Annotated in this window: 99 protein-coding genes and 4 pseudogenes (1 of these 103 only partly in view); 29 read left to right on the forward strand and 74 right to left on the reverse strand. The window is 33.3% G+C overall.

Translation table 11 applies throughout. The annotated features are described in order from the left end of the window. Positions 1 to 164: 164 nt before the first annotated feature. The 7 genes from NST64_RS09990 to NST64_RS10020 all read right to left on the reverse strand — a co-directional run bounded on the left by NST64_RS09990 (position 165) and on the right by NST64_RS10020 (position 9,721). Positions 165 to 1,397: a NupC/NupG family nucleoside CNT transporter gene (locus NST64_RS09990; RefSeq protein WP_049418576.1), complete on the reverse strand. Its 1,233-nt coding sequence runs from the start codon at positions 1,395 to 1,397 to the stop codon at positions 165 to 167. Positions 1,398 to 1,679: 282 nt separating this feature from the next. Continuing rightward, positions 1,680 to 3,851, reverse strand: a complete 2,172-nt coding sequence (locus NST64_RS09995; protein ID WP_145441835.1) for a bifunctional glycosyltransferase/CDP-glycerol:glycerophosphate glycerophosphotransferase — start codon at positions 3,849 to 3,851, stop codon at positions 1,680 to 1,682. A gap of 154 nt (positions 3,852 to 4,005) precedes the next feature. Next, entirely contained in the window at positions 4,006 to 5,733 is a 1,728-nt protein-coding gene (locus NST64_RS10000) for an ABC transporter ATP-binding protein (protein WP_002449126.1), read from the reverse strand. A 293-nt stretch (positions 5,734 to 6,026) separates the two neighbouring features. After that, positions 6,027 to 6,425, reverse strand: coding sequence for a glycerol-3-phosphate cytidylyltransferase (gene tagD / locus NST64_RS10005; protein ID WP_002449131.1), 399 nt, complete (start codon positions 6,423 to 6,425; stop codon positions 6,027 to 6,029). A gap of 105 nt (positions 6,426 to 6,530) precedes the next feature. After that, positions 6,531 to 7,595: a glycosyltransferase family 2 protein gene (locus NST64_RS10010; RefSeq protein ID WP_002449133.1), complete on the reverse strand. Its 1,065-nt coding sequence runs from the start codon at positions 7,593 to 7,595 to the stop codon at positions 6,531 to 6,533. Continuing rightward, positions 7,592 to 8,686, reverse strand: a complete 1,095-nt coding sequence (gene tarB, locus NST64_RS10015; protein WP_049418574.1) for a teichoic acid glycerol-phosphate primase TarB — start codon at positions 8,684 to 8,686, stop codon at positions 7,592 to 7,594. Before tarB ends, NST64_RS10010 begins: the two co-directional genes overlap by 4 nt. Positions 8,687 to 8,908: 222 nt before the next feature. Then, positions 8,909 to 9,721, reverse strand: coding sequence for an ABC transporter permease (locus NST64_RS10020; RefSeq protein WP_002449143.1), 813 nt, complete (start codon positions 9,719 to 9,721; stop codon positions 8,909 to 8,911). Between the two features lie 314 nt (positions 9,722 to 10,035). Here NST64_RS10020 and tagH point away from each other — a divergent pair, with 314 nt between their 5' ends. Continuing rightward, positions 10,036 to 10,830, forward strand: a complete 795-nt coding sequence (gene tagH, locus NST64_RS10025; protein ID WP_002449138.1) for a teichoic acids export ABC transporter ATP-binding subunit TagH — start codon at positions 10,036 to 10,038, stop codon at positions 10,828 to 10,830. A 47-nt stretch (positions 10,831 to 10,877) separates the two neighbouring features. On the opposite strand, the gene tarA is transcribed toward tagH, so the two are convergent. Further along, positions 10,878 to 11,636 carry an N-acetylglucosaminyldiphosphoundecaprenol N-acetyl-beta-D-mannosaminyltransferase TarA gene (gene tarA / locus NST64_RS10030; RefSeq protein WP_002455672.1) on the reverse strand — a complete coding sequence of 253 codons (759 nt, stop codon included), beginning with the start codon at positions 11,634 to 11,636 and terminating at the stop codon, positions 10,878 to 10,880. A 178-nt stretch (positions 11,637 to 11,814) separates the two neighbouring features. On the opposite strand from tarA, the gene NST64_RS10035 reads away from it, so the two are divergent. Beyond that, on the forward strand, positions 11,815 to 12,558 hold the full coding sequence (locus NST64_RS10035) for a M50 family metallopeptidase (RefSeq protein ID WP_002449144.1): 744 nt from the start codon (positions 11,815 to 11,817) through the stop codon (positions 12,556 to 12,558). A 41-nt stretch (positions 12,559 to 12,599) separates the two neighbouring features. Here the strand turns inward: NST64_RS10035 and NST64_RS10040 are convergent, their stop codons facing one another. The 10 genes from NST64_RS10040 to NST64_RS10085 all read right to left on the reverse strand — a co-directional run bounded on the left by NST64_RS10040 (position 12,600) and on the right by NST64_RS10085 (position 22,143). Then, positions 12,600 to 13,247 (reverse strand): metal-dependent transcriptional regulator, encoded by a 648-nt coding sequence (locus tag NST64_RS10040; protein ID WP_002449140.1) that lies wholly within the window; start codon positions 13,245 to 13,247, stop codon positions 12,600 to 12,602. A 190-nt stretch (positions 13,248 to 13,437) separates the two neighbouring features. Beyond that, complete coding sequence (locus NST64_RS10045) at positions 13,438 to 15,477, reverse strand: cation:proton antiporter (protein ID WP_002449154.1); 2,040 nt, start codon at positions 15,475 to 15,477, stop codon at positions 13,438 to 13,440. 193 nt (positions 15,478 to 15,670) lie between these two features. Beyond that, on the reverse strand, positions 15,671 to 16,171 hold the full coding sequence (locus tag NST64_RS10050) for a Na+/H+ antiporter subunit G (protein ID WP_002449128.1): 501 nt from the start codon (positions 16,169 to 16,171) through the stop codon (positions 15,671 to 15,673). Further along, the gene (gene mnhF2, locus NST64_RS10055; RefSeq protein WP_002449139.1) at positions 16,146 to 16,448 is read right to left on the reverse strand and encodes a Na+/H+ antiporter Mnh2 subunit F; all 303 of its coding nucleotides are present in this window, start codon (positions 16,446 to 16,448) and stop codon (positions 16,146 to 16,148) included. Before mnhF2 ends, NST64_RS10050 begins: the two co-directional genes overlap by 26 nt. Beyond that, positions 16,445 to 16,927: a Na+/H+ antiporter Mnh2 subunit E gene (gene mnhE2 / locus NST64_RS10060; protein WP_002449146.1), complete on the reverse strand. Its 483-nt coding sequence runs from the start codon at positions 16,925 to 16,927 to the stop codon at positions 16,445 to 16,447. Before mnhE2 ends, mnhF2 begins: the two co-directional genes overlap by 4 nt. Next, the gene (mnhD2, locus tag NST64_RS10065) at positions 16,924 to 18,423 is read right to left on the reverse strand and encodes a Na+/H+ antiporter Mnh2 subunit D (protein ID WP_061544202.1); all 1,500 of its coding nucleotides are present in this window, start codon (positions 18,421 to 18,423) and stop codon (positions 16,924 to 16,926) included. The genes mnhE2 and mnhD2 overlap by 4 nt, the downstream gene beginning before the upstream one ends. Beyond that, complete coding sequence (gene mnhC2, locus NST64_RS10070; RefSeq protein ID WP_002448875.1) at positions 18,413 to 18,760, reverse strand: Na+/H+ antiporter Mnh2 subunit C; 348 nt, start codon at positions 18,758 to 18,760, stop codon at positions 18,413 to 18,415. The genes mnhD2 and mnhC2 overlap by 11 nt, the downstream gene beginning before the upstream one ends. Further along, positions 18,757 to 19,182, reverse strand: coding sequence for a Na+/H+ antiporter Mnh2 subunit B (gene mnhB2, locus NST64_RS10075; RefSeq protein WP_107632466.1), 426 nt, complete (start codon positions 19,180 to 19,182; stop codon positions 18,757 to 18,759). Before mnhB2 ends, mnhC2 begins: the two co-directional genes overlap by 4 nt. Then, entirely contained in the window at positions 19,169 to 21,571 is a 2,403-nt protein-coding gene (locus NST64_RS10080; protein ID WP_107632467.1) for a DUF4040 family protein, read from the reverse strand. Before NST64_RS10080 ends, mnhB2 begins: the two co-directional genes overlap by 14 nt. Positions 21,572 to 21,585: 14 nt before the next feature. Then, entirely contained in the window at positions 21,586 to 22,143 is a 558-nt protein-coding gene (locus NST64_RS10085; RefSeq protein WP_049334992.1) for a tyrosine-type recombinase/integrase, read from the reverse strand. Between the two features lie 142 nt (positions 22,144 to 22,285). Here NST64_RS10085 and sroA point away from each other — a divergent pair, with 142 nt between their 5' ends. From sroA to sarA, 5 genes are all read left to right on the forward strand, one after another. Next, positions 22,286 to 22,492, forward strand: a complete 207-nt coding sequence (gene sroA / locus NST64_RS10090; protein ID WP_002448893.1) for a sigS mRNA-stabilizing protein SroA — start codon at positions 22,286 to 22,288, stop codon at positions 22,490 to 22,492. A gap of 32 nt (positions 22,493 to 22,524) precedes the next feature. Then, complete coding sequence (locus tag NST64_RS10095) at positions 22,525 to 22,746, forward strand: DUF2922 domain-containing protein (RefSeq protein ID WP_002448911.1); 222 nt, start codon at positions 22,525 to 22,527, stop codon at positions 22,744 to 22,746. Positions 22,747 to 22,880: 134 nt separating this feature from the next. After that, positions 22,881 to 23,807 (forward strand): DMT family transporter, encoded by a 927-nt coding sequence (locus tag NST64_RS10100; protein WP_077700204.1) that lies wholly within the window; start codon positions 22,881 to 22,883, stop codon positions 23,805 to 23,807. Positions 23,808 to 23,954: 147 nt separating this feature from the next. Next, complete coding sequence (locus NST64_RS10105; RefSeq protein WP_002455679.1) at positions 23,955 to 24,893, forward strand: HlyD family efflux transporter periplasmic adaptor subunit; 939 nt, start codon at positions 23,955 to 23,957, stop codon at positions 24,891 to 24,893. Positions 24,894 to 25,208: 315 nt separating this feature from the next. After that, a complete protein-coding gene (gene sarA, locus NST64_RS10110; protein WP_002448898.1) occupies positions 25,209 to 25,583 on the forward strand; it encodes a global transcriptional regulator SarA in 375 nt (124 codons plus the stop codon). A gap of 244 nt (positions 25,584 to 25,827) precedes the next feature. On the opposite strand, the gene NST64_RS10115 is transcribed toward sarA, so the two are convergent. From NST64_RS10115 to adhP, 14 genes are all read right to left on the reverse strand, one after another. Further along, positions 25,828 to 26,643 carry an alpha/beta fold hydrolase gene (locus NST64_RS10115; RefSeq protein WP_002448923.1) on the reverse strand — a complete coding sequence of 272 codons (816 nt, stop codon included), beginning with the start codon at positions 26,641 to 26,643 and terminating at the stop codon, positions 25,828 to 25,830. A gap of 157 nt (positions 26,644 to 26,800) precedes the next feature. Continuing rightward, complete coding sequence (locus NST64_RS10120) at positions 26,801 to 27,517, reverse strand: hypothetical protein (RefSeq protein WP_002448876.1); 717 nt, start codon at positions 27,515 to 27,517, stop codon at positions 26,801 to 26,803. 206 nt (positions 27,518 to 27,723) lie between these two features. Then, positions 27,724 to 28,230, reverse strand: a complete 507-nt coding sequence (locus NST64_RS10125) for an SA0570 family protein (RefSeq protein WP_002448912.1) — start codon at positions 28,228 to 28,230, stop codon at positions 27,724 to 27,726. Between the two features lie 132 nt (positions 28,231 to 28,362). Continuing rightward, a complete protein-coding gene (locus NST64_RS10130) occupies positions 28,363 to 29,157 on the reverse strand; it encodes an alpha/beta fold hydrolase (RefSeq protein ID WP_002488592.1) in 795 nt (264 codons plus the stop codon). Beyond that, a complete protein-coding gene (locus tag NST64_RS10135; protein ID WP_049334986.1) occupies positions 29,158 to 29,862 on the reverse strand; it encodes an HAD family hydrolase in 705 nt (234 codons plus the stop codon). A 58-nt stretch (positions 29,863 to 29,920) separates the two neighbouring features. Continuing rightward, a complete protein-coding gene (locus tag NST64_RS10140; protein ID WP_002488559.1) occupies positions 29,921 to 30,877 on the reverse strand; it encodes a FecCD family ABC transporter permease in 957 nt (318 codons plus the stop codon). 190 nt (positions 30,878 to 31,067) lie between these two features. Beyond that, positions 31,068 to 31,988, reverse strand: a complete 921-nt coding sequence (locus NST64_RS10145) for an ABC transporter substrate-binding protein (protein ID WP_002455682.1) — start codon at positions 31,986 to 31,988, stop codon at positions 31,068 to 31,070. A 203-nt stretch (positions 31,989 to 32,191) separates the two neighbouring features. Further along, positions 32,192 to 32,695 (reverse strand): DUF805 domain-containing protein, encoded by a 504-nt coding sequence (locus NST64_RS10150; RefSeq protein WP_049418567.1) that lies wholly within the window; start codon positions 32,693 to 32,695, stop codon positions 32,192 to 32,194. Positions 32,696 to 32,770: 75 nt separating this feature from the next. Further along, entirely contained in the window at positions 32,771 to 33,532 is a 762-nt protein-coding gene (locus tag NST64_RS10155) for a MerR family transcriptional regulator (RefSeq protein WP_107632337.1), read from the reverse strand. Between the two features lie 90 nt (positions 33,533 to 33,622). After that, positions 33,623 to 34,270: an endonuclease III domain-containing protein gene (locus NST64_RS10160; protein WP_002448894.1), complete on the reverse strand. Its 648-nt coding sequence runs from the start codon at positions 34,268 to 34,270 to the stop codon at positions 33,623 to 33,625. A gap of 79 nt (positions 34,271 to 34,349) precedes the next feature. Beyond that, on the reverse strand, positions 34,350 to 36,011 hold the full coding sequence (argS, locus tag NST64_RS10165) for an arginine--tRNA ligase (protein ID WP_070671541.1): 1,662 nt from the start codon (positions 36,009 to 36,011) through the stop codon (positions 34,350 to 34,352). Continuing rightward, positions 36,008 to 36,424 (reverse strand): DUF1934 domain-containing protein, encoded by a 417-nt coding sequence (locus NST64_RS10170; RefSeq protein WP_049418562.1) that lies wholly within the window; start codon positions 36,422 to 36,424, stop codon positions 36,008 to 36,010. The genes argS and NST64_RS10170 overlap by 4 nt, the downstream gene beginning before the upstream one ends. Positions 36,425 to 36,793: 369 nt before the next feature. Beyond that, positions 36,794 to 36,934 carry a hypothetical protein gene (locus NST64_RS10175; RefSeq protein ID WP_002448878.1) on the reverse strand — a complete coding sequence of 47 codons (141 nt, stop codon included), beginning with the start codon at positions 36,932 to 36,934 and terminating at the stop codon, positions 36,794 to 36,796. Positions 36,935 to 37,114: 180 nt separating this feature from the next. Further along, positions 37,115 to 38,125 carry an alcohol dehydrogenase AdhP gene (adhP, locus tag NST64_RS10180; protein ID WP_107632339.1) on the reverse strand — a complete coding sequence of 337 codons (1,011 nt, stop codon included), beginning with the start codon at positions 38,123 to 38,125 and terminating at the stop codon, positions 37,115 to 37,117. 221 nt (positions 38,126 to 38,346) lie between these two features. On the opposite strand from adhP, the gene larA reads away from it, so the two are divergent. The 4 genes from larA to larC are packed head-to-tail and all read left to right on the forward strand — an operon-like array spanning position 38,347 to position 42,437. Further along, on the forward strand, positions 38,347 to 39,615 hold the full coding sequence (gene larA, locus NST64_RS10185; RefSeq protein ID WP_340731171.1) for a nickel-dependent lactate racemase: 1,269 nt from the start codon (positions 38,347 to 38,349) through the stop codon (positions 39,613 to 39,615). An 18-nt stretch (positions 39,616 to 39,633) separates the two neighbouring features. After that, the gene (gene larE / locus NST64_RS10190; protein WP_002488593.1) at positions 39,634 to 40,461 is read left to right on the forward strand and encodes an ATP-dependent sacrificial sulfur transferase LarE; all 828 of its coding nucleotides are present in this window, start codon (positions 39,634 to 39,636) and stop codon (positions 40,459 to 40,461) included. A 12-nt stretch (positions 40,462 to 40,473) separates the two neighbouring features. After that, positions 40,474 to 41,250, forward strand: a complete 777-nt coding sequence (gene larB, locus NST64_RS10195) for a nickel pincer cofactor biosynthesis protein LarB (RefSeq protein WP_002488579.1) — start codon at positions 40,474 to 40,476, stop codon at positions 41,248 to 41,250. After that, positions 41,247 to 42,437, forward strand: coding sequence for a nickel pincer cofactor biosynthesis protein LarC (larC, locus tag NST64_RS10200; protein ID WP_048682979.1), 1,191 nt, complete (start codon positions 41,247 to 41,249; stop codon positions 42,435 to 42,437). The genes larB and larC overlap by 4 nt, the downstream gene beginning before the upstream one ends. 54 nt (positions 42,438 to 42,491) lie before the next feature. On the opposite strand, the gene NST64_RS10205 is transcribed toward larC, so the two are convergent. From NST64_RS10205 to NST64_RS10225, 5 genes are all read right to left on the reverse strand, one after another. Continuing rightward, on the reverse strand, positions 42,492 to 42,998 hold the full coding sequence (locus tag NST64_RS10205) for a YwhD family protein (RefSeq protein WP_107632340.1): 507 nt from the start codon (positions 42,996 to 42,998) through the stop codon (positions 42,492 to 42,494). Between the two features lie 72 nt (positions 42,999 to 43,070). Further along, entirely contained in the window at positions 43,071 to 44,369 is a 1,299-nt protein-coding gene (locus NST64_RS10210) for an HD domain-containing protein (protein ID WP_048682985.1), read from the reverse strand. Positions 44,370 to 44,432: 63 nt separating this feature from the next. Further along, the gene (locus tag NST64_RS10215) at positions 44,433 to 44,909 is read right to left on the reverse strand and encodes a GNAT family N-acetyltransferase (RefSeq protein WP_107632341.1); all 477 of its coding nucleotides are present in this window, start codon (positions 44,907 to 44,909) and stop codon (positions 44,433 to 44,435) included. Between the two features lie 94 nt (positions 44,910 to 45,003). Beyond that, a complete protein-coding gene (locus NST64_RS10220) occupies positions 45,004 to 45,540 on the reverse strand; it encodes a flavodoxin family protein (protein ID WP_002448926.1) in 537 nt (178 codons plus the stop codon). A gap of 148 nt (positions 45,541 to 45,688) precedes the next feature. Beyond that, complete coding sequence (locus NST64_RS10225; protein ID WP_107632342.1) at positions 45,689 to 46,624, reverse strand: aldo/keto reductase; 936 nt, start codon at positions 46,622 to 46,624, stop codon at positions 45,689 to 45,691. A gap of 155 nt (positions 46,625 to 46,779) precedes the next feature. Between NST64_RS10225 and hypR the strand changes: the two genes are divergently transcribed. After that, entirely contained in the window at positions 46,780 to 47,220 is a 441-nt protein-coding gene (gene hypR / locus NST64_RS10230) for a redox-sensitive transcriptional regulator HypR (RefSeq protein WP_107632343.1), read from the forward strand. Then, a complete protein-coding gene (gene merA, locus NST64_RS10235; protein WP_077700201.1) occupies positions 47,207 to 48,529 on the forward strand; it encodes a hypothiocyanous acid reductase MerA in 1,323 nt (440 codons plus the stop codon). Before hypR ends, merA begins: the two co-directional genes overlap by 14 nt. A gap of 61 nt (positions 48,530 to 48,590) precedes the next feature. Here merA and NST64_RS10240 read toward each other — a convergent pair whose 3' ends face one another. The 6 genes from NST64_RS10240 to pta form a co-directional block, all read right to left on the reverse strand. Next, positions 48,591 to 48,932, reverse strand: a complete 342-nt coding sequence (locus tag NST64_RS10240; RefSeq protein ID WP_002455691.1) for a DUF1450 domain-containing protein — start codon at positions 48,930 to 48,932, stop codon at positions 48,591 to 48,593. A gap of 175 nt (positions 48,933 to 49,107) precedes the next feature. Continuing rightward, positions 49,108 to 50,184, reverse strand: coding sequence for a phosphomevalonate kinase (locus tag NST64_RS10245; protein ID WP_077700200.1), 1,077 nt, complete (start codon positions 50,182 to 50,184; stop codon positions 49,108 to 49,110). Positions 50,185 to 50,196: 12 nt separating this feature from the next. Further along, complete coding sequence (mvaD, locus tag NST64_RS10250) at positions 50,197 to 51,180, reverse strand: diphosphomevalonate decarboxylase (protein WP_049418548.1); 984 nt, start codon at positions 51,178 to 51,180, stop codon at positions 50,197 to 50,199. Positions 51,181 to 51,184: 4 nt separating this feature from the next. Then, positions 51,185 to 52,108: a mevalonate kinase gene (gene mvk, locus NST64_RS10255; RefSeq protein ID WP_107632345.1), complete on the reverse strand. Its 924-nt coding sequence runs from the start codon at positions 52,106 to 52,108 to the stop codon at positions 51,185 to 51,187. A gap of 412 nt (positions 52,109 to 52,520) precedes the next feature. Continuing rightward, entirely contained in the window at positions 52,521 to 53,357 is an 837-nt protein-coding gene (locus tag NST64_RS10260) for a lipoate--protein ligase family protein (RefSeq protein WP_107632346.1), read from the reverse strand. Continuing rightward, positions 53,357 to 54,346 carry a phosphate acetyltransferase gene (gene pta, locus NST64_RS10265; RefSeq protein ID WP_002455696.1) on the reverse strand — a complete coding sequence of 330 codons (990 nt, stop codon included), beginning with the start codon at positions 54,344 to 54,346 and terminating at the stop codon, positions 53,357 to 53,359. Before pta ends, NST64_RS10260 begins: the two co-directional genes overlap by 1 nt. Positions 54,347 to 54,516: 170 nt before the next feature. Between pta and hemQ the strand changes: the two genes are divergently transcribed. The 3 genes from hemQ (at position 54,517) to NST64_RS10280 (ending at position 56,936) form a co-directional block, all read left to right on the forward strand. Continuing rightward, positions 54,517 to 55,266 carry a hydrogen peroxide-dependent heme synthase gene (hemQ, locus tag NST64_RS10270; protein WP_002455697.1) on the forward strand — a complete coding sequence of 250 codons (750 nt, stop codon included), beginning with the start codon at positions 54,517 to 54,519 and terminating at the stop codon, positions 55,264 to 55,266. 437 nt (positions 55,267 to 55,703) lie between these two features. Continuing rightward, positions 55,704 to 56,471: a threonine/serine exporter family protein gene (locus tag NST64_RS10275; RefSeq protein WP_029376813.1), complete on the forward strand. Its 768-nt coding sequence runs from the start codon at positions 55,704 to 55,706 to the stop codon at positions 56,469 to 56,471. 12 nt (positions 56,472 to 56,483) lie between these two features. Further along, positions 56,484 to 56,936: a threonine/serine exporter family protein gene (locus NST64_RS10280; protein ID WP_002448879.1), complete on the forward strand. Its 453-nt coding sequence runs from the start codon at positions 56,484 to 56,486 to the stop codon at positions 56,934 to 56,936. Between the two features lie 56 nt (positions 56,937 to 56,992). On the opposite strand, the gene NST64_RS10285 is transcribed toward NST64_RS10280, so the two are convergent. The 4 genes from NST64_RS10285 to NST64_RS10300 form a co-directional block, all read right to left on the reverse strand. Beyond that, a complete protein-coding gene (locus tag NST64_RS10285; RefSeq protein WP_107632347.1) occupies positions 56,993 to 58,462 on the reverse strand; it encodes an APC family permease in 1,470 nt (489 codons plus the stop codon). A gap of 70 nt (positions 58,463 to 58,532) precedes the next feature. Next, positions 58,533 to 58,901, reverse strand: coding sequence for a DUF423 domain-containing protein (locus NST64_RS10290; RefSeq protein WP_107632348.1), 369 nt, complete (start codon positions 58,899 to 58,901; stop codon positions 58,533 to 58,535). A 33-nt stretch (positions 58,902 to 58,934) separates the two neighbouring features. Beyond that, a complete protein-coding gene (locus NST64_RS10295; protein ID WP_002455701.1) occupies positions 58,935 to 59,285 on the reverse strand; it encodes a DUF5327 family protein in 351 nt (116 codons plus the stop codon). Further along, positions 59,286 to 59,945 carry a uracil-DNA glycosylase gene (locus NST64_RS10300; RefSeq protein ID WP_065581182.1) on the reverse strand — a complete coding sequence of 220 codons (660 nt, stop codon included), beginning with the start codon at positions 59,943 to 59,945 and terminating at the stop codon, positions 59,286 to 59,288. 141 nt (positions 59,946 to 60,086) lie between these two features. On the opposite strand from NST64_RS10300, the gene thiD reads away from it, so the two are divergent. Further along, positions 60,087 to 60,917, forward strand: a complete 831-nt coding sequence (thiD, locus tag NST64_RS10305; protein WP_002455702.1) for a bifunctional hydroxymethylpyrimidine kinase/phosphomethylpyrimidine kinase — start codon at positions 60,087 to 60,089, stop codon at positions 60,915 to 60,917. 445 nt (positions 60,918 to 61,362) lie between these two features. Next, positions 61,363 to 61,551, forward strand: coding sequence for a C1q-binding complement inhibitor VraX (gene vraX, locus NST64_RS10310; RefSeq protein WP_065581181.1), 189 nt, complete (start codon positions 61,363 to 61,365; stop codon positions 61,549 to 61,551). A gap of 438 nt (positions 61,552 to 61,989) precedes the next feature. Here the strand turns inward: vraX and NST64_RS10320 are convergent, their stop codons facing one another. From NST64_RS10320 to hxlA, 6 genes are all read right to left on the reverse strand, one after another. Then, on the reverse strand, positions 61,990 to 62,253 hold the full coding sequence (locus NST64_RS10320; RefSeq protein WP_049334963.1) for a hypothetical protein: 264 nt from the start codon (positions 62,251 to 62,253) through the stop codon (positions 61,990 to 61,992). Then, positions 62,243 to 62,623 (reverse strand): hypothetical protein, encoded by a 381-nt coding sequence (locus tag NST64_RS10325; protein ID WP_002455705.1) that lies wholly within the window; start codon positions 62,621 to 62,623, stop codon positions 62,243 to 62,245. The genes NST64_RS10320 and NST64_RS10325 overlap by 11 nt, the downstream gene beginning before the upstream one ends. After that, a complete protein-coding gene (locus NST64_RS10330; RefSeq protein ID WP_107632472.1) occupies positions 62,592 to 63,737 on the reverse strand; it encodes a thiolase family protein in 1,146 nt (381 codons plus the stop codon). Before NST64_RS10330 ends, NST64_RS10325 begins: the two co-directional genes overlap by 32 nt. Further along, a complete protein-coding gene (locus tag NST64_RS10335; protein WP_107632471.1) occupies positions 63,737 to 65,119 on the reverse strand; it encodes an AMP-binding protein in 1,383 nt (460 codons plus the stop codon). Before NST64_RS10335 ends, NST64_RS10330 begins: the two co-directional genes overlap by 1 nt. Positions 65,120 to 65,238: 119 nt before the next feature. Beyond that, the gene (gene hxlB / locus NST64_RS10340; protein WP_049418534.1) at positions 65,239 to 65,787 is read right to left on the reverse strand and encodes a 6-phospho-3-hexuloisomerase; all 549 of its coding nucleotides are present in this window, start codon (positions 65,785 to 65,787) and stop codon (positions 65,239 to 65,241) included. Between the two features lies 1 nt (position 65,788). Beyond that, entirely contained in the window at positions 65,789 to 66,421 is a 633-nt protein-coding gene (gene hxlA, locus NST64_RS10345) for a 3-hexulose-6-phosphate synthase (protein ID WP_002455709.1), read from the reverse strand. A 185-nt stretch (positions 66,422 to 66,606) separates the two neighbouring features. Between hxlA and NST64_RS10350 the strand changes: the two genes are divergently transcribed. The 6 genes and pseudogenes from NST64_RS10350 (at position 66,607) to NST64_RS10375 (ending at position 74,303) form a co-directional block, all read left to right on the forward strand. Next, positions 66,607 to 66,969, forward strand: coding sequence for a YojF family protein (locus NST64_RS10350; protein WP_193391462.1), 363 nt, complete (start codon positions 66,607 to 66,609; stop codon positions 66,967 to 66,969). Between the two features lie 13 nt (positions 66,970 to 66,982). Further along, entirely contained in the window at positions 66,983 to 67,648 is a 666-nt protein-coding gene (gene bshB2, locus NST64_RS10355) for a bacillithiol biosynthesis deacetylase BshB2 (protein ID WP_107632469.1), read from the forward strand. A gap of 27 nt (positions 67,649 to 67,675) precedes the next feature. Continuing rightward, a complete protein-coding gene (gene folE2 / locus NST64_RS10360; protein ID WP_049418529.1) occupies positions 67,676 to 68,554 on the forward strand; it encodes a GTP cyclohydrolase FolE2 in 879 nt (292 codons plus the stop codon). A 164-nt stretch (positions 68,555 to 68,718) separates the two neighbouring features. Further along, positions 68,719 to 70,776 (forward strand): Mur ligase family protein, encoded by a 2,058-nt coding sequence (locus NST64_RS10365; RefSeq protein WP_002488047.1) that lies wholly within the window; start codon positions 68,719 to 68,721, stop codon positions 70,774 to 70,776. An 18-nt stretch (positions 70,777 to 70,794) separates the two neighbouring features. Continuing rightward, positions 70,795 to 72,294 carry a glycosyltransferase family 4 protein gene (locus NST64_RS10370; protein ID WP_002488034.1) on the forward strand — a complete coding sequence of 500 codons (1,500 nt, stop codon included), beginning with the start codon at positions 70,795 to 70,797 and terminating at the stop codon, positions 72,292 to 72,294. A 365-nt stretch (positions 72,295 to 72,659) separates the two neighbouring features. Then, positions 72,660 to 74,303, forward strand: a pseudogene (locus NST64_RS10375) (IS1182 family transposase). A 501-nt stretch (positions 74,304 to 74,804) separates the two neighbouring features. On the opposite strand, the gene NST64_RS10380 reads toward NST64_RS10375, so the two are convergent. The 7 genes and pseudogenes from NST64_RS10380 to tadA all read right to left on the reverse strand — a co-directional run bounded on the left by NST64_RS10380 (position 74,805) and on the right by tadA (position 95,651). Further along, positions 74,805 to 76,427, reverse strand: a complete 1,623-nt coding sequence (locus NST64_RS10380; protein WP_002488036.1) for a hypothetical protein — start codon at positions 76,425 to 76,427, stop codon at positions 74,805 to 74,807. A 104-nt stretch (positions 76,428 to 76,531) separates the two neighbouring features. After that, positions 76,532 to 76,606: pseudogene (locus NST64_RS11615) on the reverse strand (hypothetical protein); the annotation flags it as partial. 3,742 nt (positions 76,607 to 80,348) lie between these two features. Next, positions 80,349 to 81,039: pseudogene (locus NST64_RS11620) on the reverse strand (hypothetical protein); the annotation flags it as partial. Between the two features lie 8,802 nt (positions 81,040 to 89,841). Further along, positions 89,842 to 93,270, reverse strand: coding sequence for an E domain-containing protein (locus NST64_RS11625; protein ID WP_445785730.1), 3,429 nt, complete (start codon positions 93,268 to 93,270; stop codon positions 89,842 to 89,844). A 314-nt stretch (positions 93,271 to 93,584) separates the two neighbouring features. Beyond that, a complete protein-coding gene (locus NST64_RS10450; RefSeq protein ID WP_340731172.1) occupies positions 93,585 to 94,151 on the reverse strand; it encodes an NADPH-dependent FMN reductase in 567 nt (188 codons plus the stop codon). A gap of 27 nt (positions 94,152 to 94,178) precedes the next feature. Beyond that, positions 94,179 to 95,045 carry an HAD family hydrolase gene (locus NST64_RS10455; protein ID WP_107632483.1) on the reverse strand — a complete coding sequence of 289 codons (867 nt, stop codon included), beginning with the start codon at positions 95,043 to 95,045 and terminating at the stop codon, positions 94,179 to 94,181. Between the two features lie 114 nt (positions 95,046 to 95,159). Beyond that, positions 95,160 to 95,651, reverse strand: a complete 492-nt coding sequence (gene tadA / locus NST64_RS10460) for a tRNA adenosine(34) deaminase TadA (RefSeq protein WP_049418267.1) — start codon at positions 95,649 to 95,651, stop codon at positions 95,160 to 95,162. 63 nt (positions 95,652 to 95,714) lie between these two features. On the opposite strand from tadA, the gene NST64_RS10465 reads away from it, so the two are divergent. Together NST64_RS10465 and NST64_RS10470 are read left to right on the forward strand one after the other, a co-directional pair. Then, the gene (locus tag NST64_RS10465; protein WP_049431567.1) at positions 95,715 to 96,332 is read left to right on the forward strand and encodes a deoxynucleoside kinase; all 618 of its coding nucleotides are present in this window, start codon (positions 95,715 to 95,717) and stop codon (positions 96,330 to 96,332) included. Then, the gene (locus NST64_RS10470) at positions 96,325 to 96,987 is read left to right on the forward strand and encodes a deoxynucleoside kinase (protein ID WP_002449060.1); all 663 of its coding nucleotides are present in this window, start codon (positions 96,325 to 96,327) and stop codon (positions 96,985 to 96,987) included. Before NST64_RS10465 ends, NST64_RS10470 begins: the two co-directional genes overlap by 8 nt. Positions 96,988 to 97,128: 141 nt before the next feature. Here the strand turns inward: NST64_RS10470 and NST64_RS10475 are convergent, their stop codons facing one another. Then, positions 97,129 to 97,830, reverse strand: a complete 702-nt coding sequence (locus tag NST64_RS10475) for an HAD family hydrolase (RefSeq protein ID WP_049431564.1) — start codon at positions 97,828 to 97,830, stop codon at positions 97,129 to 97,131. 280 nt (positions 97,831 to 98,110) lie between these two features. Further along, on the reverse strand, positions 98,111 to 98,341 hold the full coding sequence (locus tag NST64_RS10480) for a hypothetical protein (RefSeq protein WP_107632482.1): 231 nt from the start codon (positions 98,339 to 98,341) through the stop codon (positions 98,111 to 98,113). Positions 98,342 to 99,033: 692 nt separating this feature from the next. Here NST64_RS10480 and NST64_RS10485 point away from each other — a divergent pair. Beyond that, positions 99,034 to 99,228 carry a hypothetical protein gene (locus NST64_RS10485; RefSeq protein ID WP_049431560.1) on the forward strand — a complete coding sequence of 65 codons (195 nt, stop codon included), beginning with the start codon at positions 99,034 to 99,036 and terminating at the stop codon, positions 99,226 to 99,228. A gap of 753 nt (positions 99,229 to 99,981) precedes the next feature. Here NST64_RS10485 and NST64_RS10490 read toward each other — a convergent pair. Together NST64_RS10490 and NST64_RS10495 are read right to left on the reverse strand one after the other, a co-directional pair. Next, complete coding sequence (locus NST64_RS10490) at positions 99,982 to 101,061, reverse strand: branched-chain amino acid aminotransferase (RefSeq protein WP_002488398.1); 1,080 nt, start codon at positions 101,059 to 101,061, stop codon at positions 99,982 to 99,984. A 174-nt stretch (positions 101,062 to 101,235) separates the two neighbouring features. Beyond that, positions 101,236 to 102,192, reverse strand: coding sequence for an NAD-dependent epimerase/dehydratase family protein (locus NST64_RS10495; RefSeq protein ID WP_107632304.1), 957 nt, complete (start codon positions 102,190 to 102,192; stop codon positions 101,236 to 101,238). Positions 102,193 to 102,466: 274 nt separating this feature from the next. Between NST64_RS10495 and NST64_RS10500 the strand changes: the two genes are divergently transcribed. Beyond that, positions 102,467 to 105,352 carry a 5'-nucleotidase C-terminal domain-containing protein gene (locus NST64_RS10500; protein ID WP_107632303.1) on the forward strand — a complete coding sequence of 962 codons (2,886 nt, stop codon included), beginning with the start codon at positions 102,467 to 102,469 and terminating at the stop codon, positions 105,350 to 105,352. 76 nt (positions 105,353 to 105,428) lie between these two features. On the opposite strand, the gene NST64_RS10505 is transcribed toward NST64_RS10500, so the two are convergent. From NST64_RS10505 to NST64_RS10520, 4 genes and pseudogenes are all read right to left on the reverse strand, one after another. Further along, positions 105,429 to 106,382 (reverse strand): ornithine cyclodeaminase family protein, encoded by a 954-nt coding sequence (locus tag NST64_RS10505; RefSeq protein ID WP_107632302.1) that lies wholly within the window; start codon positions 106,380 to 106,382, stop codon positions 105,429 to 105,431. 312 nt (positions 106,383 to 106,694) lie between these two features. Beyond that, positions 106,695 to 107,114, reverse strand: a complete 420-nt coding sequence (locus NST64_RS10510) for an NUDIX hydrolase (RefSeq protein ID WP_107632301.1) — start codon at positions 107,112 to 107,114, stop codon at positions 106,695 to 106,697. A gap of 4 nt (positions 107,115 to 107,118) precedes the next feature. Next, a complete protein-coding gene (locus NST64_RS10515; protein ID WP_107632300.1) occupies positions 107,119 to 107,631 on the reverse strand; it encodes a GNAT family N-acetyltransferase in 513 nt (170 codons plus the stop codon). Between the two features lie 156 nt (positions 107,632 to 107,787). Continuing rightward, positions 107,788 to 107,928: pseudogene (locus NST64_RS10520) on the reverse strand (8-amino-7-oxononanoate synthase); the annotation flags it as partial. Between the two features lie 181 nt (positions 107,929 to 108,109). Here NST64_RS10520 and NST64_RS10525 point away from each other — a divergent pair. Then, the gene (locus NST64_RS10525; protein ID WP_340731173.1) at positions 108,110 to 109,276 is read left to right on the forward strand and encodes a M20 family metallopeptidase; all 1,167 of its coding nucleotides are present in this window, start codon (positions 108,110 to 108,112) and stop codon (positions 109,274 to 109,276) included. A 182-nt stretch (positions 109,277 to 109,458) separates the two neighbouring features. Here the strand turns inward: NST64_RS10525 and tuf are convergent, their stop codons facing one another. From tuf to rpoC, 6 genes are all read right to left on the reverse strand, one after another. After that, entirely contained in the window at positions 109,459 to 110,643 is a 1,185-nt protein-coding gene (gene tuf, locus NST64_RS10530) for an elongation factor Tu (RefSeq protein ID WP_002449023.1), read from the reverse strand. 209 nt (positions 110,644 to 110,852) lie between these two features. Then, positions 110,853 to 112,934, reverse strand: a complete 2,082-nt coding sequence (gene fusA, locus NST64_RS10535) for an elongation factor G (RefSeq protein WP_049336725.1) — start codon at positions 112,932 to 112,934, stop codon at positions 110,853 to 110,855. A 121-nt stretch (positions 112,935 to 113,055) separates the two neighbouring features. Then, positions 113,056 to 113,526, reverse strand: a complete 471-nt coding sequence (gene rpsG / locus NST64_RS10540; protein ID WP_001137495.1) for a 30S ribosomal protein S7 — start codon at positions 113,524 to 113,526, stop codon at positions 113,056 to 113,058. Positions 113,527 to 113,595: 69 nt separating this feature from the next. Further along, entirely contained in the window at positions 113,596 to 114,009 is a 414-nt protein-coding gene (gene rpsL / locus NST64_RS10545) for a 30S ribosomal protein S12 (protein ID WP_002449050.1), read from the reverse strand. Between the two features lie 89 nt (positions 114,010 to 114,098). Next, positions 114,099 to 114,359 (reverse strand): ribosomal L7Ae/L30e/S12e/Gadd45 family protein, encoded by a 261-nt coding sequence (locus NST64_RS10550; RefSeq protein WP_002449063.1) that lies wholly within the window; start codon positions 114,357 to 114,359, stop codon positions 114,099 to 114,101. 147 nt (positions 114,360 to 114,506) lie between these two features. Further along, a protein-coding gene (gene rpoC / locus NST64_RS10555; protein ID WP_161800511.1) for a DNA-directed RNA polymerase subunit beta' crosses the window boundary here: on the reverse strand, positions 114,507 to 115,343 show its end. Its footprint extends 2,757 nt past the window's final position; 837 of the gene's 3,594 nt are visible here — the last part of the coding sequence; its start codon lies beyond the right edge, outside the window; it ends in the stop codon at positions 114,507 to 114,509.

The raw sequence follows: 115,343 nt of genomic DNA on the forward strand, positions 1-115,343 counted from the left end.
CATTTCCCATAAAAACCAAGTATATAAAGTGTCTCCTCACTTTGCATGCTTGGTTTTTATCATGCAATAAAATGAATAATAAAAATAGGAGTGACATAGAATTCTTTTCGAATTCAATGTTCACTCCTAATGGTTGACTATAAAATGATTTAATTTTTAATACCTTACCATGCAAATAAACCAACAAATGCTGCAGTAAGTAGTGAAACTAAAATACCTGATAATAACATCATCGGTACATATTTTGAAACAAAATCTGATGTTTTCTTATCAACTATACCCTTTAATGTACCAACAATCATCCCAATTGTAGAGAAGTTTGCAAATGAAACTAAGAATGTTGATATCACTGCACGACGATGTGCGCTATATGTATCAATTACTTTTGTAATTTCACCCATAACTACAAATTCGTTTGTGACGATTTTTTTGGACATCTGTTGTGCCACTATCCATGCCTCGCCCCATGGTAAGCCAAGCAATAAAGCAAATGGATACATAAAGACACCTAAGATTTGGTTTAAACCAAAACTACCTTTCAGACCCATCCAACTGCCTACTAATCCAGTAATCAAATTAATAAAACGATCTAAAAAATCAGCCAACGCTACAAAACTAATAACAAAAGCGATAATAATTAGTACTAATTTACCCGCATTTAATACTGAATCTCCTAAAAATGAGAAGAAAGGTTGACGTTCAACTTTTTCATCATTATTAATGCTATAGATAATATCTTCTTTTTCTTCAACAGTGACAGGATTTAAAATAGAAGCCACAATAATTGCATTAATAATATTTAAAGGAATTGCCGTTAACACTAATTCACCAGGAATCATTTGAACATAGGCACCTACAATAGCTCCAGAAATAGAACTCATTGACATCATTGCAACTGTTAATACACGCATTTCATTCATACGCTTAAGTTGTTCGTTAGAGACTGCAAGCGCCTCTGTATTTCCTAAAAACATCATTTCGATACCAAAGAATGATTCGAATTTAGGTTGACGTGTAATTTTCGCAAGTACAAAACCAATTCCTCCAATAATTTTAGGAAGAATATTAAAATACATAAGAATATCAAATAGTGGAACAACTAATAAAATTGGAAATAATGCACTCACTGCCATATCCATTTGTTTACCACTTGTAAAACTACTGAATGCAAAACCTGTTCCAGTATGAGCTGATTGAATAATCCAAGCAATGGCAGCTGCTAAACCTTCAACAATCGATCTTCCAATTTGGAAATATACAAAGAACCATGCTAAGAATACATTTAAAAGAGCTAAGATTAATATAGATTTCCATTGAATATGTTTGCGATCCCTAGAAAATAAAACTGCTATTCCTAAAAATACAAGTAATCCAATGATATTTATTAGTAAAAACATAAGACACCTACCCACATTTTAAAATTAATATGTATCACATTACCCTTAAATAGAACCGTACTATTTTCATAAAATGACAACTAACGTTCTGTAAAAAGTACATTTAACATTATACCATGAGAAAATGTTCGTTAAAATAACATATTTAATAAAATAGTTGTCTATTTCTCTTTTTTGTTGTTATTTATCATAAACACCATTTAAACTTAATCCGGTTATATAGAAAAAGAATGGGAAAACGAATTTAAAGTAACTATTTCCCATTCTTTATATTATTTGATTTTATGATTCATTTTCATGAATATCATTATTAATATAGTCTGCTATAAATTGAGAAGATTGACCTTTTTCAATTGAACAAAAATCATTATAGAACGCTTCAATTTTATCTTTATATTTTTCTTTATGTGTATCTAAATATTTTAATTCTTCAGCAAGTTTAAATTCATCTGTAATAATTTCTCCTGGTAAATCTTCCATATAATTCATATAGAAGCCACGAAGACCTTTATCGTATTTTTCAATATCATAAGCAAAGAAAAATTGAGGACGTTTCAAAATACCATAATCAAACATCACTGACGAATAGTCAGTAATAAGCGCATCAGATATTAAATATAATTCTGAAATATCATTATAATTTGAAACATCAATAGCAAAATCATCGTATCCAGTTAGATCTAATGCATTTGCAATAAGATAATGCATTCTTAGTAAAATGACATAGTCATCTCCAATTTGCTCTTTTAAATTAGCTAAATTTATTTTCAAATCAAATAAATATTGACCTTTTTTAACGAATTCATCATCTCTCCAAGTTGGCGCATACATAATAACTTTTTTATCTTTCGGTAAATTTAAATCTTTTTTAATTTGTTCTATATACTCAGTATCATTTTGTCTTGTAATTAATACATCATTTCTTGGATAGCCAATTTCCCAAATTCTTTCTTCATCCATCCAAAAAGCAGATTTAAAGATATCCGTAGAATAACGGTTTGGAGATACTAAATAATTCCAACGAGATGCTTCTGTATAAAAATTCTTTTTATAATTTGCTGTTGTTGTTCCTGGCATTCTTACCACTTTCATATCATTTGCTAAACGTTTTAACGGTGTACCATGCCAAGTTTGAATATACACTTGATTCTCTTTTTTATTTAAATACAATGGTAATCGAGCATTTGAAATCCAGTATTTCGCTTTAGCATAGGCTTCATAATATTCTTTGGATCCTTTTTTCACCTTAGTTGCATTTCCAGGAATAATATTGTTATTAGGCTTAGAAAAGACCCAAATATAATTATATTGTGGATAGTGTTGTTGCATATATTCATATATGTACTTTGGACTATCACTGTAATTTTTGCCACCAAATGACTCAAATACAATCGTATGTGGATCTACTATATTTTCATTATCTGTAAGTTGATATTTAGCACGTTCTTTCATCTTACTGTTTGTAAGAATACTTTTAAATAAACGTGTTTTTTTACGTAATTCATTCACATATCTTGCATTCTCAATGTCATTCATAGATAAAAACATGATTTCAAGATTATATAACAATTTACCATCTTTAATGATATTCCATTTTAGTGCTTTTACGACTTTAACTAGAGTGTCCTCTAAAGCAATATATCTTGCTTTAATATCTCTAAGCGAAGGATCAAACCCTTTTTTAATTTCATTTTTCATTCTTTGGACTAAAAATTTCTTAACTTCTTTATTTGTAGTTCTTTGCATAGCATCAAAGAAACTATTTGTATAGTCTTCAAATTTATCAATAAAATCTTGATCACTTAGTGTATTACCATTAAATGGGTCATATACTTCACCACGATAATAAAACGGAAAATTAACAATTCTAACAAAGTGTTCAGCATATTTCAGATACTCTAATACAAATGAATTATCAGTAAAAATGCTTAAATCTTCATTAAATTTAATGTCATGTGCTTTAATAATTGCATTTCTAAATAAAATATTACATACAGTTTCTTTTCTTAAAATTGAATTAGGATATGAATGGTGTGATCGATACTGCAAACGTATCTTATCCTTGTCTACATATTGAGGACGTTGCATTGTAAATTTGTGTATCGGCGCAATTAATGTATCTAAACCATTGATATGATTTAAATAATATTCAATAGCATATGAGGCTAATTGATCATCCGCATCTAAAAACATCACGTATTGACCTTCTGCTGAGTCCAAAGCAATATTTCTAGCATGTGCATGACCAGTATTTGTTTCAAGTTGAATAAACGTCACATCTTTATCATAAGATGCTAACGTTTTATTTAAGATTTGTGTTGAATGATCCGTAGAACCATCATCTACAATAATAATCTCAAAATCTTGATTCCTTTGATTTTTTAAGCTATTAATACAATCTTCAATATATTCTTCACTATTAAAATATGTAATAATTATTGATAGTTTATTCAATATCATTCTCTCCAATTTTATTTATGTTTATTCAATTAATTTTTAAGCAATGGGTTTGTGTACTAACTATATCTTATCAGCCTAAGATTTTTTCATCTACACTGTAAAATTATATATTACTTTATCATCGTGATATTTAGATGTTCAATATCCATTATTTATTTAAATTTTGTGTAGTCACAAATTGATGATATTTCTCATGATATTTCATTAATTCGTCATGTGTACCTTCTCCCGTCACACGTCCTTGATCAATAAAAATAATTTGACCTGCTTTTTTAATCGTAGAGAGACGGTGTGCAATCACTATCGTTGTTCTACCTTTCATCAATACTTCTAAAGCTTCTTGAATTTTTTGTTCACTTTCACTATCAAGATTTGCAGTAGCTTCATCAAGTAACAGTATATCTGGATTTTTCACAAAACTTCTAGCGATATCAATACGTTGTCGTTGACCCCCAGACAGTTTTAATCCACGTTCGCCCACTAATGTATCGTATCCTTCATCAAATTGCATAATAAAGTCATGACAATTCGCTAATTTTGCATATTTAATTAGTTCTTCATCAGAGACAGTACGGTTAATACCATATAAGATATTATCTCGAATTGTTCCTGTCATCATAGAGTTTGACTGCATGACATATCCAATTTTGCTACGCCAATTCGTAATTGGAATATCGTAAATACTTTTATTACCATATGTAATATCACCATTATCGATATCATACATACGTTCAATTAAATTAAAAATAGTGCTTTTCCCAGAACCTGAAGGACCAACAAACGCACTAATATCGCCCTGAGGTATACGAAATGATATATGATCAAGAATCGTTTTTACATCATATTTAAATTCTACGTTATTAAATTCAAGTGCTCCATTCTCAATGTTGATATTAGCAATGGGGTTTAACTGTTCCATCGGTTCCACGGGTTCTTGCATAATTTCATAAATACGTTGACTTGCGCCTACAGCTTTTTTGTAATCAGTAACTAGTGTAGATAAGTTCATAAGCGGCATAGATAACTGCATCACATAAAAAATCATAGCTATTAAAGCACCTGCTGTAATAGCACCAGTAGCAATTCTAATTGCACCAAATCCTAAAATAATGGCTATCATTAATAACATAATCACACTTGAAATAGGTTGAATAATCGCTACTATTTTTGCCTGTCTTAAACCTAATTTATATATTTCATTTAAGTTATAATGTGCATTATTTAATTCTTTTTGTTCAGTATTAGAAATTTTTACTAAACGCATTTCTGTCAATACACGACCTAATAATCCACTAAAATTGGCAATTTCTGCTTGGGTATGTTTTGAAATTTTTTGCATACGTCTTCCAAGTGGAATCATAATACCCATAAATATTGGAATAGCTATGAAAGTCAGTAAAGTCATTTGCCAGTCCATAATAAACAGCATAATAATGGAACCAATCAATGTGATAATAGCTGGTAGTAATTGTGGTAATTTTTGAGAGATAAAATCGTTAATGACCTTAGTATCATCAGTTAAACGACTCATCAACTGACCACTTTCATTTTTGTCAAAAAATGGCATTTTCAGTTTAATCATATGCTCCCACAGTAATGAACGAATGCCATAAATCATTTTTTCTCCAATTTTACTTAAGAGATAAATACCTAAACCGCTAAGTAATGCATTAATGATAAAGATACTTGCAAATAGAACGACAATATTCCAATTAATATTATTAGTAGAAAATTTATCTACTAAGCGACCTGTAAACAGTGGAATCAATAATCCGCTAAGACTTCCTAACGAAGAAATGATAACAGCAGTTATTATTAAAGCATAGGGCCAAGACAATCGTTTAAATAGAAAAAATAATGGATTGTGTTGTTTCATAAATAAACCTCTTTAGTCATCAATTTGTATTTGTATTTTTGATATTATATTTAGTATTTATCCTAATTTAAATGTATTTTAACTGGTAATTCGGTTGTTCTTAGTATAGCATTTTATTTAAAATGTTTTATCACATAAAAATAGGAGTGCCCTAGAATTCGTTTTGAATTCACTGTTCACTCCCAAAAGGATGGGTCAAATCAAAAAATTATTGTTATCTACTTGATTTAACCAATGATTGAGACATAGCTAAACTTCTAAGGTGTCTATATGTGTCTTTAATAAATTATTATTTATTTTGCATCTTTTCCGTATAGCTCTTGTTTAATTTTAGTTGTTGAAATACCCTCAGTGCGTTTTAGATATACAACTTCACATTTGTCTTTTAGGAAGTCAAATTTACCTTCCCAGTCATGGCCCATAACAAAAACATCAACATCATAACGATCAACGTCTGTTTCTTTTTGACCCCATCCATCTTCTGGAATCACTAAATCAACGTAACGAATAGATTCTAACATCATTTTACGTTGTTCAAAATCATAATAAGATTTTTTATTTTTAATTTGGTTAAATTCATCTGTTGATAAAGCTACAATTAAATAATCGCCCATTTCACGAGCTCTTCTTAGTAATTCTATATGACCATAATGTAATAAATCATATGTACCATATGTAATGACTCTTCTCATATTTCCTTTCTCCTTTACAAATTTTTAACATTAATTAATAATCTTAATTTAGCATAAATATATTTAACATACCATTAATTTTATATTGACATGACTTTTCATCATTTACTTATTCATCATACGTTTCAATGATTGCTTTCCACTAAATACTAATTTTTTAGGCATTATTTGGGCTTGAAAACGTAAAAAACCAGGTCGCCCAATTCCTACCTCAATAAGTGTATGTCTCCATAACTCATAGGTCTCACGTGTCCAATGAGTCGCACTTTGCTCTACGGCTTGTACTATTCTAAACAATGCTTCTCCAGAATAATTTGTATGTTGCATATCTCTGATATATTGAGTGATTTTGTCTATAATTTGAAGTGTCACTTTACTGTATTTTATTAAATAAGCTTGAATGAGATAGCTGACAATTAAGTCATCCATTCGATAACTATAATATGCTTTTTCTTTGACAAGTAATAACATATCCATGACTTCACGTCGAACTTTTCTAGCATCTTCTAAGTAAGATATAAATGTATCTGCACGTTGATCTGTAATAGAACCTTCTCGCTCATTGTATCCATATACGATAAAAGGAACTAGCTGGATATCCCTTGACATTAAATAGGCACGAGTGACAAATGTATGTTCTTCACAAAATACTACATCTTCATCAAATCTTAGTGTATTAAATTTAGCTTTGAATAACTTGCCACCTGGTCCAATAGATTGAAGTATTTCTGGCGCTTCTGCTAAAGAAACCATTGCTTCACGATGAATGTCTTCGTGTGTTGGAATGACTTTCCAGTCACCATGCATCCCTCTACCGATTTGCCCAATCACAATATCTAGATGATCATTTTTCTCATAATATTGAATCATTTGATCCATTTTTCCAGGTAAAAATTGATCATCTGCATCTAAGAACATAAAAGCATCGATATCATCTGACATTGCAGAAAGACCCATATTTCTACTTTTTGCCGCTCCTTGATTGTCTTGATGATAAACAATGAGATGTTTAACTTCTTTTTGCAATTCAGTTAACACTTGTTTTGTACGATCTGTTGATCCATCGTTAATACAAATAATTTCTACATCATGTGTTGTATCAATCGATTTAACTGCTTTTCGAATTGTATTTTCAGCATTATATACTGGAATAATAACCGCTAATTTCATTCTTTCACCAACTTTTCAATAAATTTTAATACGTTTTCTAAGCTTTTTTCACTATTATATTTATGCCAATGTTTAAATAATGGTTTTATTTCTTTTTCATTATATTTAATCTTAGTTACTAATTCATCTATATGTTTCACTTTATAAAATGTTGGAATATCGCGATAAAATTGATTCAATCCACGCACCTCTTCATACTCTTTTTCGTCAAACACATAAAATAATGTAGGTTTATTGAGTAAGCTAGCTTCTATTGGTAGGGAGCTATAATCACTAATAATAATATCAGCCATCATCATTAGTTCTGACGTTGTCGCAATATGCTCACTATTAGGAATTGATGGATGAAGTTGATTAATGAGAGTATAATTGGGTAATTGCTTTTCAAAATATATTTTATCTATTTGACGATTATCCATTTGATTTTCACGATAAGTAGGCACATATAATGCTAATTTATTGGGAACATTATAATATTTTTTTAAATTTTTTTGCTCCGTCTTAAGGTCTAATTTAAAATATTTGGTTAATCGAGGTAGACCCAATTTAAGCATTTGAGTGCTCTTAGCATCAAATGCACTTTCAAAACATCTACTCATCTCTTCTCCACCGACTAAATAATAATCAGTAGCATTATAAACGCTTTTATATTGTTGAATCATTTTTTTATTATTTAAATCTACTTGATGATCCGTTAAACCAAAATTTTTTAAAGCACCTGAGGCATGCCATGTTTGGATGATGGTCTGTCCTTTTTTCTTATGATACCCTCCGAGCATAAGATAATATGTATCAATCACAATCACTTTTGCTGTACTTATCGTCTTGATATGTCTCACTATATGACTATTTCCGGCAGGAACAAAAGATACATTTTTAAATTGCTTTAGCTTAGCCCATTCTTTTTCTTTAGCAATGACGGTTAGTTCATACCCTTTCTGATTTAATTGCTCAATTATTGGCATAACGTCTTCGGGAAATGTCATTAAAATCGCAATATGATTCGATTTTAGTCGTTTAAATCTAAAAATTTGGTTTACGATAGTAATAAGTGTCATATAAATATTTTTTATCACTACTCTTGTCATCATTTAATCCCCTTACTCGTTAATAAAATAATTTATAAAGAAAGAGTAGGACAGAAATACATTGATTTTGTCTCTACTCCTTATCATTTTCACATACATCTCTATCGACATCGTCTATATTTTATATTTATTTATGATATATATGCTAAAGAGCTTGAAATGCAATCTAATACATTTCAGGCTCTCTACTAATAAATGTAAGTATTGATTTATCTAGCACACGTTTTATAAAAAATCTGCAAAATGATCTCGATATCTACGATGTAATATAGACCCTAATACAAAGAATACTATAATAATCACAATATTATAAAGAAGTAATCTCCAATGTTCAATAAAGTACCATTGATGGAATAAAATTGCTGCGCGATAAGACTCAGCTAAAAAGTATACAGGGTTAAATTTCATAATGTCATTAATTACGCTACTAATTCCAGTATCTTTTGGTATCCATAAAATAGGAGACATATAGAATAAAATTCTTAGTAATGCTTGCATAATCATCTGTGTATCACGAACAATGATTCCAAGTGTTGATGTAAAAAGTGCTACAGAAGCCACAAAGAAAAATGTTAGTGGTACGTAAATTAACAATTGTACAATATGGATAGACGGCATAATGCCATTTCCCATACAAATTGCAATAATAAGTGCTAATAAGCCAATATGGCCATAAAATTTACTTGTTACGATATAAGTTGGAATAATTGATAAAGGGAAATTCATTTTCGCTACTTGGTTAAATTTCATAGATACTGATTTCGTACCTTCAAGAATACCTTGGTTAACAAAGAACCACATGCTAATTCCTACTAGTAACCATAAAATAAATGGAATGCCATGTATCGGTTGATTACTACGAATTCCCATACCAAAGACAAACCAATACACCATAATTTGAAGTGCTGGGTTAAGTAATTCCCAAGCCATACCTAAGTAATTATTTGTATTTGTTATTTTAATTTGAAATTGTGCAAGTCGTTGCACTAAATAAAAGTTTTTTATATGTTCTTTAAAAACAGTTCCTACTGCCGACATTGAATTAAACCACACTTTCAATTGTAAATTCATAATGGCTTTTAATTTCTTTAACTACTGATTAAAATCGTTTTATTATAAAATTTCTAAATCAACGTTTAAAATGATTCATATAAATCCATTATATATTTACGCAACACATTAGTCGAAAATTTTATTAGGATAGACTTAACTCAGAAAAGAAAGTAAAATTAATATATTGTTTACAAAAAAGATACAAAATCTCATATACACTTTACACTAGGTTAATAAATTTAACAACTATTGAGTGATGTATTATAATCTATATAATAAATCATAAGAAAGGAAAAATCATGAGCGTATCTGTTAACATAAATCATGTGACAAAAGAATATCGAATATATCGCAATAATAAAGAACGTATCAAAGATGCGTTAATTCCTAAAAATAAAAACAAAACCTTCTTTGCTTTAAATGATGTGTCTATTACTGCTTATGAAGGTGATGTGATTGGTTTAGTAGGTATAAATGGTTCAGGAAAATCCACGTTAAGCAATATGATTGGTGGTTCATTATCTCCAAGTTCTGGAAATATAGATCGTCATGGTGAAGTAAGTGTCATCGCCATTAATGCCGGTTTAAATGGGAAACTGACGGGCATTGAAAATATTGAATTTAAAATGCTTTGTATGGGGTTTAAAAAGAAAGAAATTAAAAGACTTATGCCTCAAGTTATTGAATTTAGTGAGCTTGGCGAATTCATTTATCAACCTGTTAAAAACTATTCAAGCGGTATGCGTGCGAAACTCGGTTTCTCTATCAATGTAACTATTAATCCTGACATTTTAGTTATCGATGAAGCACTATCTGTTGGCGATCAAACATTTACTCAAAAATGTTTAGATAAAATATATGAGTTTAAAGAAGCAAATAAAACGATTTTCTTTGTAAGTCATAATATCAGACAAGTGCGTGAATTCTGTACTAAAATCGCTTGGATTGAAGGTGGAAAGCTAAAAGAATTTGGTGAATTAGATACAGTGTTACCTAAATATGAGCAATTTTTAAAAGATTTTAAGAAAAAATCTAAAAAAGATCAAAAAGCATTTAGACAACAACTTGATGAAAAACGTTTTGTTGTAAAGTAAAAGAGGTAGAGACCTAAGTGATTCATAGGCTTAAGTCTCATCCTCTTTTATTTTTTCTTCTTATTCTGCAATTTCCAAACTTTAAACATAAATTTAGGAATACTTTTTATACGACCTATTCGCTTCCAATCAATAAGTAATCGGTAGACCCATTCCATATTTAAATTTCTAAAAAGACGAGGCGCTCTTTTTTTAGTACCACTAAACACTTCTAATGAGCCACCTACGCCCATCATTACTGTATGCTTAAAATTACTTTCATTTTTTTGAATCCATTCTTCTTGTTTTGGAACACCCATTCCAACAAACAAATAGTCAGGATTGAAACGTTGAATTCTTTTCACTACAGTTTCATCTGATAGGTCAATATACCCATGATGATACTCAAAAGTAACATTAGGATATTTCTGTTGTAATTTGTGTTGTGCTTGCGCAACAATTTCATTTTTTGATCCTAACAAATATACCTTTTGACTTTGCTCGTGTGCAACTTTAATACATTCTTCCATAAGTTCAATACCTGGTACACGTCGCTTTAATGGTTGTTTTAATCTATTAGAAGCTTTAACTACACCTGTACCATCCGCAATGATATAACTTGCACTATTTATAAGCTTTCGATAGGTTACATGTTCAGAAGCATACACTACGATTTCAGGATTAGCAGTTACAATAAACAAGTTATCATTTGTATTATTTTCAAAAAAATGTTTAATATTTTCAACCATATCCAACATTGTCACATTATCGAATTGTACGCCTAATATATCTACTTTATCGTTTTTTTTCTTTTTTGAACTATACATTTACGTTAACTCCCTGCTTTCTTACTCTCTTTATATGTTGTAATGAATTTATAATAACCTCAACTTATTCATCATATATTATTTTTGCCATTGTATTCAAAAATACGTCTAAAGTCTAAAGGACCAGTTTATCTTAATGATTTATAATAGAAGTCACACTATTAACGTGAGGTTGATTATGGATTATTTGCAACAATTTTTAACTACGACTGTTATCTTAAATATTTATTTAGTCATTATTATAGCAATATCTTATATCATTATTCATCAAAATCGACATTGTTCTTTTAATCAATATTTAGATATTTATTTAAATTATATTCCAGTACTGACTCATGAAATGGGTCATATTCTATTTAATAAGTTAAGTGGGGGGCATGCTAAAGATCTTGTCATTGTTGTACACCCTAGTGAACGTAAAGAAACGTTACAACAAGGCTATGCAATAACACAATCTAAATCAGTTACTGGACAATGTATTACGACATTAGGTGGATATGTCATGCCACCAATCATGTTAATGATAGGTTTTTGGACCATTCATTTTAACTATCCAAGCTTATTTTTAATCTTATATAGTTTGATATTTATGTATTACCTTATTTTAACATCTCGAAAATTGTCTCCCATTATCGTTTTAATCATTTTAATTTCATTATTGTATTTTTTATTGCAAGGCAATAATCAATTTATGATTTTTTATATCGTAGTCCTCCTATGCCATCTTATCTTAGGTGTCCTATTAGGAGAAGTTTTGCAATCTAGTTGGACAATTATATTATTGACTTTCCAAAGAGTAAAAACACATTGGGATGGTAATACTTTAGCTGAATTGACACATTTACCAACATTATTTTATAGTCTATTTTGGATTATGATTAACGGTTTCTCTTTATATTTAATATACAAATTTATGATTTAAAAACGGCTCATCATATTCAAATTGAATAGACGACCGTTTGTTTAATTTTTCTCTACAAATATATTCATTGCATTATCATAACTTAGAATCGTCATAGTTGTATCATTATTTATAATCATGACTTTGTTGGTTTTATCTTTGGATACTATTTCAATGTTATCTCCAATTGAAATGTGCTTACTGGATAGATAAACAAGTAAATCCGTTCTATCGCGAACACGTTTAATGTTTACTATGTCTCCTTCATCATATTCAAGTAATGAGTCATTATACTTTTCTTTATAAATATAATTTCTTGGAATAACTCCTCCATGCGGACAAGTTTCAGGATAATTTAACAGTTTATCTATCCTTTCTAAAAATAAGTCAGAAATTTTATGCTCTAAAATTTCCGCTTCTTGATGTACTTCTTCCCAATTATAATTTAATACTTCAATTAAAAATTGTTCTAATAAACGATGTCTTTTTATAATATCGAGTGTATGAGAGAGACCTTCTTTAGAGAGTTTTACCCCTTTATAATGTTTAGTTTCAACAAATCCAGCTTTTTCTAAACGACTTACCATTTCACTTACAGAAGGTGGTTTTATATCTAAATATTGAGATAGTATTTTATTTGAAACGAAAGCGCTATCACCACCATTAGTTAGAATTGCTTTGAGATAATCCTCTTTTTCTTCAGTTAACATGATTTCACCTCATAAACAGTTTCATCTTATTGTATCACGAATGGTTGCGTAATGTGATTGTCTTATATTATCTTACAATAAGAGGAATATATCTTAAATTTCAATGTTAAACCTTCCATTTATACTTAAAAAAACCTAAGACATAGCGAGTTGTCTTAGGTTTAGTATTAATCATTATTGAATTATTAAATTAGTCAGTTAAACTGTCTACAATAACCATTTCATCATAGTTAATTGCCTCACGTAATTTTAAAGCTGTCGCTTCTGTAATCTCTTCATCACTAATAAGTTCAGTTAAAATACGACGTTGCTCTCTTAAAGCATTCAACTTAATTTTAGTAATTGAATCTTCAGAACGTGTGTTAAAGAAGTTAGATGGTGATAAGTTGTCTATTCTCATTAAATATCCATCACATATCATACCCACTTCTAATTTATTGTCTTCATTTGCCTCCTCCACAAGTCGGCTTACAACATTATAATGGACTCTTTTATTGATTTTAGAAAGTTCCATTAAGTTTTCAGTAACACTTAATGATGAAGCTGCATTTGTACGTGTACGAATATGACGTTTCAAAAGTAATCCTCTAATTCCAACAATAATACGACGAATGAGTGAAGCTTGTCTATAAACTTGTGTACGTTCAGCAAAACGCATATAGTTTTCTAGCATGCTTTCCGTAATTTCGCCTTCATCTGCTAATTTTTCAAGTGTTTTTGTTTCTACGTTAAAAGCAATGCGTTGTAAACGTTCAAGCTCTTTTGAATTCTCGTCATCTTTTTCTACTGATTTTAGGAAAGTTAATTTATCATGATATTCTTTAATAACATTTCCATATCGATAGCTTGTTTCAAAGGAGGAATGTTTGTTTAAATAATCAATCACGTGTTCTAAAATATAAATTCTTGCTTCTTTAAAATTCATACTTCCTATTTTAGGTTGAGGTGCATTTTTCGTAACAAAAGGTAAAATGATTTGTGCAATGACCAAGCTTAAGATAACCATTCCTGAAGAAATAAAAAGTAAATCATTACGATACTTAAAGGCTTCATGATTTTGTAAATAGTAAGGTAACGTTAATGCGATGGCAAGTGAAATTGTTCCATGAACACCACAAAATGTCATAATTAACGCATACATACTTCGTTTAGGTGGTTTCTCTTTCGTATTTGTCCCCTCATCATTCATTAATTTTTGGAATGGACTGACTGATAGATAAAATAAAGGATATAGTACATAAACCCAAATAAATCTAAATACATATACAGCCAATGCTACTAATAAAGTAATTCCTATTAAGAAAAGTAAGTTATGTGGTTCACTTTTAATAATTTTTACAATGACTTCCGGCACTAAGAAACCAAGTATCGAGAATACAAAACCATTTAGTGCATAGCCTAAAATATTCCACGTATGGTTATAACTTAGTTGAAGGCGTGTACGTGTTTGAGCAATACGGTCACGTTCAAAACCATGAACAAGTCCGGCTACTACAGCAGCAATAATACCTGAAGCATGGAATAATTCTGCCACAAGATAGGTTACAAATGGTGTTAACAATTGAAGAAATACAAACATATTAATATTTTCAATACCACGTCGTGTTAACGTTAGACGGAATCGAACAAGTAATATACCGATGAACAATCCTACAATGGCCCCTCCTATTGAAGCAATTAAGAATTGTTGAATCGCTTCAAATAATGAGAAAGCGCCAGTAACAAGTATCCCTACTGCTATTTTAAATGAAATGATACCTGCAGCATCATTTAATAAAGACTCACCTTCTAAAATCGTCATTGCACCTTTTGGTAATACTTTACCTTGAGTAATAGCTTGCACTGCCGGAGCATCGGTAGGACAGAGAATTGCGGCAATCGCAAACGCTGCACCAATTGGTAAATCTGGCCATACTAAGTGAATAAATAACCCTACACCTATGACGGTAGTAATTACTAAACCTAATGCCATTAACATGACAGGTTTAATATATCTTCGTAAATGTACCCTAGATACATTAACACCTTCAACAAATAATAAAGGTGCAATGGTCGCTAGCATAAAGAGTTCAGAATCAAAATTGAATTCAACTGGTACAGGCAATATAAAGAGGATCATTCCTAATATGATTTGAATAAATGCAAGAGGTACTTTAGGAATAAAAGTATGAACAAAGGAGCTTACAATAACAACAGCTAGAAATATGAGAATCGTTTCAAATATTTCCAAACTTTCACCCCATTATTTCATATTTAATTTGAGATATAAGATACATTATCATCTTATTTATTTTAAACGTATATAGTTATTATCTACCGTTTTTATGCTCTCAATTCAATATCAATTTTATCATTAAACTATATTCAGATTAACTAACTTGCACTTTCAAAATAATTCATTTAAAAATTATTAAGATATACAATTATTCTTCTAAATCTTCAATATTTTTATCACCTTGTTGTTTTCTTTCTTCAGCTCTATGGTTTTTAATATCATAATACAGTTTTTCTCGTTGTTCTTCTCTTTTTTTAGCACGACTTTTTAACTCCTCTCTTGTATTAAATTCTTTTGAACTTAATAAAATGGAAGATTGTCTTGGTGCATCATCTTTTCTATACATGTATGCTCCAGTTCGATAAGCTGCTCTAGCAACAAGGTGCATACCAACAGCAGACGTTAAATTAATAAAGACAATGGATAATAATAAACGAACACTAAAGAAACCTTGCACCGTTGTAAAGTATATTAATACCCCGATTAAAGTAAGTAATACAGAAAGCGTTGAACTTTTCGTGGAAGCATGACTACGTAAAAAAACATCTTGAAATTTTACAATGCCTATTGCACTAATCACTGCAATAATACTTCCTAGAAAAATAAGGATAGACGCAATCAACTCAGTGACGCTTTTTATGAGTTCCATTGAATACCCGACCTCCTCCAATAAATCTAGAAATAGATACAGAGCTTACAAATGAAATAATCGCAATTAACATAATTGAATCTAAATACGCATCAGTACCATAAATCACGCTAACCACCCCAACAATGCACATAATTACAGCACTGGCTGCATCAAATGCTACGACTCTGTCTGCTGTTGTAGGACCTTTAATCAAACGAAACAATCCAATAATAAATGCAATACCAAATAATATTAAAGCTCCTGTACTAAAAAAGTTAGTCATCGCTTGGATCATCGTGACACCTCCATAATTAAACGTTCATATTGTTTAATACTTTTTAACAAATTAGCTTTTTCATTTTCAGAAATGTCTATACTATGAATAAAAAATTTATTGGTTAATTTTGAAATTCTAATCACTGTCGATCCAGGCGTAATAATAATTAAAATGGTTAAAAATGTAATGGCCCAATCACTTTTTAACTCTGTTTCATATGTGAGAAGACCAGGATTCATATCTTTTGTTTTAAATAAAATATATTTAATGATACTAAGACTTGAAGTAATTAACTGATACAAATATATGGCTAAAAACTTAATAGCTACCCATATTTTTACTAAATAAAATTCTTGACCAAAGAATCGATGAAGTATATAAATGATAATTAATCCTATAAGATAGCCAGATACAAAGGTAGAGAATAAAAAAGAACCTTGGTCTTGAAAGAGTACCCATAGAAAAGCAATTAAGATATTCAATACAATTTGTCTCATTTATTCTCCTCCTTTAAATGTGGATTAACTAAGTGATGGAAGTAAGCATCATTTGTATTTAACTCTGTTGCATTTTTAGTAACATTCATAACAATTGGTGCCGCAAGACCCATAACTAGTACAACTACAGTTAGTATGCCAATCATACATTTTCGATGAACAGGCAATGGGTTGTAATCAACTTGCTCGCCATCTGCATCTCCAAAGTACATAATAAATAGTATTCTAAATAGACTATACATTGCTAAAAGACTTGTTAAAATCATGAGCGCTAATCCAATATAATTACCATTTTGAACCGCACCTTGAAAAATAAGCACTTTACCAGGGAACCCACTAAATGGAGGAACTCCGCCAATCGCGAAAATCATAACGATAAATGCTACGCCAAAGAAAGGCTCTCTCTTTGCCAAACCATATAAATACTTATATTCTCTATAACCAGACATATAAACTAAACTACCAATAATAAAGAATAATAATGTCTTTACTACAATATCATTTGTTAGATAAAAAATAGCACCATGAATTCCAGCAAATGTATTTGATCCTAAGCCTAAAATAATAAAACCAATTGATAAAATAACTTGATATGCTGCAATTTTCTTTATGTCTTTAAATGCAATGACTCCAAAAGCACCAATAATCATCGTAATACAAGACATAAATACAAGTATGGGGTGTGTAATATTTGGATGTTGATCAAATAATAAAGTAAAGAAACGAATTAAAGCATATGCTCCCACTTTCGTCATTAAAGCTGCAAATAAAGCTGCGAGCTCAGTATTTAATACTGCATAAGCTTTAGGTAACCACATAAATAAAACTAACGATGCTTTTGAGCCAAATGCAATCATAAATACAATTGCAATGACCACTACCATTTCATTATTGTGAATATCATCTAAGCGTAATGCAACTTGAGAAAAGTTTAATGTCCCTACTAATTTGTAAAGTAAGCCAATACCTAATAAAAATAACCAAGAACCAATAATATTTAAAACAACATAGACAATGGCTGCTCTTAATTGTTCTATTGATTGTCCTAATGTTACAAGCACAAATGATGCAAGCAACATAATTTCGAACATCACATAGAGGTTAAATAAATCAGAAGTTAAAAAAGCACCAATCACACCGGTAGTTAAAAATAAAATAAATGTTGGTAAATAATAGCGATTCACACGTTCTTCAGCAGGTCCAAATCCATACGCCATAATTAAAGTCACTACAAAAGAAGCGACTGTTACCATGAGTAAACTTAAAGTATCACCTAAAAATTGAATACCAAAAGGTGCTTTCCAACCACCAAAATCTAAAGTGATTGGTTTATGATTCATCACATAAATCAATAAAGCTAGCGAAATAAGCGTATTAACCGTCATTGTTCCAATATATAAAATCTTCGAAACTCTATTTTTATTCTTCGTAAATACAAGTAATAATGCACAAAGAAGTGGTAAGAGAATCGGAAGGATTAATAAGTTACTGTTCATCATCTTCATCCTCCCTAAGCACATCAATTTCTGATTCTTTTGTAACACGATATGTTCGATAAACTAATACAAGTAAGAAAGCTGTCATACCAAATCCAATAACAATTGCAGTTAAAACAAGTGCTTGTAATAATGGATCGACATAATTGGTATTTGAACCACGAATAAGTGGTTCTGTTACGTGGTCACTATAATGACCCATACTCATAATAATCAAATTACCAGCATGCGTATAAATCGAAATCCCTACAATAATCCGAATTAAATTTAAAGATAATATCATGTATGTCGCTAAGAATACGAGAAATCCTATGATAAGTAATAAAATAAGATTCATGATTTACCCCCACTCAATGCCAACATAATTGTGACAATTACACCCACTACTGAAAGTACTATGCCTAATTCGAAAATCGTCACTGTAGTAATATGCATTTCATTAAATATTGGTAAATGAAGTGTAAATTCACTTTGATATAAAAATGGTTGGCCAAAAAAGGTAGGCGCAATTGCTGTGATTAAAGAAATAAGCGCTCCAATAATCATTAATTTTCTAAAGTCGATAGGTAAACTGTCCAATACTTTTTTTACATCGAAAGCTAAAAACATCAAGATAAAAGCTGAGCTAAAGACGAGACCACCAATAAATCCTCCTCCTGGATTATTATGACCCGCTAAATAAATGTAAAAACCAAAAGTAAGTAAAATGAATACAACAATTTTAGTTACTGTTTTTAAGACTACGTCATTTTCTTTCATCTTGACCCCTCCGATCTTTGTAATTTAATAATGTATAAATACCTAAACCAGCAATAATTAATACCAAACCTTCAAACATAGTATCAAGCGCTCTAAAATCACCTAAAATGGCATTCACAATATTTTTACCACCTGTGAGTTCTTTTGCATTCATATAATATTTAGAAATTGTTTCTAAACCATCACCTTGTTGTGCCATAAACACAAGGGTTACCACTGCGCCTGCAAAAATGAACGCTACAACAATTTTCATAATTTCTTTTTTCTTATCTGCTTTCTTACGTGAAATATTTGGTAAGCGTGAAAAACTAACAATGAATAATATTGTAGTCATCGTCTCTACCACAAGTTGTGTTAAAGCTAAATCAGGTGCTCTCATGATCAAATAAAATAATGCAACTGAATAGCCAATAATTCCATTTAATATTACCATCGTTAAACGTTGTCTTATAAAGACAAGTGCTATACCAACAACACTGATTGAAATAGCAAGCAGTACTTCTAAAGGTCCAAAGTCAGTAACATGCATTAGATGTAGTTTAGGAAACCCTACTCTTAAAAAGCCATACGCTACAAATAGTGAAAACACTAAAAGTGTAATCACATTATAGTAGTTTAATCGGTTCGTCATTACACCACGAATACTACAGCCAGCATAATGTTCAAATACACTATAAGCTTTACGATAGGAATTTGTAATAGACGCTGTTTTGATTAAGCGATGCGTTAACACTTTCCAATTTACTTTTGTTGCTAAAATAATTCCTAAAATAATAACAATGATACTAAAAATAAGCGGTAAATTAATGCCATGCCACTGGGATACATGTGGTGCCATCTTATCGACTTGGATACCTAAGTTTGTGACATTTCTTAATGCAGGTAAAACAATCGGATGCGTAAAGGTATTTGGGATAAAGAAGATAACAGGTAGCATTACAGCAAAGATCATTGCTGGTAAACTGAACAACCATGGCTCATGAATATGCTTTTTAGGAACTTCTTTTTCATTAAATTCTCCCCAATATGTTTCTTTTAGCATGTAAACTGCATAGACAAACGTGAATATACTTGCAATCACGCCTAATGCCACAATTATGATAGTTAAAGTTAAACTAAATTGCTCTAATTCAATAGATTTAACTAAAGAATCAAAAAACATTTCTTTACTTAAAAAACCATTTAAAAATGGTACTCCCGCCATTGAAAATGCTGCAAGCGTCATACTCACGTGCATTTTAGGAAAGAATTTTCTCATGCCATTTAATTTTCTAATATCTCTTGTGCCCGCTTCATGATCAATAATACCTACACCCATAAATAACGTACATTTAAATAATGCATGATTCATGACATGGAACAAGCCTGCAAATAAAATTAATGTGTAAATTTTAGCCATTGGTCCGCTTGGATGCTGCGCAATACCTCCACCTAAACCAACCATTGTCATAATCATCCCAAGTTGACTAACTGTAGAATAGGCGAGAATTCCTTTCAAATCGTATTGTCTTAAAGCAGTAAGAGATCCAAACATCATTGTGATTAATCCTACAAAAGTAACAATATAAATATAACTATTACTTAAGCCTAATACAGGTGTGAATCTAAAAAGTAAAAATATACCTGCTTTAACCATTGTTGCTGAATGTAGATAGGCACTTACAGGGGTTGGGGCAGCCATAGCTTTAGGTAACCAAATATGAAATGGAAATTGAGCTGATTTTGTGAAAGCTCCAATAAGCATCATAATAATCATTGGAATAAATAAAGGATGCTCGCTAATATGATGACCTTGCGATAAAATTTCAGTAATTGTATTCGTACCTGTCATTATGTACAACATAATAAAACCTGTTAATAATGTTAAGCCGCCAAATACCGTAATCATAAACGACTGTATTGCACCTAGCTGACTATTTGCATTACTATACCAATACGAAATAAGTAAGAAAGATGAAACACTTGTGAGTTCCCAGAAGATATACATAAGGATGGTATTATTAGATATTACTATACCTAACATACTAAACATAAATAAAAGTAAGTATATGAAGAATCTAGGTAAGTTATCACCATTAGGTGTTAAATATTGGGTAGCGTAAAAGAAAACAGCTATCCCTATAATAGAAATAATTAAAGCAAACATTAATCCAAGTCCATCTAGTCTTAAATCTAAATTCAAATCAATGGCTGGCATCCAAGCTAGTTTAAAAGAAATCACTTTCTGATGAAGTACATTAGGAATTTGAGATAAGAAGTAAACAGAAGCAATCACTGGAGCCAATAGGGAAATATATCCTGCATAGCGTCTTAGAGGTCTAATAAATAAAGTGATTAGAACCATACCTATGATTAGTAAAAGTGCCCCTAGTAAATAAATTAAACTCATCAAAGCCCTCCTTTTTATAAATTTAAAGCAATAATTGTATGATGATCTTCTTTAGGTGACAAGCCAATAAATTTCAAAGTTTCATGCGTAGTCTGGTGTCCTAAATATTTTTGAATAATCGCAATAGAAATACCCGATTTATAAGCATGATATGCAAAAGTTTTACGTAGAGTAGTTAAACCAATATGTAAAAGGCCTAATTCTTTAGCTGCGTGGTGAATAATTCGATAAGCTTGCTGACGTGAAAGTTCTTTATGTGTACGAAGAGACTGAAATAAAAGATGATGATCTTTCAACTGATTTTCATAGATATATGTATCAAATTCATTTCTTAAATCAGAAGGTATCATAATTTTGATAAATGGAGCGCTTTGTTGAATCCAAGCTGTCTTTATTTCTTTATTTTCCTTATTCTTTATATCTTCAACTTTAAGATGTAATAAGTCAGTAAGTCGCATACCTGTATGTATCGCCAGTTTAAATAAAAGATAATCTCTGTCTGATTTCATTTGTAACACGTGATACATCTTCTTAATATCATTCTTTTTCTTAATAGGTTCTACATAATTCATTTATCCACCTCAAAAAAGTTTCTTATTTAATGATATATCATATTTTAGTAACATTGAAATATTTCGCTCAACTTTTTTTGATTTTAAGTTACTTTTTTTAAAAATATTTTCGATATATAAAGTGTAAGGAGGTGAAAGTAAGATGAACGAAATTACTCAGTTATCTGTTATTTGTACTCACGTTACACATGATACAAATGGAAAAGCTAAAGAAATTAAACGTCGATTTAATAACATTAATACACGTGCTTCTGAAGCAGACATCAAATCATTTGTAACAACAATTTCAAATTTGATTGAAGAATCTTTCGATAAAGTTGAAGTTGTAAAAACCCAAGGATTAGTTTAATGAATGATTTTATTAAAAAGGAGGTATGAACAATGTCAAAAACTTTAGAACTCATATTTAAGACAAATCTAAACAAAACAGCTAAGTTACAATTACCACAAATTTCAGCAACAATAACAGAGGCTAATGTACAATCAGCAATGGAAAATATCGTTAAATTAGATGTTTTAAGATTTACCAGTGGCGCTCCAAGCAAAGTCGCTTCAGCTCAGATTGTAGATAAAACAACAACAGTTTTATTTGAATTAAATTAATTGACATAGTAGATTGAGAATGGATAAAGCGTTCTAAAAGAGTTTTATCCGTTCTCTTTTTTTAGTATAGAATTTTTTTATAAATTTACGTATAATAATCGTATTTGATAGTAAAAATAATGGAGGAATTACGTTTGCTTTTTTTATTTGTACTTGGAATTATTGCTGGTATGATGGTTCCTATTCAAACATCGATTAATTCTAGATTAGGTCGATTTACAGAGTCATCTTTTTATGCCTCTACGATTTCTTTTTTTGTAGGAACTCTATTTTTATTAATACTTAATATCATTTTTAATATCCAAATGTTCTCAAGCTCATTTTATGCTGGTCACTCTATTGATTATCATTGGTGGGTTGGTGGCTTGCTTGGTGTATGTTTCTTAACAGGTAACTTATTACTTCTTCCAAGATTAGGTGCAGCACTTACGGTTGTGATGACAGTTGCTGGTCAAATCATAATGGGTGTTATGATTGATACGTTGGGGTTACTTGGGGCCAATCAAACATCTTTTACTTTTTTAAAAGGTGTGGGGATTCTCGTTTTATTATTTGGAATTCTTCTTATGAACCATCTACCTAAAAATAAACTTAAAGATAAAAGAAATATCTCACTTTATATTTGGTTGTTAATTGGCTTTATTTTCGGATTTGCGCCTCCACTACAAACTACAATCAATAGCGGGCTTTCAAAGCAAATGGATTCTTCTTTATTCGCTGCACTAGTTTCTTTTACTATTGGAACTATTGCGTTATTTATTCTAACAATAATATTTAATAGAAGTCTAAAAATTAAACTATCACAACAGCATCTCGGTCGTATTAAACCACTCTATTTTATTGGTGGGATTTTAGGCGTCGTATTCGTTACATCTAATATTATATTAATGCCCTATTTAGGTGCTGCTCTTACAACTATTGTCGCAATGCTTGGCCAAATGATAATGGGCGTCATTATTGATCACTTTGGCATTGGTGTACCTAAAAATGAAATGACTTTCCGTAAATTTATAGGATTAATCGCTATAGCAATTGGTATTGTTTTATTACGTTTATTTTAATGGCTACTAAAATTAAACTTTTATCTAAATCTTCGTCTTCTTAATGCAATAATTGAGAAGACTTTTTTGATGTCATCATTTCGTTATGTTGTATTTAGCTCTAAACTTGTATAATAAATGCATATTAATGTTTAGAGGTGATTATATTTGAAAAAGTTTTTATCCCCCTTATCAATAATGCTAACTCTCCTCCTTATCCTTATTATTTTGTTTGGATTTTATATTTATTCTAAAATTCCTAAAACGACTCATTTAAGCAAAATAGAAACGATGACTGTAAAACCTCATTACCCTCTTTCTTTTCAAGGCGTTCAGCAAGCTAAACAAAGTTATACACTTTATTATGAGCCCTCATTAGGTATTAGTTCAGATATTCTAGTAAAAAATAACGAGATTATATCTAAAGATACACCCATATTTAAATATTATAATCCACACATCGAAAAACATATTCTTGCAAAAAAGAAACTTTTATCTTCAATACAACACTCAAATAAAATATCCTCCGATAACTTCAACCAACAAGTTCAATTATCTAATGATATACTCAATTTACAACAACAACTTCAAACACGCATTTATGCTCCTATTAAAGGTCGAGTCACTGTACTTCAGCCTTTCCCTTCAAAATCTCATACTGAAATTATGCAAATTAATAGTGATGAACGAATCATTCATGCTAAAATCAAGGAATCTCAACTTAAACAACTTAAAAATAATCAACTTGTTCAAGTTTCTATTAAAAACACTAGGCAATTTGAAGGGAAAATTTTATCTATTTCTTCTATTCCTTATAAAACTGAGACCTCTTCCTCTTTTTATTATGTAGATATTTCTACAGATCCTTCCTACCCTATTGGATACCATTTTGATCTTCACTTAGGAACAACAGAATATGAATTACCCGATAAAGTCATTTACAATAAAAATTATGTTCTAGTTATACATAATAAAAAAATTATAAAAAGAAATATTAAATATATTAAAAGTAAAAAAAGTGGGTATATTATGGTATCCAATGGATTAAATATTGGAGATAAAATTATTACGCATCCTTCTGCATCTTTGTTAGAAAGCACCGAATAATCTTTTGTTTTAGTATATTAAACTTTAATTTTATAATATGGGGCATCATAATAATTGTTCTTAATTAAATCTTTTATAAAATTTGCTTATTTTTATAAACAAAGTATTAATTAATCAAAACATTGTTTTATTAAGTACATTTTCGTTTACTTTCTAATTTTATTTAGTTATAATTAACTAAATAACATAGAATTAAATTAATTTATTTAATCTAAATTATTAATAGCTTTTTTAAACTAATAGATGACGTTATATATAGATAAATTTAACGGATGCATAAAAAATAGAGAGAATATTAGTTGGGGAGGTCTTAAAATGGCTATTTCAAAAATCAATGACTGCTTTGAATTATTAGCAATGATTACTTATGCAGATAAATTAAAAAGCATTATTAAAAAAGAATTTTCGATCAGCTTTGAAGAATTTGCTGTTTTAACTTATATTAGTCAAAGTAAAGAAGAAGAATATTATTTAAAAGATATTATTAATCACTTAAACTACAAGCAACCTCAAGTAGTAAAAGCAGTGAAAAATTTATCTCAAGAAGATTACTTCGATAAAAAACGTAATGAGCATGATGAAAGAACAGTATTGATTCTTGTAAATGCAACGCAACGTACAAAAATTGATGAGCTACTTAATAGAGTTAACAAACGAATTGAAGAAGCTAACAAAGAAACAGAATTATAATAGTAAACCATAAAGAGACTAGAACTTAAAAAACCTAGAATAATAGCCCGTAGATAACATTTGTCTACGGGCCTCTTTTATAGCCATAATTCATATTATATGATGTTGTTTTCTGTAAAATAACTTCATTCTAATATTTATAAACATTGTTTAATCATTCTTTATATCTAGAACACCGCTCTTTAGATTGTTCTGTTTTCTTAGATATTCGATTATAGATAATTTTGACTCTATGCTTACAATTTTATATCAATAGATTTGTAGTATTAGATACATCATTTTTTTCTACAAAATTTAAATATAATGTTAAAAATTTCTCTTCTTCTTCTATATGAGGTGCATGCCCTGATTCATTAAATAAAACATAATTTATATTTTTAAATTGATTTTCAAACTGTTGATTCTCTTTATTGATAATAATTGGGTCATAACGTCCATCTACTATCATAGTTGGAACATTGATCTCATGTGTGACTGTATTTGATTGATTCTCTGTATCTAATAAGGCTCTTGATGCTACTGCACTATCTTCATCGTCTTGTTTACTATATAAGCGTTGACGTTGAAACCACTTCATTGCAACATCATTTTTCTTATAAATATATGGAAATAATATAAGTAACGCTTCAGATTTATTAAACCCCGCTACTTTATCTTGGTGCTCAATCATTAACTTTGTAAAACCATGAACAATATCTTCAGATTTAGAAGATATAATTGTTAAAGATCGCACTTTATCTTTATATTTTTCGGTAAAAGCTTGTGCAATCATTCCACCCATATCATGCCCTAATAAATGTGCGCTTTTAATACCTAATTGCCGCATTAACATAGTTAAATCTTTAATGTGATCATTTAAGTTATAACTCATAGGATGTGTAGATTTTCCATGACCTCTCACATCGTAAACAATGACTCTATAGTGTTTTTTCAACTCTTTTTTTAATGAGTAAAACCCAGCTAAATTACCATCTAAACCATGAATTAAAATAACGGGAATGCCTGTACCTACATCTTGATAAGCTATCTTTATTTGATTAAACGTTTCAATTTTTTTCATATCGGCACCTCCCTTAGTATTTACTATACCCACTAAAACATATTTAACGCTATAAACATGTATACAATTAATTATTTTTTTATTTAAAAATTTTTATATAATTTAAATAAAAAACTCAACCCTATTCATCATGGTTGAGTTAAAATCATATATTTTATTAAATACTTCTTCTAGATGATAATCGTATAGTATATGTAACAATTAATACGACGATAATAATCCAAATGATAAGTGAAACAGTTTGAGCGACATTTGAATTTACAATAACAGCATCAATCGTCTTTTGAGAGAATAATAAACCTACTGCTGTATATTCTAATCTTTTAAAAATAACCCCGCATAAACTCATTATAAGTCCCATAAAGAAAATAAATTGATGACTATACATAGTAATAGGAACAATGCCTATAGTGAGATTAAATGCACGCATAATAATAAGAATTAAGGCAATAATTGCAATCATATAGCCTATGATTATCTCTGTGCGATTACTATATAAATATTTTTTCCGAGCAATTTGTATATGAATAAAAATAGTAATCGGGAAAATAACAATACAATAAAACAAAGATAATATGGTTGCAGCTTGGAATGGAACGTATTGCTTATCATATAAATATGAAATTAAAATAAAATTGATAATAAAAAATATAATAGGATTCAATTGTAAACCAAATAAATTCCGTTGAATAATTAAGATAATTTGAGCCGTTGCTTTTCCCCTAAAATCAAGATAATCTTGCTTTTTTTCTTCGGATTTTTTAAAGTCGTTACTTATATTTTCTTTAATGTCATCGATAAGTTTAGGGGGCATGCCTTTATGAGTAAAATAATCATTCACATTTTCAAGTAATAATTTATCGTTTGATCGCATATGTTGCTCCTTTATCGAATGCAAGTTTTAAAATACATTCAATTCATTCATTTCAACATTTTATCATAGATTTCAATTGATTTCTTTTCGTAAAAAAGAAGTAGGATAACGAATTCCAGATGGAATTCGTTATCCTACTTCTGTATATTTCATTATCTTTTAAATGAAATCGATGATACGTAACTTTAACTAACTACTTCATTACATTATTTATTAATGTCAATACGATATAGTTTTAATACTTTGTCTTTAGGTGAGCTTGAACCAAATTGATAGCTTGTTTTACCGTTTTGAATATAAGCAAAATTGCCGCTTACACTATTATATTGAACGCGTTTAATGGCTTTTTTACCTACACTTTGTGCTACTTTTTGATAAGTTGGACCATTGGCTTGATTATAAGTCATTGATACTCTAGTTACATAACCAGTATTTTTTTTACCGATTGCAGTAACAACTAATACACCTTTGTTTGTATGGAATTCATAGTATTTTTCTTGATTATTTGGATTATATGAATAAATAGGTGTGCCATAGTGATTAATAACATTTTTAATTGATTCACCTATAGTCACATTTTCTAATGTTTTTTGACCTTGAGTTAATTGTTGTACAGTCTGAATCGAATTACCACTAGCTGCTTCAGCATGATTATAGCCTACTCCTGTCATTACTAGTCCAGAAACTAATAGGGCTGTTGCTAACTTTTTCATAAGCACTCGCTCCTTTTTCTTTTATGCTTAATTACAGTATACCCTATTTATGACCAAAATAACAGAAACATTACAAAAACATTACAAAATATTTCATTTTTATAATGCATTAATATTGGTAAACAATACTATTTAGTGTTGAGGCATATGTTTTTTTATAAAAGGTGTCACATCATGGATAAACTTCTCTTGTTCTTCTTCAAAAGGATACATGCTTGACTTCGAATACACTTCGAAATATACATTTCCTATTAAATCTGCTACTTCTTTAGATTCAAGAGATGTTATTCTTTCTCCATAAGCACTTGCAACTATAAATGTGGGTTTAGTGATGTACTCAAATACTTTTGCAATTCCTCTTTGTTTAAATACTTCATCTACTGCTTCTGTCTCTTCTTTAGTAGAAATTGAATTAGTATCTTCGACATTTTTTAAGAACTTATTCACTTTACGATGTTTATAATAGCGATGTTTATCTAAAAACTTCTCTTGTTTATCTTCATTCCAGTTACGGATTTTATGTGCGTATTTTCTAAACAATCGTTCTTCTGGTAACTCTCCTTCAATAGATGTCGGATTGATCATTGTTAACGAAGATACATACTCTGGATATTGCTTTGATAAATGCGCAATAATTGTAGCACCCATTTCATGGCCAATAAAAGCCGCTTGATCTATGTAGAGATAATCTAATAATAAAATAATATCATCTGCAAATTCATTGAATTTAATATGTCGTGGTTTATCTGAATATCCATGACCACGTAAATCCAATAATACGACTTGAAATGTTTTTGAAAGTTCATGAGCTAAATTTTGAAAAATTGAAGCATTTTCAAACGCAGTATGTACAAGCACTACTGGGTATCCTTGTCCCATAGTATTGTAATTTAATGTAAATCCACCTTTTCTTGTAAATAATTCCATTTAATTATCTCCTTTTTTTTGTTTATTTACGGATAAAATCGTTAAGAGCTCTTCTATTGTTGTAATGATATAATCTACTTCTTCTTCTAAAGGTTCTAATTCAGCATTTTCTTGTTTATACCAAACACTTACCATTCCCATAGCACGTGCAGGAGCAACATCATTTAAGGCATCATCTCCAACATACATAATTTCTTCTGGTAAGACGCCAAGTTGATCAATCATATCTTCAAAAATACGTGGGTGAGGTTTGCGGTAACCTACTGTTTCAGAAGTTGATAAATAATTAATCACATGTTCTATTCCTAATGAATAAATCCGAAATTGTTTAATCTTTGATTTCCCGTTTGCAATTACACCTAGTAAATAATCATGCTCTGACAACTTTTCAAGTGTGTATAATGTATCGTAGTATGGAAATACATATCGATAGAAATGCATTTCGAAATCATGAAATAAATCTTTCCATTTCAATCTATCGATGTGAAATTGTTTTATTATCTCTTTATATACATAAGGTTTATCGTTATCTTCATCATCATCTAATTCTATAAATTTATGTTTAAAGTCAGCAAGTTGTACATGTACAAAATAATCATGAAAACGTTCATATTGTTCTTCTATAAATTTATCTCGAGACTTAGTTCTATCCAATAATGTTCCTTCTAAATCGAACACAACTGCTTTGATTTGGCTTAAGTCCATTTTTATTTACCTCTTATCAATATAATTATTCTTATTTTAATAATTTTTGTTCACTTCACTAACGTGTTGTATTAGATTGAGTGACTAAAATATAAAATAATATGGGTATCCCAACAAGTGATAAAATAATACTTGCTGGAATTTGCACTGGATTGATAACCATCTTCCCTATAACATCAGCGAATAGCATCGTTAATGCACCTATCAATATGTTTAATGTCATTTGTATAGCAAGACTATATTGAAAATAATATCGTCTAATTAATTGAGGTACAATGATGCCAATAAAACCTATCACACCTATAAACGCTACTGCTATAGCTGTCATAATAGATGTTAACAAAAGTACAATAAATGTTATCCATTGCACATTTAACCCTAGAGACTTACTTTTAGCTTCTCCTAATTGCAAGAGCTTAATTGGTGTAACTAAACTATATATCACAATAATGATTGGCAAAGAAACCATTGTAATATAAACGAGCTCATTCATTTCGGCATTCGCAAATCCTCCAAAATAATAGGCTAACATACGATTCGTACGTTCTGGTTTAATGAGTGTAAGTATATATATTAATGCATTAAAAAAAGCGCCTACCATAAGTCCAGATATGATGAGTACTCTAATTGGAAAATTTCTAGACAATACGATTGTCATTATAACAACAAGTAAAAGTGTCGTGATACTAAAAATGATAGAAAAAATTGGAATAAATAGAAAAGATACGCCTAAAAATATAGCTAAACTTGATCCAAAAGTCGCTCCACTCGCTAAACCAAGTGTAAAGCTATCTGCTAAAGGATTATTTAATACCGTTTGAAATAATTGACCCGTCAACGTTAATATAGCTCCTACCATAAGCGCCTCAAATGTTCTAGGAACTCTAACTTTAAAAAAAATCATTTGATTAAATGCTTGATGTAATGACCCTAAATCCCAAAAAAGACTTATAGCTATGATGACACATAAGCAAAATGTCCAAACTGAAAATGTTAAATATAGATGTCGTTTCATTTCCACTCACATTTCAATTATTATTTATTTCCTATATTACAATGAATATATCCTTACTACTAATTAAAATAAGATTACAAAATGATTCTTTCTCTGTTTTACTCAATTTACAAGACTCTATGTTGTATAAAAAGCCTACAACATTATCAATATCGTTGTAGGCTTTTGAAAAGTCTCTCATCTTAACGTTTTAACGTTTATAAATTGCATCACGTAATTCTTTCATCCCCTCATCTATACGAGGTCCTGGTCGTGAAATTTCGTCACCATTGACTGTTTCCACACGTTCATTTTTTACTGCGTTGACTTCAGAGAAACCATCACGTTCTTTAATCACTTCATAATATTCTTCTTTTGAAATACCTTCAGTTGAAATTAAAATATCAGGATTTTTTCTAATAATACTTTCTTTATCTACTGCTTTCCATCCACTAACATTTGAAAATACATTTTTTGTATCTAGTTTTTCTATCATATCATTGAAAAAGGTTTCTTTTCCTGCTGTATATATTTCAGGTTTTGAAGACACTTCTATAAAAACGCTCTGTTTTTTATGATGTGCTGGAATTGATTCAATTACTTTTTGAACATTATCTTTTGTTTCTTTGACTAACTGTTTCGCCTCTTTTTCATGATGCGTCACTTTACCTACTTGCTCAAATGAATCGTAGACTTGATTTAAAGACTGAGCGTCTTTAACATATACTACCTTCACACCACTATCAGCTAAACTATCAAGTGTTTTTTTAGCAGATGATTTTTGAGATTCATGAGCTAAAATCAAATCAGGTTTAGCTTTTAAAAGTGCTTCTTTATTTAAGTTCATTGCATCAAATTGTTGCTTGCCTTTTTTCACGTTTTTTGGATAATCATCAACTGTTGATACACCTATAATATTTTTTCCAAGACCAAGTCTATATAATATTTCAGTATTACTTGGAATCAAAGATATAATACGATGATATGTATGAGTATTATCATTGTGATCCATTGTTTCTTGCTCAGTTGAGTGCGTAGAATGATGTCCTTTTTCACTCGATTGGTTTTGTCCACACGCTGCTAAAACTAATACTAATGTAAATAAAATAATCCACAGCTTCTTATTGTTCATTTATAAACCATACCTTCCTTTCACAATTTTGTTTATTTCATATATTTATCATACCAAATTATTTATATCATTAATTTAATTCTATAAATTTTTATTGTGTAATTTTATATTATTGGTTAAACTTAATGATTTAATTCTATTTCAAAATAAAAAAAGAAGGAAACAGATTTCAAAATACATTCTGTATCCTTCCTTTTTTCATATTATACAGCAGCTATTTTAGGATTTGGACCATACTTATTTGTCTCCTCATCACTATCTTTTATTGTAAATGCAAAAGTGATCACAAGAATAATAAGTAAGACTAAAGACATCGCTGCCACCATAATTCCTGATTCAAGCGCAATCATTCCGTTGAAAAAACCATCAATTGAAATACCGTATGTTCTATCTACAATACTTGAAATTTTTCTAATTAATGTAAATATTAAAATAATAAGAGGCAGAACCAATGTGTGCCCTGTATCATGTAAACGACGCACCGTCATCGTAAACGTTCCTATAAAAATAATGATATCAATGATTTCATACACAATATCAAAAAATGTATGTCCTCCATTTAACCCCAAAGTAATGATATTAAAAAGTAAACTAATGATCACTAAAATAATACAATTAGCTAAAATAGCAAACCAATAATGACGTCTTCTAGTTCGACTTTTTACATTAAAATAATTTTGCCAAAATAATTTGAATGCTTCTATCATGTTTAAGCTCCTTCTATTCATCAGATATATTATACATATATCATTACATATTATAGAACTTAAAAACATCTTTTATTAAATATCATTTCGAATCGCATCAGCAATATACTGATTTAAATTATCATGTCGTTTGTTATTAATTGTTTTAGCAAATCGCTCATCATTTTCATAAATCGAGGCAATATATTCTAAAAATTGTTCATCTACGTTAGGTACTTGTGTTTGAAGAATATCTTTTAGTTCAGAAATAGCTTGTTTAACCTGTATATGATTTGTTTTATAGTTTGCAATGAATAATTCATTCATTTTATCAAAGAATGAATGTAACCTCTCCATTGTTTTCTTATTATTTTGTTGTTTTTCTGTAGAATTCAATCGTTTTTGATTCGCTTTAAAAGCTTGATAATAAGGAGTATGGCTATATTTCATTTCAGCTTCTTTCTCATATTGATGTTGTATATTATCATTATTCCATTTACTCATATTAATCTCCTCTTTTCTATGATTAACGAGATGATGATTAAGAAAATGAATCATTTTGTTTAATTGATCTCTTTGTGCAACAATACGCTGATAATTATTTTCTAATATTATATTTTTCTCTTCTATACTGTTACTAAAATAAAGTTGAATATCTGCTAATGATACATTAAGTTCCCTTAGAAATTGAATGGTCTGTAATTTAGAGATATCCTTAGAAGAATAATAACGATAACCATTAGATGCAATATAAGTTGGCACAAGCAACTCAATTTCATGGTAATAATGAAGTGTGCGTTTAGTGACTTCGGTAATATGACTTACGTCACTGGGTGTAAAATATACCTGATTTTCCATTCTGACATCCTACCTTTTTCTTAATCTATTTGATTCACTTCTCTTTTCAACTTTCTATAAAAGAGACTAAGCTATGACGTCACGTTAAGGTCAATCCATATTTGTAAAATATGGATCTAAGAAATGATATCTTTGTTCAATGGAGCCATTAAAATAATTTTTCCCAAAATTATCTAGTAAAGCATGAAATTCATTTGCATCTTGATTTGTAAAGTTTGAAGGTAATTCAACATGTCTTTTTAATTTATCGTAATTCTCAGTATTGGCATAACCGAGTTTTCTATATAACCGACGTGTATAATGATCAGGAATAAATTCAACCCTCTCAAAAATGTAGACTAGCAATACATCTGCTGTTTCACTTCCAATACCATGTAGTTTAAGTAATTCATTTCTTAAATGTTCTCCATATACTTCATTAATTTTGCAATAATCAAACTGATATTGATTTAACCAGTTGAATAATGTAGAAATTGCTTTTGCTTTATTGTTATAGAAACCACTAGAGCGGATTAATATTTTTAGTTCTTCTATCGGCAGATCTAATATGTTTTGAGGTTCAAAATGGGTTGCTTCTTTCAGCCGTCTAAGAGAAAGTGCAGCATTATTCCAGTTTGTATTTTGAACTAATATAGCACCTAATATAATCTCTTCACGTGTATCTGCTGGCCACCATCCTTGAGGACCCATATGTTTTAATAATGCTTTGTAAAGTTGTTCTGTAGTCATCATTGACATCTTTTTACCTTTCTATAAAAAATAAACACCTTCACAAATAAATATTCGTAAAGGTGCTTTTAATTTAAAAGTATTTATATTACATTGATTCTGGTGCTGATACACCCACTAATGCTAATGCATTATGTAATGTAATTTTAACAGCTTCAATAAGAGCAACATGTGCTTTTGTTTTTTCAATATCATCAGATAATACCTTTTCAGCATTATAGAATTTATGGAATGCTGAAGCTAGGTCTTGAATATAATTAGTTAATCGATGTGGTGCACGACTTTCAGCAGCACTCTCAATTGTAGGCTCAAACTCTGCTACTTTCTTCAATAAATCAATCGCTTTTTCATTTGTAATGGTACTAAAGTCAGCGTTTTTGTCTATTTCAATCCCTTTTTCTTTAGCTTGTTTTAAAATTGAACAAATACGTGCATGTGCATATTGTGCATAATAAATTGGATTATCTTGAGATTGCTCTTTTGCAAGTTCCAAATCAAAATCAAAGTGCGAATCAGGACTACGCATTGTTAAGAAATAGCGCGCCGCATCAATGCCTACTTCATCCATAATTTCACGTAACGTAATTGCATTACCTGTACGTTTACTCATTTTAACTTCTTCGCCATTTTGCATTAAACGAACCATTTGCATAATTTGAATTTCTAAACGATCGCTATCTACACCAAATGTTTCTAAACTTGCTTTTAAACGATTAATATAACCATGATGATCTGCACCCATTAAATCAATTAAAATATCATTGCCACGATTAATTTTATTGTAGTGATACGCTGTATCAGGTGTAAAGTACGTATAGTTACCATCTTTTTTGATTAGTACTCTATCTTTATCATCCTTAAAGTCTGACGTACGTAACCAAGTGGCACCATCTGCTTCATACGTATAGCCTAACTCATGCATTTTTTCTAATGTATTATCAATCGCACCATTTTCGTATAGTGATGTTTCACTAAACCAATTATCAAAATGAACATTGAAATCTGATAAATCTTTTTTCAATTTATCCATTTCATAATCAACACCCAGTTGTCTAAATGTTTTTAAGCGTTCTTCATCAGAGTAATCTTTCATTTCCGGATGTTTTTTGGCTAAGTCTTTACCAATTTCGACAATGTCTTTACCATTATAGCCATCTGTTGGCATTTCATGGCTTGTATCCCCTAATGCCTCAAAGAAACGTGTTTCAATTGAACGTGCTAAATTTGTAATTTGATTACCAGCATCATTAATATAATATTCACGTGTTACATCGTAACCAGCTGCAATTAAAATATTTGCTAGTGAATCACCTACAGCAGCATTTCGAGCATGTCCAATATGTAAGTCACCAGTTGGATTTGCTGATACATATTCTAATAATATTTTTTTGTTTTTTGGTTCTTCCGCATAACCAAATTTATCACCTTTTTGAATTGCTTCTGAGATGACAGCTGTTAAATATTGATTATCTAAATAAAAATTGATAAATCCTGGACCAGCGATATCTACTTGTTTTACATTTGCTTTACTTGTATCTAAATTGTCTACAATAGCTTGAGCAATATCGCGTGGATTACGTTTAGCAATTTTAGTTAAGACCATTGCAATATTAGTAGAATAGTCTCCATTTTTAGTATCTTTAGGGATTTCAACTTTAATTTCAGGAATATCTTCTGCTAGATTTGCTTTTTTAATACTTGCTTCAATTTCTTGTATTAAAGTTTTCTTTACTTTTTCAATAATATTCATTCGCCTATCTCCTTATACTTAATTTCATATTGATATGAGCCCATTTTTTCGTCATTTTGATGTAATTCGTATTGTATTTTTAATTTTCCACCATTTTCATTTACAAAATGTAAAATACTCTTAGTTCTTACTATTAATGGAATGCGTCCTGCTGGTATAGTGTAAAGTGTTGTAGTGTCCTTACCTTCAACGAAGTGTAAGTTCATATTGATATCACCTTTACGTATCAACTTCACGCCATTGTCTTCAATTTTAATTGTTACACTAACAACTGCACTTTCAATTTGTTCTTGATATCGAATATAATCGGCATGTTTTTGTTGCCATGACCCTTGAGAAGAAAATTCAAATGTTTGTTTTTCTCCATTTTGTTTTAAGACTTGTTTCGTTTGAATGTGTATATTCTTATCCAACGTCTGACTCACCTTAATCTTTAAAATATTACACCACATTATAGCATAAATCCTATAGTGCTTGAAGTTAACAAAATTCTATCAACATTAGTGAAATAGTTATCATAACAACGTCAGTAAAACAAAAGTCATTTTGCGTTCATTGTCCCATTTAAGTCCTTTCCCCAACTTACGTTACCCGTTGACTTTCTCTTTGAAAGTCTTTGTGTTGGGGCCCTGCTACAATTAAAAAATCTTGATATCCTGTGTTTTTAATTTAATTATCTACTTCTATGTAATGAAAAAGAGTCTAAGACGCTTATGTTTTAAGTCTCAGACTCTATTTTTCCAAGCTATTATGTTTTGAATGTCACCATTAGTATCATGGTATTACTTTTTTCTTTCTAATATGTCTGCTTTTGATTCAAGTTCAACAATATCATAATGATACTTTTCTAAAAGTGTTCTATATTTATAGAAGAAAATGATGCCGAAACCGATTGATGATACAAATAATAAGATATTTTTCATTTGTTGTCCTCTTTACTCCATAAATTAGATATAATCTTTTAAATAATTATATCATTAAATAACATTTCTTAATAACTAAATTAGATTAACTGTACCTTATTTCCCAGAAATAAATACTTTTGCTTCACTATCTTCTCCGCATCTATGAAATAAAACCTTTATATATTTTTTATTAATATATTAGAATTTAATTACCATTCGACCTGTAATAGTTCCTTTTTCCATTTCTTCAAAAATATCATTTATTTCTTCTAATTCACGTGTTTGAACTTTAGGTATAACCTTACCTTCAGCAGCAAATTGAAATGCTTCTTTTAAGTCTTGTCGTGTTCCCACTAAAGAACCTACTACTTCGATACCATCGAGAACTAAACGAGGAATTTCTAAATCCATTTTTTCAACAGGTAAACCAACTGCTACAACACGCGCGCCAGCTTTAACAACATCTACTGCTTGATTAAATGGCGTTTTAGCTACATCTGTAATTACTGTTGCATCAAGTCCTTTTTCATCTGTTAATTTATTAACTTCTTCAACAGCATCTTGATTTTTTGTGTTAACAACTGCATCTGCACCTAGTTCTTTCGCAAAATTTAATTTATCGTCACTAATATCAAAAGTAACCACTTTAGCGTTGAATACATTTTTCGCATATTGTAATGCTAAGTTACCTAAACCGCCAATACCGAATATTCCAATCCATTGACCTGGTTGAATTTGATTTACTTTAACTGCTTTATATGTGGTTACGCCTGCACATGTAATTGAAGACGCTGCTGCTGGATCTAAATTTTTAGGTACTTTAACTGCATAGTCTGCTGTAACAATTACTTGTTCCGCCATTGCACCATCAACTGTATAACCTGCATTTTTTACATTACGACATAAAGTTTCACGGCCTGTTGTGCAATATTCACAATGACCACAGCTTTCAAATAACCAAGCAATAGAAACACGATCACCTACTTTTAAAGATATCACATCATCTGCTATCTTGATTACACGTCCAATACCCTCATGTCCTAAAATTCGACCTGTTACATCTCCGAAATCTACATTTTTAACGTGTAAATCTGTGTGACATACACCACAATACTCGGTTTGAACTAAAGCCTCACCTGGTTCTAAGTTACGTAATTCTTTCTTTTGCACATTTACTTTATGATTATGCGTTACTACTGCTGCTTTCATGGCAAACCACTCCTTATTCAATATAATTACAACCTAACTTCATTACATGTAAATGCTTATAAAAATGGAAATATTTTACTTTTTTATGATTAATTATTTAATTACTTATATTTCTATTAATTTCCTTTAATTAAAAAACGAGCATTAAATATGCTATACTTTTAATTGTAATAAACATATAATTTACTATTTATCATCTTGACTTATTGGAGGGGAAAACTGTGAAAACACATGTTTTATATGGGAAATCCGAAGTTGAAGTCGAAGTGCCAGATGATAGTACAGTCATAGAACCACAAAATATCGAGGCCCTTGAAGATTATACTTCAGCAATTCAAAATGTCTTAAGACATCCTACTGGCTCAAAACCATTAAAAGAATTAGTAAATAAGGATGATATTGTTTCAATAGTCATAAGCGATATTACACGTCCAACACCTAACCATATACTGGTCCCCCTACTCATTGAAGAATTAAATCACGTTCCTCGTGAAAATTTCGTCATTATTAATGGCACAGGAACACATCGTGATCAAACACGTGATGAATTAATTCAAATGTTAGGAGAAGATATCGTTGATTCTGTTAAAATCGTTCAGAATCACTGCAATGAAAAAGAAAATCTTACTAAAGTTGGGCACAGTAAATATGGTTGCGATGCTTACTTAAATAAAGACTATGTAGCATCTGATTTTAAAATTGTTACTGGCTTTATCGAACCTCACTTCTTTGCAGGTTTTTCTGGTGGACCTAAAGGAATCATGCCTGGCATCGCTGGTCTTGAAACCATTCAAACATTTCATAATGCAAAAATGATTGGTGATCCAAGATCGACTTGGGGAAACCTAGAAGATAATCCTGTTCAAGATATGGCACGTGAAGTTAATAAAATGTGTAAACCAAACTTTATGTTAAATGTCGCTTTAAATAAAGATAAACAAATCACTGCAGCTTTTGGTGGTGATGTATTTGAAGCTCATAAAGAAGGGTGTGCATATGTTAAAGAACATGCCATGTTTAAATGTGATGATCGCTTTGATGTTGTCATTGCTTCAAATTCTGGTTATCCACTCGATCAAAATTTATATCAAACCGTTAAAGGTATGAGTGCGGCAAGTAAAGTTGTTAAAAAAGATGGGAATATTATTATGGTTTCAGAATGTGCAGATGGTTTTCCAGACCATGGTAAATTTGCTGAAATTTTCAAAATGGCTGATACACCGCAAGGTATCTTAGATTTAATTCATGATCCAAACTTTTCAGAGGTTGACCAATGGCAAGTACAAAAACATGCAAGCATTCAAACCTTCGCAAATGTGTATGTTTACTCAGAACTTACTGACCAACAATTAAAAGATTCAATGTTAAATCCTACTTCAAATATTGAAAAAACAATTGCTGATTTAGAAGAACAGTATGGTCGTAAATTGAGTATTGGTGTAATGCCACAAGGACCCTTGACAATTCCTTATGTAGAAGATGAAGACTAATTGAAAGGATTGATAAATATGACTGAATTATTAAATAAAGAAAATACTTTAGATACATTATTAAAAGAAATGGAAAGTGTTGTTATTGCATTTTCTGGTGGCGTAGATAGTAGTTTAGTATTAAAAAAAGCCATCAATGTATTAGGTAAAGAAAATGTTAAACCCGTCGTTGTAAAATCAGAACTTTTCAGAAATGAAGAATTTAATAAAGCTATTGAATTGGGGCATGAACTAGGTATTGACGTTGTAGAAACTGAAATGGCGGAATTACAAGATGAAAATATTGTTAGAAATACACCTGAAAGTTGGTACTATAGTAAACGATTAATGTATAGCAAATTAACAGACATTAAAGAGACACTTGGTTTCAACTATGTATTAGATGGTATGATTATGGATGATTTAGAAGATTTCCGTCCTGGTTTAAAAGCAAGAGATGAATTCAAGGTACGTAGTGTACTTCAAGAAGCTAAATTATATAAAACTGAAGTTCGTGAACTTAGTAAAAAATATGATTTACCTGTTTGGAATAAACCAGCATTGTGTAGCTTAGCTTCTCGAATCCCTTATGGCGAAGCATTAAGTTTCACTAAAGTAAATAAAGTAAACGAAGCTGAAAAACATATCTTAAACTTAGGTGTCAACAATGTTCGTGTACGTTATCACCAAAATATTGCACGTATTGAAGTTTCAGAAGAAGATTTAGCTACAGTAATTAAAAATAAAGATAATATTACGTTACGTTTAAAAGAATTAGGTTTTGATTATGTAACTGTAGACTTAGAAGGTTACCGCACAGGTAGTATGAACGAAGTCATTGATACAAAAAATACTAAATTAGTATAAGGACGTACACTTATGAGTAATAATCAACATTTTATTGAAAATCTGCTCGAAGGTGTAAAATCAAACCAAATATCAATTGATGAAGCTAAAGCCCAACTTAGTCATTACGACGAATTGGGCTTTGCTAAAATTGATTTACATAGAGCAAAGCGTCAAGGTTTTCCAGAAGTTATCTTTGGACAAGGTAAAACAAAAGAACAAATTGATACTATTATAACTAGTTTATCTCGTCATCACCATGTAATTCTTGTTACACGAATTAATGAAGAAAAAGCAAATTATGTATTAGAAAAACATCCGCATTTAGAATATCATCCTGAAGCTCGCATTGTTTGTACTCCGATTGCATCGGTTCAAAAATCAAAACATTATATTTCTGTGCTTTGTGCCGGAACTTCAGACTTACCGGTTTCTGAAGAAGCAGCTATTACTGCGGAACTTATGGGCATTAATGTGAAACGTTACTATGATGTTGGTGTTTCGGGGATACATCGTTTGTTTGAACATATTCATGAAATTCGACAAGGTAAAGTAAGTATAGTCATTGCTGGAATGGAAGGTGCACTTGCAAGCGTGGTAGGCGGACTCGTAGACCATCCCGTTTACGCTGTTCCTACCAGTGTAGGTTATGGCGCTAACTTTAATGGTGTCACTACTCTTTTATCTATGGTAAATAGCTGTGCACCAGGTACCAGTGTCTTAAATATTGATAATGGATTTGGCGCAGGGTACAATGCCGCAATGATTATGAATATGTTAGAAAAAAATGAGGATGAGAGAAATATATGAGTAATGCATTATACTTAGATTGTCATGCAGGTATTGCTGGAGACATGCTCCTATCTGCGTTGGTAGACTTAGGTGCTTCACCAAACGAAATAGAACATGAACTTAAAAAATTACCTATTGATAATTTTAAGTTAAATTTTAAAAAAGAAATGAAACAAGGTATTCATGCAATGACTTTATCCATTGATTTTCATGAGTCACATCACCATCGAACAGCATCTGATATATTTAAAATGATTGATGAAAGTGATTTAGATGACAGAGTAAAAATGAGAAGTAAGTCTATTTTTGAAATGATTGGTCATGCAGAGGCAAAAATTCATGGCATGTCTATTAAAGACGTTCATTTTCATGAAGTCGGTGCCATGGATTCTATCATTGACATCGTTGGAGGGTGTATCGCTTTAGAATTACTTAATATCGATCATTTGTACTGTTCACCCATTCCTACTGGAAATGGGAAAATTAAAATAGCTCATGGTATATATCCAGTACCGGCACCTGCCACAGCAGAAATTTTAAAAGGTATACCATTAACAAACTTTGACGTTCACAGCGAACTGACTACACCGACAGGTGCAGCAATTGCTAAAAGTTTAGTGACAGAATTCGGCCCTTTTCCAGCTGCTACAATACATCATATCGGATACGGCGCAGGGACTAAAAATTTTGATTTTCCAAATGTAATTAGAGCGATTCAATTTACAAATAATGAGACAAGTTATGATCAAGTACAAGTGTTAGAATGTCAAATGGATGATATGACACCAGAAACGTTAGGCCATTTTATGGATACTGCATTACAAAACGATGTATTAGACATATACTATTCTCCTATTATTATGAAAAAGAATCGACCAGCTACTCAGTTAACTATTATTTGTAAAGTTGAAGATAAATTACGTATTGAAGAGTTGATATTAAAACATACCTCATCACTTGGCGTACGTAGTTATAAAGTGAATCGTCGAATTTTAGATAGAACATTTCGTGATATTCAAACGCCATATGGAAATGTTTCAATTAAACTTTCTTTAAAAAATGGAAAAATTTTTAAAATAAAACCTGAATATGAAGATTTAAGAGTTATTAGTAAACAAACTGAACAATCTTTTCAACAGATTTATCATCATGTAATGAAATCAGTTTATCAGTTTTATAATGTTGGAGATACTTTAAAAAAATAAAAACTCGAGATACTCAGTCATTGAATATGCATTGCTGAGTGTCTCGAGTTTTTTCTAATCAAATGCCTTGAATAACGTTTCGTTTGAGTTATTCCACATCGTTTCATTATGGGATATTAAAAAATCTTTTAATACTTTTTTATTTTCTTCACCCATTTGTTCAATAATAAATTGATGTTTCATAGACTTATCCATCATATTGACATGTTCTGGCATACTCTTATAACCTCGACGAATACTTTTATTTACAAGTAAATAACATGCAGTGACGCCCGCGTAATAAGGACCATTTTCACCACGTTCAGTAGTCACCCAACATAACCAATATTCCTTAGCCTCTGGACCTTCCACTGATTCTTTATCAGTAATCCACTTTACGCCTTTTTCTACTTCCGCACGTGCATGCATACCGCCAATATCAACAAATGCTTCTTTATTTGCAACATCGATAAATACAGGTGCAATATTATCTAAACTAATCGCTCCTATATTTGTACCTTTATGACCATCTAGAGGATCATTTTTTATAATATTAAATTTAAACCCTTTATTTTCTGCCACGATGATTCCTCCAATACTTCTTTACCTTTTCACACTCGCTATTAACTAATAGCGTATATTATCATCAAATATTTAATTTAATTCATTCAATAAATTAATAATTGAACCTTTCACTTCCGAATCTTTAATATTAAGAATCATTTCTTTAGGATAGTATAGTTTATAGTCTTCTCGATTAATCCCAGTAATACTTGAAATGACTAACGATTGGCTACTAATTTCTTTAATACTACCATTTCGTCTTAACAAATGGATAGGTTGTCGATTAGAACCAGGTCGATCATAATCATATGGTAAATCTGAAAATGCTTCACTAACAAAATAATATTCCGGGTCAATGTCACCTTCAATAAATAAATCCTGTAATTCAGTAATTGTAATAATCGAACCATCAAATGGAATATACTTAAAGAGATCACGATTAATAAATCGACGCGCTAAATCACTTAAGATCTCATCTTCTTCATGTATCCATTTCTTCAAATAAAATAATACAGTTACTTCATCTAATTCTACATACTGATCAATTGTAATTGTACCTTCAAAAAATGGAATAAATTCTTTTGGATACATTTTAAATTGATAGTCTTCCTTATAAAGCTGTTTGACTCGCTTAAGACAATTATTTAATAGTACTTCTCCACCACGACTTACGGGATGAAAATAGATTTGCCAATACATTTGGTAACGACTCATAATAAAATTTTCTACAGCATGCATACCACTTTCTTTAATAAGTACTTCATCTTTTGATGGTCTCATTAATCGAAGTATACGCTCCATATCAAATGTACCATAAGATACACCGGTGAAATAAGCATCACGTTGCAAATAGTCCATACGATCAGCATCAATTTGAGATGAAATCATGGAAATGACTAATTTATTTTTATGCGTTTTATTAATAACATCGGCTACTTCCTGAGGAAAGGTCTCAGACACTCTACTTAATACTTCGTTAACCTCAGTGTTTCCAGTAATAATTTCTTGGGTAAACGCTTCGTGATCCGTATTAAATATCTTCTCAAAACTATGTGAGAACGGCCCATGACCCAAATCATGTAATAAAGCTGCACATAAAGCAAGGGGGCGATCTTTATTATTCCATGCTTCACGCCCAACAAATGATTCATCAATCATACGTCTTACAATTTCATAGACTCCTAAAGAGTGTCCAAAACGACTGTGTTCTGCAGTATGAAAGGCAAGGTATAATGTACCTAATTGCTTAATACGACGCAAGCGCTGAAATTCTTTAGTTTTAATTAAATCCCATATCAGTTGATCTTTAACATGAACATACTTATGAATTGGATCTTTAAATACTTTTTCTTCAGCTAATTTTTTAGTTACATAAGATGATTGTGTCAAATTCTTCCTCCTCTTTCATACTTGCTTTCATCAGTAGTAATATGAATTTAAGTTAATTAATTCTTATAATACTTTCTTCATTAACGCTAAATCTAATTGTTCACCATACATTTCTGGTTGATATGAACGAATTATTTCGAAACCATGATGTTGATAATAATGAATAGCTTCTTTGTTCTTATTATCCACTTCTAAAAAGACCGTATCATATTCATTTTCAAATTCTTGTAATCCTTTTTCAAGTAAACTTGTGCCATAACCTTTATGTTGTACACCTGGATGAACATAATGGGCAGCTAAGTACAATTCTTTACCATAGATAAAGTTAGCAAATCCTACAATTTCATTATTTTCTTCAACAACTAAAAAAAGTTGATCTTCTAATCGCTTTTTTAAATGGTGTTCATTATACGAAGCTGCTAATAATTCATTGATTGTTGATACTGCATAAATATTTAAATAGGTATTATACCAAGCTTTTGTAGCTACATCTCTTATTGTTATAACGTCATTAGTTGTCGCTTTTCTCATTGTATACATGCTTCATTCTCCTGACATTTCATTATAATTTAATAACAAAATTATATCATAGTATATTAATAAACGCTTTCACTCAACTTTAAGATGCATCTTATTAAGACAGTACTGCATTCCATTCCTGTGCTCTTTCTAGAGCATATACATCTTTCATAACATCTCCAGGTCTTTCTGCTGTACCAATAATATAACCATTTAGTTTTGCTCCGAGAAAATCTAAACTATATTCTAATTGTTTAATGCAAGGTTTCGCTTTTACTTTCGGACAATCTCCCCCAACTAAGATTAATCTAAAATCAATGTTAGACATTTTAGTTTTAAAATCCTGATATTTAGGATCGATTAATGATTCTGACCAATGATCGATAAATGCCTTTAAAGATGCTGACACACTATACCAATACACAGGTGATGCAAAAATAACTGTATCACTTTCAAGCACTTGGTCAATAATCAATTGATAATCATCTATGTATGACTCAATTTGCTTTGATTCATGTCTATAATCTCTTACAGGTTTAAAATGATATTGTGTTAAATCAATCCAATTATATTGTTTTCCTTCTAGAGCATATTGTGTTAATTGAGCAGTATTTCCTTGTGGACGACTTCCACCAAATAATACAGTAATCATATATCTTACCTCTTTTTTAGTTTATATTATTAATGTGTTTTTTCTATTTACTTATTATGTACCCCATCTTTTTACTTTTATTTATAATAAAAACTCCTACACCTATATAAACGGTGTAGGAGTCATTATTACTTTTATTTACAATACTTTATTCAATTGGGAATAAAGTATCTATTTTCTTAATTTCTTCTTCAGTCAGTTCAATATTTGCTGCTTCAATGTTTTCTACAACTTGATCAGCACGTTTCGCACCAGGAATAACAACATCAAGTGATGGACGTGTTAAGTAGAATGCTAATACAATATTAGCAATACTTGTATTATGAGTTTCAGCAATACTTGATAATTCTTTTACTCGACGTACGTTATCATTGAACACTTCTGGTTGGAAATCACGACGAGTTGCACGATGATCATTGAATGTTTGATTTTCTTCATACTTACCAGCTAAAATACCTGAAGCTAATGGGAAGTATGGTACAAAAGTAATATCATTTTCAGCTGCATATTTCATTACTTCTTCATTTTCACGATGTAGTAAATTATATTCTAATTGAACAACATCCACATATCCGTCTTTATTCGCCTCTTTAAGTTGATCTAACGTAAAGTTTGAAACACCTATTGCTTTAATTTTCCCTTCTTTTTTAAGTTCTTGTAATGCTGCCACAGCTTCATCTTTTGGTGTATCCTCATCAGGGAAATGAATATAATACAAGTCAATATAATCCACTTGCAAGCGTTCTAAGCTCTCTTCAACTTGTTGTTTTAAATAATCAGGTTGGTTATTTTGAACAACATCGCCATTATCTTTAATAACATGTGAACCTTTAGTTGCAATTTGAACTTTTTCACGAGGATATTCCTTTACGACTTCTCCTACAAGTTCTTCTGAGCGTTTAGGTCCATAAATAAATGCAGTATCAATTAAAGTAATACCATTATCAATAGCTTTTCTAACGACATCTTTCCCTTGCTCTTCATCTAAATTGGGATATAAATTATGTCCTCCGACTGCATTTGCGCCTAATGCAACTGGAAATACATGAACATCAGATTTTCCTAATTGTACAAATTCTGCCATGATATTCACAACTCCTTAAACTATAGTTTCTGTTTATAGTTTACCCGATTAGTAATGATAAATGCATTCAATAGTGTTTAAAACATTAAATTTGACATAGTCTTTATTTTATATTTAAATGTAACTAACAAAGTTACATTTAGGAGGTGAATCATTTGAATTTAGAATTTAACATTGCCGTTCACATACTTTGTTTTTTAGTAAAACACGACAGCCAACAATTCAGTAGTCAAACTTTAGCAAAATTAACCTGCCTCAATCCAGTTCAATTACGTAGAGTGACTACTGTTTTAAATCAATATCAGTTTATTAAGACTTCCCGTGGTAAAAATGGTGGATATAGTGCAAATCATTCAACTGCTAGCATTAAGCTATCAGTACTATATCGTATATTTGTGCTCAAAAAAGACAGCCAACAGCGTATTTTCACAGGTCATGAGCAGAGCGATTGTGAAATATCAAGAAACATAGCAAAGACCATGTCACACTATAATCAAAAAGAACATCGTGTTATTTTAAATTTTTATGATACCCTCACTATTAATGATGTAATTAATGATACACTTCAGGAGGATACAACATATGACACATTATAATTTAATCGTTATTGGTTTTGGTAAAGCCGGGAAAACACTTGCCAAATATGCATCATCACAAGGACAACAGGTTGCTTTAATTGAACAGTTTACAGAAAGCTATGGCGGTACATGCATAAACCATGGCTGTATTCCGTCTAAAGTGCTTGTTAACGATGGTATTAAACATGTCGATTTTTCAACTGCCTTTTCAAGAAAAAAAGAAGTAGTCAACGCATTAAATCAAAAAAACTATTTAAACTTAGAAAATGATGAAAATATTACCTTGTTAAACTTTAAAGCACAATTTAAATCTAATACAGAAGTCGAATTAATTGATGAAAAAGGTAAGTTAGTTCAAACACTGACCGCAGATAAAATTTTAATTAATACAGGCGCAAAATCTAATGTTCCAAATATTGAAGGTATAGACTCAGCACAAAATGTATATGATTCAAAAGGTCTATTAAATATTTCTTATCAACCTAAAGAATTAGTGATTATTGGTGGAGGATATATTGCATTAGAATTTGCCTCAATGTTTCAAAGCTTCGGTACAAACGTAACTGTATTAGAATATAATAAACAATTTATGGCCAGAGAAGATCAAGAAATAGTCACACACATGATTAATGATTTTAAAGATAAAGGCGTACGTTTAATCACTAATGTTGAAACAAAAGCATTAAAAAATGAAGGTGATTTGACAACAGTTGAAACTTCACAAGGGAACTTTACTGGTGATGCAATCTTACTTGCTACAGGACGTGTACCAAATACAGATTTAGCTTTAGACAATACAGATATTGAGCTAGGCACTCACGGAGAAATAAAAGTAAACAACCATTTACAAACCTCTGTATCACATATTTATGCTGCCGGAGATGTAAAAGGTGGATTACAATTCACTTATATTTCTTTAGATGACTTTAGAATCTTGAAATCTGAATTATTCGGTGACCGTTCACGACACACTGAAAATCGTGGTATGATCCCTTATACAGTATTTATCGACCCACCACTTTCTCGTGTTGGTATCACCGCTTCAGAAGCACAAAAATTAAATTATAATTACGTTGAAAACACTTTATTTATTAATACTTTACCAAAACACAAAATTAATAACGATGGTCGCGGTCTTTTCAAAGTTGTAATCAACAAAGATAATAATGAAATATTAGGTGCTACTTTATATGGTAAAGGTTCTGAAGAAATTATTAATTTAATTAAACTTGCTATTGATCAACATATTCCTTATCAAGTATTACGCGATAATATTTATACTCATCCAACAATAGCTGAATCATTTAATGACTTATTTAATATTTAATAAAAAAGCTCGTAAACCCATTTTTTAATGAGTTTACGAGCTTCTTTATCCTCGATATAGATTATTTACTTGCTTTACGCTTTGCTAATTTTTCTTTTAATTTTCTATCTTGTTCTTCTTTACGACGCTTACGTTCTTCATTACGTTTTCTCAAACGTTCTTCTTCTTCAGGATCACGTGGTTTTTTTAATTGTGCAGTGACTTTTTCCATAAGTTCATCTTCAGTCAATGCAGCAAGTGGGCGATTATTAACAAAAGCAAATGTCTTACGGCGACCTGGACCACAGTATGACTGACAGCCTATTTCAATTTCAGCATCAGGATCTAATTTTTCTAATTTTTTCTTTAATGATTTTAAGTTAACTGCCTGACATTCGTCACAAATCAAAAATTTATTCTTCACTTCGCTACCCACCTTTACATTATTTTCACTCATATTTACTTCCATTCATTTATTACAACTCTAATTATTTTACTCTTTTTAATTAAAAATTCAAGCACTAAAAAAGATTTGCTATAAATAAAAAGCAAGACATATATTTCTTAATAAAATGTCTCGCTTCATCATAATAGTAGTCTTATTGTCCGTGATATATTTTAAATTTCAAAGGTTTAATGCCTTCTTTTTCCCATACTTCATAAATAGAGGGCTTATCAACTTTATTATCGATAATTGTAATACCACAATCTCCTCCACCAGCTCCAGAAGTTTTTGCTGCACCGCCAAAACGTTCACCAATATCACATAATAATTTTAATTTTTTTGTTTCAATATCAACCGTCGCTTCTTTATCCATTTGTTGAATTATACTACGATTTTGACGAATCATTTTTTGTACACCTTTTATATTATTCGTTTTAAAAGCATAGATTAAATTTTCAACACATGTATTTGATTGATCAAGAAACTCACCATAAAAAATAGGGTCAGATTTTAAACGCTTGACTTCGCTTACTAAGTGAGGAGACGAAGCAGGAGAACCGGTCCATCCTATGAGGACTTCCATATTTTCAGGCGCTTGTAAAGGTTCTATATGAAGACCAGGCCAGTTTTTTTCTAACACTTCTTCTACAGATGTTTCTTTCATTTGTTGTTTTACCCATTCGTGATCAAACGTACTATAGGCAAGCCAACCACTATAAACACTAACAGCAATATCTCCACATGAACTTAAACTTTGCAATCTCATATTTGAAATAACCGCAAGCTTATAAATATAAAGATTTGATAACTCCATTTCATAAAATTCATTTAGAACCTTAATCACAGATACTAAAACTGCAGCACTAGAACCTAAACCATACTTTTGTCCTGATGCATCTGCAAGATTACTATCAATAGTAAGATGGAAATGTTTTAATTTTATATTACAACTTTTCGCATACTGCTCAAACACTTCAATAGCAGTAACTACATATTTGAGTTGATTAGCGGCATGTACATCTGATATTTCTATTTTATCTTCATTACGATTAAATGTGACAGGTTCATAGTGTAATGTTTTAGAATGAATGGTACCAGTGATTTCATTTGAAGCTTCAATAGCAGCCGTGACAAAACGATCTACTGCAATTAACACTGATTTATATCCCGGCTCGGTTACAGCATATTCGCCCGCTATATAAAGTTTTCCTGGCGCTTTTGCCTGAATCATTATATCTCTTCCCTACTTAATTATTTCGACTCCTGCGTGTGTAATATCACTTGTTATAATTTGATCTTTATTAAATACTTCTAAAAATTGATTCACAATCGCTTGTTGATGTTTCTTTTCTATTAAAACTTTTACATTTGGTCCTGCATCCATAGTAAAATAACAAGGCAATCCTGCTTCTCTACATTCATGTACAATTCTCATGGCTTCATAGCTTTCCGGCACAAGATATGTAAATGGTGGCTGTGCACCTAAATTTGTTGCGTGCATTCTCAAACCGTTTGCCTCAATCACTTCACCCATTCGTTTAAAATCTTTTTGGGCAATCGCTTGTTTTACGACTTTTAAATCTTCCTCTACATGATCTAACCAGTATTGATAGAAACGTGAGGTATCACGAGTTAAAGACATACCTGAACGACTTGATACTTTCTTTGATTTATTGTTAATAACTACAAAAATCATAGCTAAGTCATTCTCGAAGCCATCTGACTCAATTTGATGGGCGTAAGACGTTTTATCATCATAACCTTTTTCCCATTCAGCAAAACCGCCATAAATACTTCTTGATGCTGATCCAGAACCACGACGAGCAAGACGAGATAAATCTTTATCTGATAGGTTTAAATCAAGCGCTTCATTGCAAGCACCAGCTAAAGCTGCATATGCACTAGCTGAAGAAGCTAAACCGGCAGCAGTAGGCACAAAATTATCACTTTCTATTAGTGCATACGTTGAAATACCAACTTCTTTTCGAACCATATCCATATAACGTTGAATTTTAGCACTTTCTTTAGCATTAACAGCTTCTTGATTTAAAATAAGTTGATCTTCAGTTAATGAATCATCAAACGTTACACGTGTTTCTGTATAGAAACGCTCTAATGTCACTGATAAACTATTATTCATAGGAATAATTAGATTTTCATCTGCTTTTCCCCAATATTTTATTAGAGCAATATTCGTATGGGCGCGTGCTTTACCACTTTTTTTCAAAGATTTATCCTCCTAACTTTTCAATCCAAGTATGTTGTGCTCCAGCTTTTTCGGCTGCTGCAACAATATTTTTGGCAGTCACTTCTTCTTTAGTTAGAATTAACATGCTACCTCCTCGTCCGCCACCAGTTAATTTACCAGCTACTGCACCATGTTGTCTTCCAATTTCGAGTAATGTTTCGATTTTATCGTGACTGACTGTCAATGTTCTTAAATCGTCTTGACATTGATTAAATATATTAGCAAGCTGATCAAAGCTATGATGGTTAATTGCATCACTAGCTAAATAAACAAGAGCGCCAATATGTTCAATGACATTCATATATGACTCATCGTTATCACATAAACGATGTACATCTTCAACTGCTTGTTTTGTAGAGCCTTTAACTCCTGTATCAATAACAACCATATAGCCATCTAAATCAAGGGACTTTAAAATTTCAACTTCTCCTTTTTGATACCAAACGGGTTGATTCGTTACAATCGTTTTTGTATCAATACCACTTGGTTTACCATGAGCAATGCGTTCAGCCCAGTCTGCATTTTCTAGTAATTCTTTATCAGATAGCGGTAATTCTAAATAATCATAACTTGCTCTTATAAAAGCTACTGCTACTGCTGCACTTGAACCTAAACCTCGAGAAGGTGGTAAATTAGCTTGAATTTTAATCAACAATGGCTCTTCAACATGTTTGTTTTCTACAAAATGTGTAATAAGTGATTTTAAATGATCAGGTGCATCGTATAAAGGACCATCATAAACATCACTCTGAATTGCTGAATAATTACCTTTTTCTAAGCTTTCAATAAGCACTTTTACTTTTCCTGAAGTAAATGGAATAGCGATTGCTGGCTGGCCAAAAGTTACAGCATGCTCACCAATCAATATAATTTTTCCGTTAGATTCCCCATAGCCACGTCGTACCATGATATCTCACCTTTAATATTCTTTCTAAAATAATTTCAACATTCATTGATGTTGTTTTAAAATTGAACGTATTTATACATTTGTACATGTCATGTCACACATATGTTTATACTCATTTACTTCAAATCTTGGATTTGTGTTAATACATCAATAAATAGTATAAAACTTTGTCAAAAATAGTTCAAAACTTTGAAATATTTATATCCTAAAAAATGTTATAATCAACATAATTATGGTTAAATTATCGTTCTTAAATGAATCCACCTCATCTATATTACTATAAAAAATAATAAGAATGTAGCAATTTTTATATTTTTGAAGGTAAATATATACTTTAATTGTATTATTGCATGTTAAAAAGGGAGTAAGCTAAAATTCACTTAGAATTTTTCTTACTCCCTTTTATCTTATTTTAATTTAAGGAACGATTCATTTTCTCATTACGTTCAATCATTTTATCGAAATATCCTTTATAACGTTGCCACTCATCCTCTGTAATTGGATTCATATTTAGCTGGCCACCTAAGTCTTTAATCGCATAAAGTAATTGGAACATCACATCTTGAACTTTAATGTCCCGATGAAGTAATGTTTCCAAAGATGCCATACATTCTGGTTTAATATCCGGATATTTAAATTTCGTAACTTCACCTTTCAAGGCACGTTGATAAAATTCATGCATCACTTCAGCTCTTTCTTCACCAGAGCCTTCAACACATAAATAAATTTGAACTGCAATACCTCCACGTACACGTCGTTGTGAAATACCAGCAAATTTTTTTCCATCAATACTTAGATCAAATCTTCCAGGACAATATGAATGCTCTATTTCTTTAGTATCTATATCTACATTTTCATTTTCGAACATTTTACAAATAAGTAAATACATCACTGTGAATGCTTCATCAATTGTTGTCTCAGTTTGCCCTTTAAAAATAAGCGAAATATTTAAAACACCTTGGTCTAATACAACCCCAAGACCACCAGAATTTCTAACGATTGCATTATAACCGATCTCGTCAGTTAAGTATTGAATACCGTCTTTTAAAAATGGCAAACGTGAATCATGTATACCTAAAATGACAGTGTGTTGGTGAATCCATGTTCTTACAACGTTACAAGATATATCTTTTCCTACACTTTCTGAAAACGTGTCATCAAACGCAAATGACTGCATTGGCGCTAAACCTGAAGAATGGTCTATATAGCGCCAATGAATGTCATTAAAATACTTACTCGCTAAATCCATTATTGTAATGTTTGAGCAGCAGTAATAATTGATAAGTTATAAACGTCTTCAGTAGAGCAACCACGAGATAAATCATTTACAGGTGAATTAAGACCTTGTAAAACTGGACCAATCGCTTCAAATCCACCTAAACGTTGTGCAATTTTGTAGCCAATATTACCTGCTTCTAAACTTGGGAATACAAATACATTTGCGTCACCTTGAATTTTTGCTCCAGGTGCTTTTTTCTCTGCAACTGCAGGTACAATCGCAGCATCAAATTGAAATTCTCCATCAACCACTACATTATCTAAACCTTCAGATTCCACTTTTTCTTGTGCTAATTTTACAGCGTTAGCGACTTTTTCTACATCATCTGATTTAGCTGAACCTTTAGTTGAGAAACTTAACATAGCAACACGTGGGTCCATACCAAAACTTTTTGCTGATTTTGCACTTTCTACGGCAATTTCTGCTAAATCAGAAGATTCTAATGTTGGATTGATAGCACAATCACCAAATATATATTGTTTATCTTCTTTAATCATAAAGAAGATACCAGATGTTCTAGATACGCCAGGTTTTGTTTTAATAATTTGTAAGGCAGGACGGACAGTATCTCCAGTTGAATGTGCAGCACCACTTACTAATCCCTCAGCATGACCAGCGTATACTAACATTGTTCCAAAATAGTTAACATTGTTTAATAATTCTTGAGCTTGTTCTTCAGTAGCTTTACCTTTACGACGTTCTACGAAAGATTTGACTAATTCAGGTTTCAAATCACTTTTAGAAGGATCGATAATTTGAATATTAGAGATATCTAATCCTTTATCTTGAGCTAAAGTATTTACTTTTTCTTCATTACCTAATACTAAAGGTGTAACATAGTCAGTTGCTTGTAACTTTGTAGCCGCTGTTAATACTCGTTCATCTTCACCTTCCGGTAATACAATTCTAACGTTTTTTCCTGAAAGTTTTTCTTGTAATACATCTAATAAACTAGACATAATGCCCTCCTCAAATTTTTTAAATAATAGTATTTTCACCTTAATTATACTTTATTTCTTTTAATATTTCTATTTCATTAATTTGTAATCTTTTAAGTATGTGTGACAATTCTCTTTATGATAAAATTTAATCTGTATTGATAGAAAATATATTTAAAGGAGCGATAGATATGAGTGAAGCAGCTGAAACATTAGATGGTTGGTATAGCCTTCATTTATTTTACGCTGTCGATTGGGCAACTTTTAGATTGGTGCCAGAAGATGAGCGCGAAGCAATGATTAATGAATTTAAAGTATTTATCGAAAATAAAGCCACTGCCAGAGAAAAACAAGCTGGAGATTATGCTTTATATAATATTACAGGTCAAAAAGCAGATATTTTATTATGGTATTTACGTCCAGAAATGAAAGAATTGAATGAAATTGAAAATGAATTAAATAAATTAAGAATTGCTGATTTCTTCATTCAAACTTATTCATATGTATCTGTGATTGAGTTAGGTAACTATTTAGCTGGTAAATCAGACGAAGATCCTTATGAAAATCCACATATTAAAGCAAGATTATATCCAGAATTGCCTAGAACAGAATATATTTGTTTCTATCCAATGGATAAACGTCGTAATGAAACATATAACTGGTATATGTTACCAATGGAAGATCGTAAAAAACTAATGTATAACCATGGTATGATTGGACGCAAATTCGCTGGTAAAATTAAACAATTTATTACTGGTTCAGTAGGTTTTGATGATTTTGAATGGGGCGTCACATTATTCTCAGATGATGTTCTACAATTCAAGAAAATTGTTTATGAAATGCGTTTTGATGAAACGACTGCTCGCTATGGCGACTTTGGTAGTTTCTATATCGGCCATATTTTAACTACTGATCATTTCGATCAATTTTTTGCAATTTAATATATAAATGGAGCAAAGACTAGCGTTTACTATGCTAGTCTTTGCTCCATTTTTTCAATAAATTAATATATTTATATAAGACAATTAGTTTCCGAGATAAAGTACACTTTTTACAAAGTGTACTTCAAGTAGTATGGTTTAGGAGAACTTCATTACTACTCTGAACATTAACAAATCACAAAAGTGCTATCGCTACCCAGCACAATTTTGATTTGTTAACTATTATTATTTAACCGAATTGTAATGTTCTGAAACATTATTGTTATAAATCAATTGTTTTTAACATTAAATTTTATTTTCATTAAAATATATTTACCTACTATTGAGATATAAATGAATGGTCATCATATTATGATTGTTAAGTTTTATAATGTAAGGTAGTTATTTTCATGTACTTCTACTATAATAATGATTACATCTTAACGAATGGTGATGAAATGGAAAATACAAATAAACAAGAACATATAGATGAAACTTTAATCAAAGACGTCGTCATGATGGCTGGACGTATATTACTTGAATCTGGTGCGGAAGGAACACGTGTAGAAGATACGATGACACGTATTGCCCGAAAACTAGGATATCCTGAAAGCAATAGCTTCGTTACAAATACAGTCATTCAATTTACTTTACATAACGAATCTTACCCCCGAATATTTAGAATTAATTCCCGTGATACTAATCTCATTAAAATTTCACAAGCAAATGAAATATCACGATTAATCACAAAAGGGGATATCTCTTTAGAAGATGCAAAAGAGCGATTAGAAAAAATATATATTGCAAAACGAGATAGTAGCTTAACATTTAAAGGGATTGCTGCTGCCATTATTGCAATTAGTTTCCTATATTTGCAAGGTGGCCAATTTATTGATGTGATTACTGCTCTACTTGCAGGTAGTATTGGGTATCTGGTTGTTGAAATTCTGGATCGCCGATTACACGCACAATTTATTCCAGAATTCGTCGGATCCTTAGTTATTGGTATTATCGCAGTATTCGGTCATTGGTTAGCGCCAAGTGGTGATTTAGCTACTATTATTATTGCTGCAGTCATGCCTATTGTACCTGGAGTACTGATTACGAATGCTATACAAGATTTATTTGGCGGTCATATGATGATGTTTACCACTAAGTCTTTAGAAGCACTTGTCACCGCATTTGGTATTGGTGCCGGTGTAGGTTCGATATTAATATTAGTTTAGGAGTACACATACATGTTTTGGTTATTTAATTTTATATTTAGTTATACAGCTTCTCTCTTTTTCTGTGTCATCTTTGACGCTCCTAGAAAGCTGTATTTATCGTGTGGTTTTGTTGGAGCTTGTGGATGGATGGTATATATTTTATTCTACCAAGGTTTGAATATACATACGATTTATTCAAGTTTCTTCGGTAGCTTTACATTGGGTTTAATCAGTCATTACATGGCTCGTAAAAAACGTGAACCTGCAATCATTTTCATGGTTACTGGTATTATTCCATTAGTTCCTGGTGGACTTGCTTTTGATGCAACTAAAAATCTAGTCTTATTACAATTTGGTAAAGCAATCAACACAATGCTCGAAGTTACACTTATCGCTGGTGCGATTGCATTAGGATTATTATTTGCAGACCAAATTTCAAAAATCATCGTTTCTGGTTTCGCTCGACGACGTAAACGTATATAACAATAAAACGCGAGAGATTGTTGGTAATTCACCCTCATCTCTCGCGTTTACGTATATTATTTTTTATCTTTTATCATTTCTTTAACTTCTCGTTCTGATTGATTTAAAATCAGACGACTTAATTCGTCATTATTCATATTTTTTAATTTAGGGTATCGAACTACAAAGAAAATAAGACCAATCACTAACCAACTACCCAATGCAATATATGAAGGCATTGAAAGTGAAGCCGGCGATCCTGGAACTAATAATAAAAGTAAAAAGATAAATGAAACAATAGAACCTAAAATAGCAAAGGTCTTATAAATAGGACCATACGTGTTACTTTGTTTATTGTAACTAAATAGCTTAGCAGCAGATAAACAAGTAATAAAATAAGCAATCGATACACCTGTTGAAGACATATCAACAATCCATGTCAATGCGGTACGTCCTAACCATGGCGCAATTAAAGTAATAGCTACTAAAAAGATAATGGCTACATAGGGTGTTTTATATTTTGGATGTAATTTACTAAACGCTTTAGGCATGATACCAGCACGTCCCATTGAGAATAGTAATCGACTTGAACTCATTAAGAATCCGTTTAATCCAGTAAAAATCCCCATAATAATAGCAATCGCTAATATTCCTAAGCCAATATAACCAAAAGCAGTTTGTGTTTCAGCGCCTGTTAACCATAAATTTCCATTAAAGTTCGCATTATTCGTACCCAACCATCCTGTGTATAAAATCATAATGACATAAGTTAAAGCTGCCGCTAATAAACTGTATACAATCAATTTAAACGTTTTGTTTGGCGAGAAATTAAACTCTTCTGCTGTTTGTGGAATATTATCAAATCCCACATAAGCCCATGGTGCAATAGATACAATCATAATAATGGAATTAAACCATCCAAGTTCTTTACTTGCTAAAGGTTGTAAGTTGCTTAACGAAAAGTTATTTCCGAAAAATGAACCTACAAACATAAGTACAACAACAATGACCATTGCTACACAAAAATAATATTGGAGTGTACCAGAAACACTTGCACCACGAATTGCAATAAACATAAATACTAGTAATAATACCGTAGCAATAACTATTTCTGTTATGTAAACATCCCATCCAGCAATCGTATATAATCTTCCACTATTCAAAATGTTTGGCAGTAAAAACTTAATTAATAAACTAAATGCTGTCGCATTTAACGCTACTACACAAACATAACCGAATGTTAAGAACCACGATGAAAAGAAACTCACATATCTTCCAAAGCTTAAATAACTAAACGCGAATGCACCGCCTGACACAGGAAAACGTTCGACTAATGCACCATAACTTACAGCAATTAATATCATCAATAAAGCACCAATAACAATACCAATTGCCGAAGCAATCGGACCTGATTGTTTAATCCAATCACCGGGCAGTATGAATGCTCCCCATCCGATACACGAGCCATAAGCAATCGCCCAAACAAATTTTTCAGAGAGGTTTTGCTTTAAATCTCCTCTATCTATCTCTCGATTTTTATCATTCATAAAATAAACTCACCTCGAGTATTTAACATACCCAAAAAGGTGAGTTTACTAACCAAAATATAAAATATGATTATCCAGAAAATTTAAATGTTGCAATAATTAACATTAACCATCCCACAATAAAGAGTACGCCCCCTAATGGTGTAATCGCTCCTAAAATACGAATTTGAGTCAATGCAAGAATATATAATGAGCCACTAAATAGAACAATACCAAAGAACAAAAGCCATCCTGCCCAATTCACATTAATAGAAGTTGTACCACTAATGATGCCAATCATAATTAATCCTAGACCATGATACATTTGATAATTCACTGCTTTTTCCCATACTGACATATATTTATCAGAGAGTTTTCCTTCAAGTCCATGTGCACCAAAAGCACCCGTACCAACAGACATCATCGTACACAATGCACCTAAAATTATAAATACTTTCATCATAATGTTTTAGTTCTCCTAACTTATTTTTAATTAAAAATCAAATATTGATTCACCATTTCCAATTTCATCATCCGTCACCATCATATTAGACGATTTAGTTTGATGCTTCATTGTTTGTGGAACTTTACCACCCATCGCTTCAATTTCTGCAGCAGTAATCGCTGAATGATTTGAAGACTTATTTGAAAACGAAGATTCAGAAGTTACACTATTAGTAAAATCATGTGTTGATTTTTTAGAAGGTCGTTTCGAAACATCGGAATAAAGAGATGTTAAGGTATGAATCGCATACATATGCTTTTCAAACTGCTGTTCATCTTGAGCTTCATCTGCTTGCACTAATTCGTGTTCTATAAGTTGAATTAATTGTTCTTTGTTCAATTAAGATTCCCCACTTTCGCACCATTGTATGGGTGTTTTACCTTTAGATTTTAAATAATCATTTGTACGAGAGTAAGGTTTAGACCCAAAGAAACCTCGATAAGCAGATAATGGACTTGGATGAACAGATTTAATGATATGATGCTTTGCTGTATCAATTAATTTTATCTTTTGCTGCGCAGGTTTTCCCCATAAGATAAAGACAACGTCTTCGCGATAATCTGAAATAGCTTTAATGACTTCATCTGTAAAGATTTCCCATCCAATGTCCTTATGGGAATGCGCTTCACCTTTACGTACAGTTAATACAGTATTTAATAACAGAACACCTTCACGCGCCCAGTCCTGTAGATGTGGAGAAGTTCTATGACAGCCAATATCATCTTCTAATTCTTGATACATATTTCTTAAAGATGGTGGAAATTTAGCATTGGGTTGAACTGAAAATGCTAACCCATGTGCTTGGTTAGGTCCATGATATGGATCTTGACCCAAAATAACAACTTTAATATCTTCAAATGGTGTTAAATCAAAAGCTTGATAAATATTTTCTCTATCTGGATAGACGATTTGTGTCGTATATTCTTTTTCTAAAAAATCATGCATTGCTTTAAAATCATGTTTTGTTGTAATGTCATGAAAAATGTCTGACCATTCCATCGTTTTCACCTCACTTCTATTTTAACATAGGACCCCTCTGAAACGTGATATAAATCGCCTTACTATCTTCATGCTAGAACAATAGTTGAGTTACATGATATGATAAATAAAGATGTAAATAATTGACAGGAGTGATAATACATGGCATTAAAAAAAGTATTAACAATTGCCGGTTCTGATACAAGCGCTGGCGCAGGTATGCAAGCCGACCTTAAAACATTTCAAGAACTAAACACTTACGGTATGGTGGCTTTAACAGCTGTTGTAACAATGGATAAAGAAACTTGGTCCCACGATGTGACACCACTTCCAATGGATGTATTCGAAAAACAATTAGAAACAGTCATTTCAATTGGTCCAGATGCTGTTAAAACAGGTATGCTTGGAACTGAGGAAATCATTAAACGTGCTGGCGAAGCATTTGAACAATCAGGTGCAAAATATTTCGTAGTAGACCCAGTTATGGTATGTAAAGGGGAAGATGAAGTACTTAACCCAGGAAATACAGATGCAATGATTAAATATTTATTACCTAAAGCAACAGTCGTAACACCTAATTTATTTGAAGCTGGTCAATTATCTGGATTAGGTAAATTAACGTCAATTGAAGATATGAAAAAAGCTGCAAAAATCATTTATGATCAAGGTGCTCAACATATTATTATTAAAGGTGGTAAAGCATTAGATCAAGATAAATCTTATGACTTATATTATGATGGTCAAACATATTATCAACTAACAACTGATATGTTCCAACAAAGTTATAACCACGGTGCAGGTTGTACATTTGCAGCAGCTACAACAGCTTACTTGGCAAATGGTAAATCACCTAAAGAAGCTGTTATTAGCGCTAAAGCATTTGTAGCATCAGCAATTAAAAATGGTTGGAAAATGAACGACTTTGTAGGCCCAGTTGATCACGGCGCATACAACCGCGTAGAACACATCGACGTCGACGTCAAAGAAGTTTAAAGAAGTACTGCATTTTTGAAAAAAATGCTAGTACTTCTTATGCAAAAGACACTAGTCTTTTGTAATCCTTAATTAGATTTCATTGTCCTTCCCCGACACCCCAACTCGCGTTGATCGTTGACTTTCATTTTGAAAGTCTCTTTGTTGGGGCCCCAGCATTAGAGTTGAAAGAAGCTAATCAGCGCACTTTCAATTCAATCAGCTACTGTCTGTACTGTGTTTTTAAAAAAATATACGCACTTCTAAAGCTTTTAATCTTGTGTATGATAGTTTGGTCACACTAGGATTAAAAGCTTTTCTTATATTTTCATTATCTTCTAGGTATTTAGTCGTAGTATGCTCTACACAGTCCGTTGCAGTAAAAGTTAGTACCATAGACTCATGTTTTTTATCATAAAATCCATTACTATATTAAGTGTAGAGAGACAAAGGAGGAATTAACAACATGATTATCTACAAGCAAAATATAGAAAACGGTATCCCAATATACGAAATTATTACAAAGACCTTCAAGACGATTACGGTAAAATTCGATGAAACGTTTAGTAAAACTGACCTCTATCAATTGCTCTCTGTACTAGAAAGTGATGTTGATAACATGAAATTAAGTTATTCATCACATTTCAAAAATTAAAAAGTGTTTTTCCTAATTGAAATCGAACACAGATGAATATTTCAAAATCTTTTTTTAAAGTTAAAATGCCCCTAATACTCAAAACTTTAAAAAGTCATTAATGATTCAAAAGCTCACCCTAATAAAATAGCGTTAATGTTAGCCAAAAATGTCCCCTTTTGGAAACTTAGAGAGAAACTTTAAGTTATACTAACATTAACGCTATCGTTTTATTGATGCTGTAATATAGGCATAGACACTAAATTCAAACCACTCCATAGCATTACCAATACCTGTTATGAAACAGTTTTTCTCGCTTTTTAATCACTAACCATGTTCATTTTATCTTTATTAACATTCATGGATATAAGTTCTCCTCTTGTATGTTACATAATTAATAAATGATTAAAAAAAATATATGCTAATAATTAAAATAAAAATAGTTATCATCAAGAAAAATTAAGATTTCCTAACAATAACTATTTTTTCTTCACCATTTAAACCAAAGACGTTTATTTCATTATGACTCACTTTTTTTAAGATAACTTCTTCGTCTATATCTATAATCTTTCTATACTTAACGTTAAATTGTGTCCACTCTATTTGAAAATACGCTAATACACAATCTACTACCAGTTGACCAGGAACAATGGTTGAATGAAGCTCATTTTTATCATTAACAAGGCGAAGGTAATGACTCACTTTATCATGACTAAACCTCATCATTTACCTCCTTTTTTATAAATGTTTGCCTAATAAATATACATTGTCTATTATCTTTATATATTTTTAAATCGTAGATATATTGGATATATGTTTTAAACTTTTTCGTACTTTTATGTGTTAAGTACGCCTCATATTTTAGCCTACATTTTAATGATTCAAATTCTTCACATGTTGTTCGCACAAGAAGAATATTTTCTTGTTGAAACTTTTGGAACAACTTAAACTTTGGCCAAACGTTTGCACACATGAGTGGAGGCACTACGCCTTTATACGTTCTTTCAACTACTTCGCAATACTCTCTTACTTCTTGCTCATTAAAATCTATTTCTATTTTCTCATAAGCCCCATCGTTCGAAGAGTATAGCATTTCCCATTCCTCCTCCAATCCCCATCGTAGCAACTCCCCGCTTCCAATGTGTCATATTTAATAACCTAGTGATTAACGCTACGCCACTTGCGCTATAAGGATGACCAGACGCAATGGCTCCCCCCCACTGATTGACTTGATTAATATTTAATTTTAACTCTTGAATTGAAGCTAAAACTTGTGAACTAAATGCCTCATTAAGTTCTATTGTATCAATGTCACTTATTTTTAAATTTTGTTTTTTAAGTAATTTTGTTACGGCAGGTACTGGTCCAATACCTAGTCGTTTCGGATTGACGCCTATTGTCACAGCATCTGTAAACATCATCCCCTCTGATATGCCGTATTGTAATGCCGTTTCTTGATTCATAACGAGTGCAAGCGCAGCGCCGTCATTTTTCATACAACTATTTCCAACCGTTACTGTTCCGTTAGCAAGTAAAGGACGTAATCGATTTAATCGTTGTTCAGTAAGTGTTGGCTTAATACTTTCATCTTTATCAAATAGATGACCTTTGATGTTTAAAGATACCATTTCATTACTTATACTTCCATTCTCATAATATTGATGCGTGAGATGATGACTACGTATCGCAAAAGCATCTTGTTGTTGACGCGTAATATGATAATATTGCGCAACATTTTCAGCAGCTTCTATCATACTTGGATCTTGACCTTTTGGTGCAAAAGAGGCACGCTCATAAAATTCTGGTAATTGTGTATCATATACTGATTGAGGCCGTTTAATCTTCCAAGGAGCACGACTCGTGCTTTCTACTCCTCCAGCTATATAAATATGACCTGCACCCGCTTGAACCATTCGACATGCATATATAATACTTTCTAACCCTGACCCACATTGACGGTCCATTGTAACACCTGGAATACTCTCAGCTAGACCTGCTTCTAATAAGGCTTTACGAGCAATATTTCCACCATTACCTACGATATTTCCAATCACTACATCATCTACATTAGGTATTATTTTAGGAAAAGTTGAATTCATTTCTTCAAATAAGGGCATGAGTAATGTTTCGGGTTCTAAATGTTTCAATTTCCCACCATATTTGCCAAAAGGTGTACGCTTCGCCCATATAATGACCGGTTGGTTCATCATTTAAAGTCTCCTTTTACATAGACAGTACGCATTTTATTTCGAGCAACTTTGCCACTTTGGGTATATTGCATCCTGTCTACTTTTATAAATTTGGAAGGTACATCATATCGTGATAGAACTTTCATAATATGTTGCCTCACAGTTTGGTACTCAAGTTCTATCGATCCTGTATATAGTAAAACTGCTATTTCACCAAAACGTGGATGCGGTTCTCCTATAACAATTGCTTCTTCTACGCCATCCATATTTTTTATCATTTGTTCAATAATTTGAGGATAAACATTTTTACCTCCAATAATTAATCGTTCATTTTGACGACTCACTAAATATAATTGATTATCTTTAATATAAGCGTAATCACCTGTTTTAATCCATGTTTCAGGCAATACGACAGATTGATTTACATACCCAGAGAATATCATATTACTTTTTACATTTAATAACCCTATATGATTCTTGTCTTTTTCCTCTAAACCAATCGTTACATTTTGAAATATGTATCCCACTGAATCAATAGAAGCTTTACGGTTAATGTTATAACTAATAAAACTTGCTTCTGACGTTCCAAAAAATTCAATAATATTAGCATGCTGAAATGTTTCGGTTATACGCTTAAACAACGAAGAAGAGAGTTTCGCCCCACTACTTAAAATAGTCGTTAAATGTAGGTGATCGTGATTTATTTTTGTTATTGTATGTAGCATTGTTGGAACGAGAAATAATGCACAATTTGTAGTTTGTTGTTTCATTTTGCTAACGAGCTTAGTCGCATTAAAACGGGTTTGTCCAATAAATGTTCTCCCCGTATATAACGCATAAATACAAGTGTATAAAGACAATGAATGTGCAAGTGGTCCCGGTGCTACAAGTATGTTTTCTTTATGACGAAGTAGCTTTTCATTTTCTTTATATGACGCAAGCCAAGATGGTTCATTTCGATAATATGCTTTAGGTAACCCTGTTGTCCCAGATGTAAAACCAATATGTAACAATTGATGGACTTGTGACTGCTCATTTAAATATGTAGGATATGTTTCAGAAGACGTTGTCTTTATCAGTCTATGCTGTTCATCAACAAGATAGTCAATATGATACGTTTCAATCAGTTGATGAATTGTTACTTCAGACCATTGATCATCTAGAAAACATGGAATACTTCCTTGTTCTAATATTGCAAAATAATTCAACATATTATGTAAAGGACTTTTACTTAACAATCCTACTCGGGACCCTTTCGGTAAATGCATGAAGACTGATTTTAATTGCTGTATTTCTGTATAAAGTTGTTGATATGTCAATACATCTTCTTCGAACGATAGTGCAATCATATCTGGTTGTTCTATTGAATAGTGATTTAATTTATTTAGTATTTCTAACATATAACCCTCTCCAAATGTTAACTGGATTAATTATTATATTAACATTATATGAAAAATAACACATAAAAAAATCACTCAAATATATTCATCTGAACGATAATATATTTGAGTGATGGTTTTTATTCTAAATTAGCATGATTGTCTTGCATTGCTTCTTCATTAATATTAAAGGCATCCATTAATCCAATCACGACACTATCTAAAAAGATAAGTGAAGATTGTTCAAATAGACTACCTAACGGCTGTTCAGAGCCTTCTGCTTCATGTTTCGTTCCTGCAGGTAAAGTAATCACTGTATCAGCGACATCGCCAATTTTAGATTCTTTTTTAGTTGTTATTAAAGCAATTTGAGCACCAACTGAATGTGCCTTTTCAGCTAATAATCTTAGGTGCTCTGTTGATCCAGAACCGGAAATAATAATTAATAAATCATGCTCTTTAATAGATGGCGTTGTTGCTTCACCTATTGCAGATGCATCTTTTCCTAGTTGATTCAAACGCATTGCAAAGCTATTAGCAACATATCCAGAGCGACCTTTACCAGCTGTAAAGATACGAGATGCGCCAACCACTTCATTTGCAAAACGTCCATAATCATTATCCTCTAGATGAGATAACGTGTTATCTATTTCTTCAAGAATTAAATGATAATTGTTAAAAGTTGGCATTTTATTTACCTTCAATCGCTTCACGACATTGTTTAGCTGCTTCTACAGGATCATCTGCGTTAGCAATACCGCCACCAACAATAACTAAGTCAGGTTCTTCTGCTACAATTTCTTTAATTGTTTCAGGTTTAATACCGCCAGCTACGGCTACTTTAGAATTTTTAATGACTGATTTAACTGTACGTAAGCTTTCTAATGGAGATTGTCCTTCAGCTTGTAAATCATAACCAGTATGAACAGCGATATAATCAGCGCCCATTTCATCTAATTCTTTCGCACGTTTTTCTAAATCTTGTACAGCAATCATATCAACTAACAATTGTTTACCATGTTTGTGTGCTTCTTCAACAGCACCTTTAATTGAAGCATCTTCTGCAACACCTAAGATAGTCACAACATCTGCACCAAATTTAATAGCTTGGCTTACTTCATAGTCTGCTGCATCCATAATTTTTAAATCAGCTAACACTTTAGCATTATTAATATTTTCGTTTAAATGTTGAACAGCTGGTAATCCTTCATTAATAACGATAGGTGTACCAATTTCTACGATATCCACATATTCTTCAACTTTTTTAGCTAATTTTGCTGCTTCTTCTTTATTTAATAAATCGATTGCTAATTGTAATTCCATTACAAACATCCTTTCATATCATAGTCGTAGTAGTATACATACCCATGTTAAATATTTTTAAACCTTTAAATCACTTCAAATTATTTTCTTTCATTTATAAATAAATTGAGCATAGGTGTACAATTCGGTAGTTCTTTTTAGTAAAATAGATAGATACACACATTGTATGGTTGTAAGGAGTGAACGTGTTGGAACCCATTAAAGCTGAAGAAGTACAACGATTGTTAACTACATTTGAAAACAAACCTGTCTATTTGCATGTTGAAACGACGAATGGTGCATATGCTAATCATTTTGATCAACGTGTGTTTAATGCAGGTACGTTTTTACGAAATATACAAGTCACATATGAACATGCGCAACTAAAGGGCGGAGATAAAGATCCATTTCGTGTTGGGTTGAAACTTCGTGATGGAGGTTGGGTATATGTGCAAGGCCTGACGCACTATGAAATCAATGGTAATAATGAATTTTTAATAGCTGGATTTAATTACGAAGGACAGTTGGCTGCAACGATTGAAATCAGTGAACAGCCATTCACAGTATAGAGGAGGAAGATTCATGAAAGATGAAAGACATGTACTAATGATATTTCCACATCCCGATGATGAAACCTTCTCATCTGCTGGGACGATCGCAAGTTATATTGAAAACGGGGTGCCTGTCACTTATGCCTGTCTCACATTAGGACAAATGGGACGTAATTTAGGCAATCCCCCTTTTGCGACAAGAGAGTCACTACCTTATATTCGCGAAAAAGAATTAGAAGATGCTATGAAAGTGATTGGTATTACTGATTTACGTAAAATGGGTTTAAGAGATAAAACAGTAGAATTTGAGCCACATGAGCAAATGGATGATATGGTAAAAACATTGATTGAGGAGACAAATCCATCAGTGATTATTTCATTTTATCCAAAATTTGCTGTACATCCAGACCATGAAGCAACAGCTGAAGCTGTCGTAAGAACAGTAGGACGTATGCCTAAAGAAGAGCGTCCAAGACTTCAACTCGTAGCATTCAGTAATGATGCACCGGAGATTTTAGGTGAACCTGATATATTAAATAACATTAGTCAATATAAAGAGATTAAATTAAAAGCGTTTGAAGCTCATAAATCTCAAACAGGTCCTTTCTTAAAACAATTAGCAAGCCCTGAAGTTGGTGGAGAAACACAAAGTTTTCTAGAAGTCGAACCTTATTGGACGTATCATTTCGATAATTAAAATCATTAGAGGAGGTACAATAAACGAATGACTGAATTTGATTTATCTACTCGAGAAGGTCGCTGGAAACATTTTGGTTCAGTAGACCCTATCAAAGGTACAAAACCTACAACTAAAAATGAAATGATTGATTTACAAAGTACACATAAAAACTTCTTATTTGAAATTGAAGAAGTGGGTATTAAAAATTTAGTATATCCTGTTAAAATTGATCAATTTCAAACAGCAGGTACATTTAGTTTCTCAACAAGTTTAAATAAAGATGAAAAAGGTATTAACATGAGTCGTATCTTAGAAAGTGTTGAGAAACATTATAATAATGGTTTAGAACTGGATTTCGATACACTATATCAAGTATTACGTACATTACAAGACAATATGAAACAGAATGCTGCGGGAGTAGACGTTTCAGGTAAATGGTTCTTTGATCGTTATAGTCCTGTAACTCATATCAAAGCAGTGGGTCATGCTGATGTTACTTACGGTTTAGCAATTCATAAAGATCAAGTAACGCGTAAAGAACTTACCATCACGGCTACTGTAACGACACTTTGTCCTTGCTCTAAAGAAATTAGCGAATACTCTGCTCATAATCAACGGGGTGTTGTAACAGTAAAAGTGTATTTAGATAAACATTCTGAAATGATAGATGATTACAAAGAAAAGATTTTAGATGCAATGGAAGCAAATGCAAGCTCTATTCTTTATCCAATTTTAAAACGTCCTGATGAAAAACGCGTAACAGAACGTGCATATGAAAATCCACGTTTCGTTGAAGATTTAATTCGTTTAATTGCCGCAGATTTAGTAGATTTTGACTGGATTGATGGCTTTGACATTGAATGTCGAAACGAAGAATCCATTCACCAACATGATGCTTTCGCAAGACTAAAATATAGAAAATAACATTAGAATTTATAAATGAAAACAAGTTACAATCGAGGAAGATTGTAACTTGTTTTTTACATTGCGTTAAATATATCAAGCTCTTTAATATTATGTTGTGCTATAATATATATGTAAATTACAATTGAATGCAAAATATTAATAAATAAAGGAGTAAATAGCATATGCCACTTACAATTAAAGAATTACACGATATATTAGGGGGGGAATTATATGATGCAAAGAATAAAGAAAATAATATAATAAATAACTTTGAAAACTGGTTTCCTTTTATACATAATAAAAACACAGCATATATCTCTCCAAACAAAAAAACTTGGCGCCGTTTTGGAAGATCGCCAAATGCTAAAGAAGGAAATGAATATATTAGGAAAGATAAAGAAGATCTTGGACTAATAATAACCGAGCATTACGTTTCTAATATGTCTTATAAAATTCCACAACTTGTTGTAAAAGATTCTGCACAAACCTTAAGTAACTTAGCTGAAAAAATGAGAATACAATATAAAAATCCAGTAATAGCAATCACTGGATCAATGGGTAAAAGTTCTACAAGAATGCTTATTAGCGCTGGTTTAAAAGATTATATGCCATTACAGAATAGATATAATAATAATATTCGTTCAGCAGTATATTTATTACTATGTAAATTAATTAGACAACCAAATTTTGCTGTTTTAGAAGTCTCATTAAATGCATTAAATGCTGTAGGAAACTCTTCTTATTTAATCAAACCGAATATTGCTATTGTTACAGGTATAGGCGCTGCTCATATGTCTACTTTTAAAGATATTTTAAATATAGTAGAAGTTAAAGCAAGTATTTTTGATGGATTAGATTCTAATGGTATTGCAATAATAAACAAAGATACTTTACATTCTGATATTTTAATTAATCGTGCTAAAGAAAACACTAAAAATGTTATAACATATAGCACTTCAGATTCAAATGCAACTATATATCCAAAATCTATTGAATATAATAAAGGATTCACTGATATAACTGTCGAATTTGAGGGGAATGAATATACTTATCGAATTAATTCAATAAGTAATGGAATGGTTGAAAATTCTCTAGCTAGTTTTGCTGCTTTAACTCAATTGAATATACCTTTACAAAAAGCTTTAGATAACTTAATTACATTTAAACCATTTGAAAAAGTTTTAAATTTAAAAGAAATAAAAACTTCAAAGTTTCGTGTTAACTTAATTGATGACACACATAATGCTTCATTACCAGCTATGATAAATGCAATAAAAGCTTTTGACACTCAAACCAAGTTTTTTAAAGGGAATAAAATTATTGCAATTGGAAAAATTAGTGATTTAGGTAAACATTCTAGAAAATTACATTTACAGCTTGTTAATGTACTTGAAAATAGTAATGCTGATTATATTTTATGTATGGATGACGATCTAAAAGGAGTAGTAACTAGAGTTAAAAACAAACATATAACTTGGTATTCTAATAGATTTTTGATGGAACAAGATTTATTATATCTATGTAATAATGATTCAATAACATTATTAAAATCTTCTGCAGGAGGAACTGAGTTCCCTAAGCTTGCTAAAGATTTATCCAATAACTTACTTACTTATCAAAAAGATAACTCTAACAGCTCATTGTTTGATGGCCAATCTATAAATGGTCGTAGTTATATTATTGTTAATAATAATGACTATAAAATTATTGAACAATATAATTCTGAGAATTCTTCTACTATTGAAGGTTTAGGCCCAATTTTTAATTACTTAAAAGGTATAGATGATAATATAAAAAATGAAACAGTTACTATAGGGAATTGGGCAACTAATAATAATATATATTATGAGGGAAAAGAAACAAGCACTTATAATTTGATGAAAGATATGTTGAATTCACCTATGTATTCTCCAACTTATGAATTATCTAAGTATTTATTCAAAAATGGGCTACATAGAGATGAATATATAAACTCTATAATAAAAAAACTAGATTTATCTAATTCTGTTGCTATCAATTTAACTGGTAGACACACAATAAAAGAACGTCAAAGTTTTACAGTTAATGATTTATATTCAATTCTTAAATCATATAAAGACAATTTATTTAAATTCTCTAACAAAATTATTATAGGAAGAAAATATAAAAGTGGCATAATAAAAGGAGATAAACAATCGATTATATTTACTTCTTATCCTTCAGTTAAAACGATTGAGACACTTTTTCACTCTAAATATTAAGAATAAAGGAGACCAATAGTGATATATTCAGTAGGAAATAATTTAGGTCGTAAATTAACTGGTATAGAAAAAGCAATGATTAATAGATTAAATCTATTTAAAAAAAATTCAATTTCAAATAAATTGATATTTGTTTCATGGTCACCAAGGCTTTATTTACACGCTCAACTATTAAAAATCAATCAAAATGATGTTTTTAGTTTATACGATGTACTTCAAGACAGTTTAAATGTTAAAGAAAAATATTTTAATTGGATAAACTATTGGGAAAATGATTGTAACTATACTCTTAAATACGTTGTAGATACCAATGATATCAAAATTTATAAAAATGGATTGTATAAAATGTACGTTCATTTCGTAGATTCAAATTATAATATTTTAGATTATATTAATTATTTTGATATAAAACAACGTAAAATTCGTAGAGATTTATATGATACTAGAGGTTTTTTAAGTTGTACTAAAGTTCTAACAACTAATCAGAAAGTTGTTATGGAACAATATTATTCACCTAGTAAGAATGTTAAATTTGAAAAATATTATAATCCAGAAGATAAAATTCCTAAAGTACAATCTATAATATACTATGCATCTGATGGAATTAAATTTTTTGAAGATAATAATTCATTATTATCATTTGCGATAGAAACATTATACGAATCTGGAGACTTATTTTTAAGTGATAAAAACATTAAAACCTCTCCTATTTTTAATAAATGTAACATTAAAATACCAGTTGTAGCAATATTGCATAGTACTCATGTTAAAAACATTAACAACGTTTATGATTCAGAAATTAAAAACACGTATAAACCTTTATTTAATAATTTAACAAGATATTCTGGAATAATAGTGTCAACTCAACAACAAAAAATCGATGTATCTATTAGAATAAATAATGTTATTCCTGTTTATACTATTCCAGTAGGTTATACTGAAAATAGTTCTTTTAATAATGAAAACAAAAATTTAACAGATTCAAATAAAATTATTTCTATAGCTCGATATTCTCCAGAAAAACAATTAGAACATCAAATTGAACTTATCTCTAAACTAGTAAAAGATTTTCCTAGTATTCAATTACATCTATATGGTTTTGGTAATGAACAGAAAAAATATGAAACTTTAATTAAGAATTTAAATTTAGAAAATAATGTTTTTTTACGTGGCTTTATTCAGGATTTAGATCAAGAAATAGAAACTGCATATTTGTCTTTAATAACTAGTAAAATGGAAGGATTCAATCTAGGTCTATTAGAAACAATAGCTAAAGGTATTCCTCCTATTGGCTATGATTCAAAGTATGGCCCTTCAGATCTAATTATAAATAAAGAAAATGGTTTCTTAATTAGTAAAAATGATAAAGAAAAATTATATCATTGTGTAAAAGAACTACTATATAACGTTAATTTGAGAAATGAATTTTCTAAGGCTTGTAAAAAACATGCTAACAATTTTAATGAAAATAAAGTTATTGATAAATGGCAACTTTTTTTAAAATCTATTTTAGGTTAATTACAACTATAAATAGTTAAACTAATACTTCTTTTAGATTAGTCATTATATATATAAATTAATTGACTGAGTTATTCCATGAAGTTAATATGGTTAAATAAACAATTAAATAACTAAAAGAAGAGGCTAGGACATAATTCCTAGCAAAATAGCCAGTAAATGATTTTTTATAAATTCATTTACTGGCTTCTTTATTTACAATACTTCGTATTGTTGGCTCGCTTTCTTAGGAGACAGCTTCAGCCTGTAGTCTTCAGCTTGTCCTATTCCCTTAAGAGTCTCGCCAAAATACTTTTTTAAAAAAAGGCCCTTTCGTATAATTTAATAAACACTAATAAACTAAATTAACGAGGTGCCTTTGCCTTATGTATAAAGATTATAATATAACTCAACTTACTCTACCAATGGCCCCACAAATAATATTTCACGACATGTCAATGATATTGTAGAAACAATTCCTAAGACTGAATTCGATGAATTCAGACATCATCGTGGCGCAACATCATACTATCCAAAAATGATGTTAAAAGTCATTCTATATGCCTACACACAATCTGTGTTTTAAGGACGTAAGATAGAAAAATTACTTAATGATAGCATCCCAATGATGTGACTATCACAAAATCAAAAGCCTTCTTATAAAACGATTAATCGATTTAGAGTCAATCCAAAAGTAGATGCTTTATTAGAATCATTATTTATTCAATTTCATAGTCAGTGTTTGAAACAACATCTTATAGATGATCAGGGCATTTTTATTAATGGTACGAAAGTTGAGGTGAATGCCAATCGATATACATTTGTATGGAAAAAGAGTATTCAAAACCATGAGTCAAGGATAAATGAAGATTTTAAAGCACTCTATCATGAATTGGTAACAAATAAAATCATACCTGAGATTAAAAAAGATCATGATAATAACTTAACAAAAGAAGAAATAGATTTGATTGGTAGTCATTTGGATAAAGAAATCGAAGATTTAAACCAACATATCGATAATGAAAAATGGACTGAAATAAGAAAACAAATACGGCTCAAAAGAACTAAAATTAAAAAATACAAAAAGCAAATTAATGATTACTCTGAGCGAAAGTATAAATACGAAGTCCAAAAATCTATTTTAAAGGATAGAAATAGTTATTCTAAAACAGATCATGATGCCACCTTTATGAGAATGAAAGAAGATCATATGAAAAATGGACAACTCAAGCCAGGTTATAATTTACAAATAGCGACAAATTCTCAATTCGTTTTATCTTATAATGTGTATCAAAATCCGACTGATACAAGAACAATGATACCATTTTTAAATTCAATTCAAGAGACCTACGGTCATTTACCTAAATATATTGTATCTGACGCAGGTTATGATAGAGAACCCAATTATAGATGATTTTAATCGAACACCGCTTATAACTTATGGTATGTTTATAAAAGATAAAACTAAAAAATATAAAAGTGACATCTTTAATACTCAAAATTGGGATTATGACGAAATTAACGATGAATACATTTGTCCAAACAATAAACGATTAGGTTTTAAAAGATATGCCTATCGTCATGATAAATATGGTTTTAAACGGGACTTTAAATTATATGAATGTGATGATTGTTCAGAATGTCCTTTGAAACACCAGTGCATGAAATTCAATTCAAAAACAAATAAAAAAATAATGAAAAATTATAATTGGGAATATTTTAAAGCCCAAATTAATAAAAAGCTTTCAGAACCAAAAACAAAAACCATCTATAGTCAAAGAAAAATTGACGTGGAGCCTGTTTTTGGATTTATGAAGGCTATTTTGGGTTTCACTCGAATGTCCGTTCGAGGGATAAATAAAGCCAAAAGAGAACTAGGATTTGTATTAATGGCACTTAATATAAGAAAAGTAGCAGCTCAACGAGCTGAAAATAATCAAAAAAATTATAAAAAAGACAATTTCTATATTATTTCAATAGAAATTGTCTTTTATCACTTATCCAGAAACTTTATGCCCAGGATCCTTTAATGTAATTCTATTTTTTTAAAAACTAAAATATACTTAAAAAATACATTAATTAAATAAAACGATTTATCACTAAGAGAAATAAATATAAAATTTAGAAATTATAAAATAATAAAATTAAAAAATGTTCATCAAAAATTTATGTAATTTTACTTAGCACTATAAAACTAAACATCTAAAAATTAAAAATCTTTAAATAAATGAAAAAATAGAAATAAGCCATAGTTATTAATTTGATTTATAAGATTCTAGAATTTTAAACATTCTTTTCTAATATATTATATATGATAACCAATTATTTTAAATAATAATTTTAAAACAATACTCAAAAATTCGAATTATTATTTAAAAATACATCTTGTACTAATAATTATCACAAGATGTATTTTTTTCATCTACTTATAAAGAGTTAAAAAGTATTTTTGATATACAATACAAGAAAAAATTTTTAAATAATTCACTGATTAACGTTCCATACAAATTCTACTAAATATAGAAATATATTTATTTTTTAAAAATTTTTCGAAATTGTACGTATCCAGAGACATAGTGTTCAATGTCATCTATTCTTACTCGATACCCATGATGTTTGATAAAGAAGCTACCAAGAACTCGACTAGGCTTTTTAAAATACATTGCTACTTCGGGATAAAAGAAACCAGTACGTTGATAATCAGCTCTTGTATGAATCACATCAACTAGTCTTTGTTCATCTACTAAATTATTCACTACATAATCAAAACCTGTTTCCTTAGCTTTTTGGATTAATTTATATGTTGCCATTAACATTTCTAAAAATGTTGGGAATGTTGTTTCACGTTGCTCAATATAATCTAAGTAATTATTAACATTCTTAATACCAAACTCAAAGTATTCTTCTTTAGGAGCGATTTGTACTAATTCATTTGTACAATAACCTAGCCAATGATCATGATATTGCCAATACTCCTTTTTTATAAAATGATCTAACAATTTTTTAACAACATTTAACCAAACTTCATCATTATCTTGCTGATATAATCGTAACAAAGCTAATGCTGCTTCACCATCATAATAAATAATTCTAAATTTTTCTTTCACGGTTAAATCTGGATAGTTTAAAATATGAGTAGTTTCATAAGTGGATTTGTTAATCATAGATAAGATACCACGAGCAGTTTTTTGAGCAATATTAAGATAATAATCATTTTTTCTATATTTTAAATATTCACAAATTGCGAATATAAATGCCGCATTTTGTCCTAGTTTAATTTCATTAAGTTCTTCAGTATCATCAAATATATATCCTATATTATCCTTTTCATAAAAATTATTTTCTATTATATAATCTATTGCTCGCTCTACTGGTGATAAATTTTCTCCTATATATCCTAATCCTTCAACTAATGCATACGTAGAAGAAGAATGTCTCAATATATTATAAAAGTTTATCTCATTATCAAAATGAGGAAAATAACCATAAATATATCTTCCATTATCTAAAATCATATTTTTTAAAAAATGTGTGCCGCTTTTTATCAATTTATCTATTTCTTTATATAGATCCTGTGTTTTTCTTAAGCCTTTTTTGTATCCCTCGCTATATAGTTCGAAAACATCCTTTTCCTCTAACATAAACCCTTTGGTATAAAATTTAATAACTTCTTTATTTTCATAGAAATCATAATTAAAACTTTTCTTATGATTTGTATATTTTCTTAAATAATTATTAATATTTTTTTCTGACAAAATCAGTTTCTTTTTCCCATTATTTTCTATTGGTTTGACAAATGCATTGGCATTGATTTCCTCTGGTAAAAATGATAGATCCCAATAATCATCAAAAGCTACACCAAAATCTACATAATTTCTTCTTGTTTTAATTATTTCATTACTCACTTTTTCAAATAATATTTTTTCACTTTTTATAACAATATCTAACTTTATCCAAATTGGATATTTTCCAGTTTTTTTTCTAAATTTCTGTATCTCATTTATAACATTTCTTTTAAGATAATTTGGTTTTTTTAATAATTTGACAGTAGCTTTGATATTAGAATTTCCTAAACTAAGAAAAATTTTATTTTTAATTTCAGTAGTATTTTCTATATAACTAATTAATTTATCTACTCTACTTTCAATATCCATTTATTTATCTCCTATTACAAAACTTATTTTATTTATTAATAGAAAATTAAAAGCCAGGCCATTTAGACCTAGCTTTTAACTTTTAACTAATTAAAATAGCATAATTATTTTTCTTTGTTTTCTCTTTTACGACGTTTGCCTAATAGTAAAGCACCTAAACCAGCAAACATTGATCCAAATAAAACACCATTAGAATTATTTTCACCAGTATCTGGTAATTTTTTATCTGAATCTGAGTCGCTATCTGAGTCTGAGTCTGCGTCGCTATCGCTGTCTGAGTCTGAATCTGAATCGCTATCTGAGTCTGAATCGCTATCGCTGTCAGAATCTGAATCTGAGTCGCTGTCTGAGTCTGAGTCGCTATCTGAGTCAGAGTCTGAATCTGAATCGCTATCACTGTCAGAATCTGAATCTGAGTCACTATCTGAGTCTGAGTCTGAATCTGAGTCGCTGTCGCTGTCAGAATCTGAATCTGAGTCGCTGTCAGAATCTGAGTCTGAATCGCTATCTGAGTCAGAATCTGAGTCGCTATCGCTATCTGAGTCTGAGTCTGAATCGCTGTCGCTGTCAGAATCTGAATCTGAGTCGCTATCTGAGTCAGAGTCTGAATCTGAATCTGAGTCTGAGTCGCTGTCGTATCTGAGTCTGAATCGCTGTCGCTGTCTGAGTCTGAATCGCTGTCGCTATCTGAATCAGAGTCTGAGTCGCTATCGCTGTCAGAATCTGAATCTGAGTCGCTATCGCTGTCAGAATCTGAATCTGAGTCGCTATCGCTGTCAGAATCTGAATCTGAGTCTGAATCGCTATCTGAGTCTGAGTCTGAGTCGCTATCTGAGTCTGAGTCTGAGTCGCTATCGCTGTCAGAATCTGAATCGCTGTCGCTGTCAGAATCTGAGTCTGAATCGCTATCTGAGTCTGAGTCTGAGTCTGAGTCACTATCGCTATCTGAGTCTGAATCGCTGTCGCTATCTGAATCAGAGTCTGAGTCGCTGTCGCTATCTGAGTCAGAGTCTGAATCTGAGTCGCTATCTGAGTCAGAGTCTGAATCGCTATCGCTGTCAGAGTCTGAATCGCTGTCGCTGTCTGAATCTGAATCTGAGTCGCTATCGCTGTCAGAATCTGAATCTGAGTCGCTATCTGAATCTGAGTCTGAATCGCTGTCTGAGTCAGAGTCTGAGTCGCTATCTGAGTCAGAGTCTGAATCGCTGTCGCTGTCTGAGTCAGAGTCTGAATCGCTGTCGCTGTCTGAATCTGAATCTGAGTCGCTATCTGAGTCAGAGTCTGAGTCTGAGTCTGAATCTGAGTCGCTATCTGAGTCAGAGTCTGAATCTGAGTCGCTATCTGAGTCTGAGTCTGAGTCGCTATCGCTGTCAGAATCTGAATCGCTGTCGCTATCTGAGTCTGAGTCTGAATCGCTATCTGAGTCTGAGTCTGAGTCGCTATCGCTGTCAGAGTCTGAATCTGAGTCGCTGTCGCTATCTGAGTCTGAGTCTGAGTCTGAGTCTGAGTCGCTATCTGAGTCTGAGTCGCTGTCTGAGTCTGAATCTGAATCGCTGTCGCTATCTGAATCAGAGTCTGAATCTGAGTCGCTGTCGCTATCTGAATCTGAGTCTGAGTCGCTATCGCTGTCAGAGTCTGAATCTGAGTCGCTATCTGAGTCAGAGTCTGAGTCGCTGTCGCTATCTGAGTCTGAGTCTGAGTCACTATCGCTATCTGAGTCTGAATCGCTGTCTGAGTCAGAGTCTGAGTCGCTATCTGAGTCAGAGTCTGAATCGCTGTCGCTGTCTGAGTCAGAGTCTGAATCGCTGTCGCTGTCTGAATCTGAATCTGAGTCGCTATCGCTGTCTGAATCTGAATCTGAGTCGCTATCGCTGTCTGAATCTGAGTCGCTATCTGAGTCTGAATCTGAGTCGCTGTCTGAGTCTGAATCGCTGTCGCTATCTGAATCAGAGTCTGAATCTGAGTCGCTGTCGCTATCTGAGTCAGAGTCTGAGTCTGAGTCACTATCGCTATCTGAGTCTGAATCGCTGTCGCTATCTGAATCAGAGTCTGAGTCGCTGTCGCTATCTGAGTCAGAGTCTGAATCTGAGTCGCTATCTGAGTCAGAGTCTGAATCGCTATCGCTGTCAGAGTCTGAATCGCTATCGCTGTCAGAGTCTGAATCGCTGTCGCTGTCTGAATCTGAATCTGAGTCGCTATCGCTGTCAGAATCTGAATCTGAGTCGCTATCTGAATCTGAGTCTGAATCGCTGTCTGAGTCAGAGTCTGAGTCGCTATCTGAGTCAGAGTCTGAATCGCTGTCGCTGTCTGAGTCAGAGTCTGAATCGCTGTCGCTGTCTGAATCTGAATCTGAGTCGCTATCTGAGTCAGAGTCTGAGTCTGAGTCTGAATCTGAGTCGCTATCTGAGTCAGAGTCTGAATCTGAGTCGCTATCTGAGTCTGAGTCTGAGTCGCTATCGCTGTCAGAATCTGAATCTGTCGCTATCTGAGTCTGAGTCTGAGTCACTATCGCTATCTGAGTCTGAATCGCTGTCTGAGTCAGAGTCTGAATCGCTGTCGCTGTCTGAGTCTGAATCTGAGTCGCTGTCGCTATCTGAGTCTGAGTCTGAGTCGCTATCGCTGTCAGAATCTGAATCTGAGTCGCTATCTGAGTCTGAATCGCTGTCGCTGTCAGAATCTGAATCTGAGTCGCTATCTGAGTCAGAGTCTGAATCGCTGTCGCTATCTGAGTCTGAGTCGCTATCTGAATCTGAGTCTGAATCTGAGTCTGAATCGCTGTCTGAATCTGAGTCGCTGTCGCTGTCAGAATCTGAATCTGAGTCGCTATCTGAGTCAGAGTCTGAGTCTGAGTCTGAATCTGAGTCTATCTGAGTCAGAGTCTGAATCGCTGTCGCTATCTGAGTCTGAGTCTGAGTCACTATCGCTATCTGAGTCTGAATCGCTGTCTGAATCAGAGTCTGAGTCGCTGTCGCTATCTGAGTCAGAGTCTGAGTCGCTATCGAGTCTGAATCTGAATCGCTATCGCTGTCAGAGTCTGAATCTGAGTCGCTATCTGAATCAGAGTCTGAGTCGCTGAGCTCTGAGTCTGAGTCTGAGTCGCTATCGCTGTCAGAATCTGAATCGCTGTCGCTATCTGAGTCTGAGTCTGAGTCACTATCGCTGATCTGAGTCTGAATCGCTGTCGCTGTCTGAGTCTGAATCGCTGTCGCTCTGAGTCTGAATCTGAGTCGCTGAGTCTGAGTCGCTGAGTCTGAATCTGAGTCGCTATCTGAGTCTGAATCGCTGTCGCTGTCAGAATCTGAATCTGAGTCGCTATCTGAGTCTGAGAGTCTGAATCGCTGTCGCTATCTGAGTCAGAGTCTGAGTCTGAGTCACTATCGCTATCTGAGTCTGAATCGCTGTCGCTATCTGAATCAGAGTCTGAGTCGCTGTCGCTATCTGAGTCAGAGTCTGAGTCGCTATCGCTGTCAGAATCTGAATCTGAATCGCTATCGCTGTCATCTGAATCGCTGTCTGAATCTGAATCGCTGTCGCTGTCAGAATCTGAGTCGAATCTATCTGAGTCAGAGTCTGAATCGCTATCGCTGTCAGAGTCTGAATCGCTATCGCTGTCAGAGTCTGAATCGCTGTCGCTGTCTGAGTCTGAATCTGAGTCGCTATCGCTGTCAGAATCTGAATCTGAGTCAGAGTCTGAGTCTGAATCTGAGTCGCTATCTGAATCTGAATCTGAGTCGCTATCGCTGTCAGAGTCTGAATCTGAGTCGCTGTCTGAGTCTGAGTCGCTATCGCTATCTGAGTCTGAGTCTGAGTCGCTATCTGAGTCTGAATCTGAGTCGCTATCTGAGTCTGAGTCGCTATCGCTGAGAATCTGAATCTGAGTCTGAATCTGAGTCGCTGAGCTCTGAATCTGAATCTGAGTCGCTCGCTATCTGAGTCTGAGTCTGAGTCATCTGAGTCTGAGTCTGAATCGCTGTCTGAGTCTGAATCTGAATCGCTGTCGCTATCTGAGTCTGAATCTCGAGTCTGAGTCTGAATCGCTGTCGCTGTCTGAGTCTGAATCTGAGTCGCTGTCGAGATCTGAGTCTGAATCGCTATCAGAATCTGAGTCTGAGTCGCTATCTGAATCTGAATCTGAGTCTGAATCTGAATCTGAGTCGCTATCTGAGTCTGAATCGCTGTCGCTGTCTGAATCTGAATCTGAATCTGAGTCGCTATCGCTGTCTGAGTCTGAATCTGAGTCGCTGTCGCTGTCTGAATCTGAATCTGAGTCTGAATCTGAGTCGCTATCTGAATCTGAGTCTGAGTCGCTGTCGCTGTCTGAATCTGAGTCTGAATCTGAGTCAGAGTCTGAGTCGCTATCTGAGAGTCTGAATCTGAGTCAGAGTCTGAGTCGCTATCTGAGTCAGAGTCTGAATCGCTCTGAGTCAGAGTCTGAATCGCTGTCGCTGTCTGAATCTGAATCTGAGTCGCTATCTGAATCTGAGTCTGAGTCGCTGAGAATCTGAGTCTGAGTCGCTGTCGCTCTGAGTCTGAATCTGAGTCGCTATCTGAGTCTGAGTCTGAGTCGCTGTCAGAGTCTGAATCTGCTGTCGCTATCTGAGTCTGAGTCTGAGATCGCTATCTGAGTCTGAATCGCTGTCGCTATCTGAGTCTGAATCGCTGTCGCTGAATCTGAGTCGATCTGAATCTGAGTCTGAATCGCTGTCTGAGTCTGAGTCGCTATCGCTGTCTGAATCTGAGTCGCTATCGCTGTCTGAATCTGAATCTGAGTCTGAGTCGCTATCGCTGTCAGAGTCTGAATCTGAGTCGCTATCGCTATCTGAGTCTGAATCTGAGTCTGAATCAGAGTCTGAGTCGCTATCTGAGTCTGAGTCGCTGTCTGAGAATCTGAGAGTCTGAATCGCTGTCGCTATCTGAATCGCTGTCTGATCTGAGTCTGAATCGCTATCTGAATCTGAGTCTGAGTCGCTATCGCTGTCAGAGTCTGAATCTGAGTCGCTATCTGAGTCAGAGTCTGAGTCGCTGTCGCTATCTGAGTCTGAGTCTGAGTCACTATCTGAGCTGAGAATCTGAGTCTGAGTCAGAGTCTGAATCTGAATCTGAGTCTGTCGCTGTCTGAATCAGAATCTGAGTCGCTATCGCTGTCAGAATCTGAATCTGAGTCGCTATCGCTGTCAGAATCTGAATCTGAGTCTGAATCGCTATCTGAGTCTGAGTCGCTGTCTGAGTCTGAATCTGAATCGCTGTCGCTATCTGAATCTGAGTCTGAGTCGCTATCGCTGTCAGAGTCTGAATCTGAGTCGCTATCTGAGTCAGAGTCTGAGTCGCTGTCGCTATCTGAGTCTGAGTCTGAGTCACTATCGCTATCTGAGTCTGAATCGCTGTCTGAGTCAGAGTCTGAGTCGCTATCTGAGTCAGAGTCTGAATCGCTGTCGCTGTCTGAGTCAGAGTCTGAATCGCTGTCGCTGTCTGAATCTGAATCTGAGTCGCTATCGCTGTCTGAATCTGAATCTGAGTCGCTATCGCTGTCTGAATCTGAGTCGCTATCTGAGTCTGAATCTGAGTCGCTATCGCTGTCTGAGTCAGAGTCTGAGTCTATCTGAGTCTGAGTCTGAGTCGCTGTCTGAGTCTGAATCTGAGTCGCTATCTGAATCAGAGTCTGAATCTGAGTCGCTGTCGCTATCTGAGTCAGAGTCTGAGTCTGAGTCACTATCGCTATCTGAGTCTGAATCGCTGTCGCTATCTGAATCTGAGATCTGAGTCGCTATCGCTGTCAGAATCTGAATCTGAGTCGCTGAATCTGAGTCTGAGCTGTCTGAGTCAGAGTCTGAGTCGCTATCTGAGTCAGAGTCTGAATCGCTGTCGCTGTCTGAGTCAGAGTCTGAATCGCTGTCGCTGTCTGAATCTGAGTCGCTATCTGAGTCTGAGTCTGAATCGCTGTCGCTATCTGAGTCAGAGTCTGAGTCTGAGTCACTATCGCTATCTGAGTCTGAATCGCTGTCGCTATCTGAATCAGAGTCTGAGTCGCTGTCGCTATCTGAGTCAGAGTCTGAGTCGCTATCTGTCAGAATCTGAATCTGAATCGCTATCGCTGTCAGAGTCTGAATCGCTGTCGCTGTCAGAATCTGAATCGCTGTCGCTGTCAGAATCTGAGTCTGAATCGCTATCTGAGTCTGAGTCTGAGTCGCTGTCGCTGTCAGAATCTGAATCGCTGTCGCTGTCAGAATCTGAGTCTGAATCGCTATCTGAGTCTGAGTCTGAGTCGCTATCGCTGTCAGAATCTGAATCTGAGTCGCTATCTGAGTCTGAGTCTGAATCTGAGTCGCTGTCGCTGTCAGAATCTGAATCTGAGTCGCTATCTGAGTCAGAGTCTGAATCTGAATCTGAGTCTGAGTCGCTGTCGCTATCTGAATCAGAGTCTGAGTCGCTATCGCTGTCAGAATCTGAATCTGAGTCGCTATCGCTGTCAGAATCTGAATCTGAGTCTGAATCGCTGAATCGTATCTGAGTCTGAGTCGCTGTCTGAGTCTGAATCTGAATCGCTGTCGCTCTGAATCTGAGTCGAGTCTGAGAGTCTGAATCGCTGATCTGAGAATCAGAGTCTGAGTCGCTGTCAGCTGAGAGTCTGAGTCTGAATCGCTGTCGCTATCTGAGTCTGAATCTGAGTCTGAGTCGCTATCTGAGTCAGAGTCTGAATCGCTGTCGCTGTCTGAGTCAGAATCTGAATCGCTGTCGCTGTCTGAATCTGAATCTGAGTCGCTATCGCTGTCTGAATCTGAATCTGAGTCGCTATCGAATCTGAGTCGCTATCTGAGTCTGAATCTGAGTCGCTATCGCTGTCTGAGTCTGAGATCTGAGTCGCTGAGTCTGAGTCTGAGTCGCTGTCTGAGTCTGAATCTGAGTCTGAATCAGAGTCTGAATCTGAGTCGAGTCAGAGTCTGAATCGCTGTCGCTATCTGAATCAGAGTCTGAGTCTGAGTCGCTGTCGCTGAGTCTGAGTCTGAATCGCTGTCGCTATCTGAATCTGAGTCTGAGTCGCTATCTGAGTCAGAGTCTGTCAGAGTCTGAATCTGTCGCTATCTGAATCTGAGTCTGAATCGCTGTCTGAATCAGAGTCTGAGTCGCTATCTGAGTCTGAGTCTGAATCGCTGTCGCTGTCTGAGTCTGAGAGTCTGAATCGCTGTCGCTGTCTGAATCTGAATCTGAGTCAGAGTCTGAATCGCTGTCGCTATCTGAGTCAGAGTCTGAGTCTGAGTCACTATCTATCTGAGTCTGAATCGCTGTCGCTATCTGAATCAGAGTCTGAGTCGCTCGCTATCTGAGTCAGAGTCTGAGTCGCTATCGCTGTCAGAATCTGAATCTGAATCGCTATCGCTGTCAGAGTCTGAATCGCTGTCGCTGTCAGAATCTGAATCAGAGTCTGAGTCGCTGTCGCTATCTGAGTCTGAATCGCTATCTGAGTCTGAGTCTGAGTCGCTGTCGCTGTCAGAATCTGAATCGTCGCTGTCAATCTGAATCTGAGTCGCTATCTGAGTCTGAGTCTGAATCTGAGTCGCTGTCGCTGTCAGAATCTGAATCTGAGTCGCTATCTGAGTCTGAATCTGAGTCGCTGTCTGAATCTGAGTCTGAGTCGCTGTCGCTATCTGAGTCAGAGTCTGAGTCGCTGTCGCTGTCAGAAGAATCTGAATCTGAGTCGCTATCGCTGTGAGTCAGAATCTGAATCTGAGTCTGAATCGCTATCTGAGTCTGAGTCGAGTCGCTATCTGAGTCTGAGTCTGAGTCTATCTGAGTCTGAGTCTGAATCGCTGTCGCTGTCTGAATCTGAGTCTGAATCGCTATCTGAGTCTGAGTCTGAGTCGCTATCTGTCAGAATCTGAGTCTGAGTCGCTATCGAGTCTGAGTCTGAATCTGAGTCGCTGTCGCTGAATCAGAATCTGAATCTGAGTCGCTATCTGAGTCAGAGTCTGAATCTGAATCTGAGTGAATCTGAGAATCGCTGTCGCTATCTGAGTCTGAATCTGAGTCGCTATCTGAGTCTGAGTCACTATCGCTATCTGAGTCTGAATCGCTGTCGCTGTCTGAGTCTGAATCGCTCGCTATCTGAATCAGAGTCTGAGTCGCTATCGCTGTCAGAATCTGAATCTGAGTCGCTATCGCTGTCTGAATCTGAATCTGAGTCTGAATCGCTATCTGAGTCTGAGTCTGAGTCGCTATCTGAGTCTGAGTCTGAGTCGCTATCGCTGTCTGAATCTGAATCGCTATCGCTGTCAGAGTCTGAATCTGAGTCGCTGTCAGAATCTGAGTCTGAATCGCTATCTGAGTCTGAGTCTGAGTCGCTATCGCTGTCAGAAGTCTGAATCTATCTGAGTCTGAGTCTGAGTCTCTGAGTCTGAGTCTGAGTCTGAGTCGCTGTCTGAGTCTGAATCTGAATCTGAGTCGCTATCTGAATCAGAGTCTGAATCTGAGAGTCGCTGTCGCTATCTGAGTCTGAATCTGAGTCTGAGTCGCTATCTGAGTCTCTGAGTCGCTGAATCGCTGTCGCTATCTGAGTCTGAGAATCTGAGTCACTATCGCTATCTGAGTCTGAATCGCTGTCTGAGTCAGAGTCTGAGTCGCTATCGCTGTCAGAGTCTGAATCTGCTGTCTGAGTCAGAGTCTGAATCGCTGTCTGAGTCTGAGTCTGAGTCTGAGTCTGAATCTGAATCTGAGTCGCTATCGCTGTCTGAATCTGAATCTGAGTCGCTATCTGAATCAGAGTCTGATCTGAGAGTCTGAATCTGTCGCTATCTGAGTCTGAGTCTGAGTCTGAGTCTATCGCTATCTGAGTCTGAATCGCTGTCGCTATCTGAATCAGAGTCTGAGTCGCTGTCGCTATCTGAGTCTGAGTCTGAATCTGAGTCGCTATCTGAGTCTGAGTCTGAATCGCTGTCTGAGTCTGAGTCTGAGTCTGAGTCGCTATCTGAGTCTGAGTCTGAATCGCTGTCGCTGTCAGAATCTGAATCTGAGAATCTGAATCGCTGTCAGAATCTGAGTCTGAATCGCTATCTGAATCAGAGTCTGAGTCGCTATCGCTGTCTGAATCTGAATCTGAGTCGCTATCTGAATCTGAATCTGAGTCGCTGATCTGAGTCAGAGTCTGAATCGCTGTCTGAGTCAGAGTCTGAATCTGCTGTCGCTGTCTGAATCTGAGTCTGAGTCTGATCTGAGTCACTGATCGCTATCTGAGTCTGAATCTGAGTCGCTATCTGAGTCTGAGTCTGAATCGCTGTCGCTATCTGAATCTGAGTCTGAGTCGCTATCGCTGTCAGAATCTGAATCTGAATCGCTGTCTGAGTCTGAGTCGAGTCTATCTGAATCAGAGTCTGAGTCGCTGTCGCTATCTGAGTCTGAATCTGAATCGCTGTCAGAATCTGAGTCTGAATCTGCTGTCTGAATCTGAATCTGAGTCAGAGTCTGAATCGCTATCTGAGAGTCTGAATCGCTGTCGCTGTCAGAATCTGAATCTGAGTCGCTATCTGAATCTGAATCGCTGTCGCTATCTGAATCAGAGTCTGAGTCGCTATCGCTGTCTGATCAGAGTCTGAGTCGCTGTCTGAGTCGAATCTGATCGCTGTCAGAATCTGAATCTGAGTCTGAATCGCTATCTGAATCTGAGTCGCTATCGCTGTCTGAATCTGAATCTGAGTCAGAGTCTGAATCGCTGTCAGAATCTGAGTCGCTATCGCTGTCTGAGTCAGAGTCTGAGTCGCTGTCGCTGTCAGAATCTGAATCTGAATCTGAGTCGCTGTCTGAGTCTGAGTCTGAATCGCTATCGCTGTCAGAATCTGAATCTGAGTCGCTATCTGAGTCAGAGTCTGAATCTGAGTCGCTGTCGCTATCTGAGTCTGAGTCTGAGTCACTATCGCTATCTGAGTCTGAATCGCTGTCTGAGTCTGAATCTGAGTCGCTATCTGAGTCAGAGTCTGAATCTGAATCTGCTGTCGCTGAATCTGAGTCGCTGTCGCTGTCAGAGTCTGAATCGCTGTCGCTGTCTGAATCTGAATCTGAGTCGCTATCGCTGTCTGAATCTGAATCTGAGTCGCTATCGCTGTCTGAATCTGAGTCGAATCTGTCGCTATCTGAGTCTGAATCTGAGTCGCTATCTGAGTCTGAATCTGAGTCGCTATCTGAGAGTCTGAATCTGAGTCGCTGTCGCTATCTGAGTCAGAGTCTGAGTCTGAGTCACTATCGCTATCTGAATCTGAATCGCTGAGTCGCTATCTGAATCAGAGTCTGAGTCGCTATCGCTGTCAGAATCTGAATCTGAGTCGCTATCTGAATCTGAGTCTGAATCGCTGAGTCATCTGAGTCGCTATCTGAGTCAGAGTCTGAATCGCTGTCGCTGTCTGAGTCAGAGTCTGAATCGCTGTCGCTGTCTGAATCTGAGTCGCTATCTGAGTCAGAGTCTGAGTCTGAATCTGAGTCAGAGTCTATCTGAGTCAGAGTCTGAATCTGAGTCGCTATCTGAGTCTGAGTCTGAATCGCTGTCGCTATCTGAGTCAGAGTCTGAGTCTGAGTCACTATCTATCTGAGTCTGAATCGCTGTCGCTATCTGAATCAGAGTCTGAGTCTGAGTCGCTGTCGCTATCTGAGTCAGAGTCTGAGTCGCTATCGCTGTCAGAATCTGAATCTGAATCGCTATCGCTGTCAGAGTCTGAATCGCTGTCGCTGTCAGAATCTGAATCGCTGTCGCTGTCAGAATCTGAGTCTGAATCGCTATCTGAGTCTGAGTCTGAATCGCTGTCTGAGTCTGAGTCTGAGTCGCTGTCGCTGTCTGAGTCTGAGTCTGAATCGCTATCTGAGTCTGAGTCTCGCTATCTGAGTCAGAGTCTATCGCTGTCAGAATCTGAATCTGAGTCGCTATCTGAGTCTGAGTCTGAATCTGAGTCGCTGTCGCTGTCAGAATCTGAATCTGAGTCGCTATCTGAGTCAGAGTCTGAATCTGAATCTGAGTCTGAGTCGCTGTCGCTATCTGAGTCTGAGTCTGATCGCTGTCGCTGTCTGAGTCTGAATCGCTGAGTCGCTATCTGAATCAGAGTCTGAGTCGCTATCGCTGTCAGAATCTGAATCTGAGTCGCTATCGCTGTCAGAATCTGAATCTGAGTCTGAATCGCTATCTGAGTCTGAGTCTGAGTCGCTATCTGAGTCTGAGTCTGAGTCTGATCGCTGTCAATCTGAGTCTGAATCTGAGTCTGAGTCGCTATCTGAATCTGAGTCTGAATCGCTATCTGAGTCTGAGTCTGAGTCTGAGTCGCTATCGCTATCTGAGTCTGAATCGCTGTCAGAGCTGATCTGAATCTGAGTCTGAGTCGCTGTCGCTATCTGAGTCAGAGTCTGAATCTGAGTCGCTATCTGAGTCAGAGTCTGAATCGCTATCGCTGTCAGAGTCTGAATCGCTGTCGCTGAATCTGAATCGCTGTCGAATCTGAATCTGAATCTGAATCGCTATCTGAATCTGAGTCTGAATCGCTGTCGCTGTCTGAATCTGAGTCTGAGTCTGAATCGCTATCTGAATCTGAGTCAGAGTCTGAGTCGCTATCTGAGTCAGAGTCTGAATCTGAGTCGCTATCTGAGTCAGAGTCTGAATCGCTGTCGCTGTCTGAATCTGAATCTGAGTCGCTATCGCTATCTGAATCTGAGTCTGAGTCTGAGTCTGAATCTGAGTCGCTATCTGAGTCAGAGTCTGAATCGAGTCGCTATCTGAGTCAGAGTCTGAGTCGCTATCGCTGTCAGAATCTGAATCGAGTCGCTATCTGTCTGAGTCTGAATCTGAGTCACTATCGCTATCTGAGTCTGAATCGCTATCGCTGTCTGAGTCTGAATCTGAATCGCTGTCGCTGTCTGAGTCTGAATCTGAGTCGCTGTCGCTATCTGAGTCTGAGTCTGAGTCGCTATCGCTGTCTGAATCTGAATCTGAGTCGCTATCTGAGTCTGAATCGCTGTCGCTGTCAGAATCTGAATCTGAATCGCTATCGCTGTCAGAATCTGAATCTGAGTCGCTATCTGAGTCAGAGTCTGAATCGCTGAGTCGCTGCTATCTGAGTCTGAGTCTGAATCTATCTGAATCTGAGTCTGAATCGCTGTCGTCTGAATCGCTGTCTGAATCTGAGTCGCTGTCGCTGTCAGAGTCTGAATCTGAGTCGCTATCTGAGTCTGAGTCTGAGTCTGAGTCTGAGTCTGAATCGCTATCTGAGTCTGAGTCTGAATCGCTGTCGCTATCTGAATCAGAGTCTGAATCTGAGTCGCTGTCGCTATCTGAGTCTGAGTCTGAGTCGCTATCGCTGTCAGAGTCTGAATCTGAGTCGCTATCTGAGTCAGAGTCTGAGTCGCTGTCGCTATCTGAGTCTGAGTCTGAGTCACTATCGAATCTGAGTCTGAATCGCTCGCTATCGCTGTCAGAGTCTGAGTCTGAGTCGCTATCTGAGTCTGAATCGAGTCGCTGTCAGAATCTGAATCTGAGTCGCTATCTGAGTCAGAGTCTGAATCTGCTGTCGCTATCTGAGTCAGAGTCTGAGTCTGAGTCACTATCTGAGTCTGAATCGCTGTCGCTATCTGAATCAGAGTCTGAGTCGCTGTCGCTAGTCTGAGTCTGAGTCTGAGTCGCTATCTGAATCTGAGTCTGAATCGCTATCGCTGTCTGAGTCTGAATCGCTGTCGCTGTCTGAATCTGAATCGCTGTCGCTGTCAGAATCTGAGTCGCTATCTGAGTCTGAATCGCTGTCTGAGTCTGAGTCGCTATCTGAGTCAGAGTCTGAATCGCTGTCGCTATCTGAGTCTGAGAGAGTCTGAGTCGCTATCGCTAATCTGAGTCTGAATCTGAGTCTGTCTGAGTCTGAATCGCTGAGTCTGAATCTGAATCTGAGTCTGAGTCTGAATCGCTGTCGCTATCTGATCAGAATCTGAGTCGCTATCGCTGTCAGAATCTGAATCTGAATCGCTATCTGAATCTGAATCGCTGAATCGCTGTCGAATCGCTGAATCTGAATCTGCTATCGCTGTCTGAGTCTGAGTCTGAGTCGAGTCAGAGTCTGAGTCGCTGTCGCTGTCAGAATCTGAATCTGAGTCTGAGTCTGAGTCTGAATCTGAGTCTGAGTCTGCTAGTCGCTGTCTGAGAATCTGAGTCTCAGAGTCTGAGTCTGAATCGCTGTCGCTATCGCTGTCAGAATCTGAATCTGAGTCACTATCTGCTGTCAGAGCTCTGAGTCTGAGTCGCTGTCGCTATCTGAGTCTGAGTCTGAGTCACTATCGCTGTCTGAGTCTGAATCTGAGTCTGTCGCTATCTGAATCTGAGTCTGAATCGCTGTCGCTATCTGAATCTGATCTGAGTCGCTATCTGTCTGAATCTGAGTCGCTATCGCTGTCTGAATCTGAGTCGCTATCTGAGTCTGAGTCTGAATCTGTCGCTGTCTGAGTCAGAGTCTGAATCGCTATCTGAGTCAGAGTCTGAATCGCTATCGCTGTCTGAATCTGAATCGCTATCTGAATCTGAGTCTGAGTCGCTATCTGAGTCTGAATCTGAGTCTGAATCGCTGTCGCTATCTGAGTCTGAATCTGAGTCGAATCGAGTCTGAGTCTGAGTCGCTATCGCTGTCAGAATCTGAATCTGAATCGCTATCTGAGTCTGAATCTGAATCGCTATCGAGTCTGAGTCTGAATCGCTATCTGAGAATCGCTGTCGCTGTCTGGACCATATTTCATTCACTGGATCTTTTGTGATTTCTTCTGTTGGTTCACCTTCACCAACTTTTTCTCCTGTTAATGGATTTTCCATAGTTGGTGTTGTGATTGTTTTTTCTCCATTTTCACCTTTTTGTTTAACACGTTCTTCGCCTGGTTTTAAGTCTGGATTGAATTCACGCTCTGTTTCATATGGAATCTCTTCTTTATCTACAATCGGATCGCCGTCGACTGGACCGTATTTTGTTACGTCATCCACCGGAGGTGTTACTACTTCTCCTGTATCTGGATTTTTAACTCCAGGTTTTCCAGGAATTTCTTCCACGCTATCTTTAGGTGCTTCTGGATCGAATTCATCTTTATGGCCTTGTGGTACTTCTTCGCCACCATAATGTACGATTTCATCCACTGGATCTTTTGTAGTTTCCTCTGTTGGTTCACCTTTTTCAACTACTTCTCCTGTTAATGGATTTTTCGTTGTTGGTGTTGTGATTGTTTTTTCTCCATTTTCACCTTTTTGTACGACTTCTTCTGTACCAGGTGCTAAATCTGGATCAAACTCACGTTTTGTTTCATACGGAATCTCTTTTTTATCTATGATTGGATCGCCATCGACTGGACCGTATTTTGTTACGTCATCCACCGGAGGTGTTACTACTTCTCCTGTATCTGGATTTTTAACTCCAGGTTTTCCAGGAATTTCTTCCACGCTATCTTTAGGTGCTTCTGGATCGAATTCATCTTTATGACCTTGTGGTACTTTCTCACCGCCATAATGTACGATTTCGTCTACTGGCTCTTTTGTGGTCTTTTCTGTTGGCTCACCTTTACCAACTCTTTCTCCTGTTAATGGATTTTTCGTAGTTGGTGTTGTGATTGTTTTCTCTCCATTTTCACCTTTTTGTACGACTTCTTCTGTACCAGGTTCTAATTTTGGATCAAATTCACGTTTTTTATCAAATGGAATCTCTTCTTTTTCTATGATTGGATCGCCATCAACTGGACCGTATTTTGTTACGTCATCCACTGGAGGTGTTACAACTTCTCCTGTATCTGGATTTTTGATACCTGGTTTACCTGGAACTTCTTCTTCGCTACCTTTCGGTGCGTTTGGATCAAATTCATCTTTATGTCCTTGAGGCACTGCTTCAGGTGCAAAGTGTACAATCTCATCAACTGGATTTTTTGTTACTTCTGTTGTTGGTTCACCACGTTCAACTACATCTCCTGTATCAGGGTCAACTTTAGTTGGTGTAGTTGTTGTTGATTCTCCATCTTCACCTTTTTGTACAATAACATCAGGTGATCCTGGTTCTAGAGTTGGATCAAATTCACGAATAGTTTTATGAGGAATTGGTTGTTTCGTTACTTCCACATCATCAATTAAATCAGCTTGAGGCGTTGTAATTGTTAAACCTTCAAGATTTGTTCTCATAGTTCCATCAGAATATCTATTTTGCATATGACTTGAAGTAATTAAGAAATTATATTTTTGAGATTTGTCGATTCCTAAATCATTTGTAGTAGCTGTCCAAGTCTTACCTGCATATGTAGCAGTTACTGTACTTGTGGCTGCGTCGTAATTTAATACTACATCATTTAATCTTTGACCATGGAATTTTCCATCATTTAGATTATTACTATTATCTGCATAAATTATTTTATTTACAGGGTCATCTTTTGAATTGAGAGCATCAGTTCCTACTTGGCTAGTCACACCATCTGCACCGTTTCTAACAAATGTACCGTAACCAATTTTCGCTGCGCCAATTTGATTTAGATTTTTTTTCTTATCTGCATCGATTTTGTCGACTTTGCCATTAACATTATTGTATGAGGTGTCAATTTTAAAACCGGATGCATTTGCCATACCTTTATCTCTTAAAATACCACCTTGGTTTAAAAAGTCTTGACCAGTTCCTTGAGTAAAGGTAAAGCCCCAACCATCTGCTCCTGTTGTATTACCTTGGTTGTTATTTGCTACTGGAACAGTAATTGTAAAGTCTTTATTAAAATCTATTTTATCATTATATTCTAATGCGCCTTTAGTTCCTTTATTAGGATTGAAGTTTGTATTGAATGCAGTTAGCTCATCTTCTTTAGGGAATTCTTCTTTATACGTTTTATGGATTATATCTCCATATTCTTTAAAGTTACCCGTTCCTTTTTTAGTAACTGTGTCTTGTGCAGCTGCTCTTAATGCTGTTGCTGAATTGTTAACATTTGTTGTTCTAGCATTTCTGCTTACTGAACGGAATGTTGCTCTTGGTTGTGCGTTTTCTTTGTTAGCTGTTTCTTTAAGTGCTTCACTTAAAGCTATTTTTTTAATTTCTTCATTAGATAAATTTGAAATATCTTTTGGTAATACTTTTTCAATTTCAGCTTTCTCTGCTTCTGTAACTTCAGATTTTTTATATAAATCTTTAGCAACTGTATCTACAACGTGAGTTCTCTCAGTTTCTGCTGGTTGAGCATTTGAATTGCTCTTAGCATTTGTTTCTTCAACTGCTGGTGCTTCTTCTTCTGTTGCTACTTTGTTTGTTTCTTCTGCTGATGGCGCTTCTTTTGTTGTTACATCTTCTGTATTTTCTTCACTTGATGGCGCTTCTTTTGTTGTTACATCTTCTGTATTTTCTTTACTTGATGGCGCTTCTTTTGTTGTTACATCTTCTGTATTTTCTTTACTTGATGGCGCTTCTTTTGTTGTTACATCTTCTGTATTTTCTTCACTTGTTGGCGCTTCTTTTGTTGTTACATCTTCTGTATTTTCTTCACTTGTTGGCGCTTCTTTTGTTGTTACATCTTCTGTATTTTCTTCACTTGTTGGCGCTTCTTTTGTTATTACATCTTCTGTATTTTCTTCTGTTGATGTTGTAGCAGTTTCATTAGATGAGTCAATTTTTTGATTATTTTTGTCGTTATCATTCTCAATACTATTTAGAGAAGTATTTTCCATATGATTTTCTTCAGCTGCTTTTGCTTCATCGTCAGCGTGACCAAAAATCAAAGTAGCACCAACTAATATTGAAGCTGTTCCTACTGTGAATTTTCTTATAGAGTACTTATTTAACTTATTGGAAATAAAATCCAATCTCTTGTTAATAGGACCTTGTCTTCTTTTACTCATAATTACCTCCTATAAAATCAATTATTTACATTTTAAAAGCAAACTGCATACAATTTTATATGTAAATACGCTTCTAGGATAATGCATTTTATCATTTAACACAATACTTTTAAAATTTTTTACAATAAAAAAATAAATATTAGGTCATACAATAGATAGGTACCTTTAATCTTTTTAAGTCAATTCACTTGACCAAGTTATAATTATCTCCAAATGATATACAATCTTTCTCGTTAAATAAAAAGAGAGCGATACCTATCGCTCTTTAAACTCGTTTCTTCCTTTATAAGTGTGTTTTTTAACATTATTAAAATTTATTTTAAATGTTCGTACGGACTGTTATTGACAAATGATACAATTTGATCGACAAATAGTTTTGCGCGTAATTGGAATTCTTCGTCACTTAAATACAGTGTGCCATCTTCTAATTTTGCATAATCCGAATCGTGTGTCGCAATTTGTGTAGGTACAGCAATACCTAATAAACTACGAACAATGACACGTAAATGTGAGAGTGGTTCTGAACTTACGATACCGCCACTGTTACCAATTAAGCCCACTGGTTTCATTTTGACATATTCCATATTAATGTGATCTAACGCATTTTTTAAAATGCCTGAATATGAACCATGATAATTTGGCGTACCAAAAATTAGGAAATCCGCTTCCATTGCTTTGTCTTGGAACGCTTTTGTATTGGCTTTAATTTCCTCTGTTGAATGTGTTGTTCCTGAAAAATCAAGTTGATTTAATGGTCTTTCAGCTAAATCAAAAATATCTACGTCGACATCATGATTATCGAATTGTCCTGTTAAATATTTAGCTAGTGCATTGGTATGTGAACCTACTTGTGCACTTCCTACTACAATAAGTCCTTTCATTTCGTTCTAACACCTCTTAAATATTATTTATTTCTCTTCAGTTAAAACTTTCATAATTGCTTTACCTACACCACTATGTTCATTGGTATCTGTAACCAATTTAGCTATAGCTTTCACTTCGGGCATCGCATTGTCCATCGCAACTGGATAGCCTACGCGTTCAAGCATGGATACATCGTTTAAATTATCTCCTAACGCCATGACATCTTGTAAGTCAATATGAAGTTGATTAGCAATAGTTTCTAATGCAATTCCTTTTTGAGCATCTGAATGCGTAATTTCTAAATTACCACGTGATGATGATGAAACAGCAAGACTTGATATGGTCGATAATTCTTTTCCAATACGTTCAATTTTTTCAAGATCTGGATTAAACGCCAGTACTTTCATTATCAGTTCTCCCGGAATATCTTCAATATCCTTGTAATTATCGACAATTTTGAGTGTCCCGTTATCTATACGTTTTTGAATCCCTGCTTTAATCTTTTCAACATCACCTTGTTGGCCTGCATTTCTTGCAATATCTAAATAGATATCTAAATCACGTGTTGGATCTTCTGTATAAATCCCTCTATTCGTATACACTTGGTAGTACACGTCTTCTCGATCAAGAATCGCTTTAATTCGTTCTACTAATTCATGATTTAAATGAGAGGTATTCATAATATTGAATGATTCATCACGTACTTCTGCACCATTTAAACAAATATAAGGCACTTTTAAATCTGTTTCAGCCATGGGCGTGCTTGCTTCATAAAACGCACGACCCGTTGCAATGACTACTGTAATCCCTTTTGATTGAGCATATTTAATCGCATTAATATTTTCTTCTGAAATTTCATGTGCTGCATTTAACAGTGTCCCATCCATATCTGTTGCAATCAGTTTAATCATGCCGTTACCTCATTTCATTAGCTAAACTTACAGCTATTATATTTTAGAACATACATATTCAGTGAACACAATTACAAAATTTAAATTTGTTTTACCGTTCCTATTTTAACAAATTTACCATCTTTTGTACGATGATGTGTTTCTTTTAACTTTTTTAGCTCTTAAATCACGGAAAAATTGTCTCAATAAATTGCTACACTCTTCTTCTAACACACCCTGTTCAACAATTGCACGATGATTAAATTGTGGTTGTTGTAGTAAATCCATTAAACTACCACTGCATCCTCCTTTAGGATCCATCGCGCCATATACAACCCGTGGTATACGACTCATTACAACCGTTCCAGCACACATGACACAGGGTTCTAATGTGACATATAATGTACAATCTTCTAAACGCCAACTTCCTATGACTTTAGCTGCCCGTTCTATTGCTAAGTGTTCAGCATGAGCAGTAGGCTGTTGCAGGGTTTCTCTTAAATTATGAGCACGTGAAATAATGTCGTTATCTTTAACGATCACTGCTCCGATAGGAACTTCACCAAGTTGTCGAGCTTTTTTCGCTTCTTCAATTGCACATTTCATGTAAAATTCATCATTTGTCATATGTGTCATCCCTTACTTATGATAAAATACTCAATGTCTATTTTAACATTTGGAGATGTAATTATGAATAAACCATTTATTGCAATAGAAGGTCCGATTGGCGTTGGCAAATCGTCTCTTACTCATAAAATTAGCCAAACCTTTAATTATTATGAAGAAAATGAAATCATTAATGAAAACCCCTTTCTCTCTGATTTTTATGATGATATTTCAAAATGGAGTTTTCAAACTGAAATGTTCTTCCTTTGTAATCGTTATAAACAAGCACAAGATATTGCAAAAATTAATCAAGGTGTGGTAAGTGATTACCATATTTATAAAAATAAAATATTTGCGCGCAATACACTTAACGAATCAGAATTTGATAAATTCAATCGTATTTTCAATATTTTAACTGAAGATCTTGAATTACCTAATATGATTATCTTTTTAGATGCTGATTTAGATGTACTGAAACGTCGCATTGCTAAACGTAATCGTAGTTTTGAACATCAAATTGAAGATAGCTACTTACTTAATTTAAAAAAGGATTATTTATCATTTTATGAAACATTAAAAAATGAAGGTGCTAATGTGATTTTAATCGACACTTCTGATTTAGATTTTGTGCAAAATGAATCAGATTATCAATTGATTTTAAACCAAATTAAACCCATGATAGGAGATATAACATATGAATAATTACGGTATCCCTCAAAATGCAATTATTACAATTGCTGGAACGGTAGGCGTAGGAAAATCTACATTAACCCAAGCGCTTGCTGATAAACTCAATTTCAGAACTTCATTTGAAAATGTAGACCATAACCCCTACTTAGATAAATTCTATAATGATTTTGAACGTTGGAGTTTCCACCTGCAAATTTATTTTTTAGCTGAACGTTTTAAAGAACAAAAACGCATGTTTGAATACGGAGGAGGCTTTATACAAGATCGTTCTATTTATGAAGATGTTGATATTTTCGCAAAAATGCATGAAGAACAAGGAACAATGAGTAAAGAAGATTTTAAAACTTACTCGGAATTATTTGAAGCAATGGTTATGACGCCCTATTTCCCTAAACCAGACGTTTTAATTTATTTAGATTGTGATTATGATGAAGTAATCGACCGTATTCATCAACGTGGCCGCGATATGGAAATGAATACTGATCCGGTATATTGGAAAAAGTTATTTAAACGCTATGAAAATTGGATTAACAATTTTAATGCTTGTCCAGTCGTAAGAGTGAATATTAATGAATATGATATTCATGAAAACCCTGACTCTTTAGATCCAATTATCGACAAAATTGCACATATTATTCAAACATATCGAAATGTAGATCATCGATAAAAAAAGAGACAGACTTTACTGTCTCATCTAGGCAAGAAGGATTGAATTAAACATGGGTATAAATACATGTTTAATTTAGTCCTTGGCTGCCAACATGTTATAAATATAGAAATAACCATTGATACTTTAATCTCTTTTTGTTTAATTATTTTGTGTATATTTTTTTAATACTTCTGGTACACTCACAGCTGTTTCAATTACGTAATCAGCATCCACAAGTTCCTCTTTTTTTGCGATACCACTTAATACACCAATGGCTAGACCTAATTTTGCATTCACTTTAGTCTTCATATCATTATTTGTGTCACCTACAATGGCTACATCTTCCGGTTTAACATCGTAATGATCAAAAAGTGGCTTAAGTACTTCAGGATTGGGTTTTTCAGCCGCATGCGCTTCAGTAGAAATGACTAAATCAAACGCATCTTTAGAATGTGTTTCTTCTAAAAATTGTGTCACTCCTTTTTCAGAGTCACTAGTCACAATACCAATTTTATAGCCTTCATATCGTAATGATTGAATCATATCATAAACGCCATCTATCCAGTTATTTTCTGGTTCACGACTATCTACTAATGCTTGACTTGTATCACGCGTCCATTGAGAAACATCTTTACCTGATTCGTCATTAAACGCATGAACAATTTCATCTAACGAGCCTGAACCCATAACAGAATCTGGACTAATCGTATCTTTAACAACGCCTAGTTTGCGAAGCGTTGCTTCTTTATTCGCTACAGGAAACGTGTCTAGGAAACTATTTACCAGGCGTACGCCAATTTTTTCCCAACTATGATCAAATTCAATTAATGTACCATCTTTATCAAATAATATCCATTCCATATATATACACTCCTTATTTCGTATTTCATTGTAATATACATTGTTCTTTTAAGTATAGTAAAAGAACTGCTTAGCATACGTTTATAAAAAAAGCCATACCTCTCTAGGTATGACTCAACTAAGAATATATAAAACTAGTTTTGAATAACTTTGGCATTACCATGCCTCAACGGGAATGAGACTATGTGTAAGGGAATAGTCTCTAAGAATAGCATACATCACTTCATTTTTATTGTCTACAACAAGTTGATAAGTATCAACATTCTATTTCATTATATATTTATAACCTTACAGGTGCGATATTAAAAAATTCTACTTTTCCACAGTTTTTGCATTCTGTAATAAATGTTTTAATATTTGATGTTTCAGTATCGTCAGAAACTGGAGAAAATACAAATTTATCTTCATGATATTTAATTTTAGGTGCTATACAACATGTATCATGATGTTTTTTCTTATGAAAATCAGACATTGTTTCAATTTCCTTGTTTGAATATTTAACTTCAGTCATTGTCATCACCTCTTATTTAATGTGTTTCAACTTTATCATAAACGATTAAAAAATTGTGCACAATTCCTTAATTGTTTACTTTTAATACCTAAATGTTAATTCGCTATAATTTAAATTATATATTAAGAAACACGCTTCTTATTTAGTAACTATATCTAAATAAAAAGCGTGCTTTACTAGTATTTAATGAAAATATATATTCAATTCGATTAGGGGGAACAATTAATTAATTTCTCGGTTCACCATTTACAAGAATACCACTTACTAAATCATATACTTTTTTAATGAAACTAAAGATATCTAACATGGTTTTCATCTCCTTAAATATGTTTACAATTAATAGTTTAGTACATATTTTAATTTATAGGGGATTTCTGCCTAAATTGATATGATTCATGCTAAAGTGTCTTGATTTCCCTATTATTTCATATTAAATGTTGCCTAGAAGTCCAAATTATTCATCAAGTTCCTAAAAAATGAAAGAGATGTATTGAAAAATAATAAAAAATTTGCCTTATTGCTTTTATATCTATAAGTGGTTTAATTAATAGATAATACAGTGATTACAATCTTCACTTAAAAAATGAATGAACTGATTCATCAAATTCCATAACATATCTTTGTGATATGCTATTGAGTAATTTTAACAATGATATTCATCATATCATTACTAAAAATGAAAGGATATATTCATGTTAATCATTATTTTTATTTTATTCGGAATCGGAATTGGATTATTTATATTAAGTTTCTTCTTAGCACAAAATGAAGGACTCGCTTATAAAACAATTAGCAGAGGGTTTTCTGCACTATTTGTATCACTTGGTATATTAGCATTAATGGGATATCTCATTAATTTTATTTCTTCACATTATTTAAATATCTAATTCCTTATATTTTCTATTCTCAACAAAGTGGAAAGACATCATTTAAAGTTGTCTTTCCACTTTTTCAATTTACTTTATTTTATTATTGGTCTCTTGATGATACTTGAATTAAATATATATCGTATTAATTACTCTAAGATTATCCAAATCACTGATAAAAATTGGAGCCAGATAATCAAACAGATCAAAATCATAATTAGCATTACTTTCATTGAAACTTAGTCTTACTAGTCGTGTACTAGCGAGGCTTTTTTCACATACAAAAAGGGGCTTTATGCCCCTAAAGATCTATATCATTTAAATGAATTTCATATGCTGAGATTACCTAAGTAATAATGGTATTAGGTATATGGTATTTGTAATAGAAGAAAAACACTAAGTCAAGGGTTGTCATTTAGGTAATCTCATTACTTATTATTACATAATAAAATTTAATTATCTATACTATTGAAATAAAAAAATAATATTTTTTACATTTAAATCTAATTAATTATTAAAATGATAAAAAATTGTTTATCTTTATTTGTAAAGGGTATAATTTAATTAGCAGAATATTTCGTTATAATATTTTGCTCTTTATTTATTTTACATCACCACTCTTACTTAGTTCGACATAAGCTATGTTAAGAGTGGTTTCTTTATACAAAAAGGAAGCCAACTCACTTTTTGATATACCCCCAAAAGTTGTTCTAAAATAAAAAACAACAAGCTAGAAATCACGTAGTTATAACGTTTCTAGCTTGTTTTTACAAGTTATTTATATTCCGGCACAATGACTCTCCAGCCATGTTTATCTTCTAATTTACCACTTTGGATACCAGTGTATGTGTCATATAATTTTTTAGTGATTTCTCCAGGTTCGTTATTATTAATCACAATTTCTCTATCTTCATATTTTAACGTACCTACTGGAGAGATGACTGCTGCCGTACCAGAACCAAATACTTCTGTTAATTCACCTTTATCGTAAGCTTCAAATAATTCATCAATAGATACTTTACGTTCTTCGACTTCATAGCCTAATTCTTTTGCTAATTCGATAATTGATTTACGTGTAATACCAGGTAAAATACTACCATTTAATGCAGGTGTTACTAATTTGCCATTTTCAACGAAGAAAATGTTCATACTACCTACTTCTTCAACATATTTTTGTTCAACGCCATCCAACCATAATACTTGATCATATCCTAAGTTATTCGCATTGGTTTGTGCTAATAAACTTGCTGCATAGTTACCTGCTACTTTAGCAAATCCTACCCCCCCACGAACTGCACGTACATATTCATCTTCAACATAAATTTTTGTTGATTTTAATGTATCACCGCCGTAGTAAGCGCCTGATGGAGATAAGATAATTAATAATTTGTATTTTTTAGAAGCACGAACACCTAAGATGCCTTCTGTAGCGAATACGAATGGACGAATATATAAAGATTGACCCTCGCCTTCTGGCACCCAATCACGTTCGATATCAACAAGTTGTTTCAAACCTTCTAATAATAATTCTTCATCTACTTTAGGCATCTCTAAACGCGCTAATGAATCATTGATACGTTTGAAGTTTTGATCTGGACGGAATAATACGACCTCACCATTATGTTTATATGCTTTTAAACCTTCAAATACAGCTTGACCATAGTGTAAACTTTGTGCTGCTGGAGAAATTTCAAACGGTGCATAAGGAACAATTTTTAATTCTTGCCAACCGCCTTTTTCTTCATCATAATCTACACTTAACATATAGTCAGTGAAATATTGCCCAAACCCAAGATTTCCTTCTGGTTTTTCTTTAAGTGTGTCACGTTGTTCAAATTTAACTTTTTCTGACATGTTGAAGCCTCCTAATATATTTCATGAATAAGATTTAATATAAATTATAGCAATCTCATATAGTCTATTCAATAAATTTTCTAAAAATTCAAATAAAATAAAAAATGAAACCCTTTTCTTTTTTATACTCTTTAAAAGAGAGTCAAATTCCAAACCACCTTTTTAATTATGAACTTATGTCTTTTCTTCATTTTCTTTAATCGTTCGTATCATTGTTTCTGTCATTTTAGCCAAATGATACTTTGGATTAAAGCCCCATTCTTTTCGAGAATAACTGGTATCAATATTATCTGGCCACGTATCTGCAATCGCTTGTCTTACTGGATCGACATTATAATCTAATGTAAATTCAGGAATATGTTTTTGAATTTCTTTCTTAATCATCTCAGGTTCAAAACTCATTGCGCTTAAATTATAACCATTGCGTATTACAAGTGTCTTACTATCCGCTTCCATAAGTTGAATAATCGCATCAATGGCATCGTCCATATACATCATATCCATATACGTATGTTTAGCGATATAACTCGTGTAGTGACCATGTCTAACCGCTTCGAAATATATTTCTACTGCGTAATCTGTAGTACCTCCGCCTGGCTCTTTGGTATGTGAAATGAGCCCTGGAAATCTTACACTACGTGTGTCGACACCAAACTTTTTAAAGTAATATTGGCATAATAATTCACCTGTAACTTTATTTATCCCGTACATTGTTGTCGGTTGTTGAATCGTATTTTGAGGTGTGTTTTTCTTAGGTGTAGACGCACCAAATGCCCCAATTGAACTTGGCATAAAGAAATGTAAGTCATACATTCTTGCAGTTTCTAAAGCATTCATTAACCCACCCATATTTAAATCCCAAGCCTGCAAAGGATTTTTTTCAGCTGTTGCAGAAAGTAACGCAGCCATATGCATAAGTGTATCTGCTCTAAAGTCTTCTACTACAGCCATCATTGCGTCACGATCTGTTACATCAAGTAATTCAAATGGACCATCATTAATCAATGAATGTGGTTCTAGCTCTTTAATATCAGTGGCTAATACATTATTTTTCCCATATAATTTTCTACATTTTAGTACCAATTCAGTTCCTATTTGTCCTAGTGCTCCTGTAATTACAATTCTCTTCATTATTATTTCTCCCTTTATCTTATCTATCCTAGTAGCGACTTTTTAGAACTCCCCATATTCTTAGATCCACTATATTATAAAACTATTTACATATATCATTAGATTGTACGTTAAAGTAATAATTTTATGCTTCTAATAAATTACTTATTTGATTTAATTTACGTTTTGTTTGTTAATTATTTTTAAAATTATCTTAAATTATTTTTTTCCTTCTTATATTTCAGCGCCTATATGCTACTATAAACTTGTAAATTATTTTTAAAAGGAGGCTAACATGAAGAAATATTTTGTATCACTCTTATTGATTTTCTTTATTGCTTTTGGATTATTATCTTTAACATCATATGCAGCAGAAGTTCCCGATACCGCTTCAACTTTACAAAATGATGCGATATCTTCCCAATCTAAAGCAATGACATCTTCACCACAAGAGAAAACATCTCAAAATCATCAAACTACTTTTTCAGAAAAAACAACTTTTGAAAAAGCGACTACGGAAAATGTCTCAACTATTAAAACCTCTCAAGATAATGTATCAACACAAAATAAGACTCAAATAGTTGAGCAACATATTTCTTCACCACAGACGAACTCAACATCATCGACAACTGTAACATCTCAAACGTCATCTGAAGTACCTACTCAAGAAAAAGCATCACAAACAACTCAAACATCATCGGCACAACTTCAAACTTCAAAAGAAAATATTACTGCACCAAAAGCAATGTCTCAAAAGACATCATCAACCTCTTCTGTTCAAACATCTCGCCCATCAACTAATGTATCAACCCAAAAGGCTACACTAACACAAACATCAAAATCTCAAGATACGACAACATTAAATCATAAGAACATTACAACTCAAACTACTTCAAATACTAAAGCAACTACACCATCATCTACAACACACGCTATTTTACATACAAATGATATTCATGGTCGCTTTGTAGAAGAAGACGGAAGAGTGATTGGCATGGCTAAAGTAAAAGGTCTTAAAGATCAAATTCAACCTGATTTAGTATTAGATGCGGGAGACGCTTTCCAAGGACTGCCTGTTTCAAATAAATCAAAAGGTGAAGAAATGGCAAAAGCGATGAATAGTGTAGGTTACGATGCTATGACAATCGGTAACCATGAATTTGATTTTGGTTATGATCAGTTAATGAAATTGCAACAACAGCTTAATTTCCCAATGTTATCATCTAATATTTATAAAGATGGCCACCTTATATTTAAACCATCTACAATCATAACTAAAAATAATATACGTTATGGGGTTGTAGGTGTGACAACACCTGAAACTAAAACAAAAACCTCTCCAACAGCAGTTAATGATATTGAATTTAAAGATCCACTTCCCAGTGTGACACAAGCAATGAATGATATTAAAGATAATGTAGACGTTTTTGTTATTTTATCTCACTTAGGTGTCGATAAATCTACAAGAAATATATGGCGTAGTGATTATTTAATTGATCAATTAACACAATCAAAACTATTTTCACACCCCATTTTCGTCGTAGATGGACATTCACATACCGTAATCGAACATGGTAGAGACTACGGCGCAAATAATGTACTTACTCAAACAGGTACAGCACTTGCAAATGTTGGACGTATTGATTTCGATGTACATAATGGAACTATTAATAATGTAAATGCCTCACTGATTAATGTGGCAGATACTAAAGAAGTTCCAACTGACTCTCAAATTGAAGCTCAAACACGTCAAGCAAATAACGAATTTTTAAAAGAAACCTCAACTGTGATTATTCCAAATAATCCAGTGACGTTAAATGGCGAACGTGAACACGTACGTACACAAGAAACTAATTTAGGGAACCTTATTACAGATGCTATGGAGGCTTATGCTGAAAAGAATTTCTCACATCGACCTGACTTTGCAGTCACAAATGGTGGTGGTATTAGAGCTTCTATTCAAACAGGCCAAGTAACTGAAAATGATGTTATAACAGTATTACCTTTTGGAAATTTAATTTCTCAAATTGAAGTTAAAGGTTCTGACGTTAAACAAGCATTTGAACATAGTTTAAGTTCTACTACCGATATTCAAGATGGGAAAAAAGTTTTAGCCCCAAGTGGTGGCTTTTTACAAGTATCAAATTCAATTCGCGTATACTTTAATCTTGATAAAGAATCTGGCCAACGTGTCAGTGCCATTAAAATCTTAAACAAATCAACTGGTAAGTATGAAAATTTAGATTCTAATCGTACATATTATGTAACGACAAATGATTTTACAGCTCATCAAGGTGATGGTTATGATATGTTCGGTGGAAAACGTGAGGAAGGAATCTCTTTAGATGCTGTTGTTTCACAATATATAAAAGAAGCTGATCTAAGTAGTTATGATACAGTGGATGCTGTACGAATCATCAATGGTCAACCTGAAATCGATGAACAAACTGATGATGCGACTACTACAAAACCGCATGATCAAACGACATCATCTCAATCAAATACACACCTAGAAGGAGCACAACCAAAACATCCAGGTAAAGTCTCTCAACCTAATAAAAAAGATAATGATCACAAAGTAGTTGCCATTCATGAAAGTCCTCATCCTTGTATCAACCATCATAAATCAATAGCACCAAAACATCATTCAAATGATATGGCAAATACAAACCATAAACATCTTACTTCAACGCATACTCAACAATGTCATACTCATGCTATAGCAATTGATAAACACAAAAATTATACTGGTACGCATGCACACATCAATCACTATGATGTTGCTCATCACCCTATCAAAACAATGCTATCTTTAGAAAATAAGTTAACTCAAGAATCACAATATCATAACATTGCACATTTGATTGGACCTTATCAATATCAATCTAATCAAGAACTTACATCATCTAAAGCATGTCATACGAATAAAGGATCAAGAGCGTATACATTACCTCTAAAGCATGGTACGGATTCAAATACTCATCATGATTCTATACACGTAGTGACAATAAATGACTCAGAAGCAACATCAGAATTAACTGGATATTATACAAATAAGCATCATGTACAACTTCCAAGCACAGGTAAAAAAGAGGCTAATTTAGAGCACGGTATTGCGATTTTATTAGTAACAACAGGTGCTGGATTGATATATCTTCGTCAACGTAAAAAATCAGCATAATATTTAAATAAAAATACCGTATCAGCCATGTCTACGTTATCACTGATACGGTATCTATGTTTTATACAGTATAGGGTTAATTAGTTTGTTGAGCTTTTTTATAAAAGTATTGTGCCACCACTATATCTACAATAGCTAAACCTACTGATTTAAATACTGTCACTTCTTCTTCATCATCACGTCCAGATATTTTTCCACTTACAATATCTCCTAGTTCACCATGTAGTGATCGCTCAGTAAGGATGCCTTCTTCTAATGGTACTTTTAAATCACCTGTTTCTTCCAATGCTGTTTCTGTAGATTCAACAACTATTTTATTAGCAATCAACATCGTTTCTGAAGGTAGTTCTTGCATTTCAGGTTTAAATGAACCTACTGCATTTAAATGAACACCGGGATGTAATGAATGAGAATACACCGGTTTATTTGAATTTGTAGCTGTCACAACAATATCTGCGTTTTCCATGGCTTGATCTGCTTCATCGAAGACTTTTGTTGACACGTGATACGTTTGTTTCACAAATTCAGCCAATGTTTCAGCTTTAGCTCTTGTACGACTCGAGATATGAAGCATTTCAATATCTCTCACTGCTAATATTGCTGCAATGAGCCCCTCAGCTTGATCTCCAGCGCCAATCACACACAATGTTTTTGCATTTTCACGCGCTAAATATTTTGTAGCTACACCAGAAATGGCGCCTGTACGAATCTTAGTTAAATAACTACCATCAAGTACAGCAAGGGTTTCTCCTGTATCATAATCGCTCAGCAAGACTGATCCAGTAATTGTTTTTTTATCTAGTTTAGGATTATTAGGTGCGAAAGTGACTGTTTTAATACCGACAATATTTAATTCATCTGATAAAGCTGGCATCACTAAATATCTATTTTCTTTATTAAAAGGTAACACATAACGTAATGGCGTTTCAGTTTTTCCTTCTGAAAACACCTGTAACGCATGACCGACTTCTTCAATCACTTCTTTCATATCTAATAAGTTTTGTTGATCTTGTTCATTTAAAACGATCATTTCATAAACCTCCACTATTTGGATATTGTTAAATGATAGATTAGAAGTAACAATCATTCAATTTAATCATTATATATTCTAATCCACTGAATATTAATATTTTTTATAGATTTTATTAACTTATTATTGTGATGATATAAAATTGATGATGTCTTTATATTATAAATAAAAGGTACAGTTTATATAATAAAGTGCCTTGCGATTTCATAACAATATGAAACTATTCATAAACTTTTGACACCCATCACTTTTCTTATGAGAAAAGTGATTTTTTTATATCTTCCTATAAATGATTACTATAATAGCTGTATTTCAATCTATAACACCTTCATTATAATAGGTAGCTTTATTATCTAAAAATACTTTTAAACTGTGATTATAGTATATAAGTTTTTGGTCTGCTTCTTCGATGGTCATCCATTTTATTTCTGAAATTTCATCTTTCATTTGTATATCTATGACTTCATTTTTAATTGTAGCTTTAAACATAATAAATAATGTGTGTACATTCATTTGAGTTGATTTACCTTCATTAATACTTACGATATCTCCAATCTTAGCATTAAGACCTGTTTCTTCCATTACTTCACGTTTCAAAGCTTCAATTAGCGTTTCTTCCTTTTCTACCTTTCCTCCTGGTAATGACCACCCCCCGCCATCTGTATTATTAACAAGTAATACTTTTCTTTCTTGATTTTGTATGAGCGCATATACGACTTTTAAATCTTTCACAGTTTCACCTTCCATCATTTGGAATTTCAAATCGACTTACTGGCTGGCCGTTTTTTTTAATGTACGAATTAATTTCATATCCTCCATGTTTTTTTATTACTTTTTGTGAAGCATAATTATAAGGATGACATGTCATCAATACTTTATGTATCCCCATTTTATTTAGTCTATTTAGTGCTTCTTCTAACATGCTTGAAGCATAACCATTTCCTCTGTATGGTTTGGCGACGCCATAGCCTACATGTCCTCCAATGTTTTTTAATTTATCATTAAGTTCATGACGAATATTTACTGCACCAACAATATCATCATTTTTAAAATAAAATAATGTTGTAGAAGGAACGGTATTCATATTTACGGGTGGATGATGCAATTGTTCGACCATTTGTTGAAAAGATTGATAATGTGCGACATCGACATTAGATGGAACAATTTTCTCATTGTTGTCATACCAATATTGTAAATATCGAATTAAACTTTCTTTATCTTTATACTCTAGTTTTCTTAATTCAAGCATGTATACACCTCTTTTTTTACAATTAGTGTACCACTAAAAATGAAAAACAATCCATTTATACATTTAAACTAATAGATGACTCAAATTAATTAAATGTTTATTTAATACTATTTAACCTTTTCCAACTTTTTAATACTTTAAGTGCTTGATCTAACATTTTTTAGTGCGTGCGACATAATCACCTACGACATCGATAGCTTTAGATAATGTACCGATTTGGAAATCAATTTTGTCTTGTAAGTTTAAATGTTTTACTATTCCTGCACCTTTATCTATCACAAAACCATGTGTCTCATCATTTTCTTTTATTATTGATTCATCATCATTTATTATCATCATAATCATTTTATATTATAAGATAATTCATTCATTTAATACCTGATAGTGTATCTTTTATTAAAATTATAATGAGTGACTACTGAGTTTAAGTAGAATTTGTTATACTAAAGTTCATAATAATTAGGAAGAAGTGGTCAATGTGTTTGATTGGTTTCAATTAGCCAGTGAAAAAGAAAATAGAATGATTCAAATGCGTCGCTATATGCATCAATATCCAGAGCCTTCATTTGAAGAAACGTGGACACATAACTACATTCTCAATCAGTTAAGTCATTTAGACTGTGAGATTGTGTCACCTGTAGGACGAAATGGTATCAAAGCAACTTTTAAAGGAAAAGAAAATGGTCCAACTATTGCATTTCGTGCAGACTTCGATGCATTACCAGTCCAAGAATTAAACGACGTTCCATATAAATCTAAAAACGATGGTTTTATGCATGCATGTGGACACGATGGTCATACTGCTATTTTATTAGGTGTTGCTGAAATTGTTCACGAACATCGTCACTTATTAAAAGGAAATGTTGTATTTATTTTTCAATATGGTGAAGAGATTATGCCAGGTGGCTCTCAAGAAATGATTGATGATGGCTGTTTAAACGATGTTGATAAAATTTATGGTACTCATCTTTGGAGTGGTTATCCTACTGGTACAATTTATTCAAGACCAGGTGCAATCATGGCTTCTCCAGATGAATTCTCGATTACCATTAAAGGTAAAGGAGGTCATGGGGCTAAACCTCATGAAACAATTGATCCAATTGTAATTATGGCTGAGTTTATACTAAGTGCTCAAAAAATCATTTCTCGTACCATTGATCCTGTAAAAGAAGCAGTATTAACCTTTGGTATGGTACAAGCAGGTTCTTCTGATAGTGTTATTGCAGATTCAGCATTTTGTAAAGGGACCGTACGTACCTTTGATACAAAACTACAAGCGCATGTTCAAGAGAAAATGGATAAGTTATTACAAGGTCTTGCATTAGCGAATGATATCACTTATGACATGGAGTATATTAGAGGGTATTTACCAGTTCATAATCATGAAGCAGCTTATGAAACAGTTAAACAAGCGGCAAATGAGTTACATTTACGTTTTAATAAATCAGAACTGATGATGATTGGTGAAGACTTTTCACACTATCTAAAAGTCCGACCTGGTGCATTTTTCTTAACTGGATGTGGCAATGCTGATAAAGGTATTACAGCCCCACATCACAATCCTCATTTTGATATTGATGAAGCAGCATTTAAATATGCTGCAAGTGAATTTCTTAAAATCTTAGAACTTGAAAGCGTTTTTTAATTCATTGTTAAATATGTATCGTAAATCTTAGAAAATAAACGATTGAACCAGCTCATAGATAGTATTTATCTATGAGCTGATTTATTAATATTTCTTACTAAATGAAAGCAAAGTGAACTTACGTCTTATTTTCAAATAAAAAAAGACCCCCACTAAGGGAGTCTTCCATATCAAATAATAAATTATTCGAAGATTTCAGTTACAACGCCTGATCCTACAGTACGTCCACCTTCACGGATTGAGAAACGAGTACCGTCTTCAATCGCGATAGGAGCGATTAATTCTACTGTCATTTCAACGTTGTCACCAGGCATTACCATTTCAGTACCTTCTGGTAAGTTAACAACACCAGTTACGTCAGTAGTACGGAAATAGAATTGTGGACGATAGTTAGAGAAGAATGGAGTATGACGTCCACCTTCATCTTTTGATAAAACGTATACGTCTGCTTTGAATTTTGTGTGAGGTGTAATTGAACCTGGAGCAGCTAATACTTGACCACGTTGTACATCTTCACGAGCAACACCACGTAATAAAGCACCGATGTTGTCACCAGCTTCAGCGTAGTCTAATAATTTACGGAACATTTCTACACCAGTAACAGTTGTTTTAGAAGTTTCTTTGATACCAATAATTTCAACTTCTTCACCAACTTTGATTTGACCACGTTCAACACGGCCTGTAGCAACAGTACCACGACCAGTGATTGAGAATACGTCCTCAACTGGCATCATGAATGGTTTATCAGAGTCACGTTCTGGAGTTGGAATATAATCATCAACTGCTTGCATTAATTCTAAGATTTTTTCTTCGTATTGAGCATCGCCTTCTAAAGCTTTTAAAGCTGAACCAGCGATTACAGGTACGTCGTCACCTGGGAAGTCGTATTCAGATAATAAGTCACGTACTTCCATTTCAACTAATTCTAATAATTCTTCATCGTCAACCATGTCAACTTTGTTTAAGAATACTACTAATGCTGGTACACCAACGTTACGTGATAAAAGAATGTGTTCACGAGTTTGTGGCATTGGACCATCAGCAGCAGATACTACTAAGATAGCGCCGTCCATTTGAGCAGCACCAGTGATCATGTTTTTAACATAGTCAGCGTGTCCTGGGCAGTCAACGTGAGCATAGTGACGTTTGTCAGTTTGATATTCGATGTGTGCAGTATTGATTGTAATACCACGTTCTTTTTCTTCTGGAGCGTTGTCAATCATGTCATATGATTGTGCTACAGTGTCACCATTTTTAGCTAATACAGTTGCGATAGCAGCTGTTAAAGTAGTTTTACCATGGTCAACGTGACCGATAGTACCAATATTGGCATGTTCTTTTGAGCGATCAAATTTTTCTTTTGCCATTATTAAATCTCTCCTATTCTAGTTAAGTTATTTCAATATTATCTCTCATGATAGTTACTCACTATCATGAGACATAATGATTGTTCTAAAAAGAATTCATAGTTCTTTTATAATGCATTTTGGATAAAAAATCAATTCATAAAGATGAATGCTTAATTAATAAGCTCAAGCTGTATTTTACCTAGATTTACTAGTTAAAACAAGTTATATTATTCACCTTTATTTTTTTTGATGATTTCTTCAGCAATTGATTTTGGAACTTCTGCATAATGGTCAAAGTACATAGTGTAAGTACCGCGACCTTGAGTGTTAGAACGTAATGAAGTTGCATAACCAAACATTTCTGAAAGTGGTACATAAGCGTTAACAACTTGTGCATTACCACGTGGTTCCATACCATCAACACGTCCACGACGAGCTGTTACGTCACCCATGATATCGCCCATGTATTCTTCAGGCATTTCAATTGTAACTTTCATCATTGGTTCTAAGATAACTGGATCACATTTTTTAGCAGCTTCTTTAAGTGCTAATGATGCAGCAATTTTGAAGGCCATTTCTGATGAATCGACATCATGGTATGAACCATCAAATAATTTAGCTTTAACATCAATTAATGGATAACCAGCTAATACACCGTTTTCCATAGCATCTTTAAGACCAGCTTCAACTGATGGAATGTATTCACGAGGAACTACACCACCAACGATAGCGTTTTCGAATTCGAACCCTGCGCCAGTTTCATTTGGAGTGAATTCAATATGAACATCACCATATTGCCCACGACCACCTGATTGACGAGAGAATTTACCTTGAACTTGAGCAGATTGTTTAAATGTTTCACGATATGAAACCATTGGTGCACCTACGTTACATTCAACGTTGAATTCTTTTTTCATACGGTCTACTAAGATATCTAAGTGTAACTCACCCATACCGCCGATAATAACTTGTCCAGTTTCTTCGTCAGTATGTGCATGGAAAGTAGGGTCTTCTTCTTGTAATTTAACTAAAGCTTGAGTCATTTTATCTTGGTCAGCTTTAGACTTAGGTTCTACTGATAAGTGAATAACTGGTTCTGGGAATTCCATTGATTCCAAGATAATGTCATTTTTCTCACCACATAAAGTGTCACCAGTACCTGTTTCTTTAAGACCTACAGCTGCAGCGATATCTCCTGAGTAAACAGTATCAATTTCTTGACGAGAGTTCGCATGCATTTGTAATAAACGACCTACACGTTCACGTTTGTTTTTTGTTGAGTTTTTAACGTATGAACCAGATGTTAACGTACCTGAATATACACGGAAGAAAGTTAACTTACCAACATAAGGGTCAGTCATAACTTTGAAAGCTAATGCTGCGAATTCGCCATTATCGTCAGCTTTTGCAATGACTTCTTCATCAGGATTTTCAGCACGATGACCTACGATAGGTTTAACATCTAATGGTGATGGTAAGTAATCAATTACTGCATTAAGCATTAATTGAACACCTTTGTTTTTGAATGCTGTACCACAAAGTACTGGGTAGAATTCTACGTCAGTAGTGGCTTGACGGATAGCATTTTTTAATTCAGCTACTGAAATTTCTTCGTCACCAAGATATTTTTCCATTAATTCGTCGCTAGTTTCTGCAACTGCTTCGATTAAATTAGAACGAGCTTCTTCTGCTCTTTCTTTGTGATCTTCAGGAATTTCAATTTCATCAATTTCTGTACCTAAGTCATTTGTATATTTGAAACATTTCATTTCAACTAAGTCGATGATTGCTTCAAATTCATCTTCGGCACCAATTGGTAATTGGATAGGTGCTGCATTTGCTTGTAAGCGATCATGTAATGTGCTTACTGAATACTCAAAGTTTGCACCAAGTTTATCCATTTTGTTAACGAATACAATACGAGGAACACCATAAGTAGTAGCTTGACGCCAAACAGTTTCAGTTTGAGGTTCTACACCTGATTGAGCATCAAGTACAGTAACCGCACCATCAAGTACACGTAATGAACGTTCAACTTCTACAGTGAAGTCTACGTGCCCTGGTGTATCGATAATGTTAACGCGGTGGTCTTTCCAAGAAGCTGTTGTTGCAGCTGATGTGATTGTAATACCACGATCTTGTTCTTGTTCCATCCAGTCCATTTGTGAAGCACCTTCATGTGTTTCACCAATTTTGTGGATACGACCTGTATAATAAAGAATACGTTCAGTCGTTGTAGTTTTACCAGCATCGATGTGAGCCATGATACCGATATTACGAGTGTTTTTCAAAGAAAAGTCTCTAGCCATTGTTTTTCTCCTTCCAGTTATTACTGAATAAGTACTATAGAATATGGCGATGCCCTAAGCATGAACCATTTTACTTGGTAAACCAATATGACGGAACACACTCAGGGTTAAAGCTTTAATCTTACCAACGATAGTGAGCGAATGCTTTGTTCGCTTCAGCCATTTTGTGAGTGTCCTCACGTTTTTTGACTGCACCACCTGTATTATTAGCAGCATCTAAGATTTCGTTAGCTAAACGATCTTCCATAGTTTTTTCACCACGAAGACGAGCGTAGTTTACTAACCAACGTAATCCTAAAGTCGTACGACGTTCTGGGCGCACCTCAACAGGTACTTGGTAGTTTGAACCACCTACACGACGCGCTTTTACTTCTAATACTGGCATAATGTTGTTAATAGCTTCTTCGAATACTTCTAAAGCATCACGACCACTGCGTTGTTCTACAAGGTCAAATGCAGAATAAAGAATTCTTTGTGCTGTTCCGCGTTTACCGTCTAACATAATTTTGTTAATTAATTTTGTAACTAACTTAGAGTTATGAATTGGATCTGGTAATACGTCTCTTTTAGGTACTGATCCTTTACGAGGCATTATAAAGTCCTCCCTTCCTATTATAATATATTCTTAAAAATTGATAGTAAAATTTACACAATCTTAAACTTAATTTTTAGGTTTTTTAGTTCCGTATAATGAACGTCCTTGTCTACGTCCATCTACACCTGAAGTATCAAGCGCACCACGTACAATATGGTAACGCACACCAGGTAAGTCTTTTACACGTCCACCACGTACAAGTACAACACTGTGTTCTTGTAAGTTATGGCCGATACCAGGAATGTATGCGTTGATTTCAATGTTATTTGATAAACGCACACGAGCGTATTTACGTAACGCTGAGTTAGGTTTTTTAGGTGTCATTGTACCTACACGAGTACAAACACCACGTTTTTGAGGTGAGTTTAAGTGAGTAAATTGTTTCTTTTTACTATTGAAACCTCTGTTTAACGCTGGTGAATCTGATTTTTTAGATTTACTTTGTCTAGGTTTACGTACTAATTGATTAATAGTTGGCATTGAATGTCCTCCTCTCTTCATTTTTTAATTCCACACATCCAGGTGGTTCATTTTTAGGTTAAATAAAATTTAGTAAGTGTAAAAACTTACTAATTCTCATTCAATAACGCAACAATTGTCGCATTAACATTAATACCTACTGCTTTTCCTAAAGCCGATTTGCTTTCGAAATAAGTAATCGGTATACTTTTATGATTGATTTGGCTAAATACTTGAGCTAATAAATATATCTCAACATCTTTAGCAATAATCAATGATGTAACTTGATCTTTTTTCAACGCTTTTAACGTTTGTTTAAGACCAACTACAAAATGTTGTTTGTTAAAGCGTGCAACTTTTTCATTAGACATTAAATATCCTCCAAAGTTCTGCTTGCATCAACCTTTACAATAATAACACTTTATATAATAATTAGTCAACATTTTTTATCATTTTCTGTAAATATTAAAAGAAAAGAACTTGGAACAAATTAAAGTTCCAAGTTACTTTCACATTAATTACTCAGTCACTTCTGCTTCGTCAGTTTCAGCAACTGGAGTACCCACTTTATCGTATTTAACGTCACTATAACGTCTCATACCTGTACCAGCTGGGATAAGTTTACCAATAATAACATTCTCTTTAAGTCCAAGTAAGTCATCGCGTTTACCTTTAATAGCAGCATCAGTAAGTACACGAGTAGTTTCTTGGAAAGAAGCCGCAGATAAGAAGCTTTCTGTTTCAAGAGATGCTTTAGTAATACCAAGTAATACTGGTTTTGCAGTAGCTGGGCGTTTACGTTCTTTAAACGCTTCTCTATTAGCATCAGTAAAGTTATGAATATCTACTAATGAACCTGGTAGAAGTTTAGTATCACCAGCTTCAATAATTCTTACTTTACGTAACATTTGTCTAACCATTACTTCAACGTGTTTATCGTCAATTTCTACACCTTGCATACGATAAACTTTTTGCACTTCTTTAAGTAAGTAGCTTTCAGTCGCGTTTAAACCAGCAACAGCTAAGAAGTTCTTAGGTTCAATAGAACCTTCAGTTAATACTTCTCCACGTTCTACTGATTGGCCAATTTCTACTTTAATTCTTGAAGTACCTGAAGCAAGATAAGATCTTGTTTCATTAGCGCCTTTAATCACAATTTCTTGTTGGCGATCTTTTGCTAATTTAATATCTTCAACGACACCTTCGATTTCAGTAATTACCGCTTGACCTTTAGGGTTACGTGCTTCAAAGATCTCTTGGATACGAGGAAGACCTTGAGTGATATCGCTTCCTGCTACCCCACCTGTATGGAAAGTACGCATTGTAAGTTGAGTACCAGGCTCACCAATTGATTG

The sequence above is a fragment of the Staphylococcus sp. FSL W8-1268 genome, from assembly GCF_038003965.1.
Lineage (GTDB): Bacteria > Bacillota > Bacilli > Staphylococcales > Staphylococcaceae > Staphylococcus > Staphylococcus hominis.

Coding starts and splice junctions, on each gene's coding strand:
- NST64_RS09990 (WP_049418576.1), bottom strand. CDS start 1,397: ATGTTTTTACTAATAAATATCATTGGATTACTTGTATTTTTAGGAATA.
- NST64_RS10000 (WP_002449126.1), bottom strand. CDS start 5,733: ATGAAACAACACAATCCATTATTTTTTCTATTTAAACGATTGTCTTGG.
- tagD (WP_002449131.1), bottom strand. CDS start 6,425: ATGAGAAGAGTCATTACATATGGTACATATGATTTATTACATTATGGT.
- NST64_RS10010 (WP_002449133.1), bottom strand. CDS start 7,595: ATGAAATTAGCGGTTATTATTCCAGTATATAATGCTGAAAATACAATT.
- tarB (WP_049418574.1), bottom strand. CDS start 8,686: ATGATGACAAGAGTAGTGATAAAAAATATTTATATGACACTTATTACT.
- NST64_RS10020 (WP_002449143.1), bottom strand. CDS start 9,721: ATGTCGGCAGTAGGAACTGTTTTTAAAGAACATATAAAAAACTTTTAT.
- tagH (WP_002449138.1), top strand. CDS start 10,036: ATGAGCGTATCTGTTAACATAAATCATGTGACAAAAGAATATCGAATA.
- tarA (WP_002455672.1), bottom strand. CDS start 11,636: ATGTATAGTTCAAAAAAGAAAAAAAACGATAAAGTAGATATATTAGGC.
- NST64_RS10035 (WP_002449144.1), top strand. CDS start 11,815: ATGGATTATTTGCAACAATTTTTAACTACGACTGTTATCTTAAATATT.
- NST64_RS10040 (WP_002449140.1), bottom strand. CDS start 13,247: ATGTTAACTGAAGAAAAAGAGGATTATCTCAAAGCAATTCTAACTAAT.
- NST64_RS10050 (WP_002449128.1), bottom strand. CDS start 16,171: ATGGAACTCATAAAAAGCGTCACTGAGTTGATTGCGTCTATCCTTATT.
- mnhF2 (WP_002449139.1), bottom strand. CDS start 16,448: ATGATCCAAGCGATGACTAACTTTTTTAGTACAGGAGCTTTAATATTA.
- mnhE2 (WP_002449146.1), bottom strand. CDS start 16,927: ATGAGACAAATTGTATTGAATATCTTAATTGCTTTTCTATGGGTACTC.
- mnhD2 (WP_061544202.1), bottom strand. CDS start 18,423: ATGAACAGTAACTTATTAATCCTTCCGATTCTCTTACCACTTCTTTGT.
- mnhC2 (WP_002448875.1), bottom strand. CDS start 18,760: ATGAATCTTATTTTATTACTTATCATAGGATTTCTCGTATTCTTAGCG.
- mnhB2 (WP_107632466.1), bottom strand. CDS start 19,182: ATGAAAGAAAATGACGTAGTCTTAAAAACAGTAACTAAAATTGTTGTA.
- NST64_RS10080 (WP_107632467.1), bottom strand. CDS start 21,571: ATGAGTTTAATTTATTTACTAGGGGCACTTTTACTAATCATAGGTATG.
- NST64_RS10085 (WP_049334992.1), bottom strand. CDS start 22,143: ATGAATTATGTAGAACCTATTAAGAAAAAGAATGATATTAAGAAGATG.
- sroA (WP_002448893.1), top strand. CDS start 22,286: ATGAACGAAATTACTCAGTTATCTGTTATTTGTACTCACGTTACACAT.
- NST64_RS10095 (WP_002448911.1), top strand. CDS start 22,525: ATGTCAAAAACTTTAGAACTCATATTTAAGACAAATCTAAACAAAACA.
- sarA (WP_002448898.1), top strand. CDS start 25,209: ATGGCTATTTCAAAAATCAATGACTGCTTTGAATTATTAGCAATGATT.
- NST64_RS10115 (WP_002448923.1), bottom strand. CDS start 26,643: ATGAAAAAAATTGAAACGTTTAATCAAATAAAGATAGCTTATCAAGAT.
- NST64_RS10120 (WP_002448876.1), bottom strand. CDS start 27,517: ATGCGATCAAACGATAAATTATTACTTGAAAATGTGAATGATTATTTT.
- NST64_RS10125 (WP_002448912.1), bottom strand. CDS start 28,230: ATGAAAAAGTTAGCAACAGCCCTATTAGTTTCTGGACTAGTAATGACA.
- NST64_RS10130 (WP_002488592.1), bottom strand. CDS start 29,157: ATGGAATTATTTACAAGAAAAGGTGGATTTACATTAAATTACAATACT.
- NST64_RS10135 (WP_049334986.1), bottom strand. CDS start 29,862: ATGGACTTAAGCCAAATCAAAGCAGTTGTGTTCGATTTAGAAGGAACA.
- NST64_RS10140 (WP_002488559.1), bottom strand. CDS start 30,877: ATGAAACGACATCTATATTTAACATTTTCAGTTTGGACATTTTGCTTA.
- NST64_RS10145 (WP_002455682.1), bottom strand. CDS start 31,988: ATGAACAATAAGAAGCTGTGGATTATTTTATTTACATTAGTATTAGTT.
- NST64_RS10150 (WP_049418567.1), bottom strand. CDS start 32,695: ATGATAGAAGCATTCAAATTATTTTGGCAAAATTATTTTAATGTAAAA.
- NST64_RS10155 (WP_107632337.1), bottom strand. CDS start 33,532: ATGGAAAATCAGGTATATTTTACACCCAGTGACGTAAGTCATATTACC.
- NST64_RS10160 (WP_002448894.1), bottom strand. CDS start 34,270: ATGTCAATGATGACTACAGAACAACTTTACAAAGCATTATTAAAACAT.
- argS (WP_070671541.1), bottom strand. CDS start 36,011: ATGAATATTATTGAAAAAGTAAAGAAAACTTTAATACAAGAAATTGAA.
- NST64_RS10175 (WP_002448878.1), bottom strand. CDS start 36,934: ATGAAAAATATCTTATTATTTGTATCATCAATCGGTTTCGGCATCATT.
- adhP (WP_107632339.1), bottom strand. CDS start 38,125: ATGAAAGCAGCAGTAGTAACGCATAATCATAAAGTAAATGTGCAAAAG.
- larE (WP_002488593.1), top strand. CDS start 39,634: ATGACTGAATTATTAAATAAAGAAAATACTTTAGATACATTATTAAAA.
- larB (WP_002488579.1), top strand. CDS start 40,474: ATGAGTAATAATCAACATTTTATTGAAAATCTGCTCGAAGGTGTAAAA.
- larC (WP_048682979.1), top strand. CDS start 41,247: ATGAGTAATGCATTATACTTAGATTGTCATGCAGGTATTGCTGGAGAC.
- NST64_RS10215 (WP_107632341.1), bottom strand. CDS start 44,909: ATGTATACAATGAGAAAAGCGACAACTAATGACGTTATAACAATAAGA.
- NST64_RS10220 (WP_002448926.1), bottom strand. CDS start 45,540: ATGATTACTGTATTATTTGGTGGAAGTCGTCCACAAGGAAATACTGCT.
- NST64_RS10225 (WP_107632342.1), bottom strand. CDS start 46,624: ATGGCAGAATTTGTACAATTAGGAAAATCTGATGTTCATGTATTTCCA.
- merA (WP_077700201.1), top strand. CDS start 47,207: ATGACACATTATAATTTAATCGTTATTGGTTTTGGTAAAGCCGGGAAA.
- NST64_RS10245 (WP_077700200.1), bottom strand. CDS start 50,184: ATGATTCAGGCAAAAGCGCCAGGAAAACTTTATATAGCGGGCGAATAT.
- mvk (WP_107632345.1), bottom strand. CDS start 52,108: ATGGTACGACGTGGCTATGGGGAATCTAACGGAAAAATTATATTGATT.
- NST64_RS10260 (WP_107632346.1), bottom strand. CDS start 53,357: ATGGATTTAGCGAGTAAGTATTTTAATGACATTCATTGGCGCTATATA.
- pta (WP_002455696.1), bottom strand. CDS start 54,346: ATGTCTAGTTTATTAGATGTATTACAAGAAAAACTTTCAGGAAAAAAC.
- hemQ (WP_002455697.1), top strand. CDS start 54,517: ATGAGTGAAGCAGCTGAAACATTAGATGGTTGGTATAGCCTTCATTTA.
- NST64_RS10275 (WP_029376813.1), top strand. CDS start 55,704: ATGGAAAATACAAATAAACAAGAACATATAGATGAAACTTTAATCAAA.
- NST64_RS10280 (WP_002448879.1), top strand. CDS start 56,484: ATGTTTTGGTTATTTAATTTTATATTTAGTTATACAGCTTCTCTCTTT.
- NST64_RS10285 (WP_107632347.1), bottom strand. CDS start 58,462: ATGAATGATAAAAATCGAGAGATAGATAGAGGAGATTTAAAGCAAAAC.
- NST64_RS10290 (WP_107632348.1), bottom strand. CDS start 58,901: ATGAAAGTATTTATAATTTTAGGTGCATTGTGTACGATGATGTCTGTT.
- NST64_RS10300 (WP_065581182.1), bottom strand. CDS start 59,945: ATGGAATGGTCAGACATTTTTCATGACATTACAACAAAACATGATTTT.
- thiD (WP_002455702.1), top strand. CDS start 60,087: ATGGCATTAAAAAAAGTATTAACAATTGCCGGTTCTGATACAAGCGCT.
- vraX (WP_065581181.1), top strand. CDS start 61,363: ATGATTATCTACAAGCAAAATATAGAAAACGGTATCCCAATATACGAA.
- NST64_RS10320 (WP_049334963.1), bottom strand. CDS start 62,253: ATGAGGTTTAGTCATGATAAAGTGAGTCATTACCTTCGCCTTGTTAAT.
- NST64_RS10325 (WP_002455705.1), bottom strand. CDS start 62,623: ATGCTATACTCTTCGAACGATGGGGCTTATGAGAAAATAGAAATAGAT.
- NST64_RS10330 (WP_107632472.1), bottom strand. CDS start 63,737: ATGAACCAACCGGTCATTATATGGGCGAAGCGTACACCTTTTGGCAAA.
- NST64_RS10335 (WP_107632471.1), bottom strand. CDS start 65,119: ATGTTAGAAATACTAAATAAATTAAATCACTATTCAATAGAACAACCA.
- hxlB (WP_049418534.1), bottom strand. CDS start 65,787: ATGCCAACTTTTAACAATTATCATTTAATTCTTGAAGAAATAGATAAC.
- hxlA (WP_002455709.1), bottom strand. CDS start 66,421: ATGGAATTACAATTAGCAATCGATTTATTAAATAAAGAAGAAGCAGCA.
- bshB2 (WP_107632469.1), top strand. CDS start 66,983: ATGAAAGATGAAAGACATGTACTAATGATATTTCCACATCCCGATGAT.
- folE2 (WP_049418529.1), top strand. CDS start 67,676: ATGACTGAATTTGATTTATCTACTCGAGAAGGTCGCTGGAAACATTTT.
- NST64_RS10365 (WP_002488047.1), top strand. CDS start 68,719: ATGCCACTTACAATTAAAGAATTACACGATATATTAGGGGGGGAATTA.
- NST64_RS10380 (WP_002488036.1), bottom strand. CDS start 76,427: ATGGATATTGAAAGTAGAGTAGATAAATTAATTAGTTATATAGAAAAT.
- NST64_RS11625 (WP_445785730.1), bottom strand. CDS start 93,270: ATGAGTAAAAGAAGACAAGGTCCTATTAACAAGAGATTGGATTTTATT.
- NST64_RS10450 (WP_340731172.1), bottom strand. CDS start 94,151: ATGAAAGGACTTATTGTAGTAGGAAGTGCACAAGTAGGTTCACATACC.
- NST64_RS10455 (WP_107632483.1), bottom strand. CDS start 95,045: ATGATTAAACTGATTGCAACAGATATGGATGGGACACTGTTAAATGCA.
- tadA (WP_049418267.1), bottom strand. CDS start 95,651: ATGACAAATGATGAATTTTACATGAAATGTGCAATTGAAGAAGCGAAA.
- NST64_RS10465 (WP_049431567.1), top strand. CDS start 95,715: ATGAATAAACCATTTATTGCAATAGAAGGTCCGATTGGCGTTGGCAAA.
- NST64_RS10470 (WP_002449060.1), top strand. CDS start 96,325: ATGAATAATTACGGTATCCCTCAAAATGCAATTATTACAATTGCTGGA.
- NST64_RS10475 (WP_049431564.1), bottom strand. CDS start 97,830: ATGGAATGGATATTATTTGATAAAGATGGTACATTAATTGAATTTGAT.
- NST64_RS10480 (WP_107632482.1), bottom strand. CDS start 98,341: ATGACTGAAGTTAAATATTCAAACAAGGAAATTGAAACAATGTCTGAT.
- NST64_RS10485 (WP_049431560.1), top strand. CDS start 99,034: ATGTTAATCATTATTTTTATTTTATTCGGAATCGGAATTGGATTATTT.
- NST64_RS10490 (WP_002488398.1), bottom strand. CDS start 101,061: ATGTCAGAAAAAGTTAAATTTGAACAACGTGACACACTTAAAGAAAAA.
- NST64_RS10495 (WP_107632304.1), bottom strand. CDS start 102,192: ATGAAGAGAATTGTAATTACAGGAGCACTAGGACAAATAGGAACTGAA.
- NST64_RS10500 (WP_107632303.1), top strand. CDS start 102,467: ATGAAGAAATATTTTGTATCACTCTTATTGATTTTCTTTATTGCTTTT.
- NST64_RS10505 (WP_107632302.1), bottom strand. CDS start 106,382: ATGATCGTTTTAAATGAACAAGATCAACAAAACTTATTAGATATGAAA.
- NST64_RS10515 (WP_107632300.1), bottom strand. CDS start 107,631: ATGCTTGAATTAAGAAAACTAGAGTATAAAGATAAAGAAAGTTTAATT.
- tuf (WP_002449023.1), bottom strand. CDS start 110,643: ATGGCAAAAGAAAAATTTGATCGCTCAAAAGAACATGCCAATATTGGT.
- fusA (WP_049336725.1), bottom strand. CDS start 112,934: ATGGCTAGAGACTTTTCTTTGAAAAACACTCGTAATATCGGTATCATG.
- rpsG (WP_001137495.1), bottom strand. CDS start 113,526: ATGCCTCGTAAAGGATCAGTACCTAAAAGAGACGTATTACCAGATCCA.
- rpsL (WP_002449050.1), bottom strand. CDS start 114,009: ATGCCAACTATTAATCAATTAGTACGTAAACCTAGACAAAGTAAATCT.
- NST64_RS10550 (WP_002449063.1), bottom strand. CDS start 114,359: ATGTCTAATGAAAAAGTTGCACGCTTTAACAAACAACATTTTGTAGTT.